115 protein-coding genes and 1 pseudogene (1 of these 116 cut by a window edge) are annotated in these 110,056 nt (G+C 69.0%); 62 read left to right on the plus strand and 54 right to left on the minus strand.

Features of this window, described 5'->3' with window-relative positions:
• Positions 1–169: 169 nt before the first annotated feature.
• The 7 genes from ACLJRL_RS34880 to ACLJRL_RS34910 form a co-directional block, all read right to left on the minus strand.
• Positions 170–934, minus strand: a complete 765-nt coding sequence (locus ACLJRL_RS34880; protein WP_410660628.1) for an SIR2 family NAD-dependent protein deacylase — start codon at positions 932–934, stop codon at positions 170–172.
• A 15-nt stretch (positions 935–949) separates the two neighbouring features.
• On the minus strand, positions 950–2,155 hold the full coding sequence (locus tag ACLJRL_RS34885) for a L,D-transpeptidase (protein ID WP_410660629.1): 1,206 nt from the start codon (positions 2,153–2,155) through the stop codon (positions 950–952).
• A 105-nt stretch (positions 2,156–2,260) separates the two neighbouring features.
• Positions 2,261–3,127 (minus strand): patatin-like phospholipase family protein, encoded by an 867-nt coding sequence (locus ACLJRL_RS34890; protein WP_410660630.1) that lies wholly within the window; start codon positions 3,125–3,127, stop codon positions 2,261–2,263.
• Between the two features lie 9 nt (positions 3,128–3,136).
• Positions 3,137–3,799: a DedA family protein gene (locus ACLJRL_RS34895; RefSeq protein ID WP_410660631.1), complete on the minus strand. Its 663-nt coding sequence runs from the start codon at positions 3,797–3,799 to the stop codon at positions 3,137–3,139.
• A gap of 61 nt (positions 3,800–3,860) precedes the next feature.
• Entirely contained in the window at positions 3,861–4,862 is a 1,002-nt protein-coding gene (gene lipA, locus ACLJRL_RS34900; protein WP_410660632.1) for a lipoyl synthase, read from the minus strand.
• A gap of 37 nt (positions 4,863–4,899) precedes the next feature.
• Complete coding sequence (locus ACLJRL_RS34905) at positions 4,900–5,856, minus strand: oxidoreductase (RefSeq protein ID WP_410660633.1); 957 nt, start codon at positions 5,854–5,856, stop codon at positions 4,900–4,902.
• Positions 5,857–5,900: 44 nt separating this feature from the next.
• Entirely contained in the window at positions 5,901–6,431 is a 531-nt protein-coding gene (locus tag ACLJRL_RS34910; protein ID WP_410660634.1) for a hypothetical protein, read from the minus strand.
• 132 nt (positions 6,432–6,563) lie between these two features.
• On the opposite strand from ACLJRL_RS34910, the gene ACLJRL_RS34915 reads away from it, so the two are divergent.
• Together ACLJRL_RS34915 and ACLJRL_RS34920 are read left to right on the plus strand one after the other, a co-directional pair.
• A complete protein-coding gene (locus tag ACLJRL_RS34915) occupies positions 6,564–7,181 on the plus strand; it encodes a TetR/AcrR family transcriptional regulator (protein WP_410660635.1) in 618 nt (205 codons plus the stop codon).
• Between the two features lie 24 nt (positions 7,182–7,205).
• Positions 7,206–8,141: an LLM class F420-dependent oxidoreductase gene (locus tag ACLJRL_RS34920; RefSeq protein ID WP_410660636.1), complete on the plus strand. Its 936-nt coding sequence runs from the start codon at positions 7,206–7,208 to the stop codon at positions 8,139–8,141.
• Positions 8,142–8,205: 64 nt separating this feature from the next.
• Here the strand turns inward: ACLJRL_RS34920 and ACLJRL_RS34925 are convergent, their stop codons facing one another.
• The 8 genes from ACLJRL_RS34925 to lpdA form a co-directional block, all read right to left on the minus strand.
• A complete protein-coding gene (locus tag ACLJRL_RS34925) occupies positions 8,206–8,490 on the minus strand; it encodes a hypothetical protein (RefSeq protein ID WP_410660637.1) in 285 nt (94 codons plus the stop codon).
• A 60-nt stretch (positions 8,491–8,550) separates the two neighbouring features.
• A complete protein-coding gene (gene lipB, locus ACLJRL_RS34930; protein ID WP_410660638.1) occupies positions 8,551–9,294 on the minus strand; it encodes a lipoyl(octanoyl) transferase LipB in 744 nt (247 codons plus the stop codon).
• A gap of 10 nt (positions 9,295–9,304) precedes the next feature.
• Positions 9,305–9,919: a phosphatase PAP2 family protein gene (locus tag ACLJRL_RS34935; RefSeq protein ID WP_410660639.1), complete on the minus strand. Its 615-nt coding sequence runs from the start codon at positions 9,917–9,919 to the stop codon at positions 9,305–9,307.
• A complete protein-coding gene (locus ACLJRL_RS34940; protein WP_410660640.1) occupies positions 9,916–10,800 on the minus strand; it encodes a TIGR01777 family oxidoreductase in 885 nt (294 codons plus the stop codon). The genes ACLJRL_RS34935 and ACLJRL_RS34940 overlap by 4 nt, the downstream gene beginning before the upstream one ends.
• A gap of 37 nt (positions 10,801–10,837) precedes the next feature.
• Positions 10,838–11,305 carry an ArsR/SmtB family transcription factor gene (locus tag ACLJRL_RS34945; RefSeq protein WP_410660641.1) on the minus strand — a complete coding sequence of 156 codons (468 nt, stop codon included), beginning with the start codon at positions 11,303–11,305 and terminating at the stop codon, positions 10,838–10,840.
• A 22-nt stretch (positions 11,306–11,327) separates the two neighbouring features.
• On the minus strand, positions 11,328–12,431 hold the full coding sequence (locus ACLJRL_RS34950) for a serine hydrolase (RefSeq protein ID WP_410660642.1): 1,104 nt from the start codon (positions 12,429–12,431) through the stop codon (positions 11,328–11,330).
• Positions 12,432–12,617: 186 nt separating this feature from the next.
• Positions 12,618–14,378 (minus strand): 2-oxoglutarate dehydrogenase, E2 component, dihydrolipoamide succinyltransferase, encoded by a 1,761-nt coding sequence (gene sucB, locus ACLJRL_RS34955; RefSeq protein ID WP_410660643.1) that lies wholly within the window; start codon positions 14,376–14,378, stop codon positions 12,618–12,620.
• Between the two features lie 55 nt (positions 14,379–14,433).
• A complete protein-coding gene (gene lpdA / locus ACLJRL_RS34960) occupies positions 14,434–15,807 on the minus strand; it encodes a dihydrolipoyl dehydrogenase (RefSeq protein WP_410660644.1) in 1,374 nt (457 codons plus the stop codon).
• A 182-nt stretch (positions 15,808–15,989) separates the two neighbouring features.
• Between lpdA and ACLJRL_RS34965 the strand changes: the two genes are divergently transcribed.
• Complete coding sequence (locus ACLJRL_RS34965) at positions 15,990–16,334, plus strand: oxidoreductase (protein WP_410660788.1); 345 nt, start codon at positions 15,990–15,992, stop codon at positions 16,332–16,334.
• Between the two features lie 99 nt (positions 16,335–16,433).
• Here ACLJRL_RS34965 and ACLJRL_RS34970 read toward each other — a convergent pair whose 3' ends face one another.
• Together ACLJRL_RS34970 and ACLJRL_RS34975 are read right to left on the minus strand one after the other, a co-directional pair.
• Positions 16,434–17,417, minus strand: coding sequence for an SMI1/KNR4 family protein (locus ACLJRL_RS34970; RefSeq protein ID WP_410660645.1), 984 nt, complete (start codon positions 17,415–17,417; stop codon positions 16,434–16,436).
• Between the two features lie 134 nt (positions 17,418–17,551).
• Positions 17,552–19,054: a leucyl aminopeptidase gene (locus ACLJRL_RS34975; protein WP_410660646.1), complete on the minus strand. Its 1,503-nt coding sequence runs from the start codon at positions 19,052–19,054 to the stop codon at positions 17,552–17,554.
• Positions 19,055–19,166: 112 nt separating this feature from the next.
• Here ACLJRL_RS34975 and ACLJRL_RS34980 point away from each other — a divergent pair, with 112 nt between their 5' ends.
• Positions 19,167–20,063 (plus strand): hypothetical protein, encoded by an 897-nt coding sequence (locus tag ACLJRL_RS34980; RefSeq protein ID WP_410660647.1) that lies wholly within the window; start codon positions 19,167–19,169, stop codon positions 20,061–20,063.
• On the plus strand, positions 20,035–20,661 hold the full coding sequence (locus tag ACLJRL_RS34985; protein ID WP_410660648.1) for a DUF402 domain-containing protein: 627 nt from the start codon (positions 20,035–20,037) through the stop codon (positions 20,659–20,661). Before ACLJRL_RS34980 ends, ACLJRL_RS34985 begins: the two co-directional genes overlap by 29 nt.
• On the opposite strand, the gene ACLJRL_RS34990 is transcribed toward ACLJRL_RS34985, so the two are convergent.
• Positions 20,658–20,969, minus strand: coding sequence for a hypothetical protein (locus ACLJRL_RS34990; protein ID WP_410660649.1), 312 nt, complete (start codon positions 20,967–20,969; stop codon positions 20,658–20,660). The two genes, ACLJRL_RS34985 and ACLJRL_RS34990, sit on opposite strands and share 4 nt — an antisense overlap.
• A 117-nt stretch (positions 20,970–21,086) precedes the next feature.
• Here ACLJRL_RS34990 and ACLJRL_RS34995 point away from each other — a divergent pair, with 117 nt between their 5' ends.
• The gene (locus tag ACLJRL_RS34995; RefSeq protein WP_410660650.1) at positions 21,087–22,190 is read left to right on the plus strand and encodes a branched-chain amino acid aminotransferase; all 1,104 of its coding nucleotides are present in this window, start codon (positions 21,087–21,089) and stop codon (positions 22,188–22,190) included.
• A gap of 114 nt (positions 22,191–22,304) precedes the next feature.
• On the opposite strand, the gene cobT is transcribed toward ACLJRL_RS34995, so the two are convergent.
• On the minus strand, positions 22,305–23,381 hold the full coding sequence (gene cobT / locus ACLJRL_RS35000; protein WP_410660651.1) for a nicotinate-nucleotide--dimethylbenzimidazole phosphoribosyltransferase: 1,077 nt from the start codon (positions 23,379–23,381) through the stop codon (positions 22,305–22,307).
• A gap of 91 nt (positions 23,382–23,472) precedes the next feature.
• On the opposite strand from cobT, the gene ACLJRL_RS35005 reads away from it, so the two are divergent.
• Positions 23,473–24,141, plus strand: coding sequence for a 2-C-methyl-D-erythritol 4-phosphate cytidylyltransferase (locus ACLJRL_RS35005; RefSeq protein ID WP_410660789.1), 669 nt, complete (start codon positions 23,473–23,475; stop codon positions 24,139–24,141).
• Here the strand turns inward: ACLJRL_RS35005 and ACLJRL_RS35010 are convergent.
• On the minus strand, positions 24,138–24,545 hold the full coding sequence (locus ACLJRL_RS35010) for a hypothetical protein (protein ID WP_410660652.1): 408 nt from the start codon (positions 24,543–24,545) through the stop codon (positions 24,138–24,140). The two genes, ACLJRL_RS35005 and ACLJRL_RS35010, sit on opposite strands and share 4 nt — an antisense overlap.
• 170 nt (positions 24,546–24,715) lie before the next feature.
• Between ACLJRL_RS35010 and ACLJRL_RS35015 the strand changes: the two genes are divergently transcribed.
• The 3 genes from ACLJRL_RS35015 to ACLJRL_RS35025 are packed head-to-tail and all read left to right on the plus strand — an operon-like array spanning position 24,716 to position 26,533.
• Positions 24,716–25,465, plus strand: coding sequence for a GntR family transcriptional regulator (locus ACLJRL_RS35015; RefSeq protein WP_410660653.1), 750 nt, complete (start codon positions 24,716–24,718; stop codon positions 25,463–25,465).
• Positions 25,462–26,313 (plus strand): phosphoribosylaminoimidazolesuccinocarboxamide synthase, encoded by an 852-nt coding sequence (locus ACLJRL_RS35020; RefSeq protein ID WP_410660654.1) that lies wholly within the window; start codon positions 25,462–25,464, stop codon positions 26,311–26,313. Before ACLJRL_RS35015 ends, ACLJRL_RS35020 begins: the two co-directional genes overlap by 4 nt.
• Positions 26,306–26,533 carry a hypothetical protein gene (locus ACLJRL_RS35025; protein WP_410660655.1) on the plus strand — a complete coding sequence of 76 codons (228 nt, stop codon included), beginning with the start codon at positions 26,306–26,308 and terminating at the stop codon, positions 26,531–26,533. Before ACLJRL_RS35020 ends, ACLJRL_RS35025 begins: the two co-directional genes overlap by 8 nt.
• Positions 26,534–26,607: 74 nt before the next feature.
• Here the strand turns inward: ACLJRL_RS35025 and ACLJRL_RS35030 are convergent, their stop codons facing one another.
• Together ACLJRL_RS35030 and ACLJRL_RS35035 are read right to left on the minus strand one after the other, a co-directional pair.
• On the minus strand, positions 26,608–27,597 hold the full coding sequence (locus ACLJRL_RS35030) for an aldo/keto reductase family protein (RefSeq protein WP_410660656.1): 990 nt from the start codon (positions 27,595–27,597) through the stop codon (positions 26,608–26,610).
• A 61-nt stretch (positions 27,598–27,658) separates the two neighbouring features.
• A complete protein-coding gene (locus tag ACLJRL_RS35035; RefSeq protein ID WP_410660657.1) occupies positions 27,659–28,315 on the minus strand; it encodes a DUF3043 domain-containing protein in 657 nt (218 codons plus the stop codon).
• A 187-nt stretch (positions 28,316–28,502) separates the two neighbouring features.
• On the opposite strand from ACLJRL_RS35035, the gene ACLJRL_RS35040 reads away from it, so the two are divergent.
• Positions 28,503–28,880 (plus strand): HesB/IscA family protein, encoded by a 378-nt coding sequence (locus ACLJRL_RS35040; RefSeq protein WP_410660658.1) that lies wholly within the window; start codon positions 28,503–28,505, stop codon positions 28,878–28,880.
• A gap of 90 nt (positions 28,881–28,970) precedes the next feature.
• Here the strand turns inward: ACLJRL_RS35040 and ACLJRL_RS35045 are convergent, their stop codons facing one another.
• Positions 28,971–29,159: a hypothetical protein gene (locus tag ACLJRL_RS35045; protein ID WP_410660659.1), complete on the minus strand. Its 189-nt coding sequence runs from the start codon at positions 29,157–29,159 to the stop codon at positions 28,971–28,973.
• A gap of 141 nt (positions 29,160–29,300) precedes the next feature.
• On the opposite strand from ACLJRL_RS35045, the gene ACLJRL_RS35050 reads away from it, so the two are divergent.
• Positions 29,301–30,290 (plus strand): carbohydrate kinase family protein, encoded by a 990-nt coding sequence (locus ACLJRL_RS35050; protein WP_410660660.1) that lies wholly within the window; start codon positions 29,301–29,303, stop codon positions 30,288–30,290.
• 77 nt (positions 30,291–30,367) lie between these two features.
• Here ACLJRL_RS35050 and asnB read toward each other — a convergent pair whose 3' ends face one another.
• The gene (gene asnB / locus ACLJRL_RS35055; protein WP_410660661.1) at positions 30,368–32,302 is read right to left on the minus strand and encodes an asparagine synthase (glutamine-hydrolyzing); all 1,935 of its coding nucleotides are present in this window, start codon (positions 32,300–32,302) and stop codon (positions 30,368–30,370) included.
• A 221-nt stretch (positions 32,303–32,523) separates the two neighbouring features.
• Here asnB and ACLJRL_RS35060 point away from each other — a divergent pair, with 221 nt between their 5' ends.
• Together ACLJRL_RS35060 and ACLJRL_RS35065 are read left to right on the plus strand one after the other, a co-directional pair.
• A complete protein-coding gene (locus tag ACLJRL_RS35060; RefSeq protein ID WP_410660662.1) occupies positions 32,524–33,435 on the plus strand; it encodes a cytochrome c oxidase subunit II in 912 nt (303 codons plus the stop codon).
• Between the two features lie 41 nt (positions 33,436–33,476).
• Complete coding sequence (locus ACLJRL_RS35065; RefSeq protein ID WP_410660663.1) at positions 33,477–33,896, plus strand: cytochrome c oxidase subunit 4; 420 nt, start codon at positions 33,477–33,479, stop codon at positions 33,894–33,896.
• A gap of 168 nt (positions 33,897–34,064) precedes the next feature.
• On the opposite strand, the gene ACLJRL_RS35070 is transcribed toward ACLJRL_RS35065, so the two are convergent.
• Positions 34,065–34,940: a DMT family transporter gene (locus tag ACLJRL_RS35070; protein WP_410660664.1), complete on the minus strand. Its 876-nt coding sequence runs from the start codon at positions 34,938–34,940 to the stop codon at positions 34,065–34,067.
• 82 nt (positions 34,941–35,022) lie between these two features.
• Here ACLJRL_RS35070 and ACLJRL_RS35075 point away from each other — a divergent pair, with 82 nt between their 5' ends.
• Complete coding sequence (locus ACLJRL_RS35075) at positions 35,023–35,985, plus strand: GlxA family transcriptional regulator (protein ID WP_410660665.1); 963 nt, start codon at positions 35,023–35,025, stop codon at positions 35,983–35,985.
• On the opposite strand, the gene ACLJRL_RS35080 is transcribed toward ACLJRL_RS35075, so the two are convergent.
• Positions 35,982–36,377 (minus strand): cupin domain-containing protein, encoded by a 396-nt coding sequence (locus ACLJRL_RS35080; protein ID WP_410660666.1) that lies wholly within the window; start codon positions 36,375–36,377, stop codon positions 35,982–35,984. The two genes, ACLJRL_RS35075 and ACLJRL_RS35080, sit on opposite strands and share 4 nt — an antisense overlap.
• 53 nt (positions 36,378–36,430) lie before the next feature.
• Between ACLJRL_RS35080 and ACLJRL_RS35085 the strand changes: the two genes are divergently transcribed.
• Positions 36,431–37,396, plus strand: a complete 966-nt coding sequence (locus ACLJRL_RS35085) for a helix-turn-helix domain-containing protein (RefSeq protein WP_410660667.1) — start codon at positions 36,431–36,433, stop codon at positions 37,394–37,396.
• Between the two features lie 78 nt (positions 37,397–37,474).
• Here ACLJRL_RS35085 and trpD read toward each other — a convergent pair whose 3' ends face one another.
• From trpD to ACLJRL_RS35100, 3 genes are all read right to left on the minus strand, one after another.
• The gene (gene trpD, locus ACLJRL_RS35090) at positions 37,475–38,506 is read right to left on the minus strand and encodes an anthranilate phosphoribosyltransferase (RefSeq protein WP_410660668.1); all 1,032 of its coding nucleotides are present in this window, start codon (positions 38,504–38,506) and stop codon (positions 37,475–37,477) included.
• 4 nt (positions 38,507–38,510) lie between these two features.
• Positions 38,511–38,921, minus strand: a complete 411-nt coding sequence (locus tag ACLJRL_RS35095) for a hypothetical protein (protein WP_410660790.1) — start codon at positions 38,919–38,921, stop codon at positions 38,511–38,513.
• Between the two features lie 61 nt (positions 38,922–38,982).
• Entirely contained in the window at positions 38,983–39,399 is a 417-nt protein-coding gene (locus ACLJRL_RS35100) for a hypothetical protein (protein ID WP_410660669.1), read from the minus strand.
• 95 nt (positions 39,400–39,494) lie between these two features.
• Here ACLJRL_RS35100 and ACLJRL_RS35105 point away from each other — a divergent pair, with 95 nt between their 5' ends.
• Genes ACLJRL_RS35105 through ACLJRL_RS35120 form a run of 4 tightly spaced genes read left to right on the plus strand, consistent with a single transcriptional unit; the run spans position 39,495 to position 43,790 of the window.
• Positions 39,495–40,118 carry a heme-copper oxidase subunit III gene (locus tag ACLJRL_RS35105; RefSeq protein ID WP_410660670.1) on the plus strand — a complete coding sequence of 208 codons (624 nt, stop codon included), beginning with the start codon at positions 39,495–39,497 and terminating at the stop codon, positions 40,116–40,118.
• A 56-nt stretch (positions 40,119–40,174) separates the two neighbouring features.
• Positions 40,175–40,990: a c-type cytochrome gene (locus ACLJRL_RS35110; RefSeq protein ID WP_410660671.1), complete on the plus strand. Its 816-nt coding sequence runs from the start codon at positions 40,175–40,177 to the stop codon at positions 40,988–40,990.
• Positions 40,987–42,120: a ubiquinol-cytochrome c reductase iron-sulfur subunit gene (locus ACLJRL_RS35115; protein ID WP_410660672.1), complete on the plus strand. Its 1,134-nt coding sequence runs from the start codon at positions 40,987–40,989 to the stop codon at positions 42,118–42,120. The genes ACLJRL_RS35110 and ACLJRL_RS35115 overlap by 4 nt, the downstream gene beginning before the upstream one ends.
• Entirely contained in the window at positions 42,117–43,790 is a 1,674-nt protein-coding gene (locus ACLJRL_RS35120; RefSeq protein ID WP_410660673.1) for a cytochrome b, read from the plus strand. Before ACLJRL_RS35115 ends, ACLJRL_RS35120 begins: the two co-directional genes overlap by 4 nt.
• Positions 43,791–43,866: 76 nt before the next feature.
• Here the strand turns inward: ACLJRL_RS35120 and ACLJRL_RS35125 are convergent, their stop codons facing one another.
• On the minus strand, positions 43,867–44,151 hold the full coding sequence (locus tag ACLJRL_RS35125; RefSeq protein ID WP_410660674.1) for an Lrp/AsnC family transcriptional regulator: 285 nt from the start codon (positions 44,149–44,151) through the stop codon (positions 43,867–43,869).
• A gap of 37 nt (positions 44,152–44,188) precedes the next feature.
• On the minus strand, positions 44,189–45,907 hold the full coding sequence (locus ACLJRL_RS35130; protein WP_410660675.1) for a DEDD exonuclease domain-containing protein: 1,719 nt from the start codon (positions 45,905–45,907) through the stop codon (positions 44,189–44,191).
• A 96-nt stretch (positions 45,908–46,003) separates the two neighbouring features.
• On the opposite strand from ACLJRL_RS35130, the gene ACLJRL_RS35135 reads away from it, so the two are divergent.
• On the plus strand, positions 46,004–47,389 hold the full coding sequence (locus ACLJRL_RS35135) for an NYN domain-containing protein (protein ID WP_410660676.1): 1,386 nt from the start codon (positions 46,004–46,006) through the stop codon (positions 47,387–47,389).
• Positions 47,390–47,431: 42 nt separating this feature from the next.
• On the opposite strand, the gene ACLJRL_RS35140 is transcribed toward ACLJRL_RS35135, so the two are convergent.
• Positions 47,432–48,424 carry a hypothetical protein gene (locus ACLJRL_RS35140; RefSeq protein WP_410660677.1) on the minus strand — a complete coding sequence of 331 codons (993 nt, stop codon included), beginning with the start codon at positions 48,422–48,424 and terminating at the stop codon, positions 47,432–47,434.
• A 169-nt stretch (positions 48,425–48,593) separates the two neighbouring features.
• Between ACLJRL_RS35140 and ACLJRL_RS35145 the strand changes: the two genes are divergently transcribed.
• From ACLJRL_RS35145 to ACLJRL_RS35160, 4 genes are all read left to right on the plus strand, one after another.
• Positions 48,594–48,797 (plus strand): hypothetical protein, encoded by a 204-nt coding sequence (locus ACLJRL_RS35145; RefSeq protein ID WP_410660678.1) that lies wholly within the window; start codon positions 48,594–48,596, stop codon positions 48,795–48,797.
• Positions 48,798–49,242: 445 nt separating this feature from the next.
• On the plus strand, positions 49,243–50,295 hold the full coding sequence (locus tag ACLJRL_RS35150) for an NlpC/P60 family protein (RefSeq protein ID WP_410660679.1): 1,053 nt from the start codon (positions 49,243–49,245) through the stop codon (positions 50,293–50,295).
• Between the two features lie 98 nt (positions 50,296–50,393).
• A complete protein-coding gene (locus tag ACLJRL_RS35155; protein ID WP_410660680.1) occupies positions 50,394–51,551 on the plus strand; it encodes a glycosyltransferase family 4 protein in 1,158 nt (385 codons plus the stop codon).
• Positions 51,551–52,120 (plus strand): dienelactone hydrolase family protein, encoded by a 570-nt coding sequence (locus ACLJRL_RS35160; protein ID WP_410660681.1) that lies wholly within the window; start codon positions 51,551–51,553, stop codon positions 52,118–52,120. The genes ACLJRL_RS35155 and ACLJRL_RS35160 overlap by 1 nt, the downstream gene beginning before the upstream one ends.
• Here the strand turns inward: ACLJRL_RS35160 and ACLJRL_RS35165 are convergent.
• Entirely contained in the window at positions 52,108–52,731 is a 624-nt protein-coding gene (locus tag ACLJRL_RS35165; RefSeq protein ID WP_410660682.1) for a uridine kinase, read from the minus strand. The two genes, ACLJRL_RS35160 and ACLJRL_RS35165, sit on opposite strands and share 13 nt — an antisense overlap.
• A 124-nt stretch (positions 52,732–52,855) precedes the next feature.
• Here ACLJRL_RS35165 and ACLJRL_RS35170 point away from each other — a divergent pair, with 124 nt between their 5' ends.
• The 8 genes from ACLJRL_RS35170 (at position 52,856) to ACLJRL_RS35205 (ending at position 62,679) form a co-directional block, all read left to right on the plus strand.
• Positions 52,856–53,209, plus strand: a complete 354-nt coding sequence (locus ACLJRL_RS35170) for an SRPBCC domain-containing protein (RefSeq protein WP_410660791.1) — start codon at positions 52,856–52,858, stop codon at positions 53,207–53,209.
• A gap of 23 nt (positions 53,210–53,232) precedes the next feature.
• Positions 53,233–54,441 carry a cytochrome P450 family protein gene (locus ACLJRL_RS35175; protein WP_410660683.1) on the plus strand — a complete coding sequence of 403 codons (1,209 nt, stop codon included), beginning with the start codon at positions 53,233–53,235 and terminating at the stop codon, positions 54,439–54,441.
• 25 nt (positions 54,442–54,466) lie between these two features.
• Entirely contained in the window at positions 54,467–55,747 is a 1,281-nt protein-coding gene (locus ACLJRL_RS35180; protein WP_410660684.1) for an adenosylmethionine--8-amino-7-oxononanoate transaminase, read from the plus strand.
• Positions 55,748–55,986: 239 nt separating this feature from the next.
• The gene (locus ACLJRL_RS35185) at positions 55,987–58,245 is read left to right on the plus strand and encodes a bifunctional SulP family inorganic anion transporter/carbonic anhydrase (RefSeq protein ID WP_410660685.1); all 2,259 of its coding nucleotides are present in this window, start codon (positions 55,987–55,989) and stop codon (positions 58,243–58,245) included.
• A gap of 158 nt (positions 58,246–58,403) precedes the next feature.
• Complete coding sequence (locus ACLJRL_RS35190; RefSeq protein WP_410660686.1) at positions 58,404–60,605, plus strand: SulP family inorganic anion transporter; 2,202 nt, start codon at positions 58,404–58,406, stop codon at positions 60,603–60,605.
• A 53-nt stretch (positions 60,606–60,658) separates the two neighbouring features.
• Complete coding sequence (gene bioD / locus ACLJRL_RS35195) at positions 60,659–61,375, plus strand: dethiobiotin synthase (protein ID WP_410660792.1); 717 nt, start codon at positions 60,659–60,661, stop codon at positions 61,373–61,375.
• 97 nt (positions 61,376–61,472) lie between these two features.
• Complete coding sequence (gene bioB, locus ACLJRL_RS35200) at positions 61,473–62,489, plus strand: biotin synthase BioB (protein WP_410660687.1); 1,017 nt, start codon at positions 61,473–61,475, stop codon at positions 62,487–62,489.
• The gene (locus tag ACLJRL_RS35205; RefSeq protein WP_410660688.1) at positions 62,476–62,679 is read left to right on the plus strand and encodes a hypothetical protein; all 204 of its coding nucleotides are present in this window, start codon (positions 62,476–62,478) and stop codon (positions 62,677–62,679) included. Before bioB ends, ACLJRL_RS35205 begins: the two co-directional genes overlap by 14 nt.
• A gap of 39 nt (positions 62,680–62,718) precedes the next feature.
• On the opposite strand, the gene ACLJRL_RS35210 is transcribed toward ACLJRL_RS35205, so the two are convergent.
• Positions 62,719–63,593 (minus strand): IS5 family transposase gene (locus ACLJRL_RS35210; RefSeq protein WP_410660689.1). Its coding sequence is split into 2 segments (ribosomal slippage): positions 62,719–63,203 and positions 63,203–63,593, totalling 876 coding nucleotides; the frame shifts between segments, so codons are not numbered across the junction.
• 182 nt (positions 63,594–63,775) lie between these two features.
• Here ACLJRL_RS35210 and ACLJRL_RS35215 point away from each other — a divergent pair.
• Both ACLJRL_RS35215 and ACLJRL_RS35220 read left to right on the plus strand, forming a co-directional pair.
• On the plus strand, positions 63,776–64,381 hold the full coding sequence (locus tag ACLJRL_RS35215; protein ID WP_410660690.1) for a DUF2567 domain-containing protein: 606 nt from the start codon (positions 63,776–63,778) through the stop codon (positions 64,379–64,381).
• A gap of 45 nt (positions 64,382–64,426) precedes the next feature.
• Positions 64,427–65,506, plus strand: a complete 1,080-nt coding sequence (locus ACLJRL_RS35220; RefSeq protein ID WP_410660691.1) for a M48 family metallopeptidase — start codon at positions 64,427–64,429, stop codon at positions 65,504–65,506.
• Between the two features lie 78 nt (positions 65,507–65,584).
• On the opposite strand, the gene ACLJRL_RS35225 is transcribed toward ACLJRL_RS35220, so the two are convergent.
• Both ACLJRL_RS35225 and ACLJRL_RS35230 read right to left on the minus strand, forming a co-directional pair.
• A complete protein-coding gene (locus ACLJRL_RS35225) occupies positions 65,585–66,301 on the minus strand; it encodes an LON peptidase substrate-binding domain-containing protein (RefSeq protein ID WP_410660692.1) in 717 nt (238 codons plus the stop codon).
• Between the two features lie 40 nt (positions 66,302–66,341).
• Positions 66,342–66,977, minus strand: coding sequence for an NUDIX hydrolase (locus ACLJRL_RS35230; RefSeq protein ID WP_410660693.1), 636 nt, complete (start codon positions 66,975–66,977; stop codon positions 66,342–66,344).
• A 114-nt stretch (positions 66,978–67,091) separates the two neighbouring features.
• On the opposite strand from ACLJRL_RS35230, the gene nadA reads away from it, so the two are divergent.
• The 4 genes from nadA to ACLJRL_RS35250 are packed head-to-tail and all read left to right on the plus strand — an operon-like array spanning position 67,092 to position 71,862.
• Complete coding sequence (gene nadA, locus ACLJRL_RS35235; protein ID WP_410660694.1) at positions 67,092–68,102, plus strand: quinolinate synthase NadA; 1,011 nt, start codon at positions 67,092–67,094, stop codon at positions 68,100–68,102.
• The gene (locus tag ACLJRL_RS35240; protein WP_410660695.1) at positions 68,099–69,754 is read left to right on the plus strand and encodes an L-aspartate oxidase; all 1,656 of its coding nucleotides are present in this window, start codon (positions 68,099–68,101) and stop codon (positions 69,752–69,754) included. The genes nadA and ACLJRL_RS35240 overlap by 4 nt, the downstream gene beginning before the upstream one ends.
• Entirely contained in the window at positions 69,751–70,641 is an 891-nt protein-coding gene (gene nadC / locus ACLJRL_RS35245) for a carboxylating nicotinate-nucleotide diphosphorylase (RefSeq protein WP_410660696.1), read from the plus strand. Before ACLJRL_RS35240 ends, nadC begins: the two co-directional genes overlap by 4 nt.
• 51 nt (positions 70,642–70,692) lie before the next feature.
• On the plus strand, positions 70,693–71,862 hold the full coding sequence (locus ACLJRL_RS35250; protein WP_410660697.1) for a S8 family serine peptidase: 1,170 nt from the start codon (positions 70,693–70,695) through the stop codon (positions 71,860–71,862).
• 60 nt (positions 71,863–71,922) lie between these two features.
• Here ACLJRL_RS35250 and ACLJRL_RS35255 read toward each other — a convergent pair whose 3' ends face one another.
• From ACLJRL_RS35255 to ACLJRL_RS35280, 6 genes are all read right to left on the minus strand, one after another.
• Complete coding sequence (locus ACLJRL_RS35255; protein WP_410660698.1) at positions 71,923–72,300, minus strand: hypothetical protein; 378 nt, start codon at positions 72,298–72,300, stop codon at positions 71,923–71,925.
• Between the two features lie 22 nt (positions 72,301–72,322).
• On the minus strand, positions 72,323–73,669 hold the full coding sequence (locus ACLJRL_RS35260) for an alpha/beta hydrolase (protein WP_410660699.1): 1,347 nt from the start codon (positions 73,667–73,669) through the stop codon (positions 72,323–72,325).
• Between the two features lie 37 nt (positions 73,670–73,706).
• Positions 73,707–75,008, minus strand: coding sequence for a WXG100 family type VII secretion target (locus tag ACLJRL_RS35265; protein WP_410660700.1), 1,302 nt, complete (start codon positions 75,006–75,008; stop codon positions 73,707–73,709).
• Positions 75,005–75,418: a hypothetical protein gene (locus tag ACLJRL_RS35270; RefSeq protein WP_410660701.1), complete on the minus strand. Its 414-nt coding sequence runs from the start codon at positions 75,416–75,418 to the stop codon at positions 75,005–75,007. The genes ACLJRL_RS35265 and ACLJRL_RS35270 overlap by 4 nt, the downstream gene beginning before the upstream one ends.
• Before the next feature lie 111 nt (positions 75,419–75,529).
• On the minus strand, positions 75,530–75,832 hold the full coding sequence (locus ACLJRL_RS35275) for a hypothetical protein (protein ID WP_410660702.1): 303 nt from the start codon (positions 75,830–75,832) through the stop codon (positions 75,530–75,532).
• Positions 75,833–75,850: 18 nt separating this feature from the next.
• Positions 75,851–76,192, minus strand: a complete 342-nt coding sequence (locus tag ACLJRL_RS35280; RefSeq protein WP_410660703.1) for a WXG100 family type VII secretion target — start codon at positions 76,190–76,192, stop codon at positions 75,851–75,853.
• A gap of 229 nt (positions 76,193–76,421) precedes the next feature.
• Between ACLJRL_RS35280 and ACLJRL_RS35285 the strand changes: the two genes are divergently transcribed.
• Positions 76,422–77,375 carry a hypothetical protein gene (locus ACLJRL_RS35285; RefSeq protein WP_410660793.1) on the plus strand — a complete coding sequence of 318 codons (954 nt, stop codon included), beginning with the start codon at positions 76,422–76,424 and terminating at the stop codon, positions 77,373–77,375.
• A 207-nt stretch (positions 77,376–77,582) separates the two neighbouring features.
• Positions 77,583–78,053 carry a hypothetical protein gene (locus tag ACLJRL_RS35290; protein WP_410660704.1) on the plus strand — a complete coding sequence of 157 codons (471 nt, stop codon included), beginning with the start codon at positions 77,583–77,585 and terminating at the stop codon, positions 78,051–78,053.
• A gap of 53 nt (positions 78,054–78,106) precedes the next feature.
• Here the strand turns inward: ACLJRL_RS35290 and ACLJRL_RS35295 are convergent, their stop codons facing one another.
• Entirely contained in the window at positions 78,107–78,805 is a 699-nt protein-coding gene (locus ACLJRL_RS35295; RefSeq protein WP_410660705.1) for a S1 family peptidase, read from the minus strand.
• A 210-nt stretch (positions 78,806–79,015) separates the two neighbouring features.
• Here ACLJRL_RS35295 and cpt point away from each other — a divergent pair, with 210 nt between their 5' ends.
• Entirely contained in the window at positions 79,016–79,540 is a 525-nt protein-coding gene (gene cpt / locus ACLJRL_RS35300) for a chloramphenicol phosphotransferase CPT (RefSeq protein ID WP_410660706.1), read from the plus strand.
• Between the two features lie 82 nt (positions 79,541–79,622).
• On the opposite strand, the gene ACLJRL_RS35305 is transcribed toward cpt, so the two are convergent.
• Positions 79,623–80,660 (minus strand): DUF222 domain-containing protein, encoded by a 1,038-nt coding sequence (locus ACLJRL_RS35305; RefSeq protein ID WP_410660794.1) that lies wholly within the window; start codon positions 80,658–80,660, stop codon positions 79,623–79,625.
• Between the two features lie 299 nt (positions 80,661–80,959).
• On the opposite strand from ACLJRL_RS35305, the gene ACLJRL_RS35310 reads away from it, so the two are divergent.
• A complete protein-coding gene (locus ACLJRL_RS35310) occupies positions 80,960–81,850 on the plus strand; it encodes an IS982 family transposase (protein ID WP_410660707.1) in 891 nt (296 codons plus the stop codon).
• Between the two features lie 66 nt (positions 81,851–81,916).
• On the opposite strand, the pseudogene ACLJRL_RS35315 reads toward ACLJRL_RS35310, so the two are convergent.
• Positions 81,917–82,059 (minus strand): annotated as a pseudogene (locus ACLJRL_RS35315) (transposase); the annotation flags it as partial.
• Positions 82,060–82,195: 136 nt separating this feature from the next.
• Positions 82,196–86,137: a type VII secretion protein EccCa gene (gene eccCa, locus ACLJRL_RS35320; protein ID WP_410660708.1), complete on the minus strand. Its 3,942-nt coding sequence runs from the start codon at positions 86,135–86,137 to the stop codon at positions 82,196–82,198.
• A gap of 156 nt (positions 86,138–86,293) precedes the next feature.
• On the opposite strand from eccCa, the gene ACLJRL_RS35325 reads away from it, so the two are divergent.
• The 6 genes from ACLJRL_RS35325 to eccD are packed head-to-tail and all read left to right on the plus strand — an operon-like array spanning position 86,294 to position 91,739.
• Positions 86,294–87,070: a WXG100 family type VII secretion target gene (locus tag ACLJRL_RS35325; protein WP_410660709.1), complete on the plus strand. Its 777-nt coding sequence runs from the start codon at positions 86,294–86,296 to the stop codon at positions 87,068–87,070.
• Positions 87,071–87,090: 20 nt separating this feature from the next.
• Entirely contained in the window at positions 87,091–88,149 is a 1,059-nt protein-coding gene (locus tag ACLJRL_RS35330; RefSeq protein WP_410660710.1) for a WXG100 family type VII secretion target, read from the plus strand.
• A gap of 17 nt (positions 88,150–88,166) precedes the next feature.
• Positions 88,167–89,516 carry a WXG100 family type VII secretion target gene (locus ACLJRL_RS35335; RefSeq protein ID WP_410660795.1) on the plus strand — a complete coding sequence of 450 codons (1,350 nt, stop codon included), beginning with the start codon at positions 88,167–88,169 and terminating at the stop codon, positions 89,514–89,516.
• Between the two features lie 5 nt (positions 89,517–89,521).
• Positions 89,522–90,040 carry a hypothetical protein gene (locus ACLJRL_RS35340; protein WP_410660711.1) on the plus strand — a complete coding sequence of 173 codons (519 nt, stop codon included), beginning with the start codon at positions 89,522–89,524 and terminating at the stop codon, positions 90,038–90,040.
• Positions 90,037–90,366 (plus strand): YbaB/EbfC family nucleoid-associated protein, encoded by a 330-nt coding sequence (locus ACLJRL_RS35345; RefSeq protein WP_410660712.1) that lies wholly within the window; start codon positions 90,037–90,039, stop codon positions 90,364–90,366. Before ACLJRL_RS35340 ends, ACLJRL_RS35345 begins: the two co-directional genes overlap by 4 nt.
• Positions 90,363–91,739, plus strand: coding sequence for a type VII secretion integral membrane protein EccD (eccD, locus tag ACLJRL_RS35350; RefSeq protein WP_410660713.1), 1,377 nt, complete (start codon positions 90,363–90,365; stop codon positions 91,737–91,739). The genes ACLJRL_RS35345 and eccD overlap by 4 nt, the downstream gene beginning before the upstream one ends.
• A 75-nt stretch (positions 91,740–91,814) precedes the next feature.
• Here eccD and ACLJRL_RS35355 read toward each other — a convergent pair whose 3' ends face one another.
• Positions 91,815–92,873 carry a type VII secretion protein EccE gene (locus ACLJRL_RS35355; protein ID WP_410660796.1) on the minus strand — a complete coding sequence of 353 codons (1,059 nt, stop codon included), beginning with the start codon at positions 92,871–92,873 and terminating at the stop codon, positions 91,815–91,817.
• A gap of 161 nt (positions 92,874–93,034) precedes the next feature.
• Between ACLJRL_RS35355 and eccB the strand changes: the two genes are divergently transcribed.
• From eccB to ACLJRL_RS35370, 3 genes are read left to right on the plus strand one after another with little or no spacing between them, the layout of a single operon-like run.
• Positions 93,035–94,459 (plus strand): type VII secretion protein EccB, encoded by a 1,425-nt coding sequence (eccB, locus tag ACLJRL_RS35360; RefSeq protein WP_410660714.1) that lies wholly within the window; start codon positions 93,035–93,037, stop codon positions 94,457–94,459.
• A 14-nt stretch (positions 94,460–94,473) separates the two neighbouring features.
• Positions 94,474–95,196 (plus strand): response regulator transcription factor, encoded by a 723-nt coding sequence (locus tag ACLJRL_RS35365; protein WP_410660715.1) that lies wholly within the window; start codon positions 94,474–94,476, stop codon positions 95,194–95,196.
• Positions 95,193–95,849 (plus strand): response regulator, encoded by a 657-nt coding sequence (locus ACLJRL_RS35370; RefSeq protein WP_410660716.1) that lies wholly within the window; start codon positions 95,193–95,195, stop codon positions 95,847–95,849. The genes ACLJRL_RS35365 and ACLJRL_RS35370 overlap by 4 nt, the downstream gene beginning before the upstream one ends.
• A gap of 6 nt (positions 95,850–95,855) precedes the next feature.
• Here ACLJRL_RS35370 and ACLJRL_RS35375 read toward each other — a convergent pair whose 3' ends face one another.
• The gene (locus ACLJRL_RS35375; protein ID WP_410660717.1) at positions 95,856–96,758 is read right to left on the minus strand and encodes an SMP-30/gluconolactonase/LRE family protein; all 903 of its coding nucleotides are present in this window, start codon (positions 96,756–96,758) and stop codon (positions 95,856–95,858) included.
• 69 nt (positions 96,759–96,827) lie between these two features.
• On the opposite strand from ACLJRL_RS35375, the gene ACLJRL_RS35380 reads away from it, so the two are divergent.
• On the plus strand, positions 96,828–97,316 hold the full coding sequence (locus tag ACLJRL_RS35380; protein WP_410660718.1) for an Lrp/AsnC family transcriptional regulator: 489 nt from the start codon (positions 96,828–96,830) through the stop codon (positions 97,314–97,316).
• Here the strand turns inward: ACLJRL_RS35380 and ACLJRL_RS35385 are convergent.
• Positions 97,264–98,058, minus strand: a complete 795-nt coding sequence (locus tag ACLJRL_RS35385; protein ID WP_410660797.1) for a carbon-nitrogen hydrolase family protein — start codon at positions 98,056–98,058, stop codon at positions 97,264–97,266. The two genes, ACLJRL_RS35380 and ACLJRL_RS35385, sit on opposite strands and share 53 nt — an antisense overlap.
• An 84-nt stretch (positions 98,059–98,142) precedes the next feature.
• Here ACLJRL_RS35385 and hisD point away from each other — a divergent pair, with 84 nt between their 5' ends.
• The 4 genes from hisD to ACLJRL_RS35405 all read left to right on the plus strand — a co-directional run bounded on the left by hisD (position 98,143) and on the right by ACLJRL_RS35405 (position 101,449).
• Positions 98,143–99,468 carry a histidinol dehydrogenase gene (gene hisD / locus ACLJRL_RS35390; RefSeq protein WP_410660719.1) on the plus strand — a complete coding sequence of 442 codons (1,326 nt, stop codon included), beginning with the start codon at positions 98,143–98,145 and terminating at the stop codon, positions 99,466–99,468.
• A complete protein-coding gene (locus ACLJRL_RS35395) occupies positions 99,465–100,565 on the plus strand; it encodes a histidinol-phosphate transaminase (RefSeq protein ID WP_410660720.1) in 1,101 nt (366 codons plus the stop codon). Before hisD ends, ACLJRL_RS35395 begins: the two co-directional genes overlap by 4 nt.
• Positions 100,562–101,161, plus strand: a complete 600-nt coding sequence (hisB, locus tag ACLJRL_RS35400) for an imidazoleglycerol-phosphate dehydratase HisB (protein WP_410660721.1) — start codon at positions 100,562–100,564, stop codon at positions 101,159–101,161. Before ACLJRL_RS35395 ends, hisB begins: the two co-directional genes overlap by 4 nt.
• A gap of 129 nt (positions 101,162–101,290) precedes the next feature.
• Positions 101,291–101,449, plus strand: a complete 159-nt coding sequence (locus ACLJRL_RS35405; RefSeq protein ID WP_410660722.1) for a hypothetical protein — start codon at positions 101,291–101,293, stop codon at positions 101,447–101,449.
• A 63-nt stretch (positions 101,450–101,512) separates the two neighbouring features.
• Here the strand turns inward: ACLJRL_RS35405 and ACLJRL_RS35410 are convergent, their stop codons facing one another.
• Positions 101,513–103,699: an MMPL family transporter gene (locus tag ACLJRL_RS35410; RefSeq protein WP_410660723.1), complete on the minus strand. Its 2,187-nt coding sequence runs from the start codon at positions 103,697–103,699 to the stop codon at positions 101,513–101,515.
• A gap of 160 nt (positions 103,700–103,859) precedes the next feature.
• On the opposite strand from ACLJRL_RS35410, the gene ACLJRL_RS35415 reads away from it, so the two are divergent.
• Together ACLJRL_RS35415 and ACLJRL_RS35420 are read left to right on the plus strand one after the other, a co-directional pair.
• Positions 103,860–104,429: a TetR/AcrR family transcriptional regulator gene (locus tag ACLJRL_RS35415; RefSeq protein WP_410660724.1), complete on the plus strand. Its 570-nt coding sequence runs from the start codon at positions 103,860–103,862 to the stop codon at positions 104,427–104,429.
• A gap of 46 nt (positions 104,430–104,475) precedes the next feature.
• Positions 104,476–105,351 (plus strand): hypothetical protein, encoded by an 876-nt coding sequence (locus ACLJRL_RS35420; protein WP_410660725.1) that lies wholly within the window; start codon positions 104,476–104,478, stop codon positions 105,349–105,351.
• Here ACLJRL_RS35420 and ACLJRL_RS35425 read toward each other — a convergent pair.
• Together ACLJRL_RS35425 and soxR are read right to left on the minus strand one after the other, a co-directional pair.
• Positions 105,343–105,891, minus strand: a complete 549-nt coding sequence (locus ACLJRL_RS35425; protein ID WP_410660726.1) for an RNA 2'-phosphotransferase — start codon at positions 105,889–105,891, stop codon at positions 105,343–105,345. The two genes, ACLJRL_RS35420 and ACLJRL_RS35425, sit on opposite strands and share 9 nt — an antisense overlap.
• Positions 105,892–105,937: 46 nt before the next feature.
• Positions 105,938–106,399 carry a redox-sensitive transcriptional activator SoxR gene (soxR, locus tag ACLJRL_RS35430; RefSeq protein ID WP_410660727.1) on the minus strand — a complete coding sequence of 154 codons (462 nt, stop codon included), beginning with the start codon at positions 106,397–106,399 and terminating at the stop codon, positions 105,938–105,940.
• A 52-nt stretch (positions 106,400–106,451) separates the two neighbouring features.
• Here soxR and ACLJRL_RS35435 point away from each other — a divergent pair, with 52 nt between their 5' ends.
• From ACLJRL_RS35435 to ACLJRL_RS35445, 3 genes are read left to right on the plus strand one after another with little or no spacing between them, the layout of a single operon-like run.
• Entirely contained in the window at positions 106,452–107,144 is a 693-nt protein-coding gene (locus tag ACLJRL_RS35435; RefSeq protein WP_410660728.1) for a transketolase, read from the plus strand.
• Between the two features lie 4 nt (positions 107,145–107,148).
• Positions 107,149–108,039: a transketolase family protein gene (locus tag ACLJRL_RS35440; protein ID WP_410660729.1), complete on the plus strand. Its 891-nt coding sequence runs from the start codon at positions 107,149–107,151 to the stop codon at positions 108,037–108,039.
• A 9-nt stretch (positions 108,040–108,048) separates the two neighbouring features.
• Positions 108,049–108,486: an NUDIX hydrolase gene (locus ACLJRL_RS35445; RefSeq protein ID WP_410660730.1), complete on the plus strand. Its 438-nt coding sequence runs from the start codon at positions 108,049–108,051 to the stop codon at positions 108,484–108,486.
• Here ACLJRL_RS35445 and ACLJRL_RS35450 read toward each other — a convergent pair.
• Together ACLJRL_RS35450 and ACLJRL_RS35455 are read right to left on the minus strand one after the other, a co-directional pair.
• A complete protein-coding gene (locus ACLJRL_RS35450) occupies positions 108,472–109,185 on the minus strand; it encodes an NIPSNAP family protein (RefSeq protein WP_410660731.1) in 714 nt (237 codons plus the stop codon). The two genes, ACLJRL_RS35445 and ACLJRL_RS35450, sit on opposite strands and share 15 nt — an antisense overlap.
• Positions 109,186–109,224: 39 nt before the next feature.
• Positions 109,225–110,056, minus strand: partial view of an acyl-CoA dehydrogenase family protein gene (locus ACLJRL_RS35455; protein ID WP_410660732.1) — the 3' portion only. 341 nt of this gene lie beyond the right edge of the window; only the last 832 of its 1,173 coding nucleotides appear in the window; its start codon lies off the right edge, out of view — the gene reads right to left on this strand; the stop codon is at positions 109,225–109,227.

Raw genomic sequence — 110,056 nt, forward strand, 5'->3', positions numbered from 1 at the left:
ACCCAAAACCCGACACTCGCGTGATTGAACCCGCAACACCCGTGTCCAGACCCGCAACACGCGTGACCAGACGGACGACACCCGTGATCAGACAGCGAACACCGTGTTCGCCGTGTAATCACGCGAGATACGGCTCTGATCACGCGAGTTCGCTGTCTGATCACGCGAGTTACGGGGTCAGGGCAGGGAGGGTCGTGCCGAGGGGGCCGCGGACGACAGCGGTGGCCAGCGAGTCGTAGGGCGTTTCGGAGCCATTGCAGATCACCACGTCGGCACCGGTGCGCGAAGCGACGCTCACCAGGCCGGCGGCGGGCTGGACACCGAGGGAAGAGCCGGCCACGAGCAGGAGATCGCTCTCTTCGACGGCGACGCGAGCCGCTCGAAGCAGGTCCTGGTCCAGTCTCTGGCCGAAGGAGATGGTGGCGGACTTCAGGATGCCGCCGCACACCAGGCACGGCGGATCCGTCTCGCCCGCCCGGACCCGTTCCAGCGCCGCGCGCATGTCCCGGTGGTCGTCACAGGACAGGCAGACGGACTCGAACATCGTCCCGTGCAGTTCGAGCACCCGTTCCGGGGCCGAACCGGCCTTCTGGTGCAGCCGGTCGATGTTCTGCGTGACGATATGCGTCAGCGTCCCGGACTCCTCCAGGCGCACGAGCGCGCGGTGCCCGGCGTTCGGCTTCGCCTGCCAGCCCGGGTGGACCACCCGCGCCTGCCAGGTCCGCTCACGGACTTCTCGGCTGCCCTGATACGCCTGGAGGTTCGACATCTTCTCCGCGGCCGGATCGCGGGTCCACAGGCCCTGCGGCCCCCGGAAATCGGGGATCCCCGAGTCGGTGGAGATCCCGGCGCCGGTCAGTGCGACGACCCGGCCGGCGCCGGCCACGAGCGAGCGGGCCTTGCTCAGTTCGGCATCGGGGCCGGTGGTGGTCACCGGCCCATCATGCCTCTACTTGACGGCGCTGCCCGCCTGCCAGTCCGCCCACGACTTCGACCAGTCGCCGTAGAGGTCCCAGACCGGAAGTTGCGGACCGCCGGAGTTGGCCACCTCGACGACGTCGCCGAGCCCCATGTTCTGGTAGAACCACTGGGCGTTGGCGGCGTTGAGGTTGATGCAGCCGTGCGACACGTTGGAACTGCCCTGCGCACCGACGCTGTTCGGGTTCTCGTGGACGAATTCGCCGTCGTTGGAGATCCGCAGCGACCACTTTTCGTTGGCCTTGTAATACCCCGGCTGGCCCTGGCAGACGCCGTAGGTGCAGGAGTCCATCACGTAATTCTCGTGTTTGTCCGAAATGACGTGCGCGCCCAGATGTGTCGGCGTGGCGTCTTTGCCCATGGAAATGGGCATCGCTTTCACCATCTGGCCGTTGTGGAAGATCTGCATCTGTTCGGTGTTGCCGTCGGCCTTCGCGACCCAGGAATCGTGCACCTTGTAGGTCTCGGTGCGATCGGTCGCGCCGTAGACGCCATTGCCGAAATCGACGCCGTAGATCATCGCCGACACCTTCAGTGTCGTCCCGGGCTGCCAGTACACCTTGGGGCGGTAATGGACGTTCTTGTCGTCGATCCAGTACCAGGAGCCCTCCTGTTTCGGCGTGGATTCCACCGACAGCTTCTTCTCCACTTCGGCCTTGTTCTTCACCGGCTGGCCGAAACTGAACACGATCGGCTGCCCGACGCCGACGCCGCCCGAGGTGACCGCCGACGGGGCCGGGATGAGGTTCGGGTTCGCCTGCTGCCGCGGGTTCAGCGTGGAGACCCGGGTCTGCTGCTCGACGGGTTTCCCGTCGGAGCCCTGGGCGTGCGCCACGATCTTGTAGGTGCTGCCGTAGCCGAGCGGCTCGGTCGTCTTCCAGCTGAGCCCGTCGCCCGCCAGTTCGCCCTTGACCTGGTTGCCCTTGTCGGCGTTGGAGACGGAGACGTCGGTCAGCTTGCCGTGCTCGGCCTTGACGACGACCGGGGTCGCCGGATTGACGTCCGTCCCGCCCGCCGGAGCAATCGTCACCGAAACCGGGCTTTCGTCCGATTCCGCACTGGTGCCGGTCGAATTCGCATTGCCGCTTCCTGCGTCACCCGAAGACGAGCATGCCGAGATCAGCAGTACCGCAGCGAGTATTCCGGCCATCGAAAGTAATGTCTTCTTGGGAAACATATGAGTCTCTTTTTACGTCGCTCGATCAGCGGAAAGTTCTCTTTTCAAAACTACGCGACGAAGAAGACGTGATCGATCCCGGATGGTTCTTCCGAGTGGCGCTTGTCACGCCACGACGAGACCGGGTCCCCCATAAAGACCAGGACCATCGACGGTTATTTCACCCAAATAGGTCTTCGCGGCCTTGTACGCCTCAGCGGTCAAGGTGGTGGTGTGGCTGAAGTCCAGCGGGCTGACCCGCACCGGCATCGGACCCGGCACGTAGACCACGGGCACCTCGGCCGCCGCGATCGGCGCCTCCAGCACGGCCTGATTTCGCATGCTGATCATCGCGGTGAACATCATCACCTCGGCGAAGGTCTGCGGGGTGCCGGGCATCTTGCCGGGGAACGCGCAGTCGAGGACGACGAGCGATTTCGCGCCCATCGCGAGGGCTTGGCGCATCGGCACGTTGGCCACGAGGCCGCCGTCGTAGAGTATGCGGTCTTCGAACGGCACCGGCGGATAGATCCCCGGGATGGCGCAACTGGCCAGCAGCGGCGCCAGAACGGGCCCTGAGCGGATCAGCAGCGGCTCGGCGGTGTCGACATCCGTCGCGACGACACCCAGCGGCAGCGCGAGATCCTCGAACCGGACGCCGTCGCCGATGTGCTCGTCGATGATCGCGGCGAGCCCGGTGTTGGGGAACAGGTTCGTCTTGCTGTGCCGCAGGGTCCGCACCTGGCTGAGCACTCCGCCGGGGAAGGCCTCGTGCCGCGTCATCCGCGACCAGATCCGGTTCAGCCGGTCGCCCGATTCGTCGCCGAGGGCGAGGACGGCGGCGTTCAGGGAACCCACCGAGGTGCCGATGACGAGATCAGGGGTGACGCCGGCTTCCGACAGGGCCTGGAGCATCCCGACCTGCATGGCGCCGAGGCTGCCTCCACCGCCGAGGACGAAACCGATCGGCTGGGGCAGGTTCAGGGCGCTCATGCCCGGAATCTAGTCCGTCGCGCCGACCTTCGCCGGGAGGGCTTCTTCAGCTGAGACGGCGAGGGCCTTCTTCTTCTTGTAGCGCAGGAGGAAGAACACGGCGACACCGATGAGCACGCCGAGGACGGCCAGGCCGCCGGTGTTGAGGACGCCTTCGACCTTCTTCGCGGCTTCACCGAGGGCGGCGCCGATGCCGATGTGGATGGCCGACCAGCATGCCGCGCCCGCCGCGGCGGCGGGAAGGAACTTGCGGAACGGCAGGCCTGAGGTCCCGGACGCCGCCGGCGTCAAGGTGCGGATGACCGGGAGGAACCGGGCGAAGAACACCGCCCACGCGCCTCGACGTTCGAGCACGCCGGTCGCCTTGTCCCAGGCGTCGAGGCCGTACTTGCGGATCAGCTTGGTCTCACGCAGGCGCGGGCCGAAGCGTTTGCCGATCGCGTAGCCGAGCGAGTCGCCGAGTGTGGCGCAGACCGTCACAACCGCCCACAGAGTCAGGAACCGGGAGACCGACGTCGCCGTCGTGGCTGCGACCAGCAGCCCCGATTCGCCGGGCGCGATGAAGCCGAGCCCGATGGTGCATTCGGCGAACACCAGTCCACCGGTCGCCGCGACCAGTCCCGGTTCCGGGAGTCCTTGCAGCCAATTGAGAAGATCCGTTACCAACGCCACCAGGTCACATTACTGATTCGTGACCTTTCGGGTGACGAGGTTACGGAGAGGGTGACCGGAGTCACCGTGCCAGCAGTGAGCTGGCTTCCTGTGCTGCGGGGCCTTCGGAAACGAGGTGGGCCAGGTTCTCCGACAGCTCTTCGCCTCGGTGAGCCTTCGTCTGCGCGAACAGACGACCCGCGCGGTACGACGACCGGACCAGCGGCCCCGCCATCACACCGGCGAAACCCATCGCCTCAGCAGCGTTCGAGTGCTCCACGAACTCCTCCGGCTTGACCCACCGGTCCACCGGATGATGCCGCGGCGAAGGCCGCAAGTACTGGGTGATCGTCAAGATCTCACAACCCGCGTCGACCAGATCCTTCATCGCCGGAGCCACCTCCTCCGGAGTCTCACCCATACCCAGGATCAGATTCGACTTCGTCACCAAACCGGCCTCACGAGCCCGCGTAATGACCTCCAACGAACGCGCATACCGGAAACCAGGGCGGATCCGCTTGAAGATCCGCGGCACCGTCTCCACATTGTGCGCCAACACCTCAGGACGCGAACCGAACACCTCGGCCAGCTGATCCGGGTCCGCGTTGAAGTCCGGGATCAACAGCTCGACACCGGTACCCGGGTTCAACGCGTGGATCTGACGCACGGTCTCCGCGTACAACCACGCGCCGCCGTCCTCCAGGTCGTCGCGCGCGACACCGGTCACCGTGGAATAGCGCAGCCCCATGGCCTGCACCGACTCCGCCACCTTCCGCGGCTCGGTCGTGTCCAGCGCCGCCGGCTTGCCCGTGTCGATCTGGCAGAAGTCACACCGACGCGTGCACTGATCCCCACCGATCAGGAACGTCGCCTCACGGTCCTCCCAGCATTCGTAGATGTTGGGGCACCCGGCTTCTTCGCAGACTGTGTGGAGGCCTTCACGTTTGACCAGACCCTTGAGCTCAGTGAACTCCGGACCCATCCGCGCCCGCGTCTTGATCCACGGAGGCTTCTTCTCGATCGGAGTCTGGGCATTCCGGACCTCGAGCCGCAACAACTTGCGGCCATCTGGGGCAGCACTCACTCCGTCACCCTACGCCCGCCGCGGTAGTGGTCGCCGGTCACGCGGGGTCGGGGGTGACGCCCGTCAACTTGGTGGTCACGTCCCACAACGCGGCGCCCAGCGATTCGCTCTTCGCGGCCGGAAGAGGCCTCACTTTGACCGGGTGGCCACGGAGACCACCGAGGCCGTGCGGGCCGATGTAGTCACCGCCTTCGACCGCCGCGGACGTCGCCGCGAACAACTGCGGGAGCGTGCCCTGCCGGGCGTTCTGTGCGATGACGACCTCGCCGATCCGGTTGCCGGCGCCGACGAGCGCGCGTACCACCGGATTGCGGTAGGAGCGGGCCATCCCCGAACCGAGACCGGTCCAGGTGTAGCCGGGATGCGCGGCCACGCTGATGATGTCCTCACCCGCGGCCCGAAGCTTGCGGTCGAGTTCGAGCGCGAAGACCTGATTGGCCAGCTTGGACTGGCCGTAGGCCGCGGCCGGGTTGTACGCCCGGCGCTCGAAGTTCGGGTCCGCGACGTCGATGCGCGCGCCTGTCGCGGCGACGCTCGACAACGTCACGACACGGGCTCCCGAGCCGTTGCGCAGCGACGGCACCAGCAGCCAGGTCAGCACGGCGTGCCCGAGGTGGTTCGTGCCGAACTGGGTCTCGAAGCCGTCTTTCGTGTGGCCGCGTGGCGTCGCCATCACGCCGGCGTTGTTGACCAAAAGGTCGAGCTTGGTCTCCGCCAGCTCTTCGACCTTCTTGGCGGCCTCGCGCACCGAATCGAGGTCGGCGAGATCCAGCCGGACGAGTTCGGGGGCTTCCCCGGTCGCGGCGGCGCGCACCTGCTCGAGTGCCTTCGCCCCACGTTCTGGTGATCGGCAGCCGAGCAGGACGCGCGCACCCTTGCTCGCGAGCACTTCGGCGGTCCGCAGCCCGAGACCCGAGTTCGCCCCCGTGACGAACGCGGTGCGGCCGGTCTGATCCGGGATGTCGGCCTCGGTCCAGCGCGTGTGAGCAGCCATGTCGGTCACCTAACTACATCGGAGGTAGGGCCGCCAGGGGAGTATCACGCGCTGGGCGCGAGCAAACGGAGCAGGTGGCCCATCGGGTTGCGGCGGCGGGCGGGCTTGGCCTGACGACCGTGCCGGAGCAGGGTGCCGAACGTGGCGCCGACCTTGGTGATCTCCGCGGTCGGCTCGTCGCCGTCGGCCAGCCCGGCCGTGAGCGCGAGAGTGCGCAGACCGGCTTCGTGCGACGGGACGAGCGCGGGGCACCGCTCGAGGGCGGCGTCGAGCACTTCGCGAAGGTTCTCGTGCTCGGCGATGGTGCGGTTCCATGCGCGAGTGACGGCTTCGACCCTGTCGAACGCGACGTCTTCGTCGGCGTAGTCCGGGTCGGTCATCTCGGCGCGAAGATGGCCGCCGAGCACCTGGGTCCACTTGTACTGAAGCGCGGCCAGAAGCTCTTCTTCGGTCGCGAAGTACTTGGTGGCACCGGGGATTTCAGCGAGAGAAAGTGCGCGGGACGGGTGGTGACCCGCCTGTCGCAATGCGGCTTCGAGGATGTCGCGCCGCTGGTAGAAGTCGTTCCAGCTCATGATATGGGCTCCCCTCCGTGACCCGGTTCATACCGCAGGTTTGCGGCATACTCCCGGTACGGACCTGACAGGAGCCAACATACCATGAGTATGGTGCCGGGCTGTCGGCGTAAAGTTGTGAAGGTGGCGACAATGAGGTCAAGGCGGCTGGACTATTCCGAGTCCACCCGGTCGGCACTCGTAGAGAGTGCTGTCGAGCTGTTCACCAAACGCGGTTACGCGGGCACTTCTCTCGATGAGATCGCCAAGCGGGCCAGGGTGACGAAGGGCGCGCTCTACCACCATTTCAGTGGGAAGCAGGCGCTGTTCGAGGCTGCCTTCGACACCGTGGAGAGCCAGGTGTTCGACAGGCTCGAGAAGATCATGAACGGCCCGGACTCGCCCTGGGACCGGGCGCTCGCCGGGCTGCGCGGATTCCTGCAGAGCTGCCTCGACCCGGCCTATCAGCGCATCGCGATCCATGAGGCGCCGGTGGTGATGGGCTGGGAGCGCTGGCGCGAGGCGGAGGACAGGTGCAGTTTCGGCCTGGTCCGCAGCGGGATCCAGGCGCTCATCGAGGTCGGCGAGGTCGACGACGTCCCGGTGGACGTCACCGCCCGGCTGCTGTTCGGCGCGCTGTCGAGCGCGGCCATCGAGATCGCGAGTTCGCCCGAACCGAAGAAGGTCAGCGTCCAGGTCGAAGAGGTCCTGGTGCGGCTGCTCGTCGGATTCCGTCGGATTCCGCCTGCTGAACACGGGAAAGCGAGCTGACGACTCCGTCTATAGGGTGGCGTCGTGGACCTCAGGATCTTTACCGAGCCCCAGCAGGGGGCCAGCTACGACGACCTGCTCCGGGTGGCAAAGGCCACCGAGGACGCGGGCTACGACGCCTTCTTTCGCAGTGACCACTACCTGAAGATGGGTTCGGCCACCGGCCTGCCCGGACCGACCGACGCGTGGATCACCCTCGCCGGCCTCGCCCGCGAGACGCGCCGCGTGCGGCTGGGCACCCTCGTCACCGCCGCCACCTTCCGGCATCCGTCGGTGCTGGCGATCTCGGTCGCCCAGGTCGACCAGATGTCCGGCGGCCGCGTCGAACTCGGCCTCGGTTCGGGCTGGTACGACGACGAGCACACCGCGTACGGCCTCGACCTGCCGCCGATCAAGGAGCGCTTCGACCGCTACGCCGAGCAGCTCGCGGTGGTCACCGGCCTGTGGGAGACGCCGGAAGGCGAGACGTTCTCCTTCGACGGCGAGCACTACCAGCTCGTCGACTCGCCCGGCCTGCCCAAGCCCGCCCAGCGGCCCCGGCCGCCGGTGATCATCGGCGGTGGCGGCAAGAAGCGCACCCCCGCACTCGCCGCGCGGTACGCCGACGAGTTCAACCTGCCGTTCGTGAGCCCGGAATTCGCCGTCGAGCAGTTCGGCCGGGTCGACGACGCCGCCCGCGAGATCGGCCGCGACCCCCAGGAGATCCTCCGCTCGGTCGCGCTCGTGGTCGCCGTGGGCCGCGACGACGCCGAGATCGCGAAGCGTGCCGGAGTCATCGGCCGCGAGGTGTCGGAGCTTCGGGAGAACGGCCTGGCGGGAACGCCCGCCGAGGTCGTCGAGAAGATCGGGCAGTGGCGGGAGAAGACCGGGATCACCCGGCTCTACCTGCAGCTGCTGGACCTCTCGGATCTGGACCAGGTCGACCTGATCGCTTCCGAGGTCGCACCTCAGCTGGACTGACGCGAAATGCCGTGAAGGCCTCCTTCCCTACTTTCAGGGCAGGGAAGGAGGCCTTCACGGACTTCTACGTGTACTTCACGGTGACGCTGGCGATGGAGCCGCCGGGGCTGAACGTGATCGACGAAGGCCTGCCGTTGGTGGCCGGATAGCCCTCTTCCTCGTGGCAGTTCGGACGGCAGTACTGGACGACGACCTTGTACGACCCGGTCGGGCAGGTCCCGCTCGCCCAAGTGGAACCGTCCGTATTGGTCCAGCAGCCCGGCGGCGGGGCCGCCGACGCGGTGCCGGGCAGGGCCATCAGCCCGCCCGCGGCCGCCACGACCGCCAGTACGCGCGCGAATTTGCGCATGATTTCCTCCCAGTGGGACCGCGGTGTTTCCGTGGCCCTGCTGGAAGACTCGCACAGAAGCTAGTTCTGCAAAGCGAAAGTGACACCGGGGGCGGCAGGTGCCTCGGGGCGCGGAAGCCAGCGCTCCTCGTTCACCCGCAGGTCGCCTTCCATCGCCGCGAGCACGGCCTCGCGCGCCATCGGCAGCACCGACGCCACCGTGACCTCGCGGTCGAGTTCGGCGGAAAGCGACGTCACGCCCGCGTCCCGGATACCGCACGGGACGATCTTGTCGAAGGCGCTCAGGTCGGGATCGCAGTTGAGCTCGAAGCCGTGCATGGTCACGCCGCGCTGCACGCGGATGCCGATCGCGGCGATCTTCCGCTCGACACCGCGGTCGTCGGCCGGGATCCAGACGCCGCTGCGGCCCTCGACCCGGCCGGTGTGCACGCCGAGCTGGTCGCAAACGGTGATCAAGGCCTCTTCGAGCCGACGGACGTAGTGCACGACGTCGATCGGGTCGGCGAGCTTGATGATCGGGTAGCCGACCAGCTGGCCGGGACCGTGCCAGGTGATCTTCCCGCCGCGGTCGACGTCGATCACCGTGGTGCCGTCGGTCGGCCGGTCCTCGGCTTCGGTGCGCTTGCCCGCGGTGTAGACCGACGGGTGCTCCAGCAGCAGCAGGGTGTCGGGGCCTTCACCGTCGGCCCGGGCGGTGACGTGGCGGCGCTGGAGTTCCCAGGCCTCGGTGTAGTCGATCGTCCCGATCTCACGGACGTCGACGGGCTCGGTGGAGGCACGGCATGACGTGGTCGAAGAGCTCACGTCAGCGACACTACGCCGGGTCTCTCGGCCGGGGCAGCAGGCCCAGCCCGGCCGCCGCGATCAGGCCGGTCCCGCCGACGGCGAGCACCGATCCGGCGGTGTCGGTGAGCCAGTGCACGCCCAGTACGACGCGGCAGAGCGCGCCCACCACGGTCGCCGCGACGGCGATCGTGATCGCCAGGCGCACCAGGTGCGGGCGGGTCCACGCGCAGAGCAGGACCGCGACGAAACCGGTGCAGGCGACGGCGACGACGTGTCCGCTCGGATAGCTCAGGTCGGGGAATTCGCGAGGTCGTTCCCGGTAGAACAGCGGCTTGGCGATCAGGCTGGTCAGCCGGCACAGCAGCAGGACGACGGCGAGTTTGACGCATAACGCGGTCAGGTCCCGGTGGCGCCAGGCGATCACCGCCAGCACGGCGGCCAGCGCGAACGGCAGCACCGGGCCGAGGACGTTCGTGATCAGGTCGGCCACCTGCCCGGCGGGCCGCGTGTACTGCCCGTGCAGCGCGTCGGCGAGGGCGACGTCCACCGGCGGAGGCTGATCGTCGACCAGCAGGCCGAGCACGACGAAGCCGATCAGCAGCAGGGTGCCCGCGAGGAGGTGGAGGCCGCGCCGCACGGTCATGTCGCGGCGGCCAGCGCGCCCTCGAGGGTCGGGTGACGGAACTCGTAGCCCGCCTCCTCCAGCGCGCGAGGCAGTGCCCGCTGCCCGAACAGCGCCATCTCCTCGGCGGCCTGTCCCAGTGCGAGTTTCATCGCGAAACCGGGGACCTGCCACAGCGTCGGGCGGTGCACGGCTCGGCCCAGCGCCTTCGTGAACGCGGCGTTCGTGGCGGGCTGCGGCCCGGAGAGGTTCACCGGGCCGGACAGGGATTCGTTCTCCAGCGCGAAAACGATCGCGCCGACCTCGTCGTCGAGCGAGATCCACGGCATGTACTGCTTGCCGTCGCCGAGTTTCCCGCCGAGCCCGACGCGGAACAACGGCCGCAGGACGTCGAGGAGACCACCCTTGCGGGCGAGGACCAGCCCGGTGCGGATACGCACGACGCGGGCACCCGCGGTGGCCGCTGTTTCGGTGGCGCCCTCCCAGGCGGTGCAGAGTTCGGCGAGGAAACCGCGGCCCGCCGGGCTCGATTCCTCCACAGTGGACGGACCGGGATCGCCGTAGTAGCCGACCGCGGAGGCGTTCACCAGCACCGGGATCCCGTGTTCGGCGACCGCTTCGGCCAGCACCTCGGTCGGTTCGACCCGGCTGTCGAGCAGCACCTGCTTGCGGGCGGCGCTCCAGCGTCCGGGGAGCAAGGGAGCGCCCGCCAGGTTCACCACGGCGTCGACGCCGTCGAGCGCGCCGTCGGCGATCTCCCCGGCCGGGGGATCCCAGCGTCTTTCGTCTTCGGCCTTCTCCGCCCTGCGCACGAGCCGGACCACTTCGTGCCCGGACTCGCGAAGCCGCGTCGTCAGGGAGGTGCCGATCAACCCGCTCGCGCCCGCGATCAGAACTCGCATGATCCGATCGTGTCCTATTCGCGAACCGGTCGCACGCTCAGGTCTTCAGTTGCCCGGCGACGTCCGACGCGGCGGTGAGCAGCACCAGCACCGGGATCGTCGCGGCGGGGCGAAGACGGTAACTGCCCCGCTTGTCCTGCTCGACGATCCCGGCGCCGGTCAGCGCCTTGAGGTGGTGATAGAGCTGGCCGGGGGAGCCGAGTTCGGCGGCTTCCTGCAGGGCAGGGGCGGATTGCGCGCCCTTCTCGGCCAGCGTCCGCACGAGCGCCACCCGCGCGGTGCTGGACAAGGCCGCGAGCACTTCCACCCGCGGCCCGTCGCCCATCGCCAGCACCGCCCCCGGTGTGACGTTGATCGTCCAGCTCAGCTCGACGGGATCGGTCAGCTCGCCGTGGTAGCCGACGAGACCGCCGGGGCTCGCCGGGAGTTCGGCCTGGCTCTGTCCTTCGAGGGCGGCGACCCGCTCTTCGAGGGAGGCGATCCGATCGGCGAGCTCAGCGTTCATACCGGTTATCTATACCTTCGCTTCAGCCGAGTGCCCGCCGCAGGGCGGCGAAGCGCGCCGGGTCGGACAGCGACGACAGCACGGCGGAGATGAGCGGCAAGGAGTTCTGCATGTCCTGGGCGCTCACACCGGTGAGGAGGACGGCCGCCGTGCCGGCGCGGCCGCCGGGCCACCGCACGGAGAGCCCGAGGGTCAAAGAATAAGGAAGGCTTCCGCCCTTGAAGAGCACTTCGCTCGCTCCGGGCGGTACGCGGTCCGAAAGCGGCTGCGCGAGGATCTCGCGGGCCAGCGCACCACCCGGCCGGTACCGGTCCTTCGCCAGGCTGTGGTGCAGAGAGAACAGGTCCGACGCGGAACCCTGGCCGTGGCCCTTGGTCCACGGCCATTGCTCTTCGGGGGTCGCGGGCATGCTCGGAAAGCGTTTGAACGCTTCGGCGCGGAACGCGGGATCGGCCACGAACCGGCGCGCCACCGCGTCGCCCCTCGCCCGGCGGACCGCGACCGGGCTGCCGGGCCGAGGCGCGTACTCGGGCATCATCAGCATCAGGACCTCGCCGCCGAGCGAACGGGTGTCCGGCCTCGTCCAGCCGCCCCGCGCCGCCGCGCGCCGGAGGGCGGGATCGCCGAGCCGGGTGCGGAGGTAGTCCGTCGCGGCGTTGTCGCTGAAGAAGATCATCGCTTCGGGGATCCGCGCCAGCGGGACACGCTGCTCGGGGTCCTTGGCGATCCCGTAGTCGTCGCAGGGGACCCCCAGCCAGTTGAGCGCCTGGAAGTGCGCGCGCCCGTCGGAGACGAACGGGTGGTGGGCGTCCCAATCGCCGACCCGGATCTGTTCCTTCGGGTCGACACTGCCCTCGGCGACCGCCGTGGCATACGCGCTGAGGTGCACGACCTTGACCGACGACGCCAGGACGCGTCGGACCTCGGTGTTGAGAGCGGCACGTCGGCCCGCTCCGTCGTCGATCAGGACGGAGACATCGCGGCGGTGCGCGGCGATCCAGTCGAGCCAGCCCTGTTCGGTCGTCGTATCCGGTGTGCCGGGTCCGGCCGCGTTCGCGATTCCCGGCAACAGCAACGCCGCCGACCCGGCCGCGGCCCCCGCCAGCAGATGACGCCTCGTCAACATCGTGACAGCCTCCCTCTAGTATTCCGTAATTCCGGAATACTAGAGTTCCGGTCAGGCTCGCGCAAGTAGTCCTCTAGTTGCGGTGGTTGCCTGCGCAAGTACCGCGACTAGAGGACGAAACGCGGGAATGGAGAAGGCCCCCGCCCCGCCGAAGCGGAACGAGGGCCTTCAGGGACTACAGGAGGATCAGAGACCGAGCTCGTCCTCGAAGTTGCCCTCTTCCAGACGCTGCTTGATCGTCGTGACGAAGCGGCCCGCGTCGGCCCCGTCCACCAGGCGGTGGTCGTAGGTCAGCGGCAGGAACGCCATCGACCGGACGGCGATCGTGTCGTTGCCGTCGGCGTCCACGATCACGACCGGGCGCTTCACGACCGCGCCGGTACCGAGCATGCCGGACTGCGGCTGCACGATGATCGGCGTGTCGAACAGGGCACCGTTGGAGCCGATGTTCGTGATCGTGAAGGTGCCGCCCGAAAGCTCGTCCGGCTTGATCTGACCCGCACGCGCGCGGCCCGCCAGGTCGGCGATGCGGTGCGCGAGACCGGCGAGGCTGAGCTCACCCGCGTCGTGGATGACCACCGACAGCAGACCCTTTTCGGTGTCCACCGCGATACCCAGGTGCACCGCACCGTGGTAGGTGATCTCCTTCGAGTCCTCGTTGTAGGACGCGTTGACGTTCGGGTGCTGCTTGAGCGCCTCGACGGTGGCCTTCGCGAAGAACGGCAGGAACGTCAGGTTGACGCCCTCGCGCTCCTTGAAGGCCGCCTTCGCCCGCTGACGCAGCTTGGCGATCTTCGTGACGTCCACCTCGTGGACCTGCGTGAGCTGCGCGGAAAGCTGCAGCGACTCGCGGGTCTTCACGGCGGTGATCTGCCGGATCCGGCTCGCCTTCTGCACGGTGCCGCGCAGTGCCGCGAGTTCCGGCGAAGCCGCGGCCTTGCGCGGAGCCGACGGTGCGGCGGCGGCCGGGGCGGCCGCCGCGGGCTGGGCGGCGGGAGCCGGGGCGGCCTTCTGCTTGGCCTCCGCGGCCGCGAGCACGTCCTGCTTGCGGATCCGGCCACCGACACCGCTGCCGGTCAGCGACGACAGGTCGATGCCGTGCTCCGAAGCGAGCTTGCGGACCAGCGGCGTCACGTAGGGCGAGCTGTCCGAGCCGTTGTCGCTGCTCGCGGCCGGAGCCTGCTTCGGGGCCTCAGCGGCCTTCGGCTGTTCGGCGGGCTTCGGCGCGGGAGCGGCTTCGGCCTTGGGCTCGGGCTTCGGTTCCGGCTTCGGCTCGGGCTTGGGTTCGGGCTTCTTCTCCTCGGCCTTGGGGGCCGGGGCGGACCCGGCCGCGCCGATCACCGCGAGGACACCGCCGACCTCGACGGTCTCGTCCTCGCCCGCGCGGATCTCCAGCACGGTGCCGGCGACCGGGGACGGGACCTCGGTGTCGACCTTGTCCGTGGAGATCTCGAGCAGCGGCTCGTCGACCTCGATGCTGTCGCCGACCTGCTTGAGCCACCGGGTGACGGTGCCCTCGGTGACGCTCTCGCCCAGTTCGGGCAGCTTCACCTCGGTGCCTTCGCCACCGGAGGCCGGCGCGGTGTCCGGCTGGGAAGGCGCGGAGGCCTGCTCCTGCGCGGGCTCCGGCTCGGGTTCGGGTTCCGGCTCGGCCTCGGCGGCCGGTTCGGAGGACTCAGCGGAACCGGAGGACTCCGGCACCCCGCCGGTCCCGTCGTCGATCACGGCGAGCTCGCCGCCGACCTCGACGGTCTCGTCCTCCTGCGCACTGATCTTCACGACCTTGCCGGCGACCGGGGACGGGACCTCGGTGTCGACCTTGTCCGTGGAGATCTCGAGCAACGGCTCGTCGACCTCGACGGTGTCGCCCTCCTGCTTCAACCACCGGGTGACGGTGCCCTCGGTGACGCTCTCACCGAGCTCCGGCAACGTGACGGAGTAGGCCATCGTTCGCTGACTCCCTTGATATGTCTTGCTTGGCTGTTACTTCGACGGTGAGACGTCAGCTGTGGACGTGCAGCGGCTTGCCCGCCAGGGCGAGGAACGCTTCACCGAGGGCCTCGGTCTGGGTGGGGTGTGCGTGGATGAGCGGGGCGACGTCCTCGGGGAAAGCCTCCCAGCTGTAGATCAACTGCGCTTCGCCGATCAGTTCGCCGACGCGGTCGCCCACCATGTGCACGCCCACGACCGGCCCTTCCGGAGCCTTGATCAGCTTGACTCCACCGGAGGTCTTGAGGATCTGGCTCTTGCCGTTGCCGCCGAGGTCGTAAGTGAAGGTGGTGACGTCGGAGCCGTACTTCTCCTTCGCCTGCGACTCGGTGAGACCGACCGACGCGACCTCGGGGTGCGAGTAGGTGACCCGCGGGATGCCGCTCTCGTCGATCACGCGCGGCTCCTGGCCGGCGATCTCTTCGGCGACGAAAATGCCCTGCTGGAACCCGCGGTGCGCGAGCTGCAGGCCGGGGACGATGTCGCCGACGGCGAAGACGTTCGGCAGGTTGGTGCGCAGGCGGTCGTCGGTGAGGACGAAACCGCGCTCCATCTTGACCCCGGCCTCCTCGTAACCGTGCCCGGCCGAGTTCGGGCCGCGGCCCACGGCGACCAGCAGCAGATCGGCCTCGAGGGTCTCGCCGGACTCCAGCGACACGCTCACGCCGTTGTCGTCCTGCTTGGCGCCGGTGAACCGGACGCCGGTCTTGAAGGCGATCTTGCGACGGCGGAACGCGCGCTCGAGCTGCTTGGACGCGTACTCGTCCTCGTTCGGGACCAGCCGGGGCAGCGCCTCGACGATGGTGACGTCGACGCCGAAGGAAGCCCACACGGACGCGAACTCGACACCGATGACGCCACCGCCGAGGACGACGACCTTCTTCGGGATGTAGTCGAGCGACAGCGCCTGCTCACTGGCGATGATGCGGCCGCCCAGCTCCAGGCCCGGCAGCGTCTTCGAGTACGAGCCGGTGGCGAGGATGACGTTCTTGCCGGTGTGCCGGGTGCCGTCGACCTCGACGGTCGTGCCGCCGACGAACGTCCCGGTGCCCTCGACGAGGTTCACCTTGTGCGCTTTGGCCAGGCCCTGGAGGCCCTTGTACAGGCGGGCGACGATCCCGTCCTTGTACTTGTTGACCCCGGCGATGTCGATGCCTTCCAGCACGGCCTTGACGCCGAAGCTCTCGGCGTCGCGGGTCTCGTCGGCGACCTCCGCCGCGTGCAAGAGGGCCTTGGTCGGGATGCAGCCTCGGTGGAGGCACGTCCCGCCAAGCTTGTCCTTCTCGATCAGGGTGACGGAAAGGCCCAGTTCGGCCGCGCGGAACGCGGCGGCGTAGCCGCCCGATCCGCCACCCAGGATCACAAGGTCGGCGGAGGTGTCGGTCACTTCAATAGCTCCTCGGCAAGCGGTAGGGGTGATGCTCTTGCGCCGTTTCGCGCGGTATACGCGCGCGCGGACACTTGCCATCTTGTCACTACGCGCGGCGAGCCTGCGACCTAGCCGGGTATGCGACGGCGAGCACACGTCCGAGTCGGGATAATGGACACTGGACGCGAGTGGGAAGTGAGGTGGTCGGAGTGGGTCTGTTCGACTCGCTGCGCCGGCGCTCTAAAGGCGGGCAAAAGCCCGGTACGCTGCGGAAAGCCTCTTCGAACGACTTCAAGCACCTCGAAGAGTGGGCCGCTTCGCGGACCGGTGTCGAGGCGTACGTGGAGCCCAAGACCAACGTCACCGAGACCACAGTGGTCCTCATCGCGCATGACGGCGAGTGGACGCGGCGGCGGGTCGAGAGCCTTGACGCAGCGCAACAGTTCGGTCACAAACGGTCGATCCCCGTCTACGAGGTGGCGCGGGTCGGCTACCCGAAGCGGATGCGCGAATACACCGAGCGGAAGAAGCGCGGCGAAGCCTGATGTGACGTGCTGATGCCGCGAAAGCGGCGATGGGGACGTTCAGCGTCCCCAAATGTGGCATTAGGGACGTGACCATCAGTTGACGCGCTTCGGCGGATTTCACGCGGATTGGGCCAGAATGAGTAGGTGGCGCTCCAGCAGCGCGCGGAACGTCGGGTGGACCGTCGTGCCGAGCGCGGGGTCGATCTCGACCGTCCGCCACTGCTCGCCGGCGGCCGTCAGCAGCACGACGGCCGGATCGGCGATCACGACGACACCGCCTTCCGCGCGGAGTTCCGCGGTCCCGAGCAACCGAGGGAAGACGACGTCGGCGGGCAGGCCGTCACAGGTCAGAAGGAACTCGCGGTAGTCGTCGGGCAGCCGGAGCCCGAGCCTCGCCTCGGCCGCGCCGATGTTGCGGAGTGACGCCGCCGGGGGCGCCGTACCGCCGCCGCGCAGCCGGAGGACGCCCGCGATCATTTCGCGCCAGGAGCCGGTATCGGGCGGGTAGCGCTTGTAGAGGGCGGCGACCAGCGAACCGGCGCACGTTTCCGGCCACTCGCCGAGCCCGAGCGGGTCGGCTCCCGCGACCAGACGCGGCGCGAGCCGCCTCGACGCCGCGAGCACGGCGACGTCCGGGCGGGCTTGCCGCGACGCGATCCCGGCCCAGGCGTCGAGGTTCTCTTTGGTGACGGCGTCGCGCAGTCTGTCCGGCCGGGACGGGCCGAGGTGCGCAACGGCCTCGCCGATCGGGGAGCCGCCGAGAAGACCGTCGAAATCGGACACGCGCCGGGCGAGGTAGGTGTCGTGGGCGCGTTCCTCGGCGTCGAGGTCCAGCGGGATCAGCGCGGCGGCCCAGTCCGGCCGGGCGCCCTGCGCTTCGAAGAGCATCGCCCACGCGCGGGCCGGCACGGCGCCGGGGACGAGCGCGGTGACGGGACGTTCGGTGAGCGCGTGCCAATGCGTGATCAGCCTGTCGGCCTCCGCCATGGCCCCGGACGCGGCGAACAACAGTGCCGCGTGCCCGATCCGATCGTCGAGCGTCGCGTCGTCGCCGCTCAGCACATCCCTGATCGCGCCTTCGAGATACGCGTCCGTGTCCACGGAACCGACCTTGCCACAACGGGGATGACACCTTCGGCGCTGCTGCCGTAATGCGCGTGAAAGTCCGTGAAGGCCTCCTTGAGGGACTCAGAGTCCCTCAAGGAGGCCTTCACGGACCTACCACTAGGCCGGGATCAGCCGTTGGCGGCGATGTCCGCGAGGACGGCGGCGATGGTGCGGACCGGGACACCGGTGCCGCCCTTGCCGGTGTAGCCCCACGGCCCGGCGGTGTTGAACGACGGACCCGCGATGTCGATGTGCGCCCAGGGCAGGCCGTCGGCGACGAACTCGCGCAGGAAGATGCCCGCGGCGAGCATGCCGCCCCAGCGGTGCCCGGTGACGTTGGCCAGGTCGGCCAGCCTCGAGTCGAGGTCGGCGCGCAGTTCCTCCGGCAGCGGCATGGCCCAGCCGCCCTCACCGGTCGCCTGCGCGATCGACGCGATGCGGTCGCGGAACTCGTCCGAGCCCATCACGCCCGCGGTGCGGTTGCCCAGCGCGACGACCTGCGCGCCGGTCAGGGTCGAGGTCTCGATCAGGTAGTCGGGGTTCTCCTCGCCCGCGCGCACGATCGCGTCGGCCAGCACGAGACGGCCTTCGGCGTCGGTGTTGAGGACCTCGACGGTTTTGCCGCCGTACATGCTGAGGACGTCGCCCGGCCGGTAGGCGGTGGACGAGGGCAGGTTCTCCGCCAGCGGGATGTGCGCGACGACCTCGAGCGGGTACTTCAGCTTCGCGGCCAGCACCACGGAGGCGAGCACGGCGGCCGCGCCCGACATGTCCGAGGTCATGTGGTCCATGTTCGCGGCGGGCTTGATCGAGATGCCGCCCGAGTCGAAGGTGATGCCCTTGCCGACGAGCGCGACCTTCTTCGACGCCTTCGCCGGCTTGTAGGCGAGGCGCAGCAGGCGCGGCTGGCGCGAGGAGCCGCCGCCGACGCCGAGGATGCCGCCGAAGCCCTTGCGCTTCAGCGCCTTCTCGTCGAGGACCTCGAACTCGAGGTTGTTCGCCTCGGCCAGGGTCTTCGCGCGGTCGGCGAAGGAGGCCGGGAACAGGTCGTTCGGCGGGGTGTTGATCAGGTCGCGGGCGATGATCACCGACTCCGCGATCAGGGTGGCGGCCTTCAGCGTCGCCTTGTGGTCCTTGGCGGTGCCCTCTTCGGGGCTCACGAAGTCGACCTTGGCGACCGGGCCGTCGCCCTTCTCGGAGCGGTACTCGGTGAAGCTGTAGGCGCCGAGCGCGGTGCCCTCGACGGCGGCCTGAAGGTCGATCGCCGACAGCGTGACGAACGCGCGGTCGGTGCCGCCCAGCGCCCGCGCCGCGGCACCGGCGCCCCGGCGGACCTGCTCGGCGGTGACGCCGTTCTCGCCGGCCTTGCCGAGGCCGACGGCCAGGACGACACCGGCGGACAGCTTGCCCAGCGTCGGTACCTTGACGACCTCGTCGGCCTTGCCGGACGCGCCCAGCGTCCCCAGGACGTCGGCGAGCTTGCCGTCGAAGGCGGCGTCGGCGACTGAGGAGCCGGCGGCGAGCGCCAGGCCGTCCTCGCCCTGCAGGGTGCCGATGACGACGACGTCGGCGCGCGTCTTGGCAAGCGCCGCTTCGGCGTTCTCAGTCAGGGCAAGCTTCGGCACGGTCACTTCTGGCTCCTCGCGCGTTCGCGGTGGGTACCGGACGTTCGCCCGGTTGGATCGTGAGCCATGCTAATGACAGTCGGACCTGGGGGAACACCGGGGCCGACAGGGTCACTCGGTGTACCGGAAGGGAAACGGCGTGCGGCTGGCTGGCGGACTGTTCATCGCCCTCGCGGTGGGTACTTCCGGTGCGGACTACTGGGTGCTTCCCGCCGCCGTGGTGGCGGTCGTGCTCGCCGTGCTGGCGGAGGCCTTCCTGCCGCCCTTGGGGGAGACGCGACCCGAGCGGATCGCAGGCTCCGTTTCGCGGCTGGGGCTGGTTCTGGTCTTCGCGACGACGTTCGGCTACTACCTGTTCCCCCATGCTCCGGGAGTGGCCGCCGCGGTGTTCGCCGTCGTGGCCGCCGTCGCCGATCTCGCCGGGGTCCGCCTCGGTGACTACGCCGCCCGCTGGGTCACCGGCCTGCTGCTGGTGGCCGCCGCGTCGCTGATCGCGGTCTGTGTCGCCATCCCGCCGCTGGCGCAGTTCCTCGCGCCCGACCCGCCGAACGTCCCCGGGCTCGGCCTCGGCGTACTCGTACTGCTGCCGTTCCTGCTGCCCCGCCGTCCCGGCGCCGGGCGCGCGGCCGCGGTGGGCGCTCTCGCCGTGGTGATCATCGGCGTCGCCCTCTACCAGCTGGGGCCGATCCGGCTGGGGCTCTCGGCGACGTCGTTCCGGGAACTCCTCGCCGCCGCCGACGCCGTATCGCTGCTGCCGGTCCTGTCCGTCGTGGTCGCGCTGGCGACGGTGCCCGTGGCGGTGGACGCCTTCACCGAGGGCAGGGAGCGGCTTTCCCCGGAACGTCCGAAGGCGACACTCGCTTGTGGACTGATCGTGGCCGTCGCGGCCGCCTTCGCTGGGCCGGTAGTGGCCCTCGCGCTGGCGGGAGTGGGAACGGTGGCGGAACTGGTTTTACGGGCCCGCGCCCGTGGGTACCGTGCAAGGCGTGCACGATCCCCTTTGGACCCCGGGTGACACCGTCGTCGAGCGGTTCCTGCGACCGGACGGCTCGATCGGCCAGCATCACCCGCTGAGGGTCATCTCCGACGACGGCCGGGTGCTGCTCGGCTGGCTCCCCGCGGACACCCCGATCATCGGCAGCAGGCTCGCCGACGGCCGTTCACTGCGTGAGGCGCCGCTCGAAGAGCGCTTCCGGGTGCCGCGAGTGCGGGTGCCCGACCTCTGGCGCGACACCTCGACGCTGCGCCGGATCGCCGACGACGAATGGTCGTCGGTCTGGTGGTTCTTCGGCGCGGACGGGCGCTTCCTGAACTGGTACGTCAACCTCGAAGTGCCGCTCGGGCGCACCCCGGCAGGCCCCGACCGGATCGACGGCATCCTCGACGTCGCCGTCGAGCCCGGCGGGCGCTGGGAGTGGAAGGACGAGGATGAGGCCGAGGAGGCCATCCTGGCCGGCCGGATCACCGTCGAGCAGCTCGACCGGCTGCGCGCCGAAGGTGAGCGGATCGGGGCGCTCGCGGACGCCGGGCGGTTCCCCTTCGACGGCACGTGGACGGACTTCCGGCCGGACTCGGAGTGGCCCGCGCCCGGTCTGCCCGATGGCCTGCTCTAGCTGACGAGGAGCAGGAGCAGCACCGCCAGCGCGACGTTGACCACCGCGAGGACGACAGCCGACTTGGTGGACAACTGGCGGGGGAACACCTTGCCGTGGATGCTGCGCCACCAGTAGATGCCGAAACCGGCGCCGACCAGGCCGAGGAAAGCGCCGAAGCCACTGTCCAGCAGGGCCCAGCCGTCCATCATCAGCAGGCCGGTGCCGAAGGTCAGCAGCACCGCCGTCGCGAACGTCTTGATGTCGGACCCCGCACCAGGGGTGGCCTGCTTGGCCGGGTGGGCGGGCTGCATGGGGTTCACCGTCACTCCACCATCCTAGGGGCGCAAGCCCTCGGGCGTTCGTCGCCACGGACAGATCGCCGGAGGTAAAGATATGCGGACGTCCGACTAACGTGGGTCCGACCAAGCGTTATCGTCTTAGGCATGACGACCTCGACGCAGTTCACCCACCTCCCGCACCCGAGCCCCGCGAGCCCGGAACGCGTCGCGGACGTATTGGCCGCACCCGGTTTCGGAGTCCACTTCACCGACCACATGGTGACCGTGAAGTGGACCGCCGAGCAGGGCTGGCACGACGCGACCGTCGGACCCTACGCGCCGTTCACGCTCGACCCGGCGACCTCCGTGCTGCACTACGGGCAGGCGATCTTCGAAGGCCTCAAGGCGTACCGTCAACCGGACGGCACGATCGCCGCGTTCCGGCCGGACGCCAACGCGGTCCGGTTCCAGAACTCGGCCGAGCGGCTCGCCATGCCGCAGCTGCCGGTCGAGGTGTTCCTCGACTCGATCCGCGAACTCGTCGCGGTCGACTCCCGCTGGGTCCCGACGAAGCAGGGTGAGTCGCTGTACCTGCGGCCGTTCATGATCTCCACCGAGGCCGGGCTCGGCGTCAACCGGCCCGCGAACGAGTACCTTTACGCGCTGATCGGCTCGCCCGCCGGCTCGTACTTCAGCGGCGGCATCAAGCCGGTGAGCGTGTGGCTCTCGACCGAGTACGTGCGCGCGGTCCCGGGCGGCACCGGCGAGGCAAAGTGCGCCGGCAACTACGCGGCGTCGTTCGTGGCGCAGGCGCAGGCCGTGGAAAAGGGCTGCGACCAGGTCGTGTGGCTCGACGCCGTCGAGCGGCGCTGGGTCGAGGAGATGGGCGGGATGAACCTGTTCTTCGTCTTCGGATCCGGTGACGACGCCCGTGTCGTGACCCCTGAGCTGACCGGTTCGCTGCTGCCGGGCGTGACCCGCAAATCGCTGCTGGAGCTGGCGAAGTCGTTCGGGCACCAGGTCGAGGAGCGGCGGATCTCCACCGACGAGTGGGAGAAGGCGGCGGCGTCGGGCGAGCTGAGCGAGGTGTTCGCCTGCGGGACCGCGGCCGTCATCACCCCGGTCGGGACCGTCAAGCACGCGGGCGGCGAATTCTCCGTGGCCGGCGGGAAGATGGGCGAGCTCACGATGAAGCTGCGCGCCGCGCTGACCGGTATCCAGGAGGGCACCCGGGAGGCGCCGGAAGGCTGGATGCACCCGCTGGGCTGAGCGAGGCCGAGTGTCATGAAAGGGTCTTTCAAGACGTTTTTCGTCCTGAAAGACCCTTTCATGACACGTACCCGGTCCCGGACCGACCGCAAGTAGAGGACTAAACGCGACCCGTCAGGTGGCCGGAGCCTCGATCAGGGGGCCACTGACGCCCGCCTGCTCGTGTGTCGCCATCTCCGCGAGCACCCGTGTCGCCATGAACACCAGCGGCAGCGCCGCGACCGCGCCGGTGCCCTCGCCGAGCCGGACGTCCAGGTCCAGGATCGGGTCCAGATCGAGGTGCTCCAGCGCCAGCGCGTGCGCGGGTTCGCCGCCGCGCTGGCCCGCCGTCCACCACTGCCGCGCGCCCGGGACGAGTTCCTCGGCGACCAGCGCGGCCGAGGCGGCGACCAGACCGTCCAGGATCACCGGCGTCTTCCGGATCGCGGCCTGCGCGAGGAACCCGGTCATCGCGGCGATGTCGGCGCCCCCGGCGGTGCGCAGCAGCGCGACCGGGTCGGCCAGCACCGTCCTCGCCCGGCGCAGCGCGTCGCGGACCGCGGCGGCCTTGCGCATCCAGGCGTGGTCGTCGATCCCCGAACCGCGGCCGACGACGGCCACCGGTTCGCTGCCGGTCAGGGTCGCGATCAGCACCGAGGCCGGGGTGCTGTTGCCGATCCCGAGGTCGCCCGCGATGAGCAGGTCGGCACCGCCGTCGACTTCGGCGTCGGCGATGGCCCGGCCCGCCCGGATCGCGGCCCGCGCCTCGGCGTCGGTCAGCGCGTCCTCGACGTCGATGGACCCGGATCCGCGCCGCACCTTGTACTCGCCGATCGAGCGCGTCGCGGGGGCGTCGCTGTCCACCGCCATGTCGACGACCCGCACGCTCGCGCCCGCCGAGGCCGCCAGGACGTTGATGGCCGCGCCGCCGGTCAGCATGCTGCCGACGAGTTGCGCGGTCACCTCGCCCGGATAGGCCGAGACGCCCTTCGCGGCGATGCCGTGGTCTCCGGCGAACACCACGACCCGGGGCCGGGTGAACGGGCGCGGAGGCGACTGGCCCTGGCAGGCGGCGACCCACACACCCAGTTCTTCGAGCCTGCCCAGCGAGCCCGCCGGTTTGATCAGTTTCCCGTGCAAGGCGATGGCCGCGGAGCGGGCGTGGTCATCTGGTTGCTCGACTTCGGGGAACTCGAGGATCTCGTCGTCCACGCCTTGCCCTTCGGATCGCTTCGGTGGCCGGACCCAACCTACCGACCCGACTGTGCCAGAGTTGCCTGTGGCTCAGACGAAGGCGGCCGGGGTGGTGCTCGCGAGCGGAGCGGGCACCCGGGTCGGCGCCAAGCTCAACAAGGTCTACCTGCCGGTCGCGGGCAGGCGGGTCGTCGCGTGGTCGCTCGACGCCTTCGCTCGCGTGACCGGAATCGACGTGCTCGTGCTGGTGATCCGGCCGCAGGACACCGAACTCGCGCAGGAGGTGCTCGCCGGGCATCCGGGTGAGGCCGAACTCGTGCACGGTGGCGCCACGCGCCAGGGTTCCGAGCTGAACGCCTTGCGCCACTTGGCTTCCCGGATCGAGAGCGGCGAAATCGACGCGGTGCTCCTGCATGACGCGGCCCGCCCGCTCGTCACCCCGGAACTCATCGCGGACGTCCTCGCCGACACGCGCCTGTACGGGGGAGCGGTGCCGGGTGTCGCCGCCGACGACATCGTGCGCGTGGACGGCGACAGTGTTTCCGGCGCGCTGCCGGGCGCCATCAGGGTGCAGACGCCGCAGGGTTTCCGCGCGGCGCCGTTGCTCGAGGCGTACGAAACGGCCGAGCGCGAAGGTTTCGTCGGCACGGACACGTCTTCGTGTATGGAAAGGTTCTCCGCGCTGCCGGTGCGGTGGGTTGCCGGCAGCGCGGAGAACCTCAAGATCACCTACCCGCACGACCTCGTTGTCGCCGAGCAGGTGATCGGCCGAGGTTAGGGATCTCCCTGGTCGGCCTTCTTGGCTCCGTTGGCGGGCAGGATCGTGACCGGATTGCGGGCGTCCAGCGGGATGACGCAGTCCGGATGTGGTTGCAGCAACTGGATCGGCGCGGCGAGTTCGCCGGGTGCCGGGATGGTGAGCACCGCGCGCAGCGTCCAGTCCGCCGTCGAGTGGTATTGCCAGGACACCAGCGCGGGCTGGAACACGTCCGTCTCGGCCAGTGTGGTGACGCGGAAGGCGGTGGCCCGTTCCTCGCCTCGCAGGATGATGACGTCGGCGCAGGTTTCCCACTGGAACACCGCGGCGCAGGCGTGCGGTTCCTCCCGGGGACCGAAGATGTACACGACCCATCGGCGTCTTCGAAGCTCCTCGAGCAACTCTTCGATGCTCAGATGGTTCATCGAGCCCCCCAACGGGTTTCGGGAACTCTGCGGAGAGTAACAGGTGTACTAGAGCACCGTCCAGAATGTGTACTAGTACGTAATAATGGGGTGTGAGCAGGATCCTTGGTGCTCGCCCAGGGGTGTGCTAGAACGCTTGTGCGCACCGCGCGACCTTGTGAGGAGTCACCTTGCCCGCCGTCGACCGTCCTGAACCGCCGTACCTGCAGATCGCGGGAAGCATTCGCGACGACATCGTTTCGGGCAGGCTCAAGGAAGGCGACTCCGTCCCTTCCGCGCGCGAGATCGCGAGAAACTGGAACGTCGCGATGGCGACGGCGATGAAGGTGCTCTCGACGCTCAGAGCCGAGGGCCTGGTCCGTGCCGTTCGCGGGATCGGGACAGTGGTGCAGACCAGAACGCTGCATCGCTCCGCCCACGATCGGACGATCTCGATCGCGCGCACCGGCAAGGTGTACCCGCCGGGCCACTACGCGAAAATCCGTGAGGCCGGGCTCGTCCCGGCACCGGATCGCGTGGCGGGCGCGCTCGGTATCGAGGAGGGCGCACCGGTGATCCGGCGGCGGCGGACCACGTACGCGGGCGACGAACTACCGGTGTCGACGTCGGTTTCGTGGTTCGACGGTGCGCTCGCGGCGAAGGCGCCTTTGCTGTTCGAGTCCACGCGGATCGTCGAAGGCACGGTGAAGTACGTCGCCGACCGGACCGGCCGGGTGCTCAAGTCGACCCATACTCAGCACGCCGCGGGGCTGGCGGGTGCCGAGGACGCGGAGGAACTCCGCGTCGCCGAAGGGTCGGCGATCTTGTTGAGCCGCAACCGGTTTCTCTCCGCCGAGGGCGACGTACTGGAGTACGGCGAATCGGCGGCTTTGCCAGATCATTGGGTTTTCTACGAGTACAGTATTGAGGACGGGGAATGAAGCACATTCACGCGGGTAAAGTCCGGGATCTTTACGAAATCGACGACGACATTCTGCTCGTCGCGTCCGATCGCGTTTCGGTCTACGACGTCTCGCTACCGACCTCGATTCCGGACAAAGGCGCGCTGCTGAACCAGCTTTCCGCCTGGTGGTTCGAAAAGATGGCCGGCGTGGTGCCGAATCACGTCATCTCCACGACCGATGTCCCGGCCGAGTTCGCCGGCCGCTCCATGCGGTGCAAGCCGCTGAAGATGATCCAGGTCGAGTGCATCGCGCGCGGCTACCTCACCGGTCTCGGCCTGCGCGAGTATCAGCGTGACGGCAAGGTCTCCGGCGTCGAACTGCCCGCCGGCCTGGTCGAGGCGGACAAGCTGCCCGAGCCGATCTTCACGCCCACCACGAAGATCTCGGACACCGGTCACGACGAGTTCATGACCTTCGCCGAGGTCGTGAACGACATCGGCCAGGAGACCGCGGACCGCATCCGCGACCTGACGCTCGAGGTCTACACCAAGGGCGCGGAGCACGCGGCGAAGAACGGCATCATCATCGCCGACACCAAGATCGAGTTCGGCTTCGACGCCGACGGTGTGCTGACGCTGGGGGACGAGGTCCTCACCTCGGACTCCTCCCGCTTCTGGCCCGCCGACGACTGGCAGCCGGGCCGTACGCAGCACGCGTTCGACAAGCAGTTCGTCCGCGACTGGTCCGCGAGCACCGGCTGGGACAAGACCCCGCCCGGGCCCGCCATCCCCGCGGAGATCGTCGAGGCGACCCGCAAGCGCTACACCGAGGTCTACGAGCGGATCACCGGGAACACCTGGGTTCCCGGCGGAGACCATGACTGATCGCCAGGTCTACGACCCGTACCGGCTGATCGACGACGTCGAAGGCCTGCTGATCCAGCGGGGCCACCGGCCGGAACGGCTCGACGGGCTGGCGGGCGACCGTGTCGCCGGGGCGAGCAGGTTGTTGCGGGGCTTGGGCATCGAGCCGCTACGCGCGCCGGCCGATGCCCTCGACCTCGACGGTCAGGTGGCGTACCAGACCCTCGTGCACGGCGACTGAGACACGGCGACTGACGCAAGTAGCCGACTAAGTGCGCGAAAGCGTGCGCACTTAGTCGGCTACTTGCTAGGGGATTAAGGGCTACGGGTCAGTGTGGGGTCGGTCTCGACGACGCCGTCGAGAGCCTCGTCGATCGCGGCGAGCAGATCCGCGTCCAGCTTCACGCCGGCCGCCTTCACGTTCTCGTGCACCTGCTCCGGCCGCGAAGCGCCGATGATCGCCGAAGCGACGTTCGGGTTCTGCAGCACCCACGCGACGGACAGCTGGGCCAGCGAAAGGCCGGCCTTGTCCGCGATGGGCTGCAGCCGCTGGACGCGCTCGAGGACGTCGTCGTTGAGGAAGCGGGCGACCATGTTGGCGCCGCCCTTCTCGTCCGTCGCGCGGGAGCCCTCCGGAAGCGGCTGACCGGGCTTGTACTTGCCGGTGAGCACGCCCTGCGCGATCGGCGACCAGACGATCTGGCTGAGGCCCTCACGCTCGGACGCCGGGACGACCTGCGCCTCGATGACCCGCCACAGCGCGTTGTACTGCGGCTGGTTCGAGATGAACGGCACCTTCAGTTCGCGCGCGATCGCGGCGCCCTGGGTGATCTGCTCGGCGGTCCACTCGGAAACACCGATGTAGAGCACCTTGCCCTGGCGGACGAGGTCGGCGAAGGCGAGGAACGTCTCTTCGAGCGGGACGGTCCGGTCGAACCGGTGCGCCTGGTAGAGGTCGACGTAGTCGGTGCCGAGCCGCTTCAGCGACGCGTTCGCCGATTCCATGATGTGCTTGCGGCCGAGGCCCGTGTCGTTGGGACCCTTCGGGCCGGTCGGCCAGTAGACCTTGGTGAAGATCTCCAGGCTTTCGCGGCGCAGGCCCTTCAGCCCGCGGCCGAGCACCGATTCGGCGGCCGTGTTCGCGTAGACATCGGCGGTGTCGAACGTGGTGATGCCGACGTCGAGCGCCGCCTTGATGCAGGACTGGGCCTGGTCCTCTTCGACCTGGGACCCGTGGGTGAGCCAGTTGCCGTACGAGATCTCACTGACATTGAGGCCGCTGCGGCCTAGGCGTCGAAACTCCATGGGCGCGACTCTACCTCAGAACGTTAGTCACGCTAACGAACTTGTTCTCGCAGGTGAGCGGTCACACCTTGTCGCCGGGCTTGACCCGCGGTTTGGGGACGCGCAGCTTGCGGATCTGGCTCGCGCGGATGAAGGAGTACCAGCCGATCGAAGTGCCCTTGACCGTCTCGTCCGGGAACTTCAGCCGGACCATTTTCGCGATGCGGCGTCCGCTGAGCACGCCTTCGACGATCATGCCGAGCAGCATCACGGTGCACAGCAGCGTGGCGTAACGCTGGACCTCCGGGTACGGCAGGATCAGCGCGACGAACACCAGGATCGCGAGCGGCATGAACAGGCCGAGCAGGTTGCGCCGCGAGTCGACCAGGTCGCGGATATAGGCCTTGACCGGGCCGCGGTCACGCGGGAGCAGGTACTTGTCGTCGCCCGCCATCATCTTTTCGCGGCGTTCCTTGGCGGCGTTGCGCTGCTTCGCCTTGTACTCGGGGTCGGCCTTCGCCGACTTGCGGAGGTCCTTGTTGCGCTTCATCGCCTCCCGCATGGTGGTCGGCGGGGGTGCCACCGGACCACGGCGCTTGGCCTCGGCTTCACGCCGCTTGGGCGTGGCCTTGCCCTTTCCGGGCGTGAACGCCTTGGCCTGGACCTCGAGACCCTCGTTGTCGAGGGTCTCGGTGTCGGTCGTGGCGGAGTCTGTGGTGCTACGGCGCAGGAACCTCACCTCACCAGGGTAGTTGCAGGCGTCACGGCAGCACGCACCAGGCCGAGCGATATGTCACCATGGAGGGGAACAGATCGGGACTCCGACGTGTTGGACCATGTGCAAGACGAGTACCCGCAGCGAGTTCGAGGCTCTTGTTCCGATGGAGAACAGCCCCGCCGAGAACAGTTCGACCAGAGGGAGAACCATGACGACCGCTGAGCAGGCAGGCGCAGCTCAGGCCGAAACCGCCGAAGAGACCCACGGCGTCACGTTGACCGACTCCGCCGCCGCCAAGGCGAAGGCCCTGCTCGAGCAGGAGGGCCGCGACGACATGCACTTGCGCATCGCCGTCCAGCCCGGCGGGTGTGCTGGTCTGCGTTACCAGCTGTTCTTCGACGAGCGGACGCTCGACGGCGACCTGTTCCGGGACTTCGACGGGCTTCGCGTGGCCGTCGACCGGATGAGCGCGCCGTACGTCTCCACCGCAGTGATCGACTTCGTCGACTCGATCGAGAAGCAGGGCTTCACGATCGACAACCCCAACGCGACCGGAAGCTGCGCCTGCGGCGACAGCTTCCACTGAGCCGCGTCTTCAGGCACGAAGAAGGGCCGCGAACCTCACCCAGGTCGCGGCCCTTCTTCATGCCCGCTGCTCTTGTGAACTCTCAGCGGATCAGACGTAGGCGTCCAGATCGGCGACCTGGGCGAGACACCGCTCGTCCACGGTCCACGGCGGAGCGATCTGCCGGGGCAGTGGCAGGTTCTCGGCCTGGAGCGACGAGGGGATGCCGGCGCAGTCGGCGATGAGTTCGCCGATCGACTCCGGTTCGAGTGAGTTCATGGAGGAGGTCACGAACCTCAAGCTAATGACTCACGTTCGAGCAGGACACCACTACCAACCGGTAGTGTTCATGGCCGTGCCTGAAGCAACCCGTATGGGGCATGACCTGCGGGTAACTTAGCCGTCCTCGTTCCGGCGGGGCCGACCGATCAAGGAGACCCGGTGGCAGACAGCGCCAGGATCGCAGTATCCGGCAGTATCGCAACCGACCACCTCATGCATTTCCCCGGCAGGTTCGCCGAACAGCTCGTCGCCGAGCAGTTGCACCGTGTTTCCCTGAGCTTCCTGGCCGACGACCTCGTGGTCCGGCGAGGCGGAATCGGCGCGAACATCGCCTTCGGCCTCGGTGTACTGGGCAAGCGCCCGATCCTGGTCGGCGCCGTGGGCTCCGACTTCGCCGACTACCGCTCGTGGCTCGAACGCCACGGCGTCGACACCACGGGTGTACTGGTGTCCGAGGTCGCGCACACCGCGCGCTTCGTCTGCACCACCGACGAGGACCTCTGCCAGATCGCGACCTTCTACGCCGGCGCGATGGCCGAATCCCGCAACATCGAGCTGGCCCCGGTCGCCGCGCACGCCGGCTCGCTTTCGCTGGTGCTGATCAGCCCGGACGACCCCGAGGGCATGCTCCGGCACGCCGACGAGTGCCGCCAGCGCGGCTACACCTTCGGCGTCGACCCCTCGCAGCAGCTGGCCCGGATGGACGGCGCGCAGGTGCGCGCCTTCGTCGAGGGCGCGAACTACCTGTTCAGCAACGACTACGAGTGGGAACTGCTGCTCCAGAAGACCGGCTGGACCGAGGCCGACGTGCTCGAACGGGTCGGCATGCGGATCACGACGCTCGGCGAGAAGGGCGTCGAGATCGTCGGAAAGGACGGTCTCGCGCTGCAGATCGGCGCCGTCCCGGAGCTCGGCAAGGTCGACCCGACCGGTGTCGGCGACGGCTTCCGCGCCGGGTTCATCGCCGGTATCGACGGCGGCCTCAGCCTGGAGCGGGCGGCGCAGCTCGGCTCGCTGATCGCCGTGCTGGTGCTGGAGACCGTCGGTACGCAGGAATGGACGTTCAAGCGCGACGACGCCCTGTCCCGCCTCAGGGAGGCCTTCGGTCCGGACTCCGCCGAAGAGATCGCCGCGATCCTGCCCGAGTGAGCTGACCACTTTGCGCGTGAAGGCCCCCTTCCCTCGGCTCAGCCGAGGGAAGGGGGCCTTCACGCGCAAGCGTCGGGCTAGAGCTTGACCGGGTAGACCGGCTCCGGCACCTCGGGCTTGATGCGGTGCTCGACGAAGATACCGTGCCACAGCATGAACACCAGCAGCGCCCACAGCTGGCGGCTGCGGTCGAGCTGACCGGCCTTGTGCTCTTCGAGCAGGCCCAGGATGGCCTTCTTGTCGAGCAGTTCGTCGGTCTGCGAGTCCGAGATGATGCCCTTGGCCCAGTCGTACATCTCGTTGCGCAGCCACAGCCGGATCGGCACCGGGAAACCGAGCTTGCGCCGGTTCAGCACATGCGCCGGGATGATCTTCGCCAGCGCCTGGCGCAGCGCGTACTTGGTGGTGCCGTGCGCGAGCTTCTGGTCGAGCGGGATGCTCGCCGCGACCTTGAACACCTCGGCGTCGAGGAACGGCACGCGCAGTTCCAGCGAGTTCGCCATGGTCACCTTGTCGGCCTTGACCAGGATGTCGCCGCGCAGCCAGGTGTAGAGGTCGACGTGCTGCATCCGCGCGACCGGGTCCCAGCCCTCGGAGACCTTGTACCAAGGAGCGGTGACGTCCTTGAAGCCGACGCCTTCCTCATACGTGCGCAGCACGTGCCGCAGCTGGTCGTCGCGGAAGTTGCGCGCGTTGCCGTAGTAGCGGTCCTCCAGCGGCAGCGCCCCGCGGCGCAGCAGGTCCTTGCCCCGGGTGCCCTCGGGGATCTTCGTGGAGACCTTGCCGATGATCTTGCGGACCCCGCCGGGCATCTTCTCGAACGGCGCGAGGGAGATCGGCTCGTTGTAGATGGTGTAGCCGCCGAAGAGCTCGTCGGCGCCTTCGCCGGACAACACGGCCTTGACGTGCTTGCGCGCTTCGCGGGCGATGAACCACAGCGGTACGAGCGCCGGGTCGGCCACCGGGTCGTCCAGGTACCAGACGATGAGCGGCAGCGCCTCCATCATCTCGTCCGCCGTCACCGTGCGGACGACGTGCTTCACGCCGATCGCGGCGGCCGATTCGGCGGCGACGTCGACCTCGGAGTAGCCCTCGCGCTCGAACCCGGTGGTGAACGCGATGAGGTTCGGGTTGTGCTCCTTGGCCAGCGTCGCGGTCGCGGTGGAGTCGATGCCGCCGGACAGGAACGCGCCGACCGTGACGTCCGGGTCGGAGATCATGTGCTTGCCGACCGAGTCGCGCATCACATCGGCGATGCGCTCGTACAGCGCGTCGGCCTCGGCCTGGCCGTTGACCGGCTTCGCGCTGAACTGCGGGTGGAAGTAGCGGGTGAACTCGACGTCACCGCCGGGGACCACCCGGAACGACGTGCCGGACTCGACCCGGCGGATCCCGCTGTGCAGCGACTCGGGCTCCGGCACGTACTGGAGCACCAGGTAGTGCTGCAGCGCCTTGCGGTCCAGCTTCTCCTCGACACCGAGCACGCCCGACAGTTCCAGCAGGCTCTTCTTCTCACTCGAGAAGGCGACTTTGCCCGGACCGGCCGAGTAGAACAGCGGCTTGATACCGAACGGGTCGCGCGCGCCGAAGACGACCTTCTCCTGGGAATCCCAGATCATGAAGGCGAACATCCCGCGCAGCTTCTTCACCGCGTCGTCGCCGAGGTAGTGGTACGCCGCGACGATCGCCTCGCCGTCGCCCTCTGTGGCGAACTTCGCACCGTGCTCGGCGGCCAGTTCGTCACGCAGCTCGCGGTAGTTGTAGATCTCGCCGTTGAAGTTCAGCGTGTAGCGCTCGGGCGCCTCCGGCGGGCCCCAGATCAGCGGCTGGTGCGAGTGGTCGACGTCGATGAAGGCCAGCCGGTTGAAGCCGTAGACCACCTCGCCGTCGGCCCAGGTGTCGTGCTCATCGGGGCCGCGGTGCCGCTGGCAGCGCATGGCGCCGTCGACCGCGTCACGCGCGCCGGCCGCGTCGGCTTCGGTCGAGCAGATGAGTCCAAGCAGGCCGCACACGTCTAGTTCACACACCTCTTGTTGGCCGGGCGGGGAAGAAGGGCCCAGTATGCCCGTGAGCGCGTACACCCGGCCGTGGTGGGTTGCACACGTGTTGGGGTCACCCCTTGGTCAGCACGGCGCCACAACTCGGCTAGGCTCCGCCCTGTCACAAAGATCGGTCGAGGAGGCTCTGGGTGAAAGGGCAAGGCGCAGTGGGAAATCCAGAGCGCACCCCAGTAATGCGGGCTGGTCGCGTCGTCGCGCTCGCCGCGCTGGTGATGCTGACCGCGACAGGCTGCTCCGGGGACGAGATCCTCCGCTTCGGCTGGCCCGAAGGGGTGACGCCGCAGTCGCACGACATGCGCACACTGTGGACGTGGACCGTCGTCGCCGCGCTGATCGTCGGTGCCATCGTCTGGGCGCTGATCTTCTGGACCGCGATCTTCCACCGCAAGAAGAAGAACACCGACGGCGCGGAAGAGGAACTGCCCCGGCAGTTCCAGTACAACATCCCGCTGGAGATCTTCACGGTCGTCGTCCCGACGATCATGGTCTGCGTGCTGTTCTTCTTCACCGCGACCACCGAGAACCGCGTGCTCGCCGAGACGGACAACCCGGACGTCACGGTGGACATCGTCGCGTTCCAGTGGAACTGGGAGTTCAAGTACAAGAGCGACTCCAAGAACCACGACGACCCGGAGATCAGCACGGTCGGCAGCTCGACCGAGATCCCGTTGCTGGTCCTTCCGACCAAGAAGACGATCCAGTACAACCTTCGGTCGGCGGACGTCATCCACTCGTTCTGGGTGCCTGAGTTCAACTTCAAGCGGGACGTCATGCCCGACCCGGAGAAGAACAACCAGGACTTCACCTTCCAGAACTCGATCGACCGCGAAGGTTCCTTCGTCGGCCGCTGCGCCGAGCTGTGCGGCACCTACCACTCGGGGATGAACTTCGAGGTCAGGGCGCTGTCGCAGGACAAGTACGCGCAGTACATCCAGCTTCGCGGCACGGTGAACCCGAAGAGCGGCAAGCCGAACACGGCCTCCGAGGCGCTGACGGCCATGAACTGTGGCGACCTTTGCTCGCCGTACGCCGTCACCACCACCCCGTTCAACACCGACCGCACCGCGCGGGTCGCGTCCAACTGACCCGGCTGTTCGAGCCCGAAATCAGGAGTGAGGCAACGTCCATGAAGGTCGAAGGACGGATTTTCTTCCTCGTCGCGGTCTTCTCCGTCGTCGTGGCGGGTATCTACGCGTACATGACCGGAACGATGACCCGGGACGGCGTCGAGCCGGTCGGTGTGGTGTCCCTGATCCTCACCGGTGGCCTGGCCTTCCTGGCCGGGAGCTACCTGCAGTTCGTGGCGCGGCGCATCGAGCCGCGGCCCGAGGACCGGGAAGACGCGGAGATCAGCGACGGCGCCGGCGAACTGGGCTTCTTCAGCCCGGGCAGCTACTGGCCGATCGCTCTCGCGGGGGCCGCCGCGATGACCGGTGTCGCGCTCGCCTTCTTCCACATCTGGCTGCTGATCATCGCGCTGGGTCTGGTCATCGTCGCCATCGGCGGACTGGTCTTCGAGTACCACACCGGTCCTAACCACGACTGACGTTCCGTATCGCTGAAGCGGCGCCCCGTTCCTGTACTGGAGTGGGGCGCCGTTCTTTGCGCGGGTGGGTCGGGTGGGTCGTGAAGGACTCCTTGAGGGACTCTGATTCCCTCAAGGAGTCCTTCACGGACACCAGTACTCGCGACCCACCTGCACGCGATTAGAGGACTAAACGCGGACGGGATGTGGGACCCGGGGCTTTTGCGGAGCCAGGGCGGCGGCGAGGACGGCCAGCATTCCCGCGCCCTCGATCCACGTCGGCCGGTGGCCGTAGGCGAGGACGTCGACCACCACCGCGACCACGGGATAGACGTAGGACAGCAACGCCACCGTCGCGGTCGGCAGTTTGCCGATGCTGGCGTACATCAGGACGTACATCAGCGCGGTGTGCACGGTTCCCAGCAGCACCAGCCACAGCAGCCCCGAGGTGTCCGTGGGCAGCGGTGTGATGAGCAGCGCGGGCGCGAGCACGATCGTGCCGGTCACCAGCTGGACGGCCGCCAGGATGTGCGGGCGCAGGTGTTTGAGCTGCTTCGCGACGAACGAGGCACCGGCGTAGAGCGCGGCCGCGCCGAGGGCCAGCAGGATCCCTTCGACCCGCACCGGTTTGCCGTCGGCGCCGTGCGCGGACAGCGAGATGAGCGTCACGCCGCCGAACGCGATCAGGGCCCGGATCAGCTGGCTCTTGGCCATTTTCTCGCCGAGGAACGCCGCGGCGAGACCGACCAGCATCAGCGGCTGCGTGTGGTAGACGACGGTGCTGACCGAGATCGACGACAGCGCGTAGGAGGCGAACAGCAGCACCCAGTTCCCGACCAGGAACAACCCGCCGAGGACGGCGAGCAGCAGGTCGCGGCGGGTGAGCGTCCACGGGCGGAGCCAGCCTCGGGCGGCGCTCCACACCAGAAGCAGCAGGCCGCCGACGAGGCTGCGGGCGAACGCCACGGCCGGCGCCTCGGCGCCACTTTCGAGGACGACGGCACCGATCGTGCCGGAAAGGGCCATCGCGGCCGTCCACTGCAGCAGGGGGTTGTTCTTGGTCATGGCGACCACTTTCGCCCTCGCGCACGCGTTCAACCAGTGTCAGAGATGACATCGACCGCAAAACTTATGACACACTCGCCGGATGGATGTGAAGAAGGTCGCGGTGGTGCTCGCGGACCAGGTCTCGCCGTTCGAACTGGGGGTCGCGTGCGAGGTCTTCGGGACCGACCGGAGCGCCGACGGCATCGAGGGCTGGGACTTCGCGGTCTGCTCGCCCGGCGGCGACGACGTCCTGAGCTGGTCCGGGTTCGGGCTGAAAGGGTTGGAGAGCCTGGATTTCGCCGCGTCGGCCGATCTGCTGATCGTGCCGACCTGCGCGCCGCGCAGCGCGAGCCCGCCCGAGCCGGTGCTCGAAGTCCTTCGCGACGCGGCCGTCCGGGGCGCCTGGGTGGCGGGCTTCTGCGCGGGCGTCTTCTCGCTCGGGTACGCGGGCCTGCTCGACGGGCGCAACTGCACCGTGCACTGGGTCTACGAACAGGAGTTCCGGAAACGCTTCCCGACGGCGAAGGTGGACCCGAAGGCGTTGTACGTCGACGACGGCGGGGTCCTCACCAGCGCGGGGACCGTCGCCGCCGTCGATCTGTGCCTGCATCTCGTGCGCGAACTGCGCGGCGTCGCCGCGGCCACCGCGCTGGCGAGGCGGATGGTCGCGGCGCCGCATCGCGTCGGCGGGCAGGCGCAGTTCGTGCAGGCGCCGGTCCCGGAGACCGCCGCGCCGGATGACACCGTGCTCGCCGAAGCGCTCGAGTGGATCGAGCGGCGGCTGGATCAGCCGTTCACCGTCGCGGAACTCGCCCGCCGCAGCGGTTTGGGGGAGCGCACGTTCCTGCGCCGCTTTTCGGCCGCCACCGGGACGACCCCGCACCGGTGGCTCACCGAACGGCGTCTCGACCGCGCGCAGGCGTTGCTCGAAGAAGGCCGTCTGTCCATTGAGGACATCGCGGTCGCCTGCGGGTACGCCTCCGCGGCGGCGTTGCGGCACCAGTTCGGCAAGCTGCGCGGAACCAGCCCGAGCGCTTATCGCAGGACTTTTTCCGTGGGCTAGACGGAGATCTCCTGTCCGACGGTGACGGTGACGTGATCGGGGACCTCGTCGTGATCGTCGCCGACCGAGAGCGTTCCGGTCGGTTCGAACAGCAGCAGCGAAGCACCGTCCACAGAGGACGGCTTGTGATAAGTGCCACGCGGGACGACGAACACCGAGCCGCGCGGCAGCGTGACCACGCGCTCGCCCGCGTCTTCGCGCAGCGCGATGTCCAACGTGCCGTCGAGAACGAGGAAGAACTCGTCGGTGTTCTCGTGGACGTGCCAGACGTGCTCGCCCGCGACCTTGGCGAGCCGGACGTCGTAATCGTTGACGTGGGCGACGATCCGGGGGCTCCAGATCTCGTCGAATCCGGCCAGTGCGGTGTTCAGATCGATCGGCTGCTTGCTCATGTACTCGATCCTGGCCGCTGGACCGGGTGAACGGTGAGTGCTAGGAATCGCATATGTCGCATGATTTCTCGCACGAGGTGGTCGTGCTGGTCGACGAGGGCTCCAACCCGTTCGAACTGGGCGTGGCGACCGAGCTGTTCGGCCTGCGACGGCCCGAGCTCGACCGGCCCTGGTACGGCTTCACGCTGTGCGCCGCCGAGCCGTCCGTGCGCATGCACCTGGGGATGTTCACCCTCACCGGGGTCGCCGGGCTCGAAGCCGTCGAGACGGCCGACACGGTGATCGTGCCGAACCGGCCCGATCCCGAAGTCCCGGCGAGCGAGCCCGTGCTGACCGCCATCCGGGCCGCGGCCGCTCGCGGCGCGCGGCTGGTGAGCTTCTGCACCGGCGCGTTCACGCTGGCCCAGGCCGGTGTCCTGGACGGGCGCCGCGCGACGACGCACTGGAAGTGGGCCGAGAAGTTCCGGGTCCTGTTCCCCGAGGTGCGGATGGAGCCGGACGTCCTGTTCGTCGACGACGGCGACGTCCTGACCGCGGCGGGCAGCGCGGCCGCGCTGGATCTGGGGCTGCACCTGATCAGCCGCGACCACGGGGCCGAGATCGCGAACGCGGTGAGCCGCCGCCTGGTGTTCGCCGGGCACCGGGACGGCGGGCAGCGGCAGTTCGTCGAGCGGCCGGTGCCGACGGTGCCGGACACCTCACTGGCGCCCGTGCTCGAGTGGGCCCGCGAACGGCTGGACCGGCCGCTCACGGTCACCGACCTCGCCACCCGGGCCGCGGCGAGCCAGGCGACGCTCCACCGGCGGTTCCGCGCCGAACTGGGGACGACGCCGCTGGCGTGGCTCACCACGGAGCGGATCGCGCTCGCGTGCCGGCTCATCGAGCGGGGAGAACAGCGGCTGGACCGGGTGGCGCGGGCGTCCGGTTTCGGTACCGCGGCGAACCTGCGTACCCAGTTGAGGCGGGCCACCGGGCTGACACCTACGGCTTACCGGGCGAGGTTCAGCACGGCGTCGTAGCGGTCGCCGAAATGCTATGAACGACTCGTTACTTGCAAAATTTGCAAGTAACGAGTCGTTCATAGCAAGTCGCGAGAGCTAAGCGAAGGCGATCCAACGGTTCAGCAGGTCGGCCGCGGCACCGGAGTCGACGGCTTCGGCGGCCCGCACCAGACCGGCGGCCAAGTCGTCTTCCAGCGAGTCCGAGAACCCGGCGAAAGCCGCCAGCGCGGCCGCCGCGTTGAGCAGGACCGCGTCCCGCACCGGCCCGGTCTTCCCGGCCATGAGCTGCCGGAATACTTCGGCGTTGTGCGCCCGGTCGCCGCCGCGCAGATCCTCGGCGGTCGCCCGGGGGATACCGATCGCTTGCGGGTCGAAGGTGCGTTCGGTGATCTCGCCGCCGGAGACGATCCAGACCGAAGTCGTGGTCGTGGTGGTGATCTCGTCGAGCCCGTCGTCGCCGCGGACCAGGAGCACGGTCATCCCGCGGCGCGCGAACACCTCGGCGAGGACCCGGGTCTTGTCCGCGTACGCGCAGCCGATCAGCGAACTGCGCGGCTGCGCCGGATTGGTCAGCGGGCCGAGCAGGTTGAACGTGGTCGGCACGCCGAGTTCACCGCGCGTCGGGCCCGCGTGACGCAGAGCGGGGTGGAACTTCGGCGCGAAGCAGAAGGCGATCCCCAGCTCGTTCAGGCTGCGCTGGACCGTCTCGGGCGGCAGGTCGATGGTGACGCCCAGTTCTTCCAGGACGTCGGCCGCGCCGGACTTCGACGATGCGCTCCGGTTGCCGTGCTTGGCCACCGGGGCGCCGGCCGCGGCCGTCACCACCGTGGCCATGGTGGAGATGTTGACCGAATTGGACCGGTCGCCACCGGTGCCGACGATGTCCACCGCCGGGCGGTCGATCGTCACCCGTTTCGCGTGCGCCAGCATGGCGTCGGCCATGCCGGAGATCTCCGCCGGTGTCTCGCCCTTCGCCCGCAGCGCGACGGCGAATCCGGCGATCTGGGACGGTGTCGCCGCCCCGCTCATGATCTGGTCCATCGCCCACGCGGTGTCCTCTTCGGACAGATCCGTGCGCGCGATGAGCTGGTTGAGCAGGGACGGCCAGGTCTGGGTGACCGCGTTCATCGGCTCAGCCGTGCACGGCCGGCACCCGGCGGGCGCGCAGCACGTCGGCGACCGTCTCGGCGGCGGTCAGCGGGTCGAGCGGATGCACCAGCACCGCGTCGGCCTGCGACCAGGTCGCCAGCCAGCGGTCGTCCTTGCGCCGCACGGAAACCACGATCGGCGGGCAATTCTCGATCTCGTTCTTGAGCTGACGGGTCAGCCCGATCCCGCCGGTCGGCTGTGCCTCGCCGTCCAGGATCGCCAGGTCCACGTTGCCCGCGTCCATCTCGACGAGCACCTCGGAGATACCGGAGGCCTCGATGTAGTCCACCCGGCCGAGGTCTGCGGCGGGCCTGCGGCCGACGGCGTTGATGATCGCCTCGCGCACCTCCGGCTTGTGGCTGAACACCAGGATCCGCATCGCCTGCTCGCCCATGAGCGCGCCTCCGCCTCGTTTAGTCATGTCGACCCCGCGATGTTATCCGCCATGACCGACATCACGTGGACCCCCTCGGGAGCTGGAGCGCGTCCCAGCCCGGCGAGTCGCCGCCCAGACGCTGCGCGAGCCCCGCCATCCGCGACCTTTCCTGCGCGCAGTGCAACGCGTCGAGGGTCTGGACGCGCAGCGCGTACGCCAGCGTGAGCCCGCCGTCCGGCCTCTGTTCCCGCAGCTCCCAGCCGTCCTGGGCGAGGATCGCTGTCGCTTCCGCCACCTTTTCGGGCGGTAGCTTCAAGTGGTGCCGCAGGATCGCGGGCACTTCGGCTACCCAAGCGGGTGATCTCGCCAGCACCGAGGAGTCCGCCTCGACCGGGTCGAAGGCCTCCGCGACGATCTCCACGCCGGGCGTGTCGACCGTCAGACCTGGGAGGTTCGGCTTCTTGACCAGGTCACGAAGCCGATCTAGTAAACCCATGAGTAGCCCTGTTCCCCGTTCCGTCCGAATGTGACCCGACACGCACGCGACCCGCCGTGGACCCACCCGGCGGGCCCCATGCGTGAGAGGACATAATGCGACGCGTGACAACGGCAGCTCCCACCATCAGCCAGCGGGTCCACTCGCTGAACCGGCCGAACATGGTCAGCGTCGGCACCATCGTGTGGCTGTCCAGCGAACTGATGTTCTTCGCCGGACTGTTCGCCATGTTCTTCACCGTGAAGGCGCAGAACGCGACCGGCCAATGGCCGCCGCCGCTGCACGGTGAACCCTTCCACCTGAACATCGCGCTGGCGATCCCGTTCACCGTGGTCCTCGTGGCGTCGTCGTTCACCTGTCAGTTCGGCGTGTTCGCCGCTGAAAAGGGTGACGTGTTCGGCTTGCGCCGCTGGTACATCATCACGTTGATCATGGGTGCGATCTTCGTCGGTGGCCAGGGGTACGAGTACCTCCACCTGATCGACGAGGGCATGACCATCCCGTCCGGCCCGTACGGCACGGTCTTCTACCTCGCGACCGGGTTCCACGGCCTGCACGTCATCGGCGGGCTCATCGCGTTCGTGTACCTGCTCATCCGCACCAAGCTGAGCAAGTTCACCCCCGCCCAGGCAACTTCGGCGATCGTCGTGTCCTACTACTGGCACTTCGTCGACATCGTGTGGGTGGGCCTGTTCGCGGTGATCTACATCCTTCCGTGAATCAAAGCCGCCACCACGACCTATCGGCCTGAACTGACAGCAAGGGTTGCCGCAAGATGACCTCCAGCAAGAATAAAACGGAGCGCCGCCGAACGCGGTCGAAGCTGCACCGCCGGCTCGCCGGCGCGCTGGCGCTCGGCATCGCGCTGCTGAGCGTGGGCGGGCTGTACGCCGTGTTCGCCCCGGAACCCCAGACCGCGCAGGCGCAGGGCGAGTCCGCCCTCCTGCGTGAGGGCGAGAAGCTCTACAACAACACGTGTATCGAGTGCCACGGGCCGAAGCTCGAAGGTGTCCCGGACCGTGGCCCGAGCCTCGTCGGCATCGGTGACGCGGCCGTGTACTTCCAGACCTCGACCGGCCGGATGCCCGCCGTGCGCCAGGAGGCGCAGGCGGTGCGCAAGCCGCCGAAGCTGTCCGAGGCCGAGATCAACGCGCTGGGCGCCTACATCCAGGCGAACGGCGGCGGCGTCGAGCGCCCGGAGGAGAAGGGCGACGCGCTGCGCGGCAAGGACGTGGCCCGCGGCAGCGAGCTCTTCCGCCTCAACTGCGCCTCCTGCCACGGCTTCACCGGCCGCGGCGGCGCGCTCTCTTCGGGCAAGTTCGCCCCGAACCTGGACCCGGCCACGGAAGAGCAGATCTACACCGCGATGCTCTCCGGGCCGCAGAACATGCCCAAGTTCTCCGAACGGCAGCTGTCGCCCGAGGAGAAGAAGGACATCATCGCGTTCGTCAAGTCCGTGAGTAACGGGAACAACTCACCCGGCGGTAGCTCGCTCGGCGGTATTGGCCCGGCTTCGGAGGGCGCGATCGCGTGGATCGTCGGGATCGCCGCGCTGATCGGCGTGACGTTGTGGATTGGATCGAAGGCATGAGCGCCGAAGGGCCGAAGCCGCCGACAGAGGCGGAGTTGGCGGACATGGATCGTGACCAGCTGGTCAAGCTGGGTACCGCGCTCGACGGTGTCGAGATCGTCGAGTACCCGAAGCCGTGGCCGGTCGAGGGGACGCGGGCGGAGAAGCGCGCTGAGCGCGCCGTCGCCCTCTGGTTCGTGCTGGCCGCATTCGCCGGTCTCGCGTTCGTGGTCCTCCTCGCGTGGCCGCACTGGTTCGAGTACAAGGAGCCGGGTACGACCGGCTACACCCAGTACACGCTGTACACGCCGTTGCTCGGCGTCACGCTCGGCGTCGCCGTGCTCAGCATCGGCGTCGGCGCGGTCCTCTACACCAAGAAGTTCATCCCGGCCGAGGTCGCGGTCCAGGAGCGTGGTGACGGCGGCTCGAAAGAGGTCGACAAGGCCACCATCATCGCCCAGCTGGCCCACTCGGGCAGCGACAGCACCATCGCGCGCCGTTCGCTGATCAAGCGGTCCGCGGGCGCCGGTGCCGGTGTGCTCGGTCTGGCCGTCGCCGCCCTCCCGGTGGCGTCCTTCATCAAGGACCCCTGGAAGGACACCGAGAACCGCGATTCGCTGTGGCACTCGGGCTGGAAGAAGAACTTCCCGGAAGAGGTCGTCTACCTGCGCCGCAACACCGGTCGGCCACACGAGGTCTCCCTGGTCAGGGTCGAGGATCTCGACGCGGGCGCCATGGAGACGGTGTTCCCGTTCCGCGAGTCCGAGCGGGAGGACGAGCACGCCCTGTCGGTCGCCTTCAAGCGGGTCGACAACCCGGTCATGCTCATCCGCCTTCGCCCGACCGACGCCGCCAAGGTCGTCAAGCGGGCGAACCAGGAGGACTACAACTTCGGCGACTACTACGCGTACACGAAGATCTGCAGCCACGTCGGCTGCCCGACCTCCCTGTACGAGCAGCGGACCAACCGCATCCTCTGCCCGTGTCACCAGTCGCAGTTCGACGCGCTCCACTACGCCAAGCCGATTTTCGGGCCGGCGACGCGGCCCTTGGCCCAGCTTCCGATTACAGTGGACAAAGAGGGCTTCCTGATCGCGCGCGGAGACTTCAACGAGGCCATCGGACCGGCCTTTTGGGAGCGTAAGTCATGAGTTCACTCACCACCCCGACGAAGGGGACGAACCCGGTCGAGAAGGCCGCCGGTGCGGGTGCCAAGTGGGCCGACGACCGGTATCACCTCGCCAAGGGCATGCGACACCAGATCAACAAGGTGTTCCCGACCCACTGGTCGTTCCTGCTCGGCGAGATCGCCCTCTACAGCTTCATCATCCTGTTGCTGTCGGGTGTGTACCTCACGCTGTTCTTCGACCCCTCCATGGAGGAGGTCGTCTACAACGGCAGCTTCACGGGCCTGCAGGGCGTCGAGATGTCGCGGGCCTTCGCGACCACGCTCGACATCTCCTTCGACGTCCGCGGCGGTCTGTTCGTCCGCCAGCTGCACCACTGGGCCGCGCTGATCTTCGTCGCGTCGATGATGGTGCACATGTTCCGGATCTTCTTCACCGGAGCGTTCCGCCGTCCGCGTGAGGCGAACTGGGTCATCGGCGCGCTGCTGCTGGTCCTGGGCATGTTCGAGGGCTTCTTCGGCTACTCGCTGCCGGACGACCTGCTCTCCGGTACCGGTATCCGCGCGACCCTGTCGGGCATCGTGCTCTCGGTGCCGGTCATGGGCACCTGGATCCACTGGGCGCTGTTCGGCGGGGAGTATCCCGGCAACGAGATCATCCCGCGCCTGTACACGATCCACATCCTGCTGCTGCCGGGCATCATGCTCGCCCTGGTGGGCGCGCACCTCGCGCTGGTCTGGTACCAGAAGCACACCCAGTTCCCGGGGGTGCGCCGCAAGGAGACCAACGTCGTCGGCGTCCGCATCATGCCGGTGTTCGCGCTCAAGGGCGGCGCGTTCTTCGCGCTGGTCACCGGCATCATCGCGCTCATGTCGGGTCTCTTCCAGATCAACCCGATCTGGAACATCGGCCCGTACAACGCGGCGCAGGTCTCGGCGGGTTCACAGCCCGACTGGTACATGGCCTGGGCCGACGGCATGCTGCGGATTTGGCCCGCCTGGGAGCTCTATCTCGGGAACTACACGGTCCCCGCGGTGTTCTTCCCCGGTGCGGTGGGGATGCCACTGCTGATCGGGTTGCTGGTGATGTATCCCTGGATCGAGCGAAAGCTGTCCAAGGACACGGCGCACCACAACCTGCTGCAGCGTCCGCGCGACGTCCCGGTCCGGACCTCGCTCGGCATCATGGCCCTGACGTTCTTCGCGGTCATCATGCTTTCGGGCTTCAACGACATCATCGCGTTCGCGTTCGACATCTCGCTGAACGCGACGACCTGGGCCGGCCGGATCGGTGTGCTGCTGGCACCGCCGCTGGCGTACTACCTCACCTACCGGCTCTGCCTCGGTCTCCAGCGGGCCGACCGCGAGGTGCTGGAGCACGGTGTCGAAACCGGCATCATCAAGCGCCTGCCGCACGGTGAGTTCATCGAAATCCACCAGCCGCTCGGCCCGGTGGACGACCACGGTCACCCGCTCCCGCTCGAGTACCAGGGCGCGTCGGTGCCGAAGAAGATGAACAAGCTCGGCTCGGCCGGTCACGCCGTCGCCGGTTCGACCTGGTCCCCGGACCCGGTCGAAGAGACGGTCGCCCTCGAGCGTGCCCGCGCCAACGGGCACGGCAACGGGAACGGCAAGGTCGACGACATCGGCGGCGTGCCTTCGGAGGAGCGTAAGGAAATCACCTCCGGGCACTAGCCCTCTTCTAGTACGTGAAGGCCCCCTTCCTTGCGCTGGACGCAAGGAAGGGGGCCTTCACGTACTTCTGGGGTGTTCAGGCGCCTTCGACGCCGATGTCGAACGCCGACTCGCTGTCGGCCTTCGAGTACGAGCGGAAGGCGATATGTGTGACGGTGCTCAGCACGCCGGGGACCTTGCCGATCTTCGCCGGGATGAGGTCCGCGAGGTCCTCGTGGGCGGTGACCCGGACCGAGGCGATCAGGTCGACGTCGCCCGCGCAGGAGTACACCTCGCGGACGCCCTCGATATCCGCGATCGCCTGAGCCGCTTCGGGAATCGCATCGGCTTCGACCTGGATCAGCACGATCGCCGTGATCAAAGGGTCCTCCTACGTCGGTGAATCCGGTGCCGAGATCCTAGCCCGCGACCCGTTCCAGCGCCGTCGCGCTCGCCGCCAGGTCGAGCCACTCCTGCCAGCCGCCCGTGACCGACGCCTCCGCCCACGGGTGGGTGGTGCGGACGAGCCGGACGCCGGGCCTGGCCAGCCAGCGCAACAGGATGCGGACCTCCTCCGAGATCGCGCCGAAGAGGGGACCGGGACCGGGGATCACCGTCTCGGCGGACGCGACCAGCATCTCGACCACGGGCATCGGGTGGATCCCGCGCCGCGCGACCCCCGCCGACGCGAGCCTGCCGTGCCGGATCACCGCCAGTTCCCAGCCGCCGTTGCGATCCGGCCCCGCCGCGATCAGCTCCGGGATGCCGGCCAGCGCCGACTGCCGGTGTGCCCGGCCGACCGCGCGGATCAACCCGGCCAGCTGGTCACGGTGCTGGGCGGCCTGTTCGAAATGTTCCGCCGTGGCGAGCCGGGCCACCTGGTCGGCGGCGGCCCGCAGCGGACGGCCGTCGGTCCCGGCGATGAGCCCGGACACCGCCAGCACACCGGGCCGGTACGCCTCGACGGTCTGCAGGCCCGCGCAAGGCGCTCCACAGCGGCCCAGTTCGGCGAGGACGCAGGGTTTGCCGCTCGGCGCGGTGGCCGAGATGCGCTGGGTGCACGTCCGCAGCCCGGAGGCGTCGGCCAGGGTGTCCGCGGCCGACCGCGCGTCGGTCTGGCTGCGAAAGGGCCCCAGCATCCCGTCTCGCGGCATCCGGACCACCGACAGGCGTGGGAAGGCCTCCTCGGTCAGCGAGACCCACCAGGCGTGCCGTGGGTTCTTGGAACGGCGGTTGTACATCGGGCGATGTGCCGCGATGAGCCGCAGCTCCCGGATTTCGGCCTCCAGCGCATGCGAGCACTCGACCGCGTCGACCCGTTCGGCGAGCGCGACCATCTCCCGGATCCGGCCGCGGCTCTCCGAACCGGTGAAGTACGAGCGGACGCGGCGGCGCAGGTCCGACGACGTCCCGACGTAGAGCACCTCCTCGCTCGGGCCGCGGAACAGGTACACCCCGGGCCGGGACGGCAGGTGCTCCGCGAGCGAACGTTTGCGGCGCTGGGCCGGGGTGACCTGGGGCAGATAGTCCAGCAGTTCTTCGAGCGTGTGGACGCCGACGTTGCCGACCCTTTCGAGCAGCGCGTGCAGGACGTCGACGGTGGCGCGCGCGTCCGCCAGCGCGCGGTGGTTGGGCGTCGTCCGCGCCCCGAACAGCGCGGCCAGCGCGGAGAGCCGGTAGCTGGGCGTCTCGTCCCGGGAGATGACCCGGCGGGCGAGCCGGACCGTGCAGACCACGGCCGTCTTCGGCCAGTGGTAGCCGTGCCCTTCGCAGGCCGCGCGCATGAAGCCGGTGTCGAACGGGGAGTTGTGCGCCACGAGCACGGCACCGGCGATGAACTCGAGGAACGCGGGCAGGACGCGTTCGATCCGGGGCGCGTCGTAGACCATCGCGCTGGTGATGCCGGTGAGCTCGACGATCTGCGGCGGGATCGGCATCCCCGGATTGACGAAGGTGGAGAACTCGCCGAGGACCTCACCGGCGCGGACCTTGACCGCGCCGATCTCGGTGATCCCGTCCGGGCCCGGTTTCGTTCCCGTCGTCTCCAGGTCGAATACGACGAAAGTGGTGTCCCGCAAGGGGGTTCCCAGCTCATCGAAGGCGAGTTGCGCCGCCCCTGGCCGCCGTCCGGTGTCCATGATCGGGCACAGTAGGGGCGGGCACCGACAATCTCGGGATCCGCGCTGCGTGTCCCATCGAGCGCGCCTTGAGCGCGTGGGGCCTACGCTGGTGCGATGCAGCCGCAGCCCACAGTGCCCGAACTGCCCGAGGACGCCACTGGCGGACCCTCGGGTGTCGTGCCGACGGCTGACGGCGAGACCGTGGAGGAGGTCCCGGCCGAAGGCTGGACGTCCTTGCCGGAGGCCGTCCGCGAGCGGATCGCCGAGCTCGCGGCCGCCGCCGTCGGCAAGCTGCCGGTCGCCGATGTGCCGAGGCAGCTGCGCCCGGTGGCCAAGTTCGCCCCGGCGAAACGCGCGAAACTCGGCGGGGCGGCGCTGCTCGCCGCGCTCGGGGAGTCGTCGCAGTTCCGGGTCGCGGTCACCGAATGGCTGCGTGAGCACCGCAAGGACGCGCTGGACCCGAACGACCCCGATTCCGTCGCCGCCGCGGCCGCCGCCGTGCTGCTGGGCGAGTCGGGCGCGGCCGGGCGGGTCCGGCTGGTGGCGAAGAACGCCGAGGAGACGGCGTTGCGTGCCGAACGCGACGCCGCGCTGGCCCGCAATCAACGGCTCGAGACCGAGCTGACCCAGCTGCGCGAAGAACTGCGTGAGGCGAAAGCGGTCGCCGGCGGGGCACGCGGCGAACGCGACGCCGAAGTCGAGAAACTGCTGCGGCGCCTGCGGGAACAAGGCGTCCAGCTGCGGCAGACCAGGGACGCGGTCGCCGAGGCCCGGGCCGAAGCGGAGAGCGGCGGCGCCGAGAGCGCCGACGAGATCAAGGCGCTGAAGGTCCAGCTGGACCGGGAGCGGCAGCGGGTCGCGGCCGAGCGGACGCGGGCGGATAAGGCCGTCACGGACGCCGAGATCGCCCGGCAGTCCGCCCGCGAGGCACGTCAGGCCGACGAGGTCCGGCTCGGACTGCTGCTGGACACGATCGAAGGCGCCGTCGGTGGCCTGCGTCGCGAGCTTTCGGTGAGCGCGCGGGGCCAGCGGCCCGCGGACATGGTCCGGGGCGCGACGTCGGGACTCGGGCCCGGTGGCCGGATCCAGGACGTCACCGCGCTCGACAGGCACCTCGCACTGCCCAATGTGCACCTCATCGTCGACGGCTACAACGTCACGAAGACCGGGTATCCGGAACTGGCCTTGTCCGACCAGCGCGACCGCCTGATCCACCAGCTTTCCGCGCTCGCCGCGCGGACCAGCGCCGAAGTGACCGTGGTGTTCGACGGCGCCGGCGTGCTCTCCGTGCCCGCGGCGGTGCCGCGCGGGGTACGGGTGCTGTTCTCCGAACGCGGGGTGCTCGCGGACGACGTCATCCGGTCGCTGGTCGCGGCCGAGCCGCCCGGGCGGCCGATGGTGGTCGCGAGCACGGACCGGGCGGTGGCGGACTCGGTGCGGCGGAAGGGCGCGCACCCGGTTCCGTCGGCGGTACTGGTGTCGAGGCTCAGCCGGGTTTAGAGGCTCGTGAGTGGTAATGACGGTTAGAACCGTCATTACCACTCACGAGCACCTCGGGCAGTTGCCCCGCCGCGCTGTCGGGACCCACCCCTCTCGGAGCAGGACCGTGCGGACTTCGGCCGCGACCTGGCACGGAGAGTTCCGGACGTCCTGCCAGCCGTAGACGAGTCGCGCCCGGTCGGCGAGTTCCGCCGCGTTGTCCCGGCGCCGGTCCCGGAAGGCGACGGCGGCCATCGCATGGGTGGCGCGTCCGTCCAGCCTGACGGTCACTTCGGCGCCGTGCGAGTCGTAGGTGACGTCTTCCCACAAGGTCTTGCCGTCGACCTCGATCGGTGTCTGCCGGTCGCCCGAGGGCAGACCGTGCAACTCCTCGACTCGTTCTTTGAACTCCACTTCGAGAGCGGACATCAGACCACCGGCCACCAGATCGAGGCCTCGCAGGATTTCGGCGCGGAACCGGAACGGCGGACGTAGTTCGACGCACTCCTTCATCGCGTGCACCGGTACTTTGCTGCGGCTCACCAGATCGACGACGACGTTCAAGGCTTCCCTGGCGGTCGGTTGGGATACCGCCAGGTCGACGATGGTGTCCGTGAGGCGGGTGCGAGGCGGCCACGTATCGGCCGCGGAATGCCGCAAGGCCCGTGAGCGGTGCACCTTCACGAGAAGCGGCTGGGAGATGGCCGAACTCGAATAGGGCACGGTGATCTCCACCGGCCCTTCGACGACGGGCAGCAGGAGCCATTTCTCGGCGGCTGTGCGGTGGCTCAGGACCGCGTATCCGCCGCCATAGCGGAGTGCGGAGTGAATCTTGGCTTCGCGCGGGAGATCACCGGTGAAGGTGGCGTAGACCCTGGGCAGGACGCGCTGCCATCGCCCGGCTTCCAGATTGGCGACGATGTCGGCCGCGGAGTGTCCGTAGGCCCGGAGTTGGGCTCTGGTCACGATGCCGTGCTGCTCGCGCAGCAGGATCGGCCAGCTCGGCCGTTGTTCGGCCGGGATGACTTCCTCCGACCAGCGTTTGTGTAGGGGCACCCGTCCACGATCACCTGGGCCAAGGGCGGGTGGGGGGGCTGGAAGCGGATCTGTGGATGGAGCAGGCGGTTGTGGATAACTTGGGTCTCGTGAGTGGTAATGACGGTTCTAACCGTCATTACCACTCACGAGCCCGAAACTGTCGGTGACTGTCCTTACGCTCACCCCCATGGATGAGACTCTCGTCATCGATTGCGATCGGTGCGCGGTTCGCGGTGACGCATGTCATGACTGTGTCGTCAGTGTCCTTCTGGGAGCGCCGCTCGCTCTCGAATGGGACGCCGACGAGCGGAAGGCGGTCGACGCGCTCGCCGAAGCGGGGATGGTTCCGCGCCTCCGGATGGTCCGTCAGGAGCGCCGGATGACGGCCTGAGACACGCCCGGTCCGTGGCATTCGACGAGTGGTCGATCCGATCGGGTGAACGGTAGGTAGTCATGACCAGCCCCAGGATGTAACGCCCGTCACAAGTTTCCACTCATGCTGGTCCGAAGGTGTTTCGGCGCATCACGCAGAGTTTTTGCGGTGGGCGTGGTGGACGTGGTCGCCAGGGTTTCGTAACCTGTCCGAGATCTCGTGGACGGAAGTCGTCGACAGACGGCGACACGGGATCGCCACCGAAGCGGCTTTGTCGGGGAGTCGCACCAGAACCACCCTCGCGCCAAACCTGTTGCGATAGCTCTCGGCCAGGCGCGAGGCGGGAACGCGGGGAACCGCGCGGGCTTCACGGCCGGCGACGCGGCTTCGCGGAAGAGGGCCCCCGACCTCCTCGTCCCAGGTATCCGGTCGGTGGCCGACAGCAAAGGAGACACGCGCGACCGTGCAGTCGCATCCAGTCAAGCGCGTGGTGTCAGGAGCTTTGGCCGCGGCCGCGGTGATCGCAGCCGTTACGGTCGCCCAGCCTTCCGCCACCGCAGCCCCAGCCCCCGCCCCCCAACAGCCCCCGTCCACCTCGGACGCGCTCTCCAAGTACCGCGACCTCGCGGCACAGGCGGAGAAGGTGAACGAGGACCTTCTGAAGGCCAAGGACGACCTCACCGCGAAGCAGGGTGAGCTCGACAAGGCCACCTCGGACGCGGCTTCGGCCAAGGAAACCGGCGTCAAGGCGGCCGGTGACGAGAAGACGTTCCAGAGCGAGGTCAACAAGTTCGCCGGTGCGTCGTTCACCAGCGGTGTGCAGCTGAACAAGCTGTCGTCGCTGCTGTCCGGTGCCTCGACCCAGGACTTCCTGGAGCGTTCCTCGGCTCTCGAGGTCCTCGCCGCGAACAAGAACACGGCGCTCACCAACCTGAGCGGTGCCGTGGCCCAGGCCGCTGCCGCCGCGAAGCAGGCTTCGGACGCGCAGGCGTCGGCCACCTCCGCCCGCGATGCCGCGGCGAAGCTGACGACGGACATCGAAGCGCGCCAGAAGACGCTGGGCGACCAGCTCAAGGAGATCGAGCGCGCGGGTGGAAACCTGAGCGCCTCGGACAGGGCCGCCCAGAAGGACAAGGGCGGCGCGTTCCCCAACCTGCCCGCTCCCGGTCCGGCCGCCGCGGCGGCTCTCGCGGCCGCGAAGGGCAAGCTGGGCAGCGCCTACGTGTGGGGCGCGACCGGTCCGTCCACCTTCGACTGCTCGGGTCTGATGATGTGGGCGTACAAGCAGGCAGGACTGACCCTGCCGCGGTCGAGCCGTCAGCAGTCGACCTTCGGCGCCCCGGTGCAGAAGTCGGAGCTTCAGCCGGGCGACCTGGTGTTCTACTACTCGCCCGTTTCGCACGTGGGCATGTACGTCGGCAACGGGATGATGGTGCACGCGCCGACTTCCGGTGACGTCGTCAAGGTCTCGCCGCTGCAGAACAACTACGTCGGAGCCCGTCGCCCGACGGCCTGATCGAACACCGTTGTCCTGTGACAGGACAACCGAAAGGGGCGGTACCGCGCGAGCGGTGCCGCCCCTTTCGCTCGTCGCGGGCCAAGTAGCCTGCAGGGGTGCTGAGGACCCTGCTGGTGACCAACGACTTCCCGCCCCGGCCCGGTGGCATCCAGAACTACCTGAACTCGCTGGCGACCCGCCTGCCCGCGGACGCTCTGGTCGTCTACGCCCCGTCCTGGGAGTCGAGCACCGGATCCCACGGTGAGTTCGACGCCGCCGCACCCTTCGAGGTCGTGCGCCATCCGACGTCCCTGATGCTGCCGACGCCGGACGTTCTCAAGCGGGCGAAGGAGATCATGCGCGCCCGCGACTGCGAGGCCGTCTGGTTCGGTGCGGCGGCGCCGCTGGCGCTGCTGGGGCATTCGCTGCGGTCCGCGGGCGCGCGTCGCGTGCTGGCGTCGACGCACGGGCACGAGGTGGGCTGGTCGATGCTGCCGGGTTCGCGGCAGGCGTTGCGCCGCATCGGCGACACCGTCGACGTCGTCACCTACGTCAGCAAGTACACCCGCTCCCGGTTCTCCGCCGCGTTCGGTCCGATGGCGGGACTGGAGATGCTCCCGTGCGGTGTCGACACCGCGCTTTACCGCCCGGATGCCGCCGCGGGCAAGGAAATCCGCGATCGGCACGGCCTCGGCGACCGTCCGACGATCGTGTGCGTTTCCCGGCTGGTCCCGCGAAAAGGCCAGGATATGCTCATCAAAATCCTGCCCGAACTGCGAAGGCGGATCCCGGACGTGGCGCTGTTGCTCGTCGGCGGCGGCCCGTACCGCAAGACGCTCACCGGGCTTGTCGACGCGCTGGGGGTTGAAGACAACGTGGTTATCACTGGATCGGTGCCGTGGAAGGAGTTGCCGGCGCATTACAACGCCGGCGACGTCTTCGCCATGCCGGCACGGACGCGCGGAAAGGGGCTCGACGTCGAGGGGCTCGGCATCGTGTACCTGGAGGCTTCGGCGACCGGACTGCCGGTCGTCGCGGGGAATTCCGGCGGTGCGCCGGAAACGGTGCTCGACGAGGTCACCGGGCACGTCGTGGACGGCCGCGACGAACAGCAGCTGAGGGAAACGCTGGCCGCTCTGCTCGAGGATCCCGTGCGGGCGCGGCGGATGGGCGCCGCGGGCCGTGAATGGGTCAGCGAGCACTGGCGGTGGGACACCATGGCGGGCAGGCTTTCCGGCCTGCTCGACGGCGATCCGGTCGCGGCGGTGCGGTGATGGCCGACGTCGTTCTCTTCCATTCCGCGCTGGGGCTGCGTCCCTCCGTGCTCGCCGCGGCGGACCGGCTCCGCGACGCCGGGAACAAGGTCTGGACGCCGGATCTCTACCAGGGGCGGACCGCCGACAATCTTCCCGACGCCATCGTCCTCCGCGACTCGATCGAGCCGCACGTGATGTTCGACCGCGCCGAGGCGGCGATGGCGGACGTCCCGGCGGGCGTCGTCTACGCCGGCTATTCGCTCGGCGCGAGTTACGCCGCGTTGGTGTCCCGCGCGCGCGGTGACGCCTCCGCGCTGGTGTTCCTGCACGACGCGCCCACGTTCCTGCCCGGTATCCCGGCGACGATGCATATCGCCGACCCGGACGAATGGCTGGTGCAGGACGATCTGCGCCGTGCGGAAGAGAACCCGGACACCGAGGTCTTCTCCTACGCCGGTTGTTCGCACCTGTTCACCGACCCGGACACCAAGGAGAGCACGCCGTTCGACGCCGCGGCGGCGGATCTCACCTGGGAGCGGGTCATCGAGTTCCTGGAGCGGACCGACAAACGCCGTCAGGGTTCGTAGCGCGCGGGGTGGTCCGGGTCGTCGACCCGGACCACGACCTCGGCCAGCGCCGAGGGGTCGACTTCCTCTTCGTAGCGCTCGTAGGCGGGCAGGGCCCACTCGTCGGGTACCCGGCGCTTGAGCCCCGCCGGCGAGAGCCACAGGTGCACGCTCAGGTCGAACGCGAGGCCCGCGCCGAACAGGAACTCGCCGTCCAGCAGGACGACACCGCCTTCGGGCAGTTCGACGCGCTGGGCGCGGGTGGCGCGATCGCGGACCGGGTCCCACAGCGAGGGGAGCACCAGCCCGCTGCCGCCCTCGGCCAGCGGGTCGAGCACCTCGCGGCGTAGCGCGCCGAGGTCGAGCCAGTCGGTGTAGCGCGCGTCGGGATCCTGTTTGCCGCGTTCGAAACGCAGCGAGGCCGGCCGGAGGAAGTCGCCCGCCGAGATCCGCAACGCCGCGTGCCCGGCGATCCGCAGGGGGTCGACCAGGGCATCCGCGAGTTCTGTGGTCTTCGTCGCACCGGCCGCGCCGTCGATTCCGACCGCGATCCGGCGGCGGCCGGTGATCGCCGTGATGCTCTCGGTGAGTTCGGAGACCAGCTGAGCGGGAGAAATCGGACGATAGCGCACAGACAGAGATCCTCCACCCGGACCGGTGACCGCCGCACGGCACACCCGATGGGATGATGGGCGGGTGACCAAAGCGATGCCCAAGACAGCCGGAAGTGGTTGGCAGGTAGGCGTTTCCCAGACCGTGCCGCACAGCAGCGCACAGGTGTGGGACTTCCTGGTCGGACGCGACGGTGTGGAGATCTGGCTCGGCCCCGGCGCCGAACTCGCCCGTGAGCCGGGCTCGGCGTACGAGACGGCGAACGGGACCACCGGTGAGATCCGGGCTTGGACCGACGGCGACCGGCTCCGGCTGACCTGGCGGCCGAAGGACTGGGATCACGACTCGACGCTGCAGATCAGCGTGAGCGGCACCGAGCAGAAGTCCACGCTGCGCTTCCATCAGGAGTGGCTCGCGGGCGCCGACGAGCGCGAGGAACAGCGGGCATACTGGACCGACGTGACCGAGCGGGTGGTGGCCGCGCTGGCCGAACGCTGACCAGCGCGCTGGGAGGCAGGCCGATGCGGGTGTCCGAAGATCTGAAGAACCTGGCCGAGGACCTCGTCCAGGAGCCACACCGGATCTCTTCGCTGCTGCGTGAGGGCGGTCCGGTCCGCAAGGTCCGGATGCCACGCGGCCTGGACGTCTGGATCGTCACCGGGTACGCCGAGGCCCGTGCGGTGCTCTCGGATCCCCGCGTGGGCAAGGACACCACGCAGATCCGGCGGCTCTTCGAACGCGACGGCTTCGAGACCGCGGGCGACAACGCCGTCCGCGCGCTCAGCGGGCACATGCTCAACACCGATCCGCCGGACCACACGCGGCTGCGCAAACTGGTCAACCAGGCCTTCACCTCGCGGACGGTGTCCCGGCTGCGGCCGAGGATCGAGCAGATCACCGCGGAACTGCTGGACGCGACAGGCGACGCGGAGCGCGTCGACCTCCTGACCGCCTTCGCCGTTCCGCTGCCGATCAGGGTGATCTGCGAACTTCTCGGCGTGCACGCGGGCGACCGGCCGGCGTTCGCGAAATGGTCGAACACGATGGTCGCCTGGTCGACGCCGGAGGAACTCCGCGCCGCGGCGGCGAAGATGCACGCGTACCTCGTCGACCTCATCGAGGAGAAGCGCGCGGAACCCGCCGAAGACCTGCTCTCGGGCCTGATCCACGCCAGCGACGAGGGCGATTCGCTGTCCGGGGATGAACTGCTGTCGATGGCGTTCCTCCTGCTGGTCGCCGGATTCGAGACGACGGTCAACCTGATCGCGAACAGCGTCTTCGCGCTGCTGCGCGAGCCGGGGCAGATGGCCGCGCTCCTCGCCGATCCCGCGCTGCTGCCGGGCGCGATCGAGGAGTTCCTGCGCTACGACGGCCCGATCCACCTGGCGACCCTGCGGTTCACCACCGTGCCCATCGAGGTCGGCGACGTCGAGATCCCGGCCGAGGAGTTCGTGCTCGTCTCCCTGATCGGCGCGAACCGGGACGCCGAGCGCTTCGGCGACCCGGACCGGCTGGACGTCACCCGTCCGGCGTCCGGGCATCTCGCGTTCGGGCACGGCATCCACTACTGCGTCGGCGCCCCGCTGGCCAGGCTGGAGGCCGAGATCGCGTTGCGCGGCCTGCTGGACCGATTCCCGCGGCTGAGCCTCGGCGCCGAGCCGGAAACCTTGCGCTGGCGGGAAAGCACCCTGGTGCACGGCCTGGAAACCCTCCCTGTGCGCCTGCGCTGAACCGGGCGTGTCGTAGGGTCGCCGGATGGACGCCGCCGAACTCCTCGCTCTCGACGCGGAACACGTCTGGCATCCCTACGGGCCGATGCCGGGCACGGTCGAGTCACTGCTCGTCCGTGAAGCGAGCGGAGTCCGGCTCACCTTGGACGACGGCCGCGAACTGGTCGACGGCATGTCGTCCTGGTGGTCGGCGATCCACGGCTACCGGCACCCGGTGCTGGACGCGGCGCTGGCCGAACAGGCGGGCCGGATGAGTCACGTCATGTTCGGCGGGCTCACCCACGAACCGGCGATCACCCTGGCGAAGACGCTGGTCGACCTGGCCCCCGACGGGCTGCGCCACGTCTTCCTGTGCGACTCCGGATCGGTGTCGGTCGAGGTCGCCGTCAAGATGTGCCTGCAGTACTGGCAGTCGGTGGGGCGTAAGGAAAAGCGCCGGTTGATGACCTGGCGCGGCGGCTACCACGGCGACACGTTCACGCCGATGAGCGTATGCGACCCCGAGGGTGGGATGCACTCGCTGTGGCGCGGGATCCTGCCGGATCAGCTGTTCCTGCCCAAGCCCCCGGGCGGTTTCGACGACGAGCCGGATCAGGCCTACCTCGATCTGCTCGCGGCCGAGATCGAGCGGCACGCCGGCGAACTCGCCGCGGTCATCGTCGAGCCCGTCGTGCAGGGCGCGGGCGGGATGCGGTTCCACCCGCCCGCCTACCTCCGCGCGCTGCGCGAGATCACCGACGCCCACGGCGTCCTGCTCATCTTCGACGAGATCGCCACCGGGTTCGGCCGCACCGGCCGGATGTTCGCCGCCGAGCACGCCGGGGTCACCCCGGACGTCCTGTGCGTCGGCAAGGCGCTGACCGGTGGTTACCTGACGATGGCGGCGGCGCTGTGCACGCCGGAGATCGCCGACGGGATCTCGCGCGGCGAACTGCCGGTGCTCGCGCACGGGCCGACGTTCATGGCGAACCCGCTGGCTTCCGCGGTGGCCAACGCCTCGCTGGGGCTGCTGGCCGAAGGGCGCTGGAAGACCGACGTCCCGCGTATCGAGGCCGCGCTGCGAGCCGGTCTCGAACCCGCCCGCGAACTGCCGTCGGTCGCCGACGTGCGGGTGCTCGGCGCGATCGGGGTGGTGGAACTGGACCACCCGGTCGACATGGCGATCGCGACCGAGGTCGTCACCGCGAACGGCGTCTGGCTGCGGCCGTTCCGGAACCTGATCTATGCGATGCCGCCCTATGTTTCGGAGGCGGACGACCTCGCGGCGATCACATCGGCGATGCTCGCGGTCGCGCAAAAAGCCTGACCCGGGGCAGAATTCAACCTAAAGAGTGTGACGGCGACCACAGCAATCCTGGAAGGCCACGCTGAGTACAGCGCGTGAGCATGAGTGATCCAGGTCAGGCGAACGGGCGAGTCCGATCGGGATCCGTCCTGAGTGGATTGTCGCAAAAGGGCGCTATGCCCTGGGCCTTCGATGCATAAGCAAACCTGAAGAACCTTTGCGTAGCGGACTTTTCCGCGTTCATCCGGTTACCTGCCCCCATGATCGACTTCGTTGGTGACGAGCATGACACCGGGCCCCCGGGCCGCCGCCGCTCCACTTCGACCCTCCTGCGAACCCTTCGCCACGACATCCCGGCTTCGGTCGTCGTCTTCCTCGTGGCCGTCCCTCTTTCCCTCGGCGTCGCGCACGCGGCCGGGGCACCCTTGCTCGCGGGACTGATCTCCGCCGTCGTCGGCGGGCTCGTAGCGAGTCTCTTCGGCGGTTCCGCCCTTCAGGTCAGCGGCCCGTCCGCCGCGCTGACCGTCGTCCTCGCGGAGACCATCGCCACCTTCGGCTGGGCCGCCACCTGCGCCATCACCGTCGCGGCGGGTGCGGTCCAGGTCCTCTTCGGCGTCAGCCGCATCGCCCGGGCCACGCTGGTGATCTCCCCGGCGATCGTGCACGGCCTGCTCGCCGGCATCGGCCTGATCATCGTGCTCGGCCAGCTGCATGTCGTGCTCGGCGGAACCGCGCAGGGCTCCGCGATCGCGAACGTCCTCGCGCTGCCGGGCCAGATCGTCGGGCATCACGACCAGGCCGCGCTGATCGGCGTGGTCACCATCGGGGTACTCCTGCTGTGGACCCGGCTGCCGCGTTCGATACGCCGCGTGCCCGGCCCGCTGGCCGCCGTCGTGCTGGCCACCGTCCTTTCCGTCGCGGCGGGGATGGACCTGCCGCGCGTCGACCTCCCGAACGGCCTGCCGGGGCTGGGTTTCGTCCCCGAGGCGCCGTCCGGATCCTGGGTGGCGATCACCGCCGCCGTGCTCACCATCGCGCTCATCGCCAGCCTGGAAAGCCTGCTTTCGGCCGTCGCCGTCGACAAACTGCGAGACGGGCCCCGTGCCGACCTCAACCGCGAACTGATCGGCCAGGGGCTGGCGAACGTCGCCACCGGGTCGCTCGGCGGATTCCCGGTCACCGGCGTCGTCGTCCGCACCATGACCAATTTCGAAGCCGGGGCCCGCACCCGGGCCTCCGCGATCCTGCACAGCGCCTGGATCCTCGGCTGCTGCCTGTTCCTGGCGGGCGCGCTGCGGATGATCCCGCTCGCCGCCCTCGCCGGGCTCCTCGTCTACGTCGGCGCCAAACTGGTCAACGTCGCCAGCCTGCGCGAAGTCCGGCGGCACGGTGATCTCCCGGTCTACCTCGCGACGCTCGCCGGCGCGGTGGCCGTCAACCTGCTCACCGGCGTCGCCGCCGGGATCGCGGTGGCGCTCGCGCTCATGCTGCGACGGATGCTGTTCTCCGGCATCCACGTCGAACCGGACGGCGCGCGGACCCGCGTCGTCATCGAAGGCGCGCTCACTTTCCTTTCCGTGCCCAGGCTCACGGCCATCCTCGCCAGGCTGCCCGCGCGTTCCGAAGTGACCCTGGAACTGATCGTCGACTACCTCGACCACGCCGCCTTCGACTGCCTCCGCAACTGGCAGCGCGCGCACGAACGCGCCGGAGGAGTGGTGATCGTCGACGAGATCGGGCATCCGTGGTTCGGCCGCGGCAAGGCCGGCGTGCCGACAGTGCGGCGCGGCGTCGCCTCCCGGGTGGTGCCGCGGTGGCTCGCGCCGTGGTCGGAATGGCAGGCCGAACATCTGGAACTGCCCGGACAGCGCGGTGGCAGCGTGCCGTTGTGCCGGGGCGCTTCGGAGTTCCAGCGGCGGACCGCGCCGTTGTTGCGCAGCACCTGGGACGGGCTCGCGAACGGGCAGGCGCCGCACACGCTGTTCGTCACCTGTGGCGACGCGCGGGTCGTGCCGAACCTGATCACCACCAGCGGGCCGGGGGACCTGTTCACCGTCCGGAACATCGGAAATCTCGTGCCGCACGCCAGTACCGAAGCGGATTTCTCGGTGGGCGCGGCGATCGAGTACGCCGTCGGTGTGCTGCGGGTGCGGGAAGTGGTGGTGTGCGGGCATTCCGGCTGCGGCGCGATGAAGGCGCTGCTCGGTGACGCGCCCACCGGGCTCGCGCAGCTCGGCGGCTGGTTGCGCCACGGCGAGGAAACGTTGCGGCGCAGGGAAAGCGAAGGGGCGGTGCTGCTCGACGGGCAGCGTCCCGAACACGAAGGCGATCAGCTCGCCCTGCACAACGTGGTACAGCAACTGGAAAACCTGCGTTCGTACCCGGTGGTCGACACCGCGCTCTCGCGTGACGAGCTCCGGCTCACCGGGATGTACTTCGACGTCGGGCAGGCGACGGTGTACCTGCTCGACGCGGCGCATCGGTCGTTCACTTCGGCGGCGTCTCCTGTGAAGTCCTGAGCCCTTGAGGGGTCCCAGCATTTGGGACCCCTCAAGGCTTTTCGCAACGCGCCGGACATCTCCGGGCAACGAAACAGCCCGAAAGTGGGGTACGCCACCCGTCAGTAGGGGGATATTCACTCGATCAGGTGGTGCATAGCGGACAAATCACCAGTTGCATGGTGATCATGAGACCCCTCACCGTGCTTCGTCACGACCTGCCCGCATCTTTGGTGGTGTTCCTCGTAGCCGTCCCGTTGTCACTCGGGATCGCTCTGGCGTCGGGAGCGCCGATCGTGGCGGGGCTGATCGCGGCTGTCGTGGGAGGTGTGGTCGCCGGGGCGCTCGGCGGCTCGCCGCTTCAGGTCAGCGGCCCGGCCGCCGGGCTGACGGTGATCATGGCCGAAACCATCGCGACCTTCGGCTGGGCCACCACCTGCGCGATCACGGTCGCCGCCGGTGCCCTGCAGATCCTGCTCGGCCTGAGCCGCATCGCCCGGGCGGCGCTCGCGATCTCGCCCGCCATCGTGCACGGCATGCTCGCCGGTATCGGCGTCACCATCGTCCTCGGCCAGCTGCACGTCGTCCTGGGCGGCTCCGCCCAGAGCTCCGCGCTCAAGAACATCGCCGAACTGCCCGCGCAGATCATCGGCCACCACGACACGGCCGCCCTGATCGGCGTGCTCACCATCGGCATCCTGCTGGTGTGGCCGCGGCTGCCCCAGGCCGTCCGCAAGGTCCCCGGCCCGCTGGCCGCCATCGCGGTGGTGACGGTGCTGTCCGTCGCCGCCGGCATGACCCTGCCCCGGGTCACCCTGCCCGGCGACCTGCTCAACATCCGCTTCGCGCCCGAAATCCCCAGCGGTGGCTGGGGTTCCTTCGCCGTCGCGGTGATCACCATCGCGCTGATCGCGAGCGTCGAAAGCCTGCTCTCGGCCGTCGCGGTCGACAAGCTGCACACCGGCCCGAGGTCGAACCTCGACCGCGAGCTCATCGGCCAGGGCGCCGCGAACATGGCCTCCGGCTCGCTCGGCGGCCTGCCGGTCACCGGCGTGATCGTCCGCAGCTCGACCAACGTCGCCGCCGGTGCCCGCACCCGCACCTCGGCGATCCTGCACGGTGTCTGGGTCCTCGTGTTCGTCGCCGCGTTCGCCGGGCTCATCCAGAACATCCCGCTCGCCGCGCTCGCCGGCCTGCTCGTCCACGTCGGCGCGAAACTGGTGAACCCCGGCCACATCAAGCAGGTCCTCAAACACGGTGACCTGGGGATGTACCTGGTGACGCTCGCCGGTGTCGTCGTCTTCGACCTGCTCACCGGTGTCCTGATGGGCATCGCGGTGTCGGTGCTGCTGATGCTGCGGCGCACGGTGTGGTCCGGGATCCACGCCGAACGCGACGGTGACGAGTGGCGCGTCGTCGTCGAAGGCGTCTTGACCTTCCTTTCGGTGCCGAGGCTCAGCCGGGTGCTCGCGACCGTGCCCGGCGGCGCGAAGGTGACCCTGGAACTGATCGTCGACTACCTCGACCACGCCGCCTTCGAAAGCCTTTCGAACTGGCAGCAGGGGCACGAGCGGACGGGCGGCGAAGTCATCGTCGACGAGGTCGGGCACCCGTGGTTCGCCAACGGCAAGTCCGGGGACCCCACGCTGACCCGCACGGACGCGGTGCGTTCGGTGCCCCGGTTCCTCGCGCCGTGGTCGGACTGGCAGGCCAAGGACGTCGTACTGCCCGGCCAGCGCGGCGGGCCGACGCTGCGCGGGGCCACCGAGTTCCAGCGGCGCACGGCCTCGCTCATGCAGCCGGCGCTCAGCAAACTGGCGGGCGGCCAGTCGCCGCACACCCTGTTCATCACCTGCGGTGACGCGCGGATCGTGCCGAACATGATCACCACCAGCGGTCCGGGCGATCTGTTCACCGTCCGCAACATCGGCAACCTGGTGCCCGCCCGCCAGGCCGACCCGTCGATGGGCGCCACCGTCGAGTTCGCCGTCGGCGTGCTGAAGGTGCGCGAGATCGTGGTCTGCGGGCACTCCGGCTGCGGTGCGATGCAGGCGCTGGCCACCGGCACGCCCGACGGGGCGCCGATGCTGGCGTCCTGGCTGCACCACGCCGAGCCGAGCGCCAAGCGAAGGGTGACGGTGACCCTCGACGGCGATCGCCCGGACAAGGAGGTCAACCGGCTGGCGCTGCAGAACGTGCTCCAGCAGCTGGACCACCTGCGGCACTACCCGCTGATCGCCGAAGCGGAGGCGCGCGGTGAACTGCACCTGACCGGCATGTACTTCGACGTCGGCGCCGCTCAGGTCTACCTGTCGGACGAGGGCAGCCCGGCGTTCACGCCCGTCGGTGCCGTGGCCACGGTGCCTGATCCGGGGAACTGAAGGTCCCCTTCAGCGCTCCTCGGACCTGACCACTAAGTTGTTCCCACGTGAGCATGCTGGTCATGACCGGTACCGGTACAGGTGTCGGCAAGACGATCTCCACCGCCGCCATCGCCGCGTTGGCCGCTGGTCAGGGCCAGCGTGTCGCCGTGCTGAAACCGGCGCAGACCGGGGTCGCCCCGGACGAGCCGGGTGACCTCGACGACGTCCGCCGTCTCGCCGGCTCGATCACCACGCGTGAGCTGCGTCGATATCCGGATCCGCTGTCGCCCGAGGCGGCCGCGCGGATGTCCGGGCTGCCGACGCTCGGGCCGAGCGAGATCGCCGGCGCCGCGAGTGACCTCAACGGCGAACACGACCTGACCCTCATCGAGGGCGCGGGCGGCCTGCTGGTCCGCTTCGACGCCGACGGCGCCACGCTGGCCGACGTCGCATGGTCGCTCGGCGCGCTGGTGATCATCGTGGCCGAGGCCGGGCTGGGCACGCTCAACGCGACCGCCCTGACCGCCGAGGTCGCGACCAGACGCGGGCTCACCGTGGCCGGCGTGATCATCGGTTCGTGGCCGGACGACCCGGATCTGGCGGCGGTGTCGAACCTGCGGGACCTGCCGGTCGCGGCCGGTGCCCCGCTGCTGGGCGTGCTGCCCGCCGGGCTGGGCACGGCCGGGCGGGAGGAGTTCACCGAGCGGGCCAGGGCCGGGCTCTCGCCGTGGTTCGGCGGCGTGTTCGACCCCGAGTGCTTCGCGGGCAGCTCGTCCGCCCAGAAGTGACCGCCGGTAGTGATCTGCGTCGCTGTGTCCGAGGCCGTCGGTCGTGCACGATGATGTGCCTTTGCTTTGATGCCCCACCCCGAACAGGAGCCGCCTCGTGACCTCAGCCCCGGAGACCGTCGACATCCTCGCCGTGGCGCGTGACCAGGTCCTCGAGCGTGGAGTCGGGCTCAACGAGGAGCAGGTCCTCGATGTCCTGCGGCTCGGCGACGACCACCTGACCGACCTGCTGGCGCTGGCCCACGAGGTCCGGATGCGCTGGTGCGGCCCCGAGGTCGAGGTCGAGGGCATCATCAGCCTCAAGACCGGCGGCTGCCCCGAGGACTGCCACTTCTGCTCGCAGTCCGGCCGGTTCCCGACACCGGTGCGCTCGGCGTGGCTGGACATCCCCGGCCTGGTGAAGGCCGCCCGCCAGACCGCCGACACCGGCGCGACCGAGTTCTGCATCGTCGCCGCGGTCCGCGGCCCCGACAAGCGCCTGCTCACGCAGGTCCGCGAGGGGATCAAGGCCATCCGCGAGGACGGCAACGACATCCAGATCGCCTGCTCGCTCGGCATGCTCACCCAGGAGCAGGTCGACGAACTCGTCGAGATGGGCGTGCACCGCTACAACCACAACCTGGAGACCGCGCGGTCGCATTTCGCGAACGTCGTCACCACCCACACGTGGGAAGAGCGCTGGGACACCCTCCGCATGATCCGCGAGGCGGGCATGGAGGTCTGCTGCGGCGGCATCATCGGGATGGGGGAGAGCGTCGAGCAGCGCGCCGAGTTCGCCGCGCAGCTGGCCGAGCTGAACCCCGACGAGTGCACGATGAACTTCCTGATCCCGCAGCCGGGTACGCCGTACGAGGCCTTCGAGGTCGTCGAGGGCAAGGACGCGCTGCGCACCGTCGCCGCGTTCCGCCTCGCGATGCCGCGTCCGCTGATCCGGTTCTCCGGCGGCCGTGAGCTGACCTTCGGGGACCTCGGCACCAAGCAGGGCATGCTCGGCGGCATCAACGCGATCATCGTCGGCAACTACCTGACCAACCTGGGCCGCCCGGCCAGCGCGGACCTGCAGATGCTCGACGAGCTGAAGATGCCGGTGAAGGCGATCAGTGACGTCCTCTGACGCACCCGCGTTCTGCGTCCACTGTGGACAGCGGTCCGACGGCGGCGTGGAGCATCCCACCTGCCACAACCCCAGAACGGCACTCGAACCGCCGCGCTACTGCACCTTCTGCGCGCGGCGGATGGTCGTCCAGATCACCCCAGTGGGCTGGACGGCCCGGTGCAGCCGTCACGGCGAACTCGCCGGCTGATTTCTCACGCGATTAGTCCTCTAGGGCGTGTTTCAGATGTCAGAGCCATTCGTTGATCGCGGCGATGGTGACGGTGGCTTCGTAGCGGACGGCGAGTTTGTCGTATCTGGTGGCGACGGCTCGGCAGCGTTTGAGCCGGTTGATGCCGCATTCGACGGCGTGACGCTGCTTGTAGATGTCCTTGTCGAACGCGGGGCGGCGACCACCGCGGCGGCCTCGTTTCCTGCGGTGGCGAACCTGGTCCGTTTTCTCCGGGATGGTGCAACGGATGCCTCGTTTCCGCAGGTAGGAACGGTTGGCGCGGGAACCGTATGCCTTGTCCGCCAGTACTCGGTCCGGGCGGGTGCGAGCACGTCCCCGCCCCGGCCGGGGCACGCTGATCCGCTCCAGCACCGTCGTGAACTGCGGCGAGTCATTCCGCTGCCCGGCGGTGACCACGATCGAGAGGGGCTTCTGCCCCTGTTCACAGGACAGATGCAGCTTGGTGGTCAGCCCACCCCGTGATCGGCCGATTCCGTGATCGTCCGGCTCGAGGTCGACCCCGCCCGGCGGTTCACGCTGATCAGCCCCTTTTTTCGCGCACCAGCAGCGTGCTGGTGCGCGCGAGCCACCGTGGAATCAACACTCACATCCCACGTGATCAGCCCATCCGCGTCCGCCTGGGCCTGCAACCGGGCCAGAATCCGTTTCCAGGTCCCGTCCCGCTGCCACCGCCGGAACAACCCATACACCGTCTGCCAGGGCCCATACCGCGCCGGCAGATCCCGCCACTGCACCCCCGTACGCACCCGAAACCGGATCCCGTCGATCAACTGCCGCCGCGGATGCACCGGCGGACGACCCGGCTTCTTCCCGACAGGCAGCAACGGTTCCAGCCTCGCCCACTGCTCATTCGTCAGATCACCACGCCCCACACAAAGATCATCCCAAACCAAGATTCACTTCTGAAACAGGCCCTAGTCGCGGTACTTGCGCGTGCATCTACCGCAACTAGAGGACTAATCGCGGTCGATATGCGGGACTCGGTGCGGGGTTGCATGCGCTGGGAGCGTCATTGGTTACGCTCTGCACAAGCAGCTTGAGGGAGGAGTCCGGGTTGGGCGAGACGTCGGGGAAACCGGCACACCTGTCTTCCAGCGTGCCCGACCCCTGGTCGGTCCCGGTGCTGCCGAAGCCGCGCCGCCCGCATCCGAAGGTCGTGATCAAGGCCGACCTGCTGCCCGCGGTGAGCGTGTTGTCCACCGCCGGGCTGCTCGGCTTCCCGCTGGCGTGGCTGTGGTCGCGGCTCGCGCCGCCGCAGCGGGTCCGGGTGATCAACGCCAACGGTGATCTGCAGCCGCTGGAGCTGGAGAGCTGGCACCGCTTCGACGACCTCGCCATCTACGGTTTCCTCGCGCTCGGCGCCGGGCTGCTGATCGGCATCGTGACCTGGCTGATGCGGGAGCGCCGCGGCCCCGTCGTGCTGATCGCCGCGACCGGCGGCGCGGCCCTGGCCGGCTGGCTGGGCACCACGATGGGCGTCTCGTTCGCCAACGGCCGCTACGAGATCTCCGCCGCGCCTGCCCTCGGCGACGTCATCGCGAAGGCACCGCAGATCGAATCGCCGTGGATCATGCTGGCCGCGCCCTTGATGACCACGCTGGTCTACACGCTCCTGACCGCGTGGAACGGCCGGGAAGATCTGGGTCGCCGCCTCGGCTGACGATTTCCTCTAGGGTGGCTGGCAACTTCTCTAGGGGGCTTTGACTTGACCGACGACATCGAGGTTTCCCGGCACAACGCCGTCCGGTTCCCGGGTATCAGCCCGCGGGCCTACGAACATCCCGTCGACCGGGGTGCGCTGGCCACCCTGCGCGCGGTACCCGGCTTCGCGCAGGTCGTGAAGGCCGTTTCCGGCTTCTACGCCGAACGCGGCGAACGGCTGATGGCGCTGGCGTCGGGGATCCGCGTCGGCCCGAAGCAGTACCCGGAACTGGACAAACTGCGCAACGAATGCGCGGAGACACTCGACCTCGACCGCGTGCCGAACCTGTTCGTCGCCCGCAGCCCCGAGGTCAACGCGCAGACCATCGGCATGGACGAGCCGTTCATCGTGCTCAACACCGCGACCGTCGAGACGATGGACCTGGCGTCGCTGCGGTTCGTGATCGGGCACGAGATGGGCCACGTGCTGTCCGGGCACGCGGTGTACCGCACGATCCTGCTGCGGCTGATCAACCTGCAGATGTCGATGTCGTGGACGCCGGTCAGCGCGATCGGCATCCGGGTCGTCATCGCGGCGCTGCGCGAGTGGTACCGCAAGGCCGAACTGTCCTGCGACCGCGCCGGACTGCTGTGCTCGCAGGACCCGACGGCCGCGCTGCGCTCGCAGATCCTCGTCGCGGGCGGCATCGACCCGTCGAAGATCGACATCCCGGCGTTCCTTCAGCAGGCCGCGGAGTACGAGTCGGTCGACGACATCCGCGACAGCTACCTGAAGCTGCGCTACGTCGAGACGATGTCGCACCCGCTGGCCGTCGTGCGTGCCGCGCAACTGCAGAAGTGGGCCGCTTCGGAGGAGTACCGGGGAATCCTCGCCGGCGAATACCCGCGCCGCGACTCCGACGCGCCGTCCTCCACCTGGACTGACGACCTCAAGTCGGCCGCGAAGTCCTACAAGGATTCCTGGAACGGCTCGGCCGACCCGCTGACGAAGGTGTTCAGCGACGTCGGCGACGCGGTGTCCGGGGCGGCGGGCAAGGTGTGGAACAAGTTCGGCGGGAACGGGAACGACGGGAACGCGTCGGCGGACGCTCCGGACGAGGGCGCTCCCGGCTCCGGCAAGTAGGGCTCTTCGGATGCTATGAACGGGCCTTTCCTTGCAAATTTTGCAAGGAAAGGCCCGTTCATAGCACGCGGAAGCGGCTCAGTTCAGGTTCGAGGGGCGGGTGAACTCGCCCAGTTCTCCCGGCGGCATCGGTACCGCGCCGAGCTTGGTGAGGAACCCGGCCTCCCGCGTCAGCAGGCGGCAGGCGATCCGCAGCCGCCGCAGCGGGTTGGTCTCTTCGAGCAGATGCTGCCGGTCCTCCAGGGGGACCAGGCAGTCCGCGGTGAGCCGGTAGGCCAGGTCGTGGATGTCGGTGTCGTCGGGTGGCGCGACCCAGTCGTCGGCGTGCCAGGCGGATTCGCAGTAGCGCCGGTGCGCGGCCTTGGTCACGTCGGCGAGCCTGGTCACGGTGTCGCCCTGCAGCGCGCCGACGCGGTCGTCGGGCACCCACTCGACCGAGCCGATCAGGTAAGGCGCGGAAACGCGGTCGAGTTCGAGCAGCCGGAACCGGCGCCGCGCGGTGGTGACGACGTCGAACCGGCCGTCCGGCAGTCGTTTCGCCTCGCGCAGCACCGTGGTGCAGCCGACTTCGTGCACGTGCTCGAGGCCGCTCACCTCCCGCATCGCCGGGGAGCGCAACGCGATGACCCCGAATTCGCGGTCCGGGACGACGTCGCCGACGAGGTCGGACATCAGCTGCCGGTACCGCGGTTCGAAGATGTGCAGCGGAAGGTGCGTTCCGGGCAGAAGCACGGTCTGTAGCGGGAACAGCGGCAAGATCGCCTTCCCGGTGGACTCATCGCTCGGCTCGGTCACCCGTTCAAGGTACGGGGACCGCGAGGACTTCGCAGGACGGTCACTTTCCGGCAGGAGGGCGGAACACCGCGAACGGGTCGGTGATCTGCATCCCCTTGCCCGCGAAGGAGAACAGTGCCGCCGGACGTCCGCCGCTGCGGCCGGGCGGGGCGGTGCGCCCGGTGGGAACGAGCAGCCCGCGCCGCGACAGGACGCGTTGCAGGTTCGTCGCGGACACCCGGTACCCCAGCGCCGCCGAATACAGCCCCCGCAACGCCGAAACGGTGAACTCCTCCGGTGCCAGCGCGAAGCCGAGATTGCTGTAACAGAGCTTCGAACGGAGCCTGTCCCGCGCGCGCAGCACGATGGACTCGTGGTCGAAAGCCGTGCGCGGCAGCTCGGAAATGTCGTGCCATTCGGTGTCTTCCGGGATTTCGGGGTCCACATCGGACGGTACGAGACCGAGGAACGCCGTCGCCACGACCCGCGGGCCCGGCACCCGGTCCGGTGCGCTGAACACCGCCAGTTGCTCGACATGCTTCAACTGGCGTACGTCGACCTTCTCGGCGAGCTGCCGCCGGATGGATGCCTCGACGTCTTCCTCCGGCCTCAGCCTCCCGCCGGGAAGGGACCAGCGGCCCAGATGGGGATCGAGCGCGCGCCGCCACAGGAGGACCCGGAGTGTGTCCGAGCGCACTTGCAGGACCGCTCCCAAAACCTCGTGGGCGAGGGGGGTCTGGGTGTTAAGATGACTTCGCACGGTTTTCGATTATAAGGCGAAAACCGGTGAGGGTCCAGGAGGGCCAGAACGATGACGAGCACCCTGCAAAACGACCTGACCCCGTACGGCGGCGTCGTCGCCGATGCCGCTTGGGCGGAGGAGGTGCGGAGCCTCGCTCGCAAGCGCGACGCGGTGCTGCTCGCGCACAACTACCAGGTCCCCGAGATCCAGGACATCGCCGATTTCACCGGCGATTCCCTCGCGCTCAGCCGGATCGCGGCGAGTAGCGAGGCATCCACCATCGTCTTCTGCGGCGTGCACTTCATGGCCGAGACGGCGAAGATCCTGGCGCCGCAGAAGACGGTCCTGATCCCGGACGCGCGGGCAGGCTGCTCGCTCGCGGACTCGATCACCGGCGCCCAGCTGCGCGAGTGGAAGGCCGAGCACCCCGGCGCGGTCGTCGTCTCGTACGTGAACACCACGGCCGAGGTCAAGGCGGAGACCGACATCTGCTGCACGTCGTCCAACGCCGTCGACGTGGTCGCCTCTATCCCTGCTGACCAGGATGTTCTCTTCCTGCCGGACCAGTTCCTCGGCGCCCACGTCAAGCGGGTGACCGGCCGGGAGAACATGCACATCTGGGCGGGCGAGTGCCACGTGCACGCCGGGATCAACGGCGCCGAACTGGCCGAGCGGGCCGCGGAGAACCCGGACGCCGACCTGTTCATCCACCCCGAATGCGGCTGCGCGACGTCGGCGCTCTACCTGGCCGGCGCGGGCGCCGTTGCCCCGGAGCGGGTCAAGATCCTCTCGACCGGGGACATGGTCCACGCCGCCCGCGACACCAAGGCGAAGTCGGTGCTCGTGGCCACCGAGATCGGGATGATCCACCAGTTGCGCAAGGCCGCCCCGGAGATCGACTTCCGCGCGGTGAACGACAGGGCCTCCTGCCGGTACATGAAGATGATCACGCCGGCCGCCCTGCTGCGGTCGCTGCGTGAGGGCGCCGACGAGGTCCACGTCGACGTCGAAACAGCCTCCCGTGCCCGCGCCTCGGTGCAGCGGATGATCGAGATCGGGCAGCCTGGCGGCGGAGAATGACCGACCCGGTTACCGCTCTTCAGGCGAAAACCGGCCCGGCGTGGGAGGCCGCCGCCGATCTTGTGGTGATCGGCAGCGGAGTGGCCGGGCTCACCGCCGCGCTGCGCGCGCGTGAACTCGGGCTGCACGTCCTGGTGGTCACCAAGGCGGCGGTTTCCGACGGGAACACGCGCTGGGCTCAAGGCGGCGTCGCCGTCGTGCTGGAGGGGGAGCACGAGCATGGCGACTCGGTCGGGAAGCACGCCACGGACACGCTCACGGCCGGGGCCGGGCTCTGCGACGAGGACGTCGTCCGGTCGATCATCGCCGGCGGCCCGGCCGCAGTAGCCAGGCTGCGGGCCGAAGGTGCCCGGTTCGACCCGGCGGTGGAAGGCGGGGACGAACTGGCACGCACCCGGGAAGGCGGGCACAGCGCGTTCCGCGTCATCCACGCCGGTGGCGACGCGACCGGGGCGGAGGTCGAGCGGACGCTGGTCGCGAAGGCCGGTGACCGGCGGATCCCGGTGCTGGAACACCACATCGCCGTCGACGCCGTCCTCACCCCCGCCGGCGAGGTGGCCGGGCTGACCGTGCTGGACCACAACGGCGTTCCCGGTGTCGTCCGGGCTCCGGCCGTGCTGCTGGCCAGCGGCGGGCTGGGGCAGCTGTATCAGGCGACGTCGAATCCGGAGATCGCCACGGGGGACGGGCTGGCGCTCGCGTTGCGCGCGGGGGCGCAGCTCGCGGACGTCGAGTTCGTCCAGTTCCACCCGACGGTCCTGTTCACCCCGGGCGCGCGGGGCCGCTGCCCGCTGGTCACCGAGGCGGTGCGGGGCGAGGGCGCGACACTGCACGACGCGACGGGCGCTTCGGTCATGCGCGGGGTGCACCCGCTCGGTGACCTCGCGCCCCGCGATGTCGTGTCCGCGGCGATCACCCGCCGGATGACGCAGGCTCCCGGCGGTATCGACGACCACGTTTTCCTTGACGCCACAGGGATCGCAGGTTTCGCGAAACGGTTCCCGACCGTTCACGCGGCCTGTGCGGCGATCGGCCTGGATCCGGCGGGCGACCCGATCCCGGTCACGCCAGCGGCACATTTCGCCTGCGGCGGGGTGGTGACCACTGTGGACGGACACACCGGGGTGCGTGGGCTCTACGCCGCCGGCGAGGTCGCCCGTACCGGTCTGCACGGCGCGAATCGGCTGGCGTCCAACAGTTTGCTCGAAGGCCTGGTCGTCGGACAGCGGGTGGCCGAGGCGGTCGCCGCCGATCTGGCCGCCGGTTCGCTGGCAGATCCGCGTCGCGGGGTGCTCGCGCCCCCGGCGACGGTCGCCGTGGCCGAACGTGACGCGTTGCAGCGGGCGATGAGCCGGTACGCCGCGATCGGCCGGGACGCCGAAGGACTTTCCGTGGTCGGCTCGGTGCTGGACCTCTCGACCATCCGGAGTCCTTTGTGGACTCCTCGGATCGTCGAAGACGCGGCGCTCACGCTGGTCGCGGAGGCGCTCGTGGCCGCGGCCGCTCGCCGGACGGAGTCGCGCGGCTGCCACGTGCGGACCGATTTCCCCGGACGCGACGACGTCGTCTGGCAGCGCAGCCAGCTCATCGGGCTGAGCCCGTCCGGCCAGCCGGTACTGGCCGATCCGATCGCTTTGGAGGGTGTGGCATGACCGAATTCTCCCCATGGGTCGCCAAGGTGCTGGCCGATCACGGCCTCGACGTCCCCGATGTCCAGCGGGTGGTCACGACCGCGTTGGCCGAGGACCTGCGATACGGGCCCGATGTGACGACGGCGGCCACCGTGCCCGAGTCCGCGAACGCGCTGGCCGAACTCACGCCCCGGGTGGCCGGGGTGGTCGCCGGGATCCCGGTCGCGCTGGCGGTGTTCGATCTGGTCATCGGCTCGGAACTGGAGGTGATGGCCGGCCGCGACGACGGTGAACGGCTGGTCGCCGGTGAGCCCGCGCTGGTCGTCCGGGGCCCGGTGCGCGGGCTGCTCACCGCCGAACGGACCGCGCTGAACCTGCTGTGTCACCTGTCCGGTATCGCCACCGCGACCGCCATCTGGGTGTCCACTGTGGACGGTACCGGCTGCCGTGTCCGGGATTCCCGCAAGACCCTGCCCGGACTGCGGTTGCTGGAGAAGTACTCCGTCCGCGCCGGTGGCGGGGCGAACCACCGGATGGGGCTCGGCGACGCCGTGCTGATCAAGGACAACCACGTGGTCGCCGCCGGTTCGGTGACGGCCGCGCTCGCCGCGGCCCGGGAGCACGCGCCCGAACTCCACTGCGAGGTCGAGGTCGACGACCTGGCCCAGCTGGAGGAGGCGCTCGCGGCGGGTGCCGACGAGGTGCTGCTCGACAACTTCACGCCGGACGAGTGCGCGAAAGCGGTCGACAGGCGTGACGAGGTGTCGCCGAAGACCCGGCTGGAGTCCTCCGGCGGGCTGCGGCTGGACGTCGCGCGGGCCTACGCGGAGTCCGGTGTGGACTTCCTCGCGGTCGGCGCGCTCACCCATTCCTCGCCCGCGCTCGACCTCGGGATGGACCTTCGCTGAAGCCGTCATCCGTACTAGAATTCCCTTGTGTGACAAGGAAATTCTGGAGGAATGGTGGGCATTGCCGGTAAAAGTGCCGTCGCGGGATGTGCTGCGTTCATGGGCACGCTCGGCGCCCCCGTCCCGGCGACGGCGGTCGCCGAGCAGTGCGCGAATCCGACGGGGACCTACACCGCGGCCGTCTCGTGGGGACAGCGGCTGATCGATCCCGCGCGGATCTGGCCGCTGTCACGAGGCACCGGCCAGCTGGTCGCGGTGATCGGCACCGGGGTGGACGGCGGCAACGGCCAGTTCGCCCCCGGTCAGCTGGTCGGCGGCCAGGGCACCGAGGCCCAGGACTGCGATGGCCGGGGCACGATCGCCGCCGGGATCGTCGGCGCGCAACCGGATCCGTCGACGACGTTCACCGGGATCGCGCCCGGCGCGAGGATCCTGCCGATCCGCTACACGCAGGCCAACGGCGGCGGCGACCCCGGGCAGCTCGCGTCCGCCATCGACGCGGCCTCGGACCGCGACGCCGGCATCATCCTGATCGCCGTCCCGGCCGCGACCGACGATCCCGCGTTGACCGGCGCAGTCTCCCGTGCCAGGGAAAAAGGTGCGCTGATCGTCTCGCCCGCTTCGGGGACGCAACAGGGCGCGTCGTCTTTCCCGACCGCGACACCCGGCGTGCTCGCGGTGGGTTCGGCGAACCAGGCCGGTGAGGCCGTGCAGGCGGAATCCGGTTCGTACGTAGGGCTTTCCGCTCCCGGCGCCGAGCTGGTCAGCACGTCCGCGGGAGCGGGCGGGACGGTGGCGCACCGGTGGCCGGTGAGCGATCCCGGCCTCGCCGCCGCGTACGTCGCCGGAGTCGCCGCGCTCGTGCGCGCGTACCACCCGGAGCTGTCGCCGGAGCAGGTCGTCGCCCGGCTGACGCTGACCGCGCACCGTGGCCCGAGCGGCGGGCACGATCCGCGCCGGGGCTGGGGTTCGGTCGACGCCTATGCCGCTGTCTCGGCATCCATCCCGGCGGGCACGCCTGGTCCGGGAGGGCCGCCCCAGGTCGGGCCGGACACCGTCGTCGTCCCCGCGGCCGCGCCGGTCCGCCCGGGTACGGACAAGGTCTCCGGGGTGGTCGCCATCGTCGGGGTCGCCCTCGCCGCCGCGGCCGGAGTGGTGGTGGCCGCGGCCCGCCGGGGCAAGCGCCGCGGTTGGAAGCCTTCGCGATTCCGCGCCTCGTGAGCGGCAGCGGCGTACTGGGGGACACCCCTGCCGCTCACGAGGACTTTGCGACCCCCGGGTTCAGGGGACGGAGAGGCAGGCCGTCGAGCCCACGATGGCCACGCCGTCGCCGGCGCGCGAAACGTGCACGTTGAAGTCGGAGCCGTCGCGGCTGAACTGCGCGATCAGCTCCCGCGGGTTGCTGCGGTCGCGCGTCCGCCAGCCCTGTTCTTCCAGGGAGGGCAGGACGATCTCGACCAGCTTGCGGACCGCGTCGGTCGCGTTGTCCACGCGAAGGCCGTACTGCCAGCAGACCAGCCTGCCCGGCTGAGTCGGGTCGCAGTCGAGTTCGCCTTCCACGGTGCGTTCCGTGGCGGAGCCGAACGTCGCCGCGACGCCGTCGATGACGGCCGTCAGATCCTCGGCCAGCGGGTCGAGTTCGGGGTGCCTGGTGATCATGACCGACTCCTCACCTTGTCACTCACAGTCCTCGTCCCGAACCCTCTACGACCATCTCCCGCAGCGACCCACCCGTGAAGCCTTCCTGGGTGACCGCGCCGCCGGTGATGACACCGTAGATGTTGTTCCACGAATCGGAACCCGGTTTGAGAACGCCACTGTGGGAATCGAGGCCCCACTGCAGATCGCCGTTCGCGTCCCGGCCGGTTTCCAGTTCGACGACGCCGGGGAAGCGGTCGGGGTCCGCTCCGTGCCCGGCGCCGAGCCATTCGACCAGGCCCGCGTTGCCCTGCGCGACCACGATCGGATCGAAGGGGGCCGTCATCGAGTACCGCTGCACGCCGGCTTGGCTGAGCGGGAGGTCGTCCGGGCCCCAGATGCCGTGACCCATCCCGGCGGATTCGACGTGCAGCACCTGATCGGCGCGGAGCCCGAGCTGTTCGGCGAGCCCCACGGTCGCGCCGCCGTAGCTGTGCCCGACGGCTGTGACCATGACGCCGGGACCGGCGTGGCCGTCGATCTGGCCGCGCAGTTCGTCGCCGAACGCCTTGAGATCGGGGGCCATCGTCTGCGCGTAATGCGCGGCCGGTCCTTCGGTGACGACGTTCTGCGGGAACACGCCGTCGGCCCAGACCACCATCGCGGTCCGCCCGGTGGCGTCCGCGGCGACCAGGCTCTTGCCGAGGTCGGCGTAGCTCTGGAAGTTGTCGAACGAGGTGTTCACCCCGGGAACGAACAGGCCGACGTTGCGGGTGCCCGGTTCGATCCGGCCGACCAGTTCGGCGATCCGGCCGTTGCCCGACGGGTCGAACCGCAGGATCTGCCGGTCGTTGGCGAGGATGTCCTCGTACAGCGCGATCCGGCGCTGGGAGGCGGCGATGTCGTCGGCGTTCCCGCCGCCCGTTTGGAGTGCCAGCAGACGGTCGCGTTCGGAGGTCAGCGCGTCGCCGACCTTGGTGCGGTTCTCGGCGATCGCCGCCGCCCACCGCCCGGTGTCCCCGGCGCCGCCGATGCCCGCCGGGTTCCCGGCCTTGGGCAACGGTTCTTCCGGCATCAGCGACCGGTACGAGGCCGCGACCTGGACGTCGGCGCGCCGGTACCCGCCCGCGGCCGCGGTCAGTCCTTTGTGGATCACCGTCGCCTTGGTGACGTGGCCGTCGAGTTTGCCGGAGAGATCCTTGACCGTCTTGGTGAACGTCGCCGAAGCCGCGTTCGAAGCGGACACCTGGCCGAACGCGGCGGCGGGAACGGTCTCCCCGGCCAGCGCGGCCTGTGCCGTCTTGAGCGTGCCGGTGCGCTGTTCGAGGTCGGCCGCCGCCGTGTCGAGCCTGGCGGGTGCGACCCGGTAACCGCCCGCGCTGGATGCCATCACCGAGCCGCCTCCTGCCTCTGCCGTGTCCGGGAAATCAGTACTGTTCGGGTTCTTCGCCGAGCACGGCCGGAGCGACCGGGGACGACTGACCCCAGACGTTCTCGGTCTCCACGAGCCACGGCGGGATCCGCCGGCCGGAGCCGAGGTCGCCGCCACCGCCCATGCCCATCGGCATCATGGGCATCATCGGCATCCCGCCCTTCGCCGCCGCCGCGCCCGCGGCACCGGCGGCTCCGCCTGCCAGCCCGCTCATCGCGTTGCCCGACGAACCGTCGCCCGCCAGGCCGGAGAACGCGGCCGGTGCGTCGCCGGGGCCGGAGAGCCCGCCGCCGCCGATCGCGCCGCCGTCCAGCGACGGCGCGCCGCCACCGCCGATCGGGATGCCGCCGCCGGCCCCGCCCGCGGTCGCACCCGCTCCGGCGCCGCCGCCGACGATCTCGCCGTCTTTGCCCTTGCCGTCACCTGCGTTCTTGCCGTTGGCCCACCCGGGCACGCGCGGCATGATCGAGCCGAACCGGCCGAACGCGGCGGCCGAGGCCGCGGCGAGGCCGGCGGTGAACATGTCGCCGAACAACGGGTTCGATTTGGGGGGCTGGGGCTGCCCGGTGGGCGGCGTGACGCCGTCCGAGGGCAGCGGGTGGGTGTTGTCGCCCGGCGCCACGCCCACGCCGTCCGTGCCGCCGACGCCGTTGCCGACGGGCGGCACGGCGCCGGGGGCCGCCCCGCCACCGGTGACCGGCGGCGGGGTGACGGCGTTCGGTGAGGCCGGAATGGACTCCTCGGCCGTGCTGTACTCACCCGCGAGCTGGGTCATCACCACGATCGCCTTGCCGTGCGCCGCGTTGGCCGCACCCGCGGCCTGCTGCTGTGCCTCGACGTTCGCGATCGCCTGCTGCCGCTGCTGCGCGGCCGTGATGACGGTGGCCTGGGAGGAATCCGGCGGCAGGAGCGGCGGGTTGACCGCGAGCGCGAGGTCGGCCGGGGAGACGTCCGGCACCGCGACCGGCGGCGGCATCTCCTTCTTGGCCTTCACCAGCGCGTCGGCCGCGTCTTCGAGAAGGTGGTTCATCGCGTGCGCGGTCTGGGCGACCTTGCGGATTCCGCCGACGAGGTCGGAGATCATCGTGTGGTACTTGTCGGCGGCGCCGCCGGTCCAGCTGTCGGAGAAGTCCGAAAGCTCACCGGTCAGGTTCTCGGCCTGTTCGAACAGGCCGGCGCCGGTGGACTGCCACTTGTGGGCCGCGTGGCGCGCCGTGTTGGGGTCGCCCGCCTGCAGCATCGCGTAGAGCTGCTGGTGGGAGTACGCGGCGAAGTTCGTGTGCGCGGTGTCGGTCATCCCTTGGTCCCCCCGCCGTTAGTGCCGCCGCTGCCGCCGTTGCCCCCGAGCACGCCGCCCAGCACGTTGAGCAGCGGATCGAGCAGCCCGGTCTGCTGGCTGGAGTGGTTCATGTCGCCTGCCACGGAGTCGTCCGCCGCCGCGTAACCGTCGGCGACGGTCGTGGTGACGTCCTGCGCGAAGGTGATCGCGCCCTTGACCTGGTCCAGCAGGCCCTGCATCTCGGCGACCGCGGCCTGGTGCGCCTTGTTGAGGGAACCCGCTTCCCCGAATTCACCGAACAGCAGCGGCTGTTCGCTCAGGGTCAGCAGGAAGTCGTTCGGCTTGGACATCGCGTGGATCTGGGTCTCCAGTTCCCGCACGAAGTCCTTCAGGGATTCCAGATGGACGTAGTACGACTGGTCTTGCATTGATCCCGGCTCTCTCGTGATCGGCCATGCCACCCGTGACTGCTGCGCGCAAAGCCGGCCGGCCGGTGCCGAGGGGGGTATGAAGCACCGGCCGGCCGACGGATACGGGGGTCAGCCCGCGAACAGACCCTGGTTCCGGTTCTCCAGGCTGTGCTGGAGGTCGTGGGCGTCGCCGACCTTGCCGCCGAACTGCGCGATGATCGCGACGATGTCCGCGGTCGCCTGGCGCAGACGTGATTCCGACGCACGGGCAGCCTCACCGGCGGAGCTGCCGGAGGCGTACCAGGTCTGGGTGATCGGCTGCAGGTTGGTGTGCAGCTGTTCGAGCTGGGAGGTGAGCGCCTTGGCCTTGGCGGCCAGCGAAGCCGAGCTGTGCTGCAGCGCGGCGAAGTTGATTTCGACGACGTCAGCCATGATTGGTCCTCTCGCGGATCAGGGGTTGAGCCGGTGGATCACGGTCTGGTCGACGACTCCGCTGACCCCGGTCATGCTTTCCCGGACCTGCTCGTCACCCGAGCTGTAGTTCCGGTTGCTTTCGTGGACGAGGCGCGACATCGTGTTGAGCTCGTTGACGGCGACCGTCATCTTCTCCTGCAGACGGCGCTGCAGGTCCCAGAACGCGACCGCCTGGTCACCCTTGTAGTTGTGCAGGGTCTGGGTCAGCTCGCTCTCCAAGCTGGCCATCGTCGTCTTGGCGTTCGACGCGGTTTCCTCGAACCCTTGGACGGCGCGCACCATCGCGGCCGCGTCTGCCTGATATCCCGTGCCTGTCATCGATGGGTCACCTCCTCTCATCTCGCTGGAAATCCCGGTGAGCACCAGGGCGCCCCTGTCTGCTCTTGTGAAGGACACGCTAGAAAAGGAGGGGGTGTGGTCAAACGGCACAACTGCCGGTTGCACTGACGGCACTATTACCCACAGGTCGATGGTGGGGTCTGCCCCACCATCGATCCGGGGGAGTACGCCAGTGCCCTCCAGGGGTGACCCCGGCACGCTCGATCCCATGGTGGACAAGGGTTCCGGGACGGTACTGCACCGCCCGTTGATGATCTTGGCGGCGGCGATGGCGGTGCTGGGCGCGATCGCGCTCGGCGGCCTCCTTTTCGATGATCGCAGCCTCGTCAACGCGCCGATCTGGCTCAAACCCCTCAAGTTCACGATTTCCGTGGGCCTCTACGCGGTCACGCTGGCTTGGCTGATCGGGCAGCTGACCCGCGGCCGCCGGCTCGGCTGGTGGCTCGGCACGGTGTTCGCGGTCGGCCTCGGCCTGGACATGGCGCTGCTGTTCTGGCAGCTCATCGGCCGCGGCCGGACCCTCCACTTCAACCGGGAGACCCCCGCCGACCAGTGGATCAACAACATGGTCGCGAACGGCGCCTTCACCGGCTGGGGAGCGACCGCCGCGATCGCGATTCTGCTGCTGTTCCAACGACTTCCCGACCGGGCGATGAACTCCGCGTTACGCGCGGGTGCCGCGCTGTCGGTGGTGGGGATCGGCGTCGCGATGCTGATGTTCGGCCCGAACGAGCAGCAGATGGCCCAGTACCAATCGGGCGTGAAGCCGTCGATCGTCGGCGCCCACGCGGTCGGAGTGCCCGACGGTGGCCCGGGGCTGCCGGTGCTCGGCTGGAGCACCGTGGGCGGGGACCTGCGGATCCCGCATTTCGTCGGGATCCACGCGATCCAGGTGCTTCCGCTGGTCGCCTTCGGACTCCTGATGCTCGCCCGGCGTCATTCGGTGCTCGAATCGGAGTTCGTCCGGCGGAATCTGGTCCGGACCGTCTCGGTGGGCTTCGCCGGGCTGCTGGCGCTGCTCACTTGGCAGGCGCAGCGAGGGCAGTCCATCGTGCACCCGGACTTCTGGACGCTGCTCACGGGCGCCGGGATCATCGCCGTCGTGGCCGCAGGTTCGGTGCTTTCGCTGCGGGTTCCGCGGCCGATGCACCAGCTGACGTGATCTTCACCGTACCTCCCCGAAATCCACTCGGGACTTCCTTCGGGATCGGATAGTTTCCGGTGCGATGAAGGGGGTAGATGTGAATCAGGCAGGTAACGGGCGGCTCTCCGGCAGACGCGCGGGAAGCTCGCCGCGACTCCGACGTCCACTTTGGACGGTTGTACCGATTTCTCCTATACCGGCGGACCGGCACCCGACCCGGCCCGGATGAAGGCCAAGGCCAAGGACCTGAACAAGCAGGCGGACGAGCTTTCGGCCCATCCCGACAAGGAACCGGGCCCCAACGCGTCCGCGCAGGAGTACGCCGACTCGGCCGAGAAGAGCGCCAAGGACACGAAGGTGTTCGCGGACGCGGCACAGGCTTCGGCGGACCTGGCGACCAAACGGGAGGTCCGGGACAAGGCTTTCATGGCCGCCGGTGGTGCCTCCTTCGGCAAGGGCGGGCTGCGTGAGCTCGCGGCTCCGGCGGACGCCAAGACGGCCGAAGGTGTCGGCGCCGGTTCGTCGCTGAACGACCTCAAGACGTTCTACGACGCCAAGGGAATGAAGGTCGGCGACAACGGCCGGTTCCAGGTGCCCGTCGAGGGTAAGCCGGGCTGGGTCTACGAGTTCACGACCGCCGACGGCGGCAAGGTCGGCTCGGTGTCGATGATCGACCCGAAGTCGAAATGCGCTTGATCTGAGGCACGAGGAAAGGGCCGTTCGGTTCTGAACGGCCCCTTCCTTTTCGGTCAGACTCCCGCGGTGGTGCGGATCCAGCTGCGGCTGGCCGCGACACTCGAGTAGTTCTGCGTGCCCTGCGGGTTCGTTCCGGAGTTGCTGCCCGTCGAGCAGACCCCGACCTGGACGCCGCCGGACAGCTGCGGGCCGCCCGAGTCTCCGTGCCACGCCGAACCGTTGACGCCGACGCTCGCGATGGCCTGGCCGCCGTACGCGTCGCTGCTGGTCCCGGTGATCTTGACGTTGGCCGTCTTCAACGTGCTCGACGGCGGGTTGTTGCCCTGGGTGCGGCCCCAGCCGTAGATCTGGTTGGTCGAGCCGTTGGCCGGGTTCGCGGTGCCGAGCTTCATGTACGTCGTGCTGACCGCGGTCGTGAGGTGCAGCAGCGCGATGTCGCCGCTGGGGGCGGCTTTCTGCTGGTCGACGTCGGCCTCGGTGCCCTGGTTGAGGGTGACGTTTCCGACCTTCACGTGCATGCCGGGCGCGTTCAGGCAGTGCTTCGCGGTGAGGACCCACTGCGGGGCGATGATCGTGCCGGAGCAGTTGAAACCGCCGAACGCGGTGGCGTCGTCCCAGTAGATCTGGGCGCCCCACGGCGCGGAGCTCACGGTGCCGCCACCGATGATGTCCTGGCCCGCGTTCGCGGCGGGGGTGGACGCGATGGTCAGCGCGGCGGCGGTAACGCCCACCGCTGCGACAATCTTGGACATACGCATTGAATACGCCCTTCGGCCTGCGTCGGGGAGATCGTTTCGACTTGAAACGGTTTCACCAAGTTAGGGCGCGGTAAGGACTTTTGTAACCTACCGAAGTCGGTAAGCGTTCCGAGGAAAGTATTGGGCCGTCCGGGTCGGGGTTCCTCCGGGACAGTCGGGTGTGGACGTCCGTTGTATCCGGTTCGTGCGCTCTACTGTGGTCAGATGACGACGCGGGTGATCGTGCTCAACGGTGGGTCCAGTTCGGGTAAATCCGGGATCGCCCGATGCCTGCAGGCGGTATTGCCGGAGCCGTGGCTCACCCTCGGCGTGGACACACTGATCGACGCGATACCGGCCGGCGTGGCCGAAGGGATCGAGTTCGCGCCGGACGGCGGGGTGAGTGTCGGCTCCGGCTTCCAGCGGCTCGAGGACGCCTGGATGACCGGTGTCGCGGCCATGGTGCGGGCGGGCGCGCGGGTCGTCATCGACGACGCCTTTCTGGGTGGTGCGGCGTCACAACAGCGGTGGCGGGACGCGCTGAACGGGCTCGAGGTGCTGTGGGTCGGTGTCCGCTGCGACGGTGCTGTCGCCGCCGGGCGCGAGATGGCGCGCGGGGATCGGGTCGCGGGGATGGCCGAGGCGCAGGCGGACGTCGTGCATCGGGGTGTGGCCTACGACCTTGAGGTGGATACGACTGAGCGGGAGGCTTTGGTCTGTGCGCGGGAGATCGCTGCGCGGGTCGAGTGACGTCGGGGGTTCGGGCCTGGGCGTGTTTCTGCCGTCCCGCAACCACAAACGGCTGCGGGACCACGGTTTGGCGGCACCCGGATCAGAAGGGCGGTGGCTCTTCGTCGGGTTCGGGTCGTGGGTCGTGAAGCGGCTCGGGTGTTGTTGTGTAGGTGTGGCCGCTGGGAGTCGTGATCGTCATGCCGCCGTTCCCGGTCGGCTCTGCGGACCAGCCGGGTTCGTTGCGGAGCAGGTTGTGGATTTTGCAGTAGCCGTGGCAGTTGTGGTGGTTGGTCTTTCCGTCCTGCGCCCAGGTGACGATGTGATCGATCTCGGAGAACTCCGCCGGACGATGACATCCAGGCTGGGTGCATTCCCGATCCCGCGCCTTGATCAACCGAGCGAGCGATGCTGGTGATCGGTATTTGTCGGCACCGGCTTCGAGGAGTTGCCCGGTGGTGGGGTCGGTGATCAGCCGCGACCAGGTCGACTCGGGATCGGAGGCGATCTCGCGGACGAGCCAGTCGGGGATGTGCCCGTATCCGGCGAGGAACGCCGGGTCGTTGCGGGCGCTGATGAGGGTCAGGAAGTCGACGTAGACGTGGATGTGGGCCTTCGGTTTGCCGTGGCGGTCTTCGGCGAGGAGACGTTCGGCGAACAGATCGGCACGGTGCTGATCCAACGTTTTGGACTTGTCGTTGTCCCGCCGAGTATGTGCCCCGCGATCCAGCGAGGCATAAACGGAACTGGCGACTTCGGAGGGGAGATACCCGGAGAGGGTGGACATGGTCTCGCCCTCATGCTGCAGGGACACATGCCGCAATGCGCGTTTCTTCTTGGCTCGGTCGCGATAGCCGTCGGGGTCGTACTTCTTGACCGCCCAATCGACCGAACTGCGAATCGCCCCCGGATCCCGATCGGCCAGACGAGACGACATGTGCTCATCAACCAGCCCCGCGACCTCGTCGGACACCTCCCTGGTCAACTGGGTGACCTTGGATGCCTTGAACAGGTCGATGACGCCACAGTCCAACGCCGCCAACGTCTTCGGCAACCGCGACACCAGAGCACAGGAGATTTCGAGCAGCAGGAACGCTTGATTACGAGAGACCGAGAAGCGCAAAGCGACTTCCTCGGTCACCGATCTTCGCGACCCGCCGATTCCAGCGAACTCCGCTAACGCACGCACCTGGCGACCCTGCGCCTGCCGAAGCACCAACTCCTCGGCGAACGAGGCTTCAAGGAAACGCGCGGCCTGAGTTTGGTAAACGAGCTTGAGGTTCATGACAATGATTATAATCGAACTAGTGTTCGATTGCCAGTTTATTGCGAGGATGGTTTCAACTGGTGAGTGCACCACCTCTAGATGAGTGATTCCGTGAAGGTCGTGTGAAGGGGCCTGTTGTGCGGGCATGAGAAGAGGGTGTCCAAGATCAAACTGTGACGAATGAGTTGGACACCCTCTTGACCGCACTGTACGTGTTGGTCGATGACCATGTCGTGTCACCCCGGGTGGGCCGGGGTCGGCGGCCGGAGCTTACTGACAGTGAGCTGATCACGATGGCTGTGGCGCAGGTGCTGCAGCGCTACGGCAGTGAGCGACGCTGGATCCGGCATATCCACGCCGATCCCGGGTGGCGCGTGATGTTTCCCGCGATGCTGGGCCAGTCCGGCTATCACAAGCGGCTGAAAGCTGCTCAACCGTTGCTGCGCAAGGCAATCCTCACGGTGGCCGCGTGCTGTCCCTCATGGTTCGACGACCTCTGGATCACCGACGCCACCCCGGTACCGTGCGGGATGTCGCGGGAAACGGTGAAACGCTCGGATCTGGCCGGACACGCCGGTTACGGATACTGTGCGTCGCATTCCCGGTTGTACTGGGGGCTGAAGCTGTACCTTGTCTGCGCCGGCGACGGGATGCCGATCATGTGGTGCCTCGCCACGCCGAAACTCGGAGAACGCGAGGTACTGGAAGCTTTGCTCAAAGACAACCAGCATCTCATCCGGAACGGCCAAACTCTGTTGGCCGACAAAGGTTTCGCCGGGAAAGCCTTCAAGAAGCTGACCGAAACGATGGGACTTCATCTGCTGCGCCCGGACCGCAAAGACGAGACCTACCGCAACGGCAACCTCGGCGGCGTCCGCCAGAGAATCGAGTCGGTCAACCAGACGTTGAAAGGCCAACTCGACCTCGAAACCCACGGCGGACGCACCCCGCACGGCGTCTTCACCCGAGTCGCCCAGCGCCTGCTGGCCATGGCCACCGCCATCTGGCACAACTGGACCACCGACCAGACCAGCAAACGATCACTCACCGCCTACGACCACTAACACCAACTTCACGGAATCACTCATCTAGTCTAGCAACACTTTGCTGAACGCTTCGATCGGCTTAAGTCATCCCAGCGTCTGCCGCGGACTGTCGTTGAGCTCGTAGGCGATGGCATCGAGCTCGTCCTGCGAATATCCGGATAGGTCGGTTCCCTTGGGGAGTATTGGCGCAGCAATCCATTGGTGTTCTCATTGCTGCCGCGTTGCCACACCACGCGACACGAGACACCCCTTCGCTACCCAAGCGGTCATTATCTCAGCCGGTGCACTGACCATCTGAGCCCAAGGATGGTTCGCCCGCGAGCTCAGTTCTCTTGGGTCGGAATCAGGCCGCCCCGCCGAACCTCAATCCTCGACAGGTTTCGTCCAAGCCACCTGAACCAGCCCCGTCCCATGCCGCCGCGAAACCAGCACACCCCGCCCCGCCGGCTGCGGTCCCGGCTTGACGTCGCCGAGCAACGCACCTTCCTCTCGCGACCCGGACATCACGAGCCCCGGCGACCCCAGCTCGCGAATCCGTTGCAGCACGGGCTCGAACAGCGACCGCCCGGCCCCGCCGCTCCCGCGTACGACAACGAGATGCAGCCCGATGTCCCGAGCCTGCGGCAGGAACTCCAGCAGTGGCAGCAGCGGATTCCGCCCGACCGTCGCGACCATTTCGTAGTCGTCGACGAGCACGAACAGTTCCGGCCCCTTCCACCACGACCGGTTGCGCAACTGTTCCGGTGTGATGTCCGGCCCGGGAAGCCGGTTCCGCATGGCCTGCTGGCATTGCTCGATCAGCCCGTTCAGCGCGCCCTCTGCCCCGGCATAGCCGAGGAGATGCGACTGCGGCACGGCGCCCAGCAGCCCGCGCCGGTAGTCGGCGACCACGATCGCGGCCTCGTCGGGGGAATAGGCCGAAGTGATTCCCTGTGCGATGGCACGCAGGAGCGAACTCTTGCCCGATTCGACGTCGCCGAAGGCCACGAAATGCGGCTCCGTGGCGAAATCGAGGTACACCGGCCGCAGGTTCGATTCCGCGATACCGAGGGTGATCTGCTTGCGTGGCCCCGCGGCCAGTGAATCCAGCGGGACCTCGGGCGGCAGCAGTCGCACGGCAGGTGCCGACTTTCCCTTCCAGGCAGCGGAAATCCGCCGGTTCAGATCGAGGCCGCCCGCGCCCGCCGTCTCCGGACGCTGGTCGGAATCGATGCGGGGGAGCGCCGCGAGGAAGTGCAGCTTGTCCGCCGTCAGACCGCGGCCGGGCTTGTCGGCGGGCACGTTCTGCGCGATTTTGCGGTCGATCAGGGAATCCGCCGGTTCACCCAGCCGCAGCTCGAATTTGGTGCCGATGGCATCGCGCAGCGGCGCCCGCATTCCCATCCACTGGTTGATCGAGACGACGACGTGGATGCCGAAGCCGAGCCCGCGCGACGCCAGGCTGGTGATCTGTTCTTCGAGCTGCTCGTATTCCTGGCGGATCGTGGTCCAGTTGTCCACGAACAGGAAGACGTCGCCGAATTCACGGCCCTCCGTGCTCTCCTGGAATTCCTTACGCCGCTGGCGGAACGTGGTGATCGACTCGATCCCGTTGGCGGAGAAGAACTCCTCGCGCTGTTCGAGCAGTGTCGTCAGTTCCGCGACGACCCGGCGGCAACGCTGAGCGTCGCGACGGGTGGCGTAGCCGGACACGTGGGGCAGCCCGGCGATCGGGGCCAGCGCGCCACCGCCCATGTCCAGGACGAACAGCTGGACCTCTTCCGGCGTATGTGTCAGCGCGAGCATCGCGGCGATGTCGCGCATCAGCGTGCTCTTGCCGCTCTGCGGCGCCCCGACGATCAGCGCGTGCCCGGCGGCACCGGCGAAATCGGCCCACAGCATGTCGCGCCGCTGCTCGAAAGGCTTGTCCACCAAGGCGACCGGGATCATCAGCTTGCCGTTGCCGCCCCATCCGAGCGGGCACAGCCCGCGGTCGGGATCCTCGCCGAGCGGTGGCAGCAACTGGTCGAGGGTGGGCGGTTCCGCCAGCGGCGGCAGCCAGATCTGGTGCGCTTCAGGGCCTTGGCCTTCGAGCCGCGAGATCATCGCACCGATGATCGTTTCCCCGGTCCCCTTTTCGACCGGCTCCTCCGCCTCGACGGTCACCGGGATCTCCACCGGCGCCAGCGTGAACGGCATCAGGCCGAGACTTCGGCCGTCCTTGCGCACGATCTTGCTGCGCGGCGGCAGCTCGCCCGAGACGTAGGCGGCCTTGAGCCGGATCAGGGTGTCGTTGTCGGACTTCAGATACGCCGAACCCGGGACGGGTGGCAGCTGATAGGCGTCCGCCACCCCCAGCACGGCCCGGCTTTCCGACGCGGAGAACGTCCGCAGGCCGATCCGGTACGACAGATGGGAATCCAGGCCGCGCAGCCGTCCCTCCTCCAGCCGTTGCGACGCCAGCAGCAGGTGGATCCCGAGACTCCGCCCCAGCCGCCCGATCGCGACGAACAGGTCGATGAACTCCGGCCGGGACGAGAGCAGTTCACTGAATTCGTCGATGATCACCAGCAGCGACGGCATGGGCCGCAGAGCGACGCCGGATTCCCTCGCCTTTTCGTAGTCCCGCACCGAGGCGTAGTTCCCCGCCGCGTGCAGGAGTTCCTGACGCCGCAACAGTTCGCCGTTCAGCGCGTCCGCCATGCGGTCGACCAGCGCGAGGTCGTCCGAGAGGTTCGTGATGACGGCGCAGGTGTGCGGCAGCCCGGTCATCCCGGCGAAGGTCGCACCTCCCTTGAAGTCGATCAGCGCGAGGTTGAGCTTCTCCGAGGAATGCGTGACGGCGAGCGCGGTGACCAGCGTCCGCAGCAGTTCGCTCTTGCCGGACCCGGTCGCGCCGATGACCAGCCCGTGCGGGCCCATCCCGCCTTCGGCCGACTCCTTGAGGTCCAGGTCGACAGGCCGGCCGTCGGGGTTGATGCCCAGCGGGATCCGCAGCCGGTCCCGGGCCGATCGAGGCGCCCAGGTGACCGAGGTGTCGGTGTCGCGCGGGTCGCCGATGCCGAGCAGCCCGGCCAGCCCGAACGTCGCCGACATCGGCGCGTCGCTGACCACGGCCGTGCCCTGGAAAAGTGGCGTCAGCATCCGCGCCAGCGCTTCGGCGGCCCCGCGATCCAAAGTGTCCGGTGCGCCGAGGAAACCCAGGTGCTGTTCGGTGCCGTCGCCGACGACCATCCCGAGTTGCTCCGGGCTCAGGTGCAGGCTCAGGAGCCGTTCGGACGACACCGATCGTGGCTGCTCCGAGCCGACTTCCACCACCGTGACGCCGAGCCTGCCCTCCTCGGTCACCAGCCGCGTGTCACCGAGGGTGTGCCCGCCGTCCACGATCACGACGATATGCGGCTGCTCGATCCGGGAATCCGGTCGCCTGCTGAACACGGGCCGGTCGCCGAGGTCGGCGCCGAGCAGGTCGGCGAGCTTCCCGGCGTCGGCGTCCACCAGACGTCGAGGGCCTGCCGCGTCGGCCGCGGTGGAGGCGACGTGCGGCAGCCACTTCGCCCATTCCCAGTCGTGCAGCCGGTCGTTCTTCACACACAGCGCGATCCGCAGGTCGGCGGGCGAGTGGAAGGTCGCGAGCTGGGTCAGCAGCGCCCGCGCCGTCCCGAGCGTGTCGGGACGACGGCCGGACAGCGAGAGCTGCGCGAACGACCGCAGCGAGACCGCGACCGGAAGCCCGTCGACGGTCGAGTAGGTCCGGATGAAGTGCTTGAGGTTCGTCGAGCAGACCGGGTCGAGGTCTTCCAGCGGCACGGTCTGCGGTGCCTTCAACGGCGTCGCGAGCCGCTGCGGCCCCGTCCCGACGCGGACCTGCGCGAACTGCGAGTCGGACCGGCGGCGATCCCACAGCTTCCCTGACTCCACATACGCCCACAGGTCCGCCGGGTCGGGCTGTAACGCCGCCATCGCCGCGCGCTGGCTGTCCGCGATGTCCCGGACCTGGCCGCGCAGACCGGTCAGATACCGCTGGTAGTCCCGGCGTTCCTCGTTGATCTGCGCCTTCTTCGCCGCACCGCCGCGGCCGAGCGACATCACCACCATGCCCACCATCGCGGTGAGGAACAACGCGCCGAAGATGTAGGTCATCACCCCGCCGTCGCGTCCGATGTAGACGAACGACATGGCGCCCATGCCCAGCATCATCGGCATGAACATCAACAGCTGCATGGCTCCGCCGGAGGAGCCCTTCGGCAGCATCGGCGGGGACTGCAGGACGATTTCACCGGGTTGCTCGCCCAGTGCCGGCAGTCGGTCGCGAGTGGCGCTCATCAGGGTCTTTCTGGCCGCTTGTGGGTAATCCTGCCGATCATTCTGGCTACTCGTGCCGTCCCTGCGGTGGGTACTTTTGCCGTCCGCTCACGCCGAGTGCCGAACCTACGCTGCAGGTCAACGCAGATGACGTGGGGGAACGAGAGAAGGAGAACCATGGTCGGCACGGGCGAGTACCGGGCGGAGCCCGAGGCCATGCGCTCGGCGGTCGGGAACCTGGGCGGCATCGTGATGCAGGGCATCAACGTCGTCGCCGACCTCGAACGCACCGTCCTGCAGCCGATGTCGTTCGCCACCTTCGGCAGCGCGGTGGCGGCGGCGAACACCGCCATGCAGAGCCAGCAGGTGGTCGCGGTCCGCACCCTGCTGCAACTGCTGCAGCAGATCAACGGCTTCATCAAGAGCAGCGCCGACGCCTACCAGGCCGCAGACGAGGCGGTCGCGGGCGGTTTCGGCGGACGCCCGGGCGGCGGTGCCGGATCGGCGTCGTCGATCTGGGGGAACTCGCACGCTTCCGAGCTGGCGACACTGGCGATCAACGACAGCGCCGGCGTGAACGGCGAGCCGTCGTCGGTCGGGAACATCCTGCGCTACCTGGGGGGCGCGCAGCTGGGGCAGCTCGGTGACCACCCGATCACCGACACCCGGTTCCACGGTGTCTCGGACTTCAACGACTGGCTGGCCGGTGACGCCGACAACCAGGCGCGCGTCGGCGTCATCGAGGTCTACGCCGGTACCGCCCGCAACTTCGGTGACGTGCCCGGCGGGGTGCACAGCGGCGACGTCGTCGTGGTCGAACCGCTCCTGTTCTCCGACAACAAGCCCATCATCGCCATCGCCGGAGAAGGCGGGCAGCTCTACAACCACGGACTCGTCGACGCGGACATCAACGGCCTGGCGAAGGTCAGCGTGTACCGCCCGGCGTCCGTCTGACTTCCGGCCTGAGGAGCGACATGCTGACTTACCCCAATTCCAGCGCGATGGACGCGACAGCGTCCTCGGGCGGGCCGATCACCGTCCTTCCGCAGATCGTCACCGGGCAGCCGGAGCAGATCGCGAAGCACGTGCTCGAAGTGCTCAAGAAGGCCAACGAGTTCCTCACCATGTACAACGAGGTGACCAAGGCCGCCGAGCAGCTGGGCAAGATCTGGTCCGGCGCCGCGTCGGATTCCGCGATGAAGAAGATCACCGACTCGCTGAACTCGCTGACCAAGATCATCCAGGTCGTGCAGAAGGGCGCCGAGCTGCTCGGCATCGCCGGGACGCTGGTCAAGACCGCCCAGACGGCCTACAAGGCGGTGGTCTCGGCGGTCAACCCGACGGTCGCCGGCCTGATGTCGAATCCGTGGACCTACGGCGCCGCCGTCGCGCTTTCCACCGCCACCAGTGCTTCGCTGCGCGCGTTCATCACCGCGATCGGCGCGCTGCTGAAGGCAGTGGGCGTCGTCGACCTCGCCAACCAGATCACCCAGATCGCCACCATCATCGGCGAGGTCCAGAAGCTGTTCGGGCACAACGACTCCGGCAACGGTTCGGCGGGCAACGGCGCGGTGGCCGGTACGCCCGTCACCAATCCGCAGGCGCCGCCTCCGGTCGCCAGCCCGGACGGGCAGGCCGCGGTCGGCGGTTCCGGCGGTGGTGCGGGCGGTGCCGGCGGCGGGAGCGGCTCGGGTGGTTCCGGGAACGTGCCCGGTCAGGCGCCGCCGTTCACCCAGTACCGTCCGCCCGCGCTGGGCGGCGGTTCCCCGGGATCGTGGCCGGGCGGTGCCGACTCCTGGATCCCGGTGGACAGACCGGCGGGCGGCGGCGCGAGCGGCAACGGCTCGCTGCCGGGCGTGGGCAACGGCAACACGGTCACCATCACCACCGACCTGAACACCGGTAAGTCCACCGTGCAGGCGCCAGGCGGGCAGGACATCGATATCGACGTCGACATGACCTACGGCGGGAAGCACTTCGAGCAGCACATCGACATTGATGCGGGCGCGGATTCACCGGCGAAGGGCAGGTAGCCGTGTCGGGAAGCGGTGTGGTCGACGCGTCGGGCGTCGTCAGTTCGATCCTGTCGAACTACCGGCGGCTCGTCGTCGAGTACCAGCGGCGGGTCACCGGCGATCCCTCGGCGCTGAACGCGTCCGCCCAGCGCTGCGGTGAGCGGGGCGCGACGGTTTCGGGCCAGGCGTCGGAGATCGGCAAGGCGGCGACGGCGCTGAACGCGTCTTGGGAGGGCGACGCCTACACCGCGTTCTCCACCGCGGCCGGGAAAATGAGTCAGGAACTGGGTGAGCTCGGCGCGAAACTGAGCGACCAGTCCACCCGCCTGCGAGCGGGCGCGCAGGCGCTGCAGGGCGCACGGTCCTGTGTGGACTCGATCCTCGCGCAGTTCGACCAGTACGCCTCCCAGCTCACGAGCCAGGCGCGGACCGCGAACGCCGGTGCCGTCAACGCGTTCATCTCCGCGGCCCGGCGGCTCGGCGAAAGTGCCGCGCAGGCGGCCGAAGAGGTCGCGAACGAACTGAGCGACGAACTGGCGCGGCTGTTCCCGGCCGACGGCGTCGGCCGGATCGAGCACGAACTCGGCAAAGGGGGCCGCGGCCCGTTGTACTGGCTCAACGGCGAAACACTCGATGGCCGCAAGCGCCCGCGTTCGCACCCTTCCTGGTTCGGCAATTCCGGCTGGAAGAAGCTCACCTGGGACGGCCTCGAAGGCACTCGCGCCCCGCGCGCCGGTGACACCCCGTTCGGCAGGCCGAAGCCCGACGGCCTGCGTGACAAAGCCTGGAACAGCACCGAGATCACCTATCTCAAGTGGAAGCAGGAGCAGGACGGCCTCACCCCGGGGTGGGACGCCAAGGTCTCCTCGCAGGGCTGGGACGTCAAAGCGTCCGGGCACGCCGAACTGGCCGCGTTCAAGGAAGAGGCCGAAGGCAAGAAGGAATGGGGCGTCGCCTCCGGCAGCGCCAAGGGGACCGCGTTCGTCGGCGGTGAGGTGAACGGTTCGCTGCAGGCGGGCGCGCACGGCGTCGGCCTGCACGCCAACGCCTTCGTCGGCGGCAAGGTCGAAGGCGAGCTCGCGGCGGACGTGGCCGGCATCGGCGTCGGCGCGAGCGGCACCCTCCAATATGGACTCGGCGCACAGCTCGACGGCCAGGCCGTCTACGACGCCGGGCACATCAAGGTCAACTTCAAGGCGGGCCTCGCGCTCGGTCTCGGCGCCGGCCTCGGCGCGAAGATCGACATCGACCTGCCGAAGATCGCGGACACCGTCGGCGAGTACGGCGGCGCGGCCGTCGACGCGGTGAGCGATGTGGCCGGCCAGGCGGCCGACGCCGTCGGCGAGGCGTGGGACGACACGATCTCCTACGTGGGCGCGTGGTGACGGGAATGAGCGAAACGAGGGGTCAGGACCGGGTTTCCCTCCCGCTCGGATTCGACATCCCCGACGGCTGGGTACCCGTCGATCCCGCGTCCGTCGGTGCCGCGGGCGCGGTTTTCGTCGCCGTGCACTCCGAACCGGCGGAGGACTTCACCCCGAACATCACCCTGAGCGTCGGGCAGCGCCCGGACGAGGCGGAGATCACCGACATCGCCGACGAGGCCGTCGAACGGCTCGGCCGGACCATGGCGGCGCTGGAAGTGGTGCGGCGCAAGGTGATCGGGACTCCGGTCGCGCCCGGTGTGACGCAGGTGCTGCGTATCCGCACCGGCGAAGGGCAGGACCTCGTTCAGACCCAGGTGCAGCTGACCGTGCCGGGCGCGAGCCAGGCGGAGCGGCTGGTCCTCGAGATCGCCTGCACCGCCACCCCCGAGGCGGCGCGCCGCCTCGGTGACGACTTCCGCGGGTTCGTGGGCAGCGTCCACGTCCGGCGGGATATCACCGCGGATGAAGGAGAAAATTCGTGACCACCGACCCCTACGCCGTGCCGGATATGGACGAACTGCTGGACCAGGTCCGCAGGCAGACCGAAGAGGTGCAGCGCATCCAGCGTTCGGTCGAGGCGATGGAGGTCAAGGCGCACTCCCGGCAGAACGAGGTCACCGTCGTGCTGCGCGGAGACGGCCGGTTCACCTCGATCGACATCGACCCGCGCGCGCTGCGCCAGTACGACGCGCGCAACCTTTCGGAGATCGTGCTGGAGGCGGTCAACAACGGGCTGCAGAAGCTGGCCGAGGCCAGCAGCGCCAAGTTCGCCCCGGTCATCGAGTCCGCCAAGTCGATCGAAGCATGACGGCCGCGATCGCGGGCTCCACCCGGCGCGTCACGGTGGTGACACCGCGGGCACGCGTCGACGTGGCGTTGCCGCAGCAGAGCACGTTCGCCGAACTCGTCCCGCAACTCGTCCGGCTCGCCGGCGCGTCCGGGCAGGCGTCGGCCGAGCATCCGGGCTGGGTCCTCTCGCGGCTCGGCGGCGCTCCGCTCGCCCTCGGGCTGACCGTCGCCGCCGCCCAGGTGCGCGACGGCGAAGTGCTGCACCTGACCCCGCGGGAACGCCCGCGGGGTCCGTTGCTGTTCGACGACGTCGTCGACTCGATCGCCAGCGTCGCCGAATCGGGTGCCGGCCGCTGGGGTCCGTCGGTGGCGCGCAAGGCGGGCATCGTCGCGTCGGTGGTGCTGCTGCTCGCCGGTGGCCTGCTGGTGCAGGCGGCCGCGTCCGGCAGTGTGCTCGCGCCGATCGGGACCGGGCTGCTCGCGCTGGTCCTGGTGCTCGGCGGTGGCGCGCTGAGCCGGGCGTACGGCGACGCGGAAGCCGGTGCCGCCGGCGCTCTCGCCGGGGTCGGTGCCGCGCTGCTGGCCGGGATGTCGATCCTGCCGCCGCATCCGCTGTTCTCGCTGTCCGCCGGACCGCTCGCCGCCGGGCTCGCCGTCGTGACCGTCTACGGCGTGATCGCGGCCGTTTCGGTGGCGGACCGGCTGCCGTGGTTCGTCGCGGTCACCGTTTCCGCCGGCCTCGGCGCGATCACCACCGCCATCGTCCTGCTGGCGGACGTCCGCCCGGTTTCTGCCGCGGCGGTCGTCGCCGTCGTGGCGACCGCACTGGCGGCGGTGGCGCCGATGATGGCCCTGCGGCTCGGCAGGCTGCCGCTGCCCCGGGTGCCCGACGACATGGACGCGTTCCGCGCCGAGGACAACCCTTCCCTCGGGGAGGACATGGTCGGCGGGACGTCGTACGCGCAGGCGTTGCTGACCGGGCTGCTCGTCGCGCTCGGGCTCACCGCGGTCGCCGCGACCGTCGTCCTGGCGTCGTCCGGTGGAGCATGGGGAGCGGGCTTGTCGGCTCTGCTCGGGCTGGCGCTGATGCTGCGGTCTCGCGCGTTCGCCGGCCGCTCGCAACGGCTCGTGCTCATCGGCTTCGGTGCGGCCGCGCTGGTCTCGGCGGGATTCTGGCTCGCGGCGAGCGGACCGCGTTCGTTCGTGTTCGGCGCGGGCTGCGCCGTCGTCGTGGCCGCGGCCGTCTGCCTCACCTACGCGACGCGGGTCGCGAAGGGACGGCGTTCTCCTTACTGGGCACGGACTCTGGACATCACCGAGTTCCTGGTGCTGCTCTCGCTGGTGCCGTTCGTCGGCATGATCGCCGGTGTCTACGAGGCCGTCCGCGGCTGACCGTCCCGTTTTACGTCCGTGGAGGACTCCTTCCCTACCCTCAGAGAAGTAAGGAGTCCTCCACGGAGCGTCCCCTCAGTCCTCCAGTGCCAGCGGCAGGGTCCGCCGGACCGCCGCCGCGTGTCGTCCGTGCAGCGGGGTCACCGCGATCCCGCCGGGCCGCACCGTCTCCGCGCCCGGCCGCCCGCCGACCCGGATGGTCACCTCGGATCGCTCACGCCCGCCCGGGGAACGGTGCAGCGTAAGAGAAGTCGCCGTGAAAGCCGATCCGGGGACATAGAGGTCCAGTGTCCGCGCGAGATCCCGTTCCGACCGTGGCCGGTAGCAGATCTGCGACGCGCCACCCCAGTTCCAGGAACGCCAGCCGTCCTTCGGCGCGTCCTGGCCGCTGCCGAGCGCGACGCGCAGTTCCTCGGCCACCTCTCCGGCTTCGAGCACGGTGCTCTCGAACCCGGCCTCGGCCAGCGATCCCATCAGCGACAGCGCCGCGCAGGCGGTGCTCCGCAGCGCGCCGAGTTCGCCGCCGCCGCGGGCGAGCGCCGCGATCGGCGCGTCCTCGGGGCGGTACCGCACGGTCAGCCAGCGGACCCGCAGGACCGACTGTCCATTAGGGACTGTCCAGGTCAGCAGCTGCGCGCTGGACAGCGGGATTCCGGTGTTCCGATAGGCGTCACGAAGGATGCCCGCGAGGGTGTCCGAGTCCGGGGTGACGGCGCCCGGGGTGAGCCGCACGATGGCGCTCCAGCCGTCGCCGACCTCGGCGACACCGAAGCGGTTGCCCGCGCGGTCGACGTGCTGGCGCACCCGGACGGCGCCGGCGAGCCGGTGCAGCGGATCGGGGACCTCACGCCGGGTGTCGTGGCGCCGCAGGCGGTAACCGGCCCAGGTGAGCAGCCAGCCCGCGGCGTGGCGCCCGGCGAAGCGGACAGACGTCGTCAGCACGAGCGCGGCGGCCACGGCGGTGATCGTGATCTGCGCGGGCCGCGGAACGCCGTCGACGGTGAACACCAGCAGGACGGCGATCGCGGCGATCTCCCACAGTGCCGCCTGCAGCGGTCTGATGGGCAGCAGCCAGTGCAGCGGCGCCGCACCCGCGACGGCGGCGTGATCAGGGGCCGGGCGGGGTGTTCCCACCGCCGGAGCCTCGACCGACAAGGAATTCCCGTGCACGTACCCGACGGTAGTGGGGCCCCGCGCCCGGCAGGGGCGTAAAAAATACCCTCACCGTGTACCGGGCGGCGAACCTAGCGTGAGCACTCTCTTCAAGGGTGGGACGAACGGCGGGGGACGGGAGCGTGTGGACGCAGCGGGACCAGATCCAGGCCTACCAATTCCTTCGCAGGAGGCTGGTTTCGGCACTGGTCTCGGCCGACGCCAACCATCCTGTCGCCCCGAGCCGCAGGCTGGTCCTCGGAACCTTGCTCGGCTTCGGCGTCGCACTGCTGATCACCGCCGTGTTCGGCGTGATCGGCCTGCTCAATCCCTCCGGCGGTAAGGACTGGCTCGCCGGCGGCAAGGTGATCGTCGAAGAGGACACGGGCGGCCGGTACATCCTCGGCCAGGACGGCGCGCTGCATCCCGTCCTCAACTACGCCTCCGCTCGGTTGCTGGCCGGAGGAAACGGTGAGGCCACTGTGACCGTCCCCTCGGACAAGCTCGCGAAGGCGCCGCGCGGTTCCCAGGTCGGTATCCCCGGCGCCCCCGACTCGCTGCCTGCCGCCAAGGCGCTGGTGAGTACGCAATGGACCAGTTGTTCGCGGACGACGCAGGACGCGCCCGCGTCGGCCGAACCGGCGACCACCGTGCTGCTCGGCGCTCCCGCTTCCGGTGTCGATCTCCCGAAGGATCAGGCCGTCGTGGTCCGCGTCCCCGATGGCGATCGCTATCTCGTGACGGCGGGGCGCCGCTACAAGCTCACCTCGGACGCCGCCACGGCGCTGCAGTTCGACACCTATCCCGCGATCGCGGTCTCGTCGCGCTGGATCGGCACCGTCGCGGCCGGACGCGATCTGGCCTACAACGCGGTCGAGGACGCCGGGCGGGCCGGCCCTCGCGTCGGCGGTACCCCGACGAAAGTCGGTTCAGTGCTCGGCGTCATCGACGCGATGGCGTCGCCCGGCGACGCGACTTCGTACTACCTCGTCCGTGCCGAAGGGCTCCAGCCGATCGGCCAGACCGAGGCGAGCCTGCTGATCAACACGCCGGAGAACGCGGGCGCCTACAGCGGCGTTCCGGCGCCCGTCGCGGTGCGCGCCGCCGATGTCGCGGCGGTGCCCAAGGTCGGCTCGCCGCGAGCGGGCGGAGCCGATCCGGCGGACTATCCGGACCGTATTCCGCGAAAAGCGCCCGTTACCGGACAGTCCGTGACCCTGTGCGCACAGGGTTCTCGAATCGTTATCTCCGCACAGGTCCCGTTGCCGCAAGGTGCGAAGGCGATCCCGGTGACGGCGCGGACGGACGCGCTGGTCGCCGACGAGGTTTTCGTGCCTCCGTCAGGAGGTGCGGTGGTGGCGGAATCGGGTTCCGGAACGGTTTACGTCGTGACCGACACAGGGCTGAAATATCCGGTGGCGAGCACTGAGGCACTCGCTTCCCTCGGTTACGGCCAAGCTGAACGGCAACCGGTTCCGAATGGGTTGCTGGCACTGGTGCCGCGGGGGCCCGCGCTGGATCCGGCCCTCGCCGGTCGCACGGTGTCCGCGGTGGGTGGGACGGGGTGAGCGGAACGGTGCAGATGACTGAGAGCAGACCGATGACCGACCGGGTCAACGTCGCGGTGATCGAGGACCACCCGTTGTATCGCCATGCCATGGTGCGGGTGCTCACCGAGGCCGAAGGGATCGAACTGGGTGCCGTGGTCGATTCGGTCGCCCGGTTCCATGTCCACCGGCAGCCGCCCGGCAGCGTGGTGCTGCTCGACCTCGGGTTGCCGGGGATCGCCGGTCCCGCCGCCGTGCTCCAGGTGTGCGAACTGGGGCATCACGTGCTGGTGGTGTCCGCGCAGGCGGAGTCCGAACAGGTGCTCGGCGCGATCGCGGCCGGTGCCAAGGGATTCCTCTCCAAGGACGTCGATGTCGACGAGTTGCTGATCGCGATCAACACGGTCGCGCAAGGCCGGGCGTATGTCTCGGCGGTGGTGGCGGGGATGATCATCAAGGACAACGTCGACCGTCCCATGCCGGCGCCGGACGTCGCGCTCTCGGCGCGGGAGAAGCAGGTGCTGCGGCTGGTCGCGGCCGGCGAACGGGACGTCGACATCGCCCGGATCCTCGGTATCGGGGTGCGGACGGTTCGTGGTTATCTGGACCGGATCCGTGACAAACTCGGGGAAAGAAGGCGGGCCGGCCTGGTCCGCAAGGCCATCCAGCTCGGGCTCGCGTCGCCGCCGGAGGTGCCCGGCCCCTCGCGGCCGGTCGCGCCCCGCGATGACGCGGGCGGATTCGAAGGACGCCGGTGAACGCAGACGAGCAGCAGCCGAAACGCAGCATCCCGATCAACGTCGGGGTGATCGAAGATCATCCGCTGTACCGGGACGCCGTCGCGCGTGTCCTCACCGAAGCGCCGGACATCGAACTGGGCGCCGTCGCCGATTCGGTCGCGCGGTTCGCCGTGCAGGAGCAGCCTCCGGGCAGTGTCGTCGTCCTCGACCTCAAACTGCGCGGGGTCCAGGACGCCGCCGCCGTGCTCGAAGTGGGGCAGATGGGGCACAAGGTGCTCGTGGTCTCCGCGCACGCCGAACAGCCCGAGGTACTGGGCGCGATGCAGGCCGGGGCGAAGGGCTTCCTGTCCAAGGACGTCGACGGCGACGAACTCCTGCGCGCCATCCGCACGATCGCCGACGACAACGCGTACGTGTCGCCGACGCTCGCCGGAATGATCATCCAGGACAGCGAAGATCGGCACGCGGGGCCGAAGATCGTCCTGTCCGAACGGGAGAAGCAGGTCCTGCGGCTGGTCGCGGCCGGCGAACGCGACGTCGACGTGGCGGAGATCCTCAACATCAGCGTGCGGACCGTGCGGTCCTATCTCGACCGGATCCGGGACAAGACCGGGGAACGGCGCCGGGCGGGTTTCGTGCGGGTCGCGATCCGCGAAGGGCTGTTGCGTTAGGGCGCTTCAGCGGCGCTTCGGCCCCGCGAAGTTGACTCGCAGGGTGTAGACCGAACTCGACGCCGTGACGAACAGGTCGTTGCGGCGCGGCCCGCCGAAGGTCAGATTCGAACAGACCTCCGGGATGCGCAGTTTGCCGATCCGCGTGCCGTCGGGCGCGAAGCAGTGCAGACCGTCGTGCGCGGCGGCCCAGACGCGGCCGGCGTCGTCCACGCGGACGCCGTCGAACACTCCGGCGTCGCAGGTCGCGAAGATCTCGCCGCCGGTGAGCCTCCCGCTGTCCTTGACGTCGAAAACCCTGATGTGACTCGGATTCCGCCGGGTGTCGACGATGTACAGCAGCGACTCGTCCACCGAGAACGCGAGCCCGTTCGGGCGGGTGAAGTCGTCCGCGACGATCCGGACGGAGCCGTCCACCGGGTCGGCGCGGTAGACGTGGCAGGCGCCGATCTCGCTTTCGGCCTGATGGCCTTCGTAGTCGCTGTCGATCCCGTAGCTGGGGTCGGTGAACCAGATCGCGCCGTCGCGGGCTTCGACGACATCGTTGGGGCTGTTGAACTTCTTGCCCTGGTAGGTCTCGGCGAGCACGGTGGTCGTGCCGTCGTGCTCGGTGCGTGTAACCCGCCGGTTGCCCTGTTCGCAGCTGACGAGCCTGCCGAGGCCGTCGACCGTGTGCCCGTTGTGGAATCCGGCGGGCTCGCGGAAGACGCCGACCGCTCCCGTGGTCTCGTCCCAGCGCAGGACGCGGTCGTTCGGGATGTCACTGAAGACGAGATACCGGCCCGCGGGGAAGTAGGCCGGGCCCTCGGTCCACCGGCAGCCGGTGTGCAGCCGCCGCATCCGTTCGTCGCCGTTGACGCGGGCGAACCGCTCGTCGAGGACCTCGAACCGTGCCTTGATCATGTCCATAAGTGACCCCAGAAGTCAGAACGTCATCTGGCAATCATCATTGCTCGCCGAACTTGATATGGTCAAGCCATGGATGATGTGGATCGCATACTGCTCACCGAGCTTCAGCAGGACGCGACTCAGGCGTATGCCGCGCTCGGCAAGGCGGTCGGGTTGTCCGCGGGTGCCGCGCACGAGCGGGTCCGCAAACTGCGGGAGCAGGGCGTCATCCGGCGCACGACCGTCGACGTCGATCCGGCGGCCGTCGGCCGTGGGGTGATGGCGTTCGTGCTGGTCGAGGCGAAGTCGTGGATGGGGGACTCGCCGACCAAGGTGGCGCTGGAGGAGCTTCCGGAGGTGGTGGAGGCGCACGTCATCGCGGGCCCGGCTTCGCTGCTGGTGAAGGTGCGCACGCCGACCACCGAGGAACTCCAGGCGTCGTTGCGCCGCCTCTACGCCATCGAAGGGGTCACCGGGACCCAGACGATCGTGGTGCTCGAGTCCTTTTTCGAGCGATCCGTGGACGCTAGAGGCGACGGTTCGCCAGCGCTCCCGTCGCCGCCCGAGCCTTCCCGCTGACCGCCGGATCCACGTCGAGGACCGCGATCTCCGCCCCGGCGCCCAGCTGGGCGTGGACGCGCCCGAAGCCGTCGGACACGGTGGAATAGCCGATCCCGGTCGGTGCCTTCGGGTTCACCGCCGTCCCGGTCGTGACCGGGTCGGCCTGCCCGCAGCCCAGGACCCAGCAGCCGGAGTCGAGCGCGCGGGCCCGCACCAGGACCTCCCACTGCTCGCGTTTGCCTTCGCCCGCGCCCCACGACGTCGGCACGAGGACGATGTCGGCGCCGTCGTCGGCCAGCCGCCGGAACAGCTCCGGGAAACGGAGGTCGTAGCAAGTCGCGACGCCGAAGGTGACGCCGTCGACCGTGAAGGTGGCCGGCGCGGAACCGGGGGCGACCGTGTCGGATTCGGCGAATCCGAACGCGTCGTACAGGTGGATCTTGTCGTAGCCGAAGTGGTGCCCGGCGCCGGTGACGAGCAGCGTGTTGCTCACACGCCCGTCCGGCGACGGCGTGAACATGCCCGCGACGATTACGACGCCGTGCTCTCGCGCGAGGGCGGCCACAGTGGACGCCCACGGCCCGTCCAGCGGCTGGGCGAGCGGTTTGAGCGGAACGCCGAAGCGCGCCATCGCCGCTTCGGGGAAGACCACGATCCGCGCGCCGTCGGCGGCCGCGGCCGCCACGCCTTCGCGAATCAGCTTCAGGTTCGTTTCGGGATCCTCGGCCGTTGTGAGCTGGCACAACCCGATCCGGGCCACACTGGCCTCCCTCATCGTGGGATCGCTGGTCACCACCCCAGTGTGCCTGCTCGCCGCGTTCGGGCCACCTCGTACCCTGGACCCATGCTGAACCGTACCGACCTGCGTGGACAGGTCCCGTCCGTTGCCGAACTCAGGAGCACGCTGCCGCGTGCCGAGTACGACGTGGACGCGGCGCTGCATCACGTGCGGCCGGTGGTCGAGGCGGTCCGCGATCGCGGTGTCGAGGCGGTTCTCGAGTACACCGAGAAGTTCGACAAGGTCCGCCCCGCCGGTGTCCGGGTGGCCGCCGCGGAGCTCACCGGTGCGCTGGAGAACCTGGACCCGGCCGTTCGCGAGGCGCTGGAGGAGTCCATCCTGCGCGCCCGGAAGGTCCACGGCGATCAGGTCCGCCAGGACGTCACCACGACCGTCGTCGACGGCGGCACGGTGACCGAGCGCTGGATCCCGGTGGAGCGCGTCGGGCTGTACGCGCCGGGCGGGCTCGCGGTGTACCCGTCGACCGTGGTGATGAACGTCGTCCCCGCGCAGATCGCCGGGGTCGGCACGCTCGTGCTGTGCTCGCCGCCGCAGGCCGCGTTCGGCGGTCTCCCGCACCCGACGATCCTGGCCGCCGCCGCGCTGCTCGGCGTCGACGAGGTGTGGGCGGCCGGCGGGGCACAGGCCGTCGCCCTGCTCGCTTACGGCGGCACCGACACCGACGGTGGCGTGCTGGAGCCTGTCGACACCGTCACCGGGCCCGGCAACATCTACCTCACCGCGGCCAAGCGGCTGCTGCGCGGCATGATCGGCATCGACTCCGAGGCCGGTCCGACCGAGATCGCGATCCTCGCCGACGAGACGGCCGACCCGGTGCACGTCGCCGCCGACCTGATCAGCCAGGCCGAACACGACCCGCTCGCCGCGAGCGTGCTGGTGACGACATCCGAAGAACTCGCGGACGCCGTCGAGAAGGAGCTGACCGGCCGGGTCGCCGCGACCAAGCACTCCGACCGCGTGACGGAAGCCTTGAGCGGCAAGCAGTCCGGCATCATTCTGGTGTCTACTGTGGACGACGGGCTCCGTGTGGTCGACGCCTACGCCGCCGAACACCTGGAGATCCAGACCGCGGACGCGCGCTCGGTGGCGGCTCGCGTGCGCAACGCGGGCGCGATCTTCGTCGGGGCGTACGCACCGGTTTCGCTCGGCGACTACTGCGCCGGGTCGAACCACGTCCTGCCCACCGGCGGGTTCGCACGGCACTCGTCCGGCCTTTCGGTGCAGAGCTTCCTCAAGGGTGTGCACGTCGTCGACTACAGCGAGGACGCTTTGCGCGAGATCGCCGGCAGCGTCGTCGCGCTGGCCGACGCCGAGGACCTGCCCGCGCACGGCGAGGCCATCATGGCGCGGTTCGAGGGGGAGCGGGCATGACCATCGGCGAGGAGATCACGCTCGGCTCGCTCCCGTTGCGGGAAGACCTGCGGGGCAAGACCCCGTACGGCGCGCCGCAGCTGGACGTGCCGATCCGGCTCAACACCAACGAGAACCCGTACCCGCCGCCGGACGCGCTGGTGGCCGACGTCGCCGAGGCCGTTCGCGCCGAAGCCGCTTCGCTGCACCGCTATCCGGACCGTGACGCCGTCGCGTTGCGGCAGGACCTCGCGGACTACCTCGCGGTGTCCACCGGTGTCCTGGTCTCGGAGTCGAACGTGTGGGCCGCCAACGGATCCAACGAGATTCTGCAGCAGATCCTGCAGGCTTTCGGCGGCCCCGGGCGGTCGGCGCTGGGCTTCGAGCCGTCGTACTCGATGCACCCGATCATCTCGGCGGGCACCCGCACCGACTGGCTGCCGGTGCCGCGTCGCGACGATTTCACGCTCGACACCGAGAAGGCCGCGGCGCTGGTGCGCGAACGGCGTCCGGACATCGTCTTCGTGACCAGCCCGAACAACCCGACGGGCGGGTCGATCCCGTTCGGTGAGCTGCGCGGGCTGCTCGAAGCCGCGCCGGGCATCGTCGTGGTCGACGAGGCGTACGCGGAGTTCTCGTCGCAGCCGAGCGCCGTCGAGCTGATCGAGGAGTACCCGGCGAAACTCGTCGTGTCGCGCACGATGAGCAAGGCGTTCGCGTTCGCGGGCGGGCGGCTCGGCTACCTGGCGGCCGCACCCGCGATCGTCGACGCGCTGCAGCTGGTGCGGTTGCCGTACCACCTCTCCAAGCTCACGCAGGCCGCCGCCCGCGCGGCGCTGCGGCACGCGGACGCCACCCTCGCCTCGGTCGCCAAACTCGCGGCCGAACGCGACAGGGTGGTGGAATCGTTGCTGGGCCTGGGATTCACGCCGGTCCCGAGTGACGCGAACTTCGTCCTCTTCGGACGGTTCGCGGACGCTCCCGCGACCTGGCAGTCCTATTTGGACAACGGGGTACTGATCAGGGACGTCGGCATCGAAGGCCACCTGCGGGTGACCATCGGGACGCCGGAAGAGAACGACGCCTTTCTCGAGGCCAGCAAGGAGGTGCCGCGATGAGTCGCGTCGGCAAGGTGGATCGCACCACCAGGGAATCGTCCATTTCGGTCCAGCTCGACCTGGACGGCACGGGACAGGTGGAGATCAGCACCGGTGTCCCGTTCTACGACCACATGCTCACCGCGTTCGGCGTGCACGGTTCGCTCGACCTCAAGGTGGAAGCGACCGGTGACGTCCACATCGACGCGCACCACACCGTCGAGGACACCGCGATCGTGCTCGGCCAGGCGCTGCGGCAGGCGCTCGGCGACAAGAGCGGCATCCGCCGGTTCGGCGACGCCTGGATCCCGATGGACGAAACCCTCGCGCACGCCGCGATCGACGTCTCCGGCCGCCCGTTCTGCGTGCACCTCGGCGAGCCGGAGCAGTTCACCAGCTTCACCATCGGCGGCAACTATCCGTTCGTGCTGACGCGGCACGTGTTCGACTCGCTGTCGTTCCACGCCCAGATCGCGCTGCACGTCCGCGTGCTGCACGGCCGGGACCCGCACCACATCGCCGAGGCGCAGTACAAGGCCGTCGCGCGGGCACTGCGCGCGGCCACCGAGCCGGACCCGCGGGCGGGCGGGATTCCGTCCACGAAGGGCGTTCTCTAACCCCGCGTTTCGTCCTCTGGTTGCGTTCCTTGCACGTGCAACTACCGCAACTAGAGGACGAATTGCGGGCGTTGAAGGCGGGCGTACCCGGCGGGGTCCCGCGAGCGAGCGTGTGGCAGCCTGGCGGGCATGAGTAACTCGACCATCGCCGTGCTGCTGTTCGCGCTCGGTGGCTTCCTGATCGGCGGCGTCTACGCGACCTGGAAGAGCGTCAAGTTCCTGGCCGTGGTGCTGGGCATCGCCGCGCTGGTGGCGATCGGCGGCGCCGTCGCCTGGCTCGCCGGCTGAACTCCCAAGTACGTGAAGGCCCCCTTCCCTGCGCCTAGCGCAAGGAAGGGGGCCTTCACGTACTTACTTGGAGGCTTCGACCAACTCGCGCTCGTCGGGAGTGTCAAGCTGCTTCGTGAGCTTCTCGCCTTCGACGTCGACATCGGGCAGCACGCGGTCCAGCCACTTCGGCAGCCACCACGCGCCACGGCCGAGTAGTGACATCAGCGCGGGCACGATCGTCATCCGGATCACGAACGCGTCCACCAGCACCCCGAAGGCCAGCGCGAACCCGATCGACTGGATCAGCGAAGACTCGGCCAGGATGAATCCGGCGAATACGCTGATCATGATCAGCGCCGCGGCGACCACGACCCGGGAGCCGTGCCGGAAGCCGGTGACCATCGCCTGCTGCGGGTCGGCGCCGTGGACGTACTCCTCGCGCATCCGCGTCACCAGGAACACCTGGTAGTCCATGGCCAGCCCGAACAGCACACCGATCAGCAGGATCGGCAGCATGCTCATGATCGGTCCGGTCGTCTTCACCCCGAGCAGATCGGTCAGCCAGCCCCACTGGAACACCGCCACCACGGCGCCGAACGTCGCGACCACGGAGCCGAGGAAGCCGAGCGTGGCCTTCAGCGGGACCACGACCGAGCGGAACACCAGCATCAGCAACAGGAACGCGAGCCCGACGATCAGCGCCAGGTAGGGCAGCATCGCGTCGGCGAGTTTCTCCGAGACGTCGATGTTCGCCGCGGTCTGGCCGGTCACCGCCAGCGACGCGCCGGTGGCCGTGCCCAGTCCCGCGTTGAGGCCGCGGATGTCGCTGACGAGAGTCTCGGTCTCGGTGCTGCTCGGACCACTCTTCGGGACGACGGTCAGCAGCGCCAGGTCTCCGTCGCGGTTGACCTTCGGCGGCGTGACGATCGGCCGCTCGGGGAGTCCGCTGATGCCCGCGGTCGCCTGCTGGAGCGCGGCCTGCCGGTCGCCGGCGGAGGCCAGGTCGACGACGATCACGAGCGGTCCGTTCGCGCCCTCGCCGAAGCTGCGGGCGACGGTGTCGTACGCCGCGCGTTGCGTGCTGCCGGGCGCGGCGGTGCTGTCGTTCGGCAGGCCGAGCTGCATGCTCGCGGCCGGGATGGCGACGATCGCGAGGCCGGCGATCGCGGCGATCAGCACCGGGATCCGGCGGCGGGCCACGAAACGGGCCCAGCGCTCGCCGTGCGTCGTCGTGTTTTCCTTGCGGCGCAGGCGAATCTTGCCGCCGGCCAGTTTGGCGCCTGCGAAGCCGAGGATGGCGGGCAGCAGGGTGAGCGCGATGACGACGGCGATGGCGACGGTGATCGCGGCGGCGACGCCCATCTCACCGAGGAACGGGATGCCGACGACGGTCAGGCCCGCCAGCGCGATGATCACGGTCAGCCCGGCGAACACCACCGCGGATCCGGCCGTGCCGGTGGCGCGTCCGGCGGCTTCCTCGGGATCGCGGCCGATGCTTAGTTCGTGTCGATAGCGAGAGACGATGAAGAGCGCGTAGTCGATGCCGACGGCGAGGCCGATCATCAGCGCGAGCACCGGCGTGTTCGTGTTCAGTTCCAGGAAACCGGACGCGGTCGTGATACCCGCCATGCCGATGCCGACGCCGATGAGCGCGGTCAGCAGCGGGATCCCGGCCGCGAGCAGCGAGCCGAAGGTGATGATCAGGACGACGGCGGCGACGGCGACACCGAGGCCTTCGGTGGCGTTCGTCGCGGGCATCGCCTGGACGGCGTCACCGCCGAACTCCACGGTGTAGCCGGCGGCCTTGATCGGATCGGCGGCGGCCATCAGGCCCTCGCGGTCGGCTTCGGTGAGCTCGAAGCCCGGCACGCGGTAGCTGACCTGCGCCAGCGCGACGTGCTTGTCGGGCGAGATCGCCTGCGCCTGGAGCGGGTCGACCACTCCGGCGACCTTCGGCGCGTCCTTCAGCTTGGTCACGATGCCGGCGATGGCGGCCTTGCCCGGCTCCTGGGTGATGTCCTGGCCCTCGGGCGCGGAGATGACCACGCGGGCGGTCGCGCCACCGGCGGCCGCCTCCGGGAAGCGCTCCGCGAGCTGGTCGATCGCCTTCTGGGACTCGGTGCCGGGGATGGTCACCGAGTTCGAAAGCTGGCCGGAAAGGGTCAGTGCCCCCGTGCCGAGGGCGACCAGGATGGCGGCCCAGACCACCGTCACCAGTGCCCGGCGCCGGAACGAAAACCGGCCCAGACGGTAGAGGAAGCTGGCCACAAGAGTCTCCCGTTCACTCGATCAGGTTCACTCCAAGCTAGCCGATCGGCTAGGGAGCTACAAGCCGATCGGCAAGTGTGTGACTAGCCGCACGGCTAGTACTCGTTTGGCCGGACGGCTGCCCGTGACGTAATCTCCGACGGCTGAACGAGGAGGGATCATGGACGTCGTCCACGCGGAGGACACCCGGACGCGGTTGCTCGGCACGGCACTGCGGTTGTTCACCGAACACGGCGTGGAAGGCACCTCGCTGCAGATGATCGCGGACGCGCTGGGCGTCACCAAAGCGGCCGTTTACTACCACTTCAAGACGAAGGCGGAGATCACCGAATCCGTCGCCGAGCCCGTGCTGCGCGAGCTGGAGGGCATCGTCGACGACGCCCGCGCCCAGCGCACCCGCGGCGCGCAGATCGACCATCTGCTGGACGGTTTCGTCGACCTCGTGGTGCGGCACCGGGCACTGGTCGCGCTGTTCTCCAGCGATCCCGGCATCGCCCGCGCGATCGAGAGGTCCGTCCACCAGTCGGAAGACTTCAAGAACCGGCTGCTCGAAATCCTCGTCGGCCCGGACCCGGACGTTCTCGCGATGGTGACCGCGCAGGTGCTCCTGGCGGGGATCGCCCTCGCCGGCGGCTCGCCCGAGGTCGCCGCCCTCGACGACGAGACGCTGCGCGAAACCCTGATCAGCGTCGGCCGCAAGCTCTACAACCGCCCGCGCCGCCGCACGTGACCGATGTGTTCAAGACAGGCGCCGCGATCCGCGCGACCCTGTGGTCATGAACTCTGTTGATCTGAAAGCGGCGGCCACGTTCATGGTCACCCAGGCGCGGCTGCTCGACAAGCGGCGTTTCGAGGTGCTCTTCCAGGACGGCGACCCGGAAGCCGCGCTCGCCGCGCTGGAGGGGTATCGCAATCCCGATGGCGGCTATGGTCACGGGCTCGAACCGGACTGCCGCTCGGTGACCAGCCAGCCCGGTGGCGCGCTGCACGCTTTCGAGGTCTTCGCCGACATCGGCCCGGCGACCAGCCCTCGCGCCGTCGAACTCTGCGACTGGCTCACCTCGATCTCCTTGGCGGACGGCGGGATCCCGTTCGCCTTGCCGATCCCGGATCCGTTCGGCAGCGCGCCGTTCTGGGCCGGTGCGGATCCGACGGTCTCGTCACTGCAGATCACCGCGATCGTCGTGGCCACCGCGCACCGCGTCGCGGCCCATGATCCGGTGGTCGCCGCGCATCCCTGGCTCGAGACGGCCACCCGCTACTGCCTGGACGAAATCGACAAGCTCGATGAGGCGCCGCACGCGCTCGTGCTCGCCTTCGCGATGAAGCTGCTCGATCGACTCGGCGACGCACGCCGGGTCGAGCAGCTGGGCCGGTATCTCCCGGAAGACGGCCTCCTCGCCGTCGCTGGCGGGATCGAGGGCGAGACGATGCGGCCGCTCGACTTCGCTCCGGATCCGGAAGGCCCGGCGCGCAAGCTGTTCAAGCCCGACGTCGTCGAGGCGGATCTGCGGCGGCTGGCGGGCGCGCAGCACGACGACGGCGGCTGGCGGGTCGACTACACCAGCTATTCGCCCGCGGCGGCGCTGGAGTGGAACGGGCTGTTCACCGTGGGCACGCTGTCGCTACTGCGAGAGAACGGCTTACGGTAGGCGGCGCAGGAACTCCGGGGGAACGGCGGCGGTGAGCCAGACTCCGTTGGCGCTCACCTGGAACTCGTGCCCGGCGGCCGTCATGCCCGCCGAGTCGACGGCGAGCAGGACCGGGACGCCGCGCCTGCCCCCGACGGCCCGTGCGGTGTCCACGTTCGCCGACAGGTGCACAGCGTGCCGCTTCATCGGCCGGAGCCCTTCGTACATGATCGAGTCCAAGAACCGGGACACGGTCCCGTGGTAGAGCACGTCGGGAGGGATGGCGCTGGGCAGCGCGAGGTCGACGTCGACGCTGTGCCCTTGGCTGGCGCGGATCCGCGACCCGCTCTCGTCGAAGGCGAAGCGTCGTTTGTCGTTGCCTTCGACCACCTTGTCGAGCTGGGCGCGGGTCAGGTTCAGGCCGTTCCGCCGGAGGGCGGCCAAGAGGGTGTCGACTTCGACCCAGCCGTCGGGGGTGAGGGTGATGCCGATGTCGCCGGGTGCGTGGCGCAGATGCCGGGAGAGCCGTTTCGAGGCTCGGATGAGGTGTTTGTCTTCCATTTCGCGTCCAGTGACGCATACCCGGCACCCGCGTGGCAACGGAAATTCAGAAGCCGCCTTCCGAGGCGGGACGCAGTTTCCCCGCTCCGGGGCCGAACCGGGACATCTGGTCGTCGGCGTTGTAGAGCCCGCAGCTGCGCAGGGACAGGCAACCGCAGCCGACGCAGCCGGTCAGCCTGTCCCGCAGGCGCTGCAGCGCGTCGATCCGCGCGTCGAGTTCGTCCTGCCAGCCCCTCGAAAGCCGCGCCCAGTCGGCCTTGGTGGGGGCGTGATCCCGGGGTAGCGTCTCCAGTGCCGCGCTGATGTCGTCGAGGCTGAGCCCGACCCGTTGCGCGGCGCGGATGAAGGCGATCCGGCGCAGCACCGAACGCGGATACCGGCGCTGGTTGCCCGCCGACCGCTCCGAGCTGATCAGCCCTTTGTCCTCGTAGAAACGCAAAGCCGTATGCGGCACGCCGCTGCGGTCGGCGACCTGCCCGATGCTCAGATGTTCAGCCAATCTCGTCACCACGCCAGGCTAGCCTTGACTTCGACCTAAGTCGAGGTTGCATCCTCGGTTCATGACCACTGACACCGAAACCGGCTACGAGGATCTGCCGCGGCTGATCTCGCTGATGACCGGGGACGAGAAACACCAGGCCGCGGCGGAGTCCACTGTGGACGTGCTCTGGGTGCTCTACGACCGCGTGCTCGGCATCACGCCGGAGACCTTCCGCGACCCGGGCCGCGACCGCTTCCTGCTGTCCAAGGGTCACGGTCCGATGGCCTACTACGCGGTGCTGGCGACGAAGGGCTTCATTCGCGAGGACGAACTCGCCGACTGGACCTCGGCCGAATCGCGGCTGGGGCATCACCCCGATCGCGTCCGGCTGCCCGGCGCCGAGATCGCCAGCGGATCGCTCGGCCACGGGCTCCCGCTGGCCATCGGCACGGTGTTCGGCCTGCGTGCCAAGGGTTTCCGTGACGCCAAGGTCGTCACCCTCGTCGGCGACGCCGAACTGGACGAAGGCTCCAACCAGGAGGCGATCGCGGTGGCGGGCCGCGCCGGGATGGCGCAGCTGACCGCCGTCGTCATCGACAACTCCTCGGCCACGCACGGCTGGCCGGGCGGGATCGCCCGCCGGTTCGAGGTCGAAGGCTGGGCGACCCGGACCGTCGACGGCCGCGATCACGACGCCCTCTTCGAAGCCTTCACCGCACCCCATCCGGACCGGCCGCTCGTCGTGGTCGCGACAGTCGAGCGAAAGGCCTGAAACCATGAACATGCGCGAAACCTTCCTCAACGCCACGGCCGAAGTGCTCGACACCGACCCGAACGTCGCCGTCGTGCTCGCCGATATCTCAGCGGCACAGCTGGCGTTCGCCGCTCGCAAACACCCGGACCGCGTGCTCAACGTCGGCATCCGCGAGCAGCTGATGATGAGCACCGCGGGCGGCCTGGCGCTGGCGGGGATGCGCCCGATCGTCCACACCTTCTCGTCGTTCCTGGTGGAGCGGGCGTTCGAGCAGGTCAAACTCGACCTCGGGCACCAGGACGTCGGCGCGGTGCTGGTCTCTTCCGGCGCCTCCTACGACATGCCCACCGCCGGGCGGACCCACCAGGCGCCCGGGGACGTCGCCCTCATCGACACGCTGCCGGGCTGGACCGTGCACGTGCCGGGGCATCCCGAAGAGGCACGGCGGCTGCTGCTGGAGTCCATTCCGGGTAACGGGCGCGTCTACCTCCGGCTTTCCGCGCAGGAGAACGCGAAACCGCATCTGGGCGCGGGTTTGCAGACGCTGCGCGAGGGCACCCGCGGTGTGGTGGTCGCCGTCGGGCCGATGCTCGACCGGGTGATGGAGGCGACCGAAGATCTCGACCTCACCGTGCTCTACACCTCGACGATCCGGCCGTTCGACGCCGCCGGGCTGCGCTCGGCCGTCGACGCCACGGGCAGCACCGACGTCGTGCTGGTCGAGCCCTATCTGGCGGGGACGTCGGCGCGTTCGGTCTCGGACGCGTTGTCCGAAACTCCGCACCGGTTGCTCTCCTTGGGGGTCCGGCGTGACGCCGAGGTGCGGATTTACGGCGAAATGGCCGATCACGACCTCGCACATGGCCTCGACGCCGGCTCGATCACCTTGTCGGTCAAGGAATTCCTCCGTTAGCGTCGCCGTATGACGAAGATCCCGTCGATCCGGCCGCTCGCGCTCGCCGTCGTCCGCCGCGGTGACGACCTCCTCGTGTTCGAAGGCCGTGACGAGGCGAAAGGCGAGACCTACCACCGCCCGCTCGGCGGCGGGATCGAGTTCGGGGAGACCGCCGCCGAGGCGGTGCACCGCGAGCTCCAGGAAGAACTCGCGGCGGACCTGACCGCGGTCGAGCAGATCGCGGTATTGGAGAACGTGTACACCTTCGAGGGCAGGCCGGGGCACGAGATCGTGTTCTTGTTCACCGCCGAGCTGAGCGACAAGTCGTTCTACGAGCGCGACGAGGTCGGCGTGGTGCTCGACGACGGCGCGCGCGTGCACTGGCTCCCGATGGAGGATGTGCTGAGCGGTAAGGCGATCCTGTACCCGGACGGGCTCGCGGACCTCCTTTCAGCGCAGGAGTGACCGCGGCGTCGGCGCCAGTTCCAGCTGCCGCCAAGGACGTTCGAGCCGTCCGGCGAGTTCGGCGCCGGCGCGATCGAGCAGCTCCCGATGCGCGGCCAGCGCATCGGCGTCGGCGAACTTCGCGAACCAGACGAACACCGTTTCGTTCTCCCGTACCGGAAGGCGGGAAAACGTGTTCTCGGCCGGCTCGGTCTCGAACCGGCCGAAGGTGTCCACATCGGACTCTCGTAGCACCGGATCCACAGTGTCGGCGAAGAACTCGGCGAAATCCTTGACCGGCCCGGCCGGATGGCACACCGTCACCAGTACCCGTGAATCCGGCGAGTCCGGCGTGTCACCGATGGACGGCCGCGGCGCGTCCGGAGCGGGGAAACCCGGCCCGGACGGCCGCAGCAGCAGGACGTCGGAGGCGTCGATCATCGTCTCGTTCGCCGCCGGGCCGTGTTCGCGCCACACCGGCCCGAAGTAGAACGACTCCAGCGCGGCCTTCCTCGCCGCCATGTCCCGGAAACCGCGCAGCCAGACGAACTTGTCCGGCTCGGCCGGTTCACGGAACTGGCCGAACAGGTGCATCCCGGTCGCTTCCTGGGTCTCCACGAACTCGCGTTCGAAGAGCTCGATCAGCTCGTCACGCCGGCCAGGATGCAAGGTGTACCGGCGCAGCTCGACGATGGACTGGAACGCGGCGAAATCGGTCATGCGCGGACCCTAGAGGCCCGCACTGACAGTTCCGGGTGGTCAGCGGAAGGCGGCGAGCCCGGTGACGGCCTGGCCGAGCGAGAGCGCGTGCATTTCCTCGGTGCCTTCGTAGGTCAGCACGGTTTCCAGGTTCGACATATGCCGCATCACCGGGTATTCCAGCGAGATCCCGTTGGCGCCGAGCATCGCGCGTGCGGTCCTGGAGACCTCCAGGGCGGACCGGACGTTGGCGAGCTTGCCGAAGCTGACGTGGTTGTGGTGCAGCGTGCCGGCGTCCTTGAGCCGCCCGATGCGCAGCGCGACCAGCCCGGAGCGGTTGACCTCGACCAGCAGGTCGGCGAGCTTGCGCTGGGTCAGCTGGAAACCGGCCAGCGGTTTGCCGAACTGCTCACGGCTGAGCGTGTACTCGAGCGCGGATTCGTAGCAGGAACGAGCGGCGCCGACGACGCCGAACAGGATCCCGTAGCGCGCTTCGTTCAGGCAGGACAGCGGCCCGCGCAGGCCGCGGACCTCGGGGAACGCCGCCGAATCGGGCAGGCGGACGCCGTCGAGCACGAGTTCGGCGGTCAGCGACGCCCGCAGCGAAAGCTTGTGCTTGACCTCGTTCGCGGTGAAGCCCGGCGTGCCGGTGGGGACGACGAAGCCGCGCACGCCCTCGTCGGTCTGGGCCCAGACGACCGCGACGTCGGCGACGGTTCCGTTGGTGATCCACATCTTCGTGCCGCTCAGCACCCAGTCCGAGCCGTCGCGCACCGCGCGGGTGCGCATGCTGCCCGGGTCGCTGCCGGCGTCCGGTTCGGTCAGCCCGAAGCAGCCGAGCGCCTCGCCCGCGGCCATCCGCGGCAGCCACTCCTGCTTGTGTTCTTCGGTG

Source organism: Amycolatopsis sp. lyj-112, assembly GCF_046549055.1.
Taxonomy (GTDB): Bacteria; Actinomycetota; Actinomycetes; order Mycobacteriales; family Pseudonocardiaceae; genus Amycolatopsis.

Coding starts and splice junctions, on each gene's coding strand:
- ACLJRL_RS34925 (WP_410660637.1), bottom strand. CDS start 8,490: ATGCGCAAATTCGCGCGCGTACTGGCGGTCGTGGCGGCCGCGGGCGGG.
- ACLJRL_RS35445 (WP_410660730.1), top strand. CDS start 108,049: ATGACGAAGATCCCGTCGATCCGGCCGCTCGCGCTCGCCGTCGTCCGC.
- ACLJRL_RS34945 (WP_410660641.1), bottom strand. CDS start 11,305: ATGAACGCTGAGCTCGCCGATCGGATCGCCTCCCTCGAAGAGCGGGTC.
- ACLJRL_RS35175 (WP_410660683.1), top strand. CDS start 53,233: ATGCGGGTGTCCGAAGATCTGAAGAACCTGGCCGAGGACCTCGTCCAG.
- hisD (WP_410660719.1), top strand. CDS start 98,143: ATGCTGAACCGTACCGACCTGCGTGGACAGGTCCCGTCCGTTGCCGAA.
- ACLJRL_RS34905 (WP_410660633.1), bottom strand. CDS start 5,856: ATGGCTGCTCACACGCGCTGGACCGAGGCCGACATCCCGGATCAGACC.
- ACLJRL_RS35330 (WP_410660710.1), top strand. CDS start 87,091: ATGCTGACTTACCCCAATTCCAGCGCGATGGACGCGACAGCGTCCTCG.
- ACLJRL_RS35105 (WP_410660670.1), top strand. CDS start 39,495: ATGCGACGCGTGACAACGGCAGCTCCCACCATCAGCCAGCGGGTCCAC.
- ACLJRL_RS35450 (WP_410660731.1), bottom strand. CDS start 109,185: ATGACCGATTTCGCCGCGTTCCAGTCCATCGTCGAGCTGCGCCGGTAC.
- ACLJRL_RS35270 (WP_410660701.1), bottom strand. CDS start 75,418: ATGCAAGACCAGTCGTACTACGTCCATCTGGAATCCCTGAAGGACTTC.
- ACLJRL_RS35120 (WP_410660673.1), top strand. CDS start 42,117: ATGAGTTCACTCACCACCCCGACGAAGGGGACGAACCCGGTCGAGAAG.
- ACLJRL_RS35255 (WP_410660698.1), bottom strand. CDS start 72,300: ATGATCACCAGGCACCCCGAACTCGACCCGCTGGCCGAGGATCTGACG.
- ACLJRL_RS35325 (WP_410660709.1), top strand. CDS start 86,294: ATGGTCGGCACGGGCGAGTACCGGGCGGAGCCCGAGGCCATGCGCTCG.
- ACLJRL_RS35405 (WP_410660722.1), top strand. CDS start 101,291: ATGAGTAACTCGACCATCGCCGTGCTGCTGTTCGCGCTCGGTGGCTTC.
- bioD (WP_410660792.1), top strand. CDS start 60,659: ATGCTGGTCATGACCGGTACCGGTACAGGTGTCGGCAAGACGATCTCC.
- ACLJRL_RS35415 (WP_410660724.1), top strand. CDS start 103,860: ATGGACGTCGTCCACGCGGAGGACACCCGGACGCGGTTGCTCGGCACG.
- ACLJRL_RS35115 (WP_410660672.1), top strand. CDS start 40,987: ATGAGCGCCGAAGGGCCGAAGCCGCCGACAGAGGCGGAGTTGGCGGAC.
- ACLJRL_RS35130 (WP_410660675.1), bottom strand. CDS start 45,907: ATGGACACCGGACGGCGGCCAGGGGCGGCGCAACTCGCCTTCGATGAG.
- ACLJRL_RS35375 (WP_410660717.1), bottom strand. CDS start 96,758: ATGGACATGATCAAGGCACGGTTCGAGGTCCTCGACGAGCGGTTCGCC.
- cpt (WP_410660706.1), top strand. CDS start 79,016: ATGACGACGCGGGTGATCGTGCTCAACGGTGGGTCCAGTTCGGGTAAA.
- ACLJRL_RS35365 (WP_410660715.1), top strand. CDS start 94,474: ATGACTGAGAGCAGACCGATGACCGACCGGGTCAACGTCGCGGTGATC.
- ACLJRL_RS35395 (WP_410660720.1), top strand. CDS start 99,465: ATGACCATCGGCGAGGAGATCACGCTCGGCTCGCTCCCGTTGCGGGAA.
- ACLJRL_RS35295 (WP_410660705.1), bottom strand. CDS start 78,805: ATGTCCAAGATTGTCGCAGCGGTGGGCGTTACCGCCGCCGCGCTGACC.
- ACLJRL_RS35010 (WP_410660652.1), bottom strand. CDS start 24,545: ATGAACCATCTGAGCATCGAAGAGTTGCTCGAGGAGCTTCGAAGACGC.
- ACLJRL_RS35435 (WP_410660728.1), top strand. CDS start 106,452: ATGACCACTGACACCGAAACCGGCTACGAGGATCTGCCGCGGCTGATC.
- ACLJRL_RS35075 (WP_410660665.1), top strand. CDS start 35,023: ATGGATGTGAAGAAGGTCGCGGTGGTGCTCGCGGACCAGGTCTCGCCG.
- sucB (WP_410660643.1), bottom strand. CDS start 14,378: ATGGCCTACTCCGTCACGTTGCCGGAGCTCGGTGAGAGCGTCACCGAG.
- ACLJRL_RS35135 (WP_410660676.1), top strand. CDS start 46,004: ATGCAGCCGCAGCCCACAGTGCCCGAACTGCCCGAGGACGCCACTGGC.
- ACLJRL_RS35095 (WP_410660790.1), bottom strand. CDS start 38,921: ATGGGCGAGCAGGCGATGCGGATCCTGGTGTTCAGCCACAAGCCGGAG.
- ACLJRL_RS34890 (WP_410660630.1), bottom strand. CDS start 3,127: ATGAGCGCCCTGAACCTGCCCCAGCCGATCGGTTTCGTCCTCGGCGGT.
- ACLJRL_RS35290 (WP_410660704.1), top strand. CDS start 77,583: ATGAAGGCCAAGGCCAAGGACCTGAACAAGCAGGCGGACGAGCTTTCG.
- ACLJRL_RS35340 (WP_410660711.1), top strand. CDS start 89,522: ATGAGCGAAACGAGGGGTCAGGACCGGGTTTCCCTCCCGCTCGGATTC.
- ACLJRL_RS35420 (WP_410660725.1), top strand. CDS start 104,476: ATGAACTCTGTTGATCTGAAAGCGGCGGCCACGTTCATGGTCACCCAG.
- ACLJRL_RS35280 (WP_410660703.1), bottom strand. CDS start 76,192: ATGACAGGCACGGGATATCAGGCAGACGCGGCCGCGATGGTGCGCGCC.
- ACLJRL_RS35085 (WP_410660667.1), top strand. CDS start 36,431: ATGTCGCATGATTTCTCGCACGAGGTGGTCGTGCTGGTCGACGAGGGC.
- ACLJRL_RS35380 (WP_410660718.1), top strand. CDS start 96,828: ATGGATGATGTGGATCGCATACTGCTCACCGAGCTTCAGCAGGACGCG.
- ACLJRL_RS35065 (WP_410660663.1), top strand. CDS start 33,477: ATGAAGGTCGAAGGACGGATTTTCTTCCTCGTCGCGGTCTTCTCCGTC.
- ACLJRL_RS35110 (WP_410660671.1), top strand. CDS start 40,175: ATGACCTCCAGCAAGAATAAAACGGAGCGCCGCCGAACGCGGTCGAAG.
- ACLJRL_RS35240 (WP_410660695.1), top strand. CDS start 68,099: ATGACCGACCCGGTTACCGCTCTTCAGGCGAAAACCGGCCCGGCGTGG.
- ACLJRL_RS35440 (WP_410660729.1), top strand. CDS start 107,149: ATGAACATGCGCGAAACCTTCCTCAACGCCACGGCCGAAGTGCTCGAC.
- ACLJRL_RS35020 (WP_410660654.1), top strand. CDS start 25,462: ATGAAGCACATTCACGCGGGTAAAGTCCGGGATCTTTACGAAATCGAC.
- ACLJRL_RS35425 (WP_410660726.1), bottom strand. CDS start 105,891: ATGGAAGACAAACACCTCATCCGAGCCTCGAAACGGCTCTCCCGGCAT.
- ACLJRL_RS35145 (WP_410660678.1), top strand. CDS start 48,594: ATGGATGAGACTCTCGTCATCGATTGCGATCGGTGCGCGGTTCGCGGT.
- ACLJRL_RS35040 (WP_410660658.1), top strand. CDS start 28,503: ATGACGACCGCTGAGCAGGCAGGCGCAGCTCAGGCCGAAACCGCCGAA.
- ACLJRL_RS34995 (WP_410660650.1), top strand. CDS start 21,087: ATGACGACCTCGACGCAGTTCACCCACCTCCCGCACCCGAGCCCCGCG.
- ACLJRL_RS35265 (WP_410660700.1), bottom strand. CDS start 75,008: ATGACCGACACCGCGCACACGAACTTCGCCGCGTACTCCCACCAGCAG.
- nadC (WP_410660696.1), top strand. CDS start 69,751: ATGACCGAATTCTCCCCATGGGTCGCCAAGGTGCTGGCCGATCACGGC.
- ACLJRL_RS34910 (WP_410660634.1), bottom strand. CDS start 6,431: ATGAGCTGGAACGACTTCTACCAGCGGCGCGACATCCTCGAAGCCGCA.
- ACLJRL_RS35180 (WP_410660684.1), top strand. CDS start 54,467: ATGGACGCCGCCGAACTCCTCGCTCTCGACGCGGAACACGTCTGGCAT.
- ACLJRL_RS35185 (WP_410660685.1), top strand. CDS start 55,987: ATGATCGACTTCGTTGGTGACGAGCATGACACCGGGCCCCCGGGCCGC.
- hisB (WP_410660721.1), top strand. CDS start 100,562: ATGAGTCGCGTCGGCAAGGTGGATCGCACCACCAGGGAATCGTCCATT.
- ACLJRL_RS35260 (WP_410660699.1), bottom strand. CDS start 73,669: ATGGCATCCAGCGCGGGCGGTTACCGGGTCGCACCCGCCAGGCTCGAC.
- ACLJRL_RS35285 (WP_410660793.1), top strand. CDS start 76,422: ATGGTGGACAAGGGTTCCGGGACGGTACTGCACCGCCCGTTGATGATC.
- ACLJRL_RS35025 (WP_410660655.1), top strand. CDS start 26,306: ATGACTGATCGCCAGGTCTACGACCCGTACCGGCTGATCGACGACGTC.
- ACLJRL_RS34885 (WP_410660629.1), bottom strand. CDS start 2,155: ATGTTTCCCAAGAAGACATTACTTTCGATGGCCGGAATACTCGCTGCG.
- ACLJRL_RS34915 (WP_410660635.1), top strand. CDS start 6,564: ATGAGGTCAAGGCGGCTGGACTATTCCGAGTCCACCCGGTCGGCACTC.
- ACLJRL_RS35060 (WP_410660662.1), top strand. CDS start 32,524: ATGCGGGCTGGTCGCGTCGTCGCGCTCGCCGCGCTGGTGATGCTGACC.
- ACLJRL_RS35100 (WP_410660669.1), bottom strand. CDS start 39,399: ATGGGTTTACTAGATCGGCTTCGTGACCTGGTCAAGAAGCCGAACCTC.
- ACLJRL_RS34950 (WP_410660642.1), bottom strand. CDS start 12,431: ATGTTGACGAGGCGTCATCTGCTGGCGGGGGCCGCGGCCGGGTCGGCG.
- eccD (WP_410660713.1), top strand. CDS start 90,363: ATGACGGCCGCGATCGCGGGCTCCACCCGGCGCGTCACGGTGGTGACA.
- ACLJRL_RS35070 (WP_410660664.1), bottom strand. CDS start 34,940: ATGACCAAGAACAACCCCCTGCTGCAGTGGACGGCCGCGATGGCCCTT.
- ACLJRL_RS35160 (WP_410660681.1), top strand. CDS start 51,551: ATGGCCGACGTCGTTCTCTTCCATTCCGCGCTGGGGCTGCGTCCCTCC.
- ACLJRL_RS35080 (WP_410660666.1), bottom strand. CDS start 36,377: ATGAGCAAGCAGCCGATCGATCTGAACACCGCACTGGCCGGATTCGAC.
- ACLJRL_RS35275 (WP_410660702.1), bottom strand. CDS start 75,832: ATGGCTGACGTCGTCGAAATCAACTTCGCCGCGCTGCAGCACAGCTCG.
- nadA (WP_410660694.1), top strand. CDS start 67,092: ATGACGAGCACCCTGCAAAACGACCTGACCCCGTACGGCGGCGTCGTC.
- eccCa (WP_410660708.1), bottom strand. CDS start 86,137: ATGAGCGCCACTCGCGACCGACTGCCGGCACTGGGCGAGCAACCCGGT.
- ACLJRL_RS34940 (WP_410660640.1), bottom strand. CDS start 10,800: ATGCGAGTTCTGATCGCGGGCGCGAGCGGGTTGATCGGCACCTCCCTG.
- ACLJRL_RS35030 (WP_410660656.1), bottom strand. CDS start 27,597: ATGGAGTTTCGACGCCTAGGCCGCAGCGGCCTCAATGTCAGTGAGATC.
- ACLJRL_RS35190 (WP_410660686.1), top strand. CDS start 58,404: ATGGTGATCATGAGACCCCTCACCGTGCTTCGTCACGACCTGCCCGCA.
- ACLJRL_RS35250 (WP_410660697.1), top strand. CDS start 70,693: ATGGTGGGCATTGCCGGTAAAAGTGCCGTCGCGGGATGTGCTGCGTTC.
- ACLJRL_RS34935 (WP_410660639.1), bottom strand. CDS start 9,919: ATGACCGTGCGGCGCGGCCTCCACCTCCTCGCGGGCACCCTGCTGCTG.
- trpD (WP_410660668.1), bottom strand. CDS start 38,506: ATGAACGCGGTCACCCAGACCTGGCCGTCCCTGCTCAACCAGCTCATC.